Genomic DNA, 99,792 nt, shown 5'->3' on the forward strand with positions numbered 1-99,792 from the left:
CGCCAGGGGCACGGCTGGTTAGCTACGTTCGGAAGGGATAACCGCTGAAAGCATCTAAGCGGGAAGCTCGCTTCAAGATGAGGTATCCCACCCACTTTGGTGGGGTAAGGCCCCCAGCTAGACGACTGGGTTGATAGGCCGGAAATGTAAGCCCGGTAACGGGTTCAGTTGACCGGTACTAATAGGCCGAGGACTTGACTACTAAGCTGCTACGCGTCCACTGTGCAACTCTGAACAAACACCAAACCCGTGTGGGTTGTTGGTTCATATGTTCATAGAGTTACGGCGGTCATGGCGGAGGGGAAACGCCCGGTTACATTCCGAACCCGGAAGCTAAGCCCTCCAGCGCCGATGGTACTGCACTCGGGAGGGTGTGGGAGAGTAGGACACCGCCGGACAATCTTCCAGTCAGGGCCACCCTTCGGGGTGGCCCTGACTGCGTTTCACCGACGCTGCACGCCCTCGCGGATCTTCCGGAACAGCGTCGCGGCGTCGTCGACCGGCCGGCCGGGGAACATGCCCATCGCCACGCTGCCGTGATCGGCCCAGCCGCACACCGCGAAGTCACCGCCGTCGCCGCTCGTGGTGCCGCACTTCATCACGCCACCCAGGCGGCCGGCGTCGACCTCGCGTACCGCTGACACCTTGCCGGTCTCGTCGGCCATCAGGCCGAAGAGCGTGTCCAGGTCCCGTTCGGGCTGCCAGAGCAGCGTGGTGCCGCCGAACAGCAGCACCGACCGCTTCGCGTCCGCCGGGTCGGTGTAGACCGTGCCGAAGCTGCGGTCCAGCTCGATGTCGGCGGCGAATCCGTCCCGCAGGTACTCGGCGGTGCTGCGGGCCCGGTCGCTGTCGTCACGGGTGAGACCGGCCACCCCGGCCGGCTGGGTCAGCTCGGTGTCCTTCTGCTGGAACACCCGCCAGCCGCCCAGGCCGAGCGCGCCGGCGCCGGCGAGACCGGCGACCAGGACCGCGGCCAGCACGACCTTGCGGCGCCGCGAGACGGGCCGTCGTTCGGGTTCCAGCGCGGGGTCGCGGCGGCTCAGTCGGATCGGCTCGTCGGTCAGCTCGACCGGACCGTGACCCCCGTCGACCTGACGCTCAGTGAGATGCGCGTCGGACATGTCCGCCACCGTACGCGAATCACCGGTGGCGCACGTCAGGTCTCCGGAAGCGCTCCGTAGACTTTGAGGGTGACCGAGAGACTGGATGCCCGACGCCCCGACGCCCCGACCCTTGCCGGCCAGTACCAGCCCGGCGAGGTAGAGCAGCGACGGTACGAGCAGTGGGTAGCCGGCGGGCACTTCCGGGCGTCGGCGGACAGCGACAAGCCGCCGTTCACCATCGTCATCCCGCCGCCGAACGTGACCGGCTCGCTGCACATGGGCCACGCGTTCGAGCACACGCTGATGGACGCGCTCACCCGGCGCAAGCGGATGCAGGGCTTCGAGGCGCTCTGGCTGCCCGGCATGGACCACGCCGGCATCGCGACCCAGAACCTGGTCGAGCGGCAGCTCGCCGGCGAGGGGCTGTCCCGGCACGATCTCGGGCGGGAGAAGTTCGTCGAGCGGGTCTGGCAGTGGAAGGCCGAGTCCGGCGGCGCCATCCTCGGCCAGATGCGCCGGCTCGGCGACGCGGTCGACTGGGACCGGGAGCGCTTCACCATGGACGAGGGCCTCTCCCGGGCCGTGCAGACCATGTTCAAGAAGCTCTTCGACGACGGGCTGATCTACCGGGCCAACCGGATCATCAACTGGTGCCCGCGCTGCCTCACCGCGCTCTCCGACATCGAGGTCGAGCACACCGACGACGAGGGCGAGCTGGTCTCGATCCGCTACGGCGACGAGGTCGTGGTGGCCACCACCCGGGCCGAGACGATGCTCGGCGACACCGCGGTCGCGGTGCACCCGGACGACGAGCGCTACCGGCACCTCATCGGGACCGAGGTGGCGCTCCCGCTCACCGACCGGCGGATCCCGATCGTCGCGGACGAGCACGTCGACCCGAGCTTCGGCACCGGCATGGTCAAGGTGACCCCGGCGCACGACCCGAACGACTTCGAGATCGGGCAGCGGCACGACCTGCCGTCGCTGACGATCATGGACGAGCGCGGCGTGATCACCGCGCCGGGGCCGTTCCAGGGCCTGGACCGGTACGAGGCCCGCCCGGCGATCGTGGCGGCACTGCGCGAGCAGGGTCGGATCGTCGCCGAGAAGCGGCCGTACCTGCATGCGGTGGGGCACTGCTCGCGCTGCAAGACGACTGTCGAGCCGCGGCTGTCACTCCAGTGGTTCGTCAACACCGGGCCGCTGGCGAAGGCAGCCGGCGACGCGGTGCGGGACGGCCGGGTGACGATCGAGCCGGCCGAGCTGGCCAAGCGCTACTTCGCCTGGGTGGACAACATGCACGACTGGTGCATCTCCCGCCAGCTCTGGTGGGGCCACCGCATCCCGGTCTGGTACGGCCCGGCGGGCGAGATCGTCTGCGTCGGCCCGGACGAGGCGCCGCCCACCGGCGAGGGCTGGCACCAGGACGAGGACGTGCTGGACACCTGGTTCTCCAGCGGCCTCTGGCCGTTCTCCACGCTCGGCTGGCCGGAGCAGACGCCGGACCTGGCCAAGTTCTACCCGACCAGCGTGCTGGTCACCGGCTACGACATCCTCTTCTTCTGGGTCGCCCGGATGATGATGTTCGGCCTGTACGCGATGGACGGCGTCCCGCCGTTCGACGTGGTGGCGCTGCACGGCATGGTGCGCGACGAGCACGGCAAGAAGATGTCGAAGTCGTTCGGCAACGTGGTCGACCCGCTGGACTGGATCGACCGGTTCGGCGCCGACGCGACCCGGTTCACGCTGGCCCGGGGCGCCAACCCCGGCCAGGACGTGCCGGTCAGCGAGGAGTGGTGCCAGGGCTCCCGCAACTTCTGCAACAAGCTCTGGAACGCCACCCGGTTCGCGCTGCTCAACGGCGCGCACACCGACGGTGCGCTGCCGCCGGCCGGTGACCTGTCGACAGTCGACAGGTGGGTCCTGTCCCGGCTGGCGCACGTCACCGCCGAGGTGGACGAGCAGTTCGAGGCGTACGAGTTCGCCAAGGTCTGCGACCTGCTCTACCACTTCGCCTGGGACGACGTCTGCGACTGGTACGTGGAGCTGAGCAAGCCGGTGCTCGCCGAGGGCGGGCCGGCTGCCGACGCCACCCGCCGGGTGCTGGGCCACGTGCTGGACCAGTTGCTGCGGCTGCTGCACCCGGTGATCCCGTTCGTCACCGACGAGCTGTGGACCGCGCTGACCGGCGCGGAGACGCTGCTGGGGGCGCAGTGGCCGGCGGTCGACCGTACCGGCATCGACGACGCCGCGGAGGCGGAGGTCGCCACGTTGCAGCGGGTGGTGACCGAGGTCCGCCGGTTCCGTTCGGACCAGGGGCTGCGGCCGACCCAGCGGGTCGCCGCCCGGCTCGACGGCCTGGCCGGCGCGGGCATCGCGGCGCACGAGCCGCTGATCCGGTCGTTGGCCCGGCTCGACGCGCCCGGCGACGACTTCCAGTCCGCCGCCACGCTGGCCATGCCGGGCGAGGTGAGCGTCGCGCTCGACACCCGTGGCGCGATCGACGTGGCCGCCGAGCGCGCCCGGCTCACCAAGGACCGGGCGGCGGCCGAGAAGGAGGCCACCCAGGCGCGGGCGAAGCTGAACAATCCGGCGTTCGTCGGCAAGGCGCCCGAGCCGGTGGTGGCGAAGATCCGCGAGCGGCTGGCGGTGGCCGAGACGGACCTGGTCCGGATCGACGCCGCCCTGGAGGCCCTGCCATCGTGAGCGACCGTACCGACCACGCCGCGTTCGTCGAGGTGGAGGCCGCGCTCAACGCGCGCGGCTTCACCCGGATGCGGTTCGAGCTGGAGAAGATCGAGAGCCTGCTGGACCTGCTCGGCAGCCCGCAGCGGGCGTACCCGTCGATCCACCTGACCGGCACCAACGGCAAGACCTCGACGGCCCGGATGATCGACTCGCTGTTGCGGGCGTTCGGGCTGCACACCGGGCGCTACACCAGCCCGCACCTGGAGACCGTCCGGGAGCGGATCAGCCTGGACGGCGAGCCGGTGAGCGAGGAGCGGTTCGTGTCCACGTACCGGGAGATCGCGCCGCTGGCCGAGCTGGTCGACCAGCGCTCCGCCGAGCCGCTGACGTACTTCGACCTGACCACGGCGCTGGCGTTCGCCACGTTCGCCGACGCCCCGGTCGACGTCGCGGTGGTGGAGGTCGGGCTCGGCGGCGCGGAGGACGCGACAAACGTGATCCAGGCCGGCGTCGCGGTGATCACGCCGATCGGGCTGGACCACACCGAGTGGCTGGGCGACACGATCGAGGACATCGCGCTGCACAAGGCGGGCATCATCCACCCCGGCGCCACCGTGATCGCGGCGGCGCAGGAGGAGGAGGCGGCCCGCCCGATCCTGGAGCGCTGCGCCGAGGTCAACGCCACGGTCGCCCGGGAGGGTGCCGAGTTCGGGGTGCTGCGCCGGGCGGTCGCCGTCGGTGGCCAGGTGCTGACCATCCAGGGCCTCGGCGGGGTGTACGAGGAGATCTTCATCCCGCTGCACGGCGCGCACCAGGCGCAGAACGCCGCCGTGGCGCTGGCCGCGGTCGAGGCGTTCCTGGGCGCCGGCGCGCGGCGGCAGCTCGACGTCGAGGCGGTCCGGGAGGGCTTTGCCGCGACCAGTTCCCCGGGCCGGCTGGAGCGGGTGCGTACCGCGCCGACGGTGCTGCTCGACGGCGCGCACAACCCGCACGGGATGGCCGCCACGGTGGCCGCGCTCCAGGAGGAGTTCGCGTTCAGCAAGCTCGTCGGCGTGCTGGCCGTGCTCGGCGACAAGGACGCGGCGAGCCTGCTCGAACTGCTGGAACCGGTGCTGGACACGATCGTGGTCGCGGAGAACAGCTCGCCCCGGGCGATGCCGGTCGACGAGCTGGCCGAGCTGGCCCGGGAGGTCTTCGGGCCGGACCGGGTGCAGGTGACCCGGGACATGCCCGACGCCATCGAGGCGGCGGTGGCGGAGGCCGAGTCCGACGTACCGGGCGAGCTGGCCGGGGTGGGCGTGCTGATCACCGGTTCGGTGGTGACCGTGGCCGACGCCCGCCGGCTGTTCAAGCGATGACCGGCCCGTCGCCGGAAGGCGCGGGCGGACCGCGCCGCTCCGGGCTGCGCAACCCGGACAAGGCGGTACGCGGTCTGGGCGCCGGCACGCTCGCGTTGGAGGCGCTGGTGCTGCTGCTGGCCATCCAGCCGATCCGGGTGGTCGGGGGGGATCTGAGCGGTGCCGCGATCGGCGTGATCGTCGCGCTGGCGGTCGCCTGCGTGGTGCTGGCCGGCATGATGCGCCGCGGCTGGGCGTGGCACGCCGGCACCGTGCTCCAGGGGCTGCTGCTGCTCTCCGGTCTGCTGCACTGGTCGCTGTTCGCGCTCGGCGTGATCTTCGCGTTGGTGTGGGCGTACGCATGGCACGTTCGGCGGGTCATCCTCGGCTGAGCCCGGCCCGCCGGGTTGCGCTCAGGCGTCGGCGAGCGTGCGCCACTGGGTGAGCGCCACGCCGTGGCCGTCGGGGTCACGGAACGCGGCGGCCCAGACCTCCAGCTTGGTGCCCCGGTTGACCACGCGCGGGGCGTACGTGAACCGCACGCCCGACTCGCGCAGCCGCTCGTACGCCGCCTGGATGTCGTCGACCTCCAGGTTGACGTGCACCAGCCGGCGGCTGATCGGGGCGGCCCCGGTCACCCGGCGCAGCACCAGCCGGGTCGGCCCGGAGGAGAGCACGGCGTTGCCCTCGCCCCGGTCCATCTCGTCGAAGCCCAGCTCGCGGTAGAAGTCGACGGACCGGTCCAGGTCGGTGACGAGCAGCGTGATGCCGACGCCGCTGATCGGGCTGGCCAGCTCGTCCGGCTCGGGGGCGCCGGCCGGGCCGAAGATGGCCTCGTCCAGTTCCTGCGGGGTGGGCGGTGCGTCGGGCTCCGGGGCGTCCAACGGCACGTCGATCGACTCCACAGGCACCGTGTCGGGGTCCTGCTCCTCGGCCGGCGGGCGGGGCGCCGGCGCGCGGCGCGGGAGCGGGCCGAGCGTGGTCGGCTCGACCAGTTGGCCCTCCAGCACGACCTGGCCGCCGGGCCGCTGGTGCATCACCACCGGCTCGCGTTCCTCGCCGCGCAGCGTGACGTCGTCCAGCAGCGGGTCCGGGGCGGGCGGGTAGTCGTCGCGGAAGTCGTCCTCCGGGGCGCGCCCGGCCCACGGCGGCGCCTCCTGCGCGATGAGCGGCTCGTCGAGCGGTTCCGACCCGGCGTACTCGGGTGGCAGGTCGGCGACCGTGGCGGCGCTCTCCGCGTGGGTGGGCACCTCGTCCCAGAGCACCCGGACGTGGCGCTGGTCGTCCAGGGCCACCCGGACCGGCAGCGCCTGGCCGAGCGACGGCCACTTGGCCACCGGTACCCGTGGCTCGATGATCTTCTTGGAGCGGGGCGGCAGCCCCGGGGCGTCGATGACCAGCTGCAACTCGCAGCGGCCGAACGCGTACTGGGTGGGTGGTTCGGAGGCGCTGTGCACGTGCCCCAGGCCGACCACCCAGGTGCGCCCGCCGCCGCGCACCATCGCCAGGGCGACGGCGAGCACCAGCAGCGCGATGCCGAGCGCCACGATCGCCCAACTGGTCATGCCGAGACCGAACAGGGTCACGAAGGCGGCCACGGTGCCCAGCACCGCGCCGATCAGTTTGCGTACCGGCGCGATGGTGCGGTTCCCGCCATTCGCCACAGTGGACCTCCCAGGGGTTCCAAGGCCAGGCTAGGCCGCCGCGGCGGGCCAGGGAAGACGCAGCCGCCGCGCCGGCGCCGGGACCGGGTCGCTACGCTGACCGTACCCAGCCCGACCCCGCTTCGTGCACAGGAGGAAACCAGCGTGTCCAGCAGCAGCCCGGAAGAGCGGACGCTCGTACTCATCAAGCCCGACGCGGTGCGCCGCGGTCTGGTGGGTGAGATCCTGTCCCGTTTCGAGCGCAAGGGCCTGCGGATCGACGCGCTGGTGAGCCGGACGATGGACGGCGACTTCGCCGACCAGCACTACGCCGAGCACGTCGACAAGCCGTTCTACCCGCCGCTGAAGGAGTTCATGACCGGTGGCCCGCTGGTGGCCCTGGTGCTCGTCGGCGACCAGGTGATCGAGGTGGTCCGCGGGATGATCGGCAGCACCGACGGTCGCAAGGCCGCCGCCGGCACCATCCGCGGCGACCTGTCGCTGTCGAACCGGGAGAACCTGGTGCACGCCTCCGACTCGACGGACAGCGCCAAGCGCGAGATCGCGCTCTGGTTCCCCGAGCTGGGCTGACTCTCCGCCCCGCCGGCGACGGCGTCCGCTCAGCCGCCGACCCCGGTCAGCTTGTCGGGGTTGCCGACCAGGTAGAGGCCGGTGATCCGACCGCCGGCCGCGGTGACCCCGAGCGTGTAGCGGGCGCCGCCGGGCCAGCGCAGCAGCAGGGCGGGCGCGCCGTTGAGCTCGACGGGCGTGGCCCGGACCCCGGGGCGGCGGTGGTGGTAGACCCCGACGAAGAACCGGGCGATCCGGTCCGCGCCGTGCACCGGTTTGCGGGCCGCGCGGATCCGCCCGCCGCCGTCGGACCAGGCGGTGGCGTCGGCCGCGACCAGGTCGGTCAGCCGGGCCAGGTCGCCGTCGCACGCCGCGGCGAGGAAGGCGTCGAGCAGCCGTCGCTGCTCGGCCGGGCCGGCGGTGAAGCGCCGCCGCTCCTCGGCGAGCCGGGCCGCCGCCCGGTGGTGCAGCTGACGGCAGTCCGCCGCCGACCGGTCCAGGATGTCGCCGATCTCCGCGTAGGGCAGCGCGAACGCGGTGTGCAGCACGTAGACCGCCCGTTCCGGCGGGGTGAGTCGTTCCAGCAGGTGCAGCAGCGCGCTGGAGACCGTCTCCCGCAGCTCGACGGTCTCCAGCGGCCCGAACGGCGACGGGTCGGTGGGCACCGGCTCGGGCAGCCACGCGCCGACGTACGTCTCCCGGGCGGCCTGCCGGGCGCGCAGCCGGTCCAGCGCCAGCCGGGTCACCACCCGGGACAGGTAGCGGCGCGGCTCGTCGACCGCCGCCCGGTCCACGCCGAGCCAGCGCAGGTACGCCTCCTGGAGCACGTCCTCCGCGTCGTGCAGGCTGCCCAGCAGCCGGTACGCCAGCCCGAGCAGCATCGGCCGGTGCGCGGTGAGCGCACCGGCCGACTCGGCCGCTTCAGTGGTGGTCACACCTCGAGCGGTGGTTGGGTCCGGCTGCTGATCACGATCCGGTTCCACACGTTGATTGTGGCGATCGCGACCACCAGGTCCGCCAGCTCCCGCTCCGACCAGACCTTCGCCGCGGCGTCCCACACCTCGTCCGGCACGCCGTGCTCGCCGAGCCGGGTGACCGCGTCGGTCAGGGCCAGCGCGGTCCGTTCCCGCTCGTCGAAGAACGGGGCCTCCCGCCAGGCCGCCACCGCGAACAGCCGCCGGCTGTCCTCGCCGGCGGCCAGCGCCTCCCGGGTGTGCATGTCGACGCAGAACGCGCAGCCGTTGAGCATCGACGCCCGCACCTTCACCAACTCCAGCACGGTGTGGTCCAGGTTGCCCCGGATGTAGGTCTCCAGCCCGAGCACCGCCCGGTACGCCTCCGGCGCCACCGCCGCCATGTCGATCCGTCTCACCGTTGCCTCCCTCGTGTCGTCCGTACGCCCACACGACGGATCCGGGCCCGGTCGGCGTGACGGCCCGGCGGTGTGACGCCGGTCATGCGCGGTGTGGGAGGGGTGTTAAGCGGGGCCCCCTGCTATGCGGAATGCGTTAACCGGGGGCCCCTCCTTACTCGGAGGCGGAGCGGGTGGTGGGGCGGGTAAGCTGGGGCGCACAGGCGTCGACCCGGCCATCACCGGCGAGCCTCCGGAAGAACAGCCGGGCAACCGGCCCAGTAGAACCGGACGGGTCCGGCCCGTCACAGCCGACGAACGAGCGGGCGGTCGCACCTCGACCGCCAAGCGGGGTGGTACCGCGGGCCAGCCCGGGGGCGTCGCACGGCGTACCCGGAGAGGTTCGTCCTCGCAGACCCACGACGAGTGAGCTGCGCGAGGAGAGCGACCCCCGATGGCCTATCCGTTGCACGACCCGACCGGCGCCGGCGTCCCGGCGAGCCCGGACCTGCCCGCGGTCGAGCGCCGGGTGCTGGAGCACTGGACCGCCGACAAGACCTTCGAGGCGAGCGTCGAGGCCCGCCCGACCGGCGCGGACGGCAAGAACGAGTACGTCTTCTACGACGGCCCGCCGTTCGCCAACGGCCTGCCGCACTACGGCCACCTCTTCACCGGTTACGTGAAGGACGTGGTGCCGCGCTACCAGACCATGCGCGGGCGGCACGTGGAGCGCCGGTTCGGCTGGGACTGCCACGGGCTGCCGGCCGAGGTGGTGGCCGAGAAACAGCTCGGCATCACCAGCAAGGCGGAGATCCTCGACCTCGGTGTGGCCCGGTTCAACGACGCCTGCCGCGCCAGCGTGCTGGAGTTCACCCAGGACTGGGAGCGCTACGTCACCCGGCAGGCCCGCTGGGTCGACTTCGCCAACGACTACAAGACGCTCGACCTGGACTACATGGAAAGCGTCATGTGGGCCTTCAAGACCCTGCACGACAAGGGTCTGGTCTACGAGGGCTTCCGGGTGCTGGCGTACTGCTGGCGGTGCGAGACCCCGCTGTCCAACACCGAGACCCGGATGGACGACGTCTACCGGGACCGGCACGACCCGACGCTGACCGTGTGGTTCGGGCTGACCGCCGACGAGAACGCGCCGGAGCCGCTGCGCGGGCCGGTCAAGCTCGGCGTCTGGACCACCACGCCGTGGACGCTGCCGTCGAACCTGGCGCTCGCCGTCGGCCCCGACATCGAGTACGCGGTGCTGGAGCGCGACGGCGAGCGCTACGTGGTCGGTGCGGCCCGGCTCGGCGCGTACGCCAAGGAACTGGAGGGGTACGAACAGGTCGGCACCGTGCACGGCCGGGACCTGGTCGGGCGCCGCTACACGCCGCTCTACGACTTCCTGGTCGAGCCGGCCGGGCCGAACGCCTACCAGGTGCTCGGCGCGGAGTTCGTCACCACCGAGGACGGCACCGGGATCGTCCACCTGGCGCCCGCGTTCGGCGAGGACGACCAGAACACCTGCAACGCGGCCGGCATCCCGACCGTGGTCACCGTCGACGACCACACCCGGTTCACCGCGCTGGTCCCGCCCTACCAGGGCGAGCAGGTCTTCGACGTGAACAAGCCGGTGATCCGGGAGCTGAAGGAGCGGGGGGTGGTGCTGCGGCAGGACGTCTACACCCACTCGTACCCGCACTGCTGGCGCTGCGACACGCCGCTGGTCTACAAGGCGGTGTCGTCGTGGTTCGTCGCGGTGACGCAGTTCCGGGACCGGATGGTCGAGCTGAACCAGGAGATCAACTGGACGCCGGGGCACATCAAGGACGGCTCGTTCGGCAAGTGGCTCGCAAACGCCCGGGACTGGTCGATCAGTCGGAACCGGTTCTGGGGCTCGCCGATCCCGGTGTGGCGCTCGGACGACCCGACCTACCCCCGGGTCGACGTGTACGGGTCGCTGGCCGAGATCGAGCGCGACTTCGGCGTACGCCTGACCGACCTGCACCGGCCGGCGGTGGACGACCTGGTCCGCCCGAACCCGGACGACCCGACCGGCAGGTCGATGATGCGCCGGGTGCCGGAGGTGCTGGACTGCTGGTTCGAGTCCGGCTCGATGCCGTTCGCCCAGGTGCACTACCCGTTCGAGAACCGCGACTGGTTCGAGCACCACTACCCGGGCGACTTCATCGTCGAGTACATCGGGCAGACCCGCGGCTGGTTCTACACCATGCACGTGCTGGCCACCGCGCTGTTCGACCGGCCGGCGTTCCGCAACTGCCTCAGCCACGGCATCCTGCTCGGCTCGGACGGACGCAAGATGTCCAAGAGCCTGCGCAACTACCCGGACGTCTACCACGTCTTCGACGCGTACGGGTCGGACGCGATGCGGTGGATGCTGATGTCCTCGCCGGTGCTGCGCGGTGGGGACATGGCGGTCACCGAGTCGGGCATCCGGGACGCGGTGCGCCAGGTGCTGCTGCCGCTGTGGAACGTGTGGTACTTCTTCACGCTCTACGCCAACGCGGACGGCTACCAGGCGCGTCGGCGCACCGACTCGACGAACGTGCTCGACCGGTACGTGCTGGCGAAGACGAACGAGCTGGTGGCGACCGTCGGCGCGCAGATGGACGCGTACGACATCTCGGGCGCGTGCGGCACCGTCCGGTCCTACCTGGACGCGCTGACCAACTGGTACGTGCGCCGCTCGCGGGACCGGTTCTGGGCCGGCGACGCGGACGCGTTCGACACGCTCTGGACCGTGCTGGAGACGCTCTGCCGGGTGGTGGCGCCGCTGGCGCCGCTGACCGCGGAGGAGATCTGGCGCGGGCTGACCGGCGAGCGGTCGGTGCACCTGACCGACTGGCCGTCGGCGGACGAGTTCCCGGCCGACCACGAGCTGGTCTCCGCGATGGACAACGTCCGGGCGGTCGCCTCGGCGGCGCTGTCGCTGCGCAAGGCGAAGAGCCTGCGGGTCCGGTTGCCGCTGGCGACGCTGACCGTGGCCTCGCCGGTCGCCGACCAGCTCCGGCCGTTCGCCGACCTGGTCGCCGACGAGGTCAACGTGAAGGAGGTAGTGCTCACCGGCGAGGTGTCGGCCTACTGCCAGCAGGTGCTGACCGTGGTGCCGCGGGCGCTCGGCCCGCGCGTCGGCAAGGCGGTCCAGCAGGTGATCAAGGCGGTCAAGTCGGGGGAGTGGGAACTCGTCGACGGTGCCCCGGTCGCCGCCGGGGTCACCCTGGCCGAGGGCGAGTACGAGCTGCGCCTGGTCGCCGCCGACGCGGAGCACTCCGCGCCGCTGCCCGGTGGTGAGGGCGTGGTGGTGCTGGACACCGCTGTCACGCCGGAACTGGCCGCCGAGGGGCTGGCCCGGGACGTGGTGCGGGTGGTGCAGCAGGCCCGCCGGGACGCCGACCTCGACATCTCGGACCGGATCACGGTGGCGGTGTCGGCCTCCGAGGAGGTGCGCGCGGCGGTCGCCGCGTTCCGCGACGTCGTGGCGCGGGAGGTGCTCGCCGACAGCATCGACTTCGTCGACGGGCTCGACGGCTTCGCCGGGGAGGTCGGCGAGGGCGAGCGCGTGGTGGTCAGCGTCCGCCGGGTGTAAGGCGGGGGCCCTTGTTAACGCATTCGGTATAGGAAGGGGCCCCGCTTAACCTCGACGCACCGAGCGGGTGGACTGCGGGCCACCCGCTCGGCCGGGGGTGGCGGCGTCGGCTACCGTGACAGCGCCTGTTCCGCGTACGACCGCCGGAGGACCCGTGCCCCTGCTCTACACCATCGGCAAGCTCACCGTGGCGCCCTCGCTCCGGTTGGCCTTCCGTCCGCACGTGGAGGGGTTGGAGCACATCCCGACGACCGGCGGCGCGATCTTCGCGGGCAACCACCTCTCCGTCGCCGACGAGCTGCTGCTCGGCACCGTGGTGCCGCGGCACCTGGCGTTCTGGGCCAAGTCGGAGTACTTCAACGGCACCGGGCTCAAGGGTGGCTTCTCCAAGTTCGTGCTCACCGGGCTGGGCGCGATCCCGGTCGAGCGGGCCGGCGGCCGGGCGGCGCTGTCCGCGTTCGACGCGGCCATCCCGGTGCTCAAGGCCGGTGACCTGGTCGCGGTCTATCCGGAGGGCACCCGCTCGCCGGACGGCCGCCTCTACCGCGGGCGCACCGGCGCGGCCCGGCTGGCGGTGGCCGCCGGCGTGCCGATCATCCCGGTCGGCGTGACCGGCACCGACAAGGCCCAGCCGATCGGGACGCGGGTGCCCCGCCCGGGCCGCGCCAAGATCACCATCAAGTTCGGCAAGCCGCTGGACTTCACCGGCCGGCCCGACGACCGGACGTCGCTGCGGGCCATGACCGACGAGCTGATGTCCGAGATCCAGAAGCTCACCGGCCAGGAGTACGTCCCGCGCTACGCACCGAAGCGCGCCGAGCAGACGCCGGGCGAGTCGCCCGCCTGACCCGCCCCCGGGTCAGGACTTCTTCGGGACCACCACCTGCTCCCGCAGGTCGTTGAGCAGCCGGCCGCTGTCGTCCACCGACAGCCGGGTGAACACGCCAGTGGTCAGGCTGCCGTGGTCGACCGAGGTGCACACCACCACCGCGTCGCCGTCCGACCGGCCGACCGCGCAGCGCTCGTACCGGCCGCGTACGCCGGTGTCCACGCTCACCGAGGGTTGCAGGGCGTAGTCGCCGGCCAGGCGCTTCAGCTCGGCCTCGGCGTCGGACTCCGGGGTGAACCGGAAACCGGTGCTGCCGAAGAGGGTGACCCGCTTGCCGTCGTCAGTGGCGTAGATGCCGGCGAACGTGTCCTCGGCGAGCAGGTCCGCCTGGCGTACCTGACTCTTCAGCTCCTCGGCGGCGGCCTGGCTGCGCTCGTCCTGCCGTAGCTGCATCGAGTCGAGCTGGTCGGGGAGGCTGGCACTGGCCGGGTACTGGCTGGAGAGCGGCTGCACCCACCAGAGCGGGATGCCGCAACAGCACGCCACGGAGAGCAGCAGCAGCCAGGGCCAGCGGCGCCGCCGACGGCGCGGCGCGTACCCCTTGGGGGCCTGCCAGCCGGGCGGCGGCGCGACCGGCGGCGAGGTCGCGCCCCGGCGCTGCTTCGGCGGCCGGGCCTGCTTCGGCGGTCGGGGGGCGACGACCGGGGCCGGCGGTGGGGTGTGCGCCGGCGGTGACACCGGACGGGCAACGGGCGACACCGGGTACGGCGGCGTGTGCGCGGGCGGGGAGACCGGCCGGGCGGCCGGCGGGCCCGGGTACGGCGGGGCCGGCGCCGGCGGTGACACCGGCCGCGCGGCCGGCGGCGGGGCGGGGTGCGGCGCCGGGTGCGCCGGCCAGGGCGCGGTGTACGGCATGGTCGCGGGCAGCGCCGGCAGGTCGACCGAGTGCAGGTCCCAGCCGGTGGTGTCCACGCCCGCCCACGGGTCGACCGGGGTGGCGTGCTCGGGGGAGTCCACCGGCGGCACCGGGGTGGGCTCGGCCGACTCGCCCCAGCCGCGGCGGCGCGGCTGGGGAGGCGGCACCGCGGCGGAGCCGCTCCACCTCGGCGCGGGCGGCTCGACACGGGTCGGCGGTGGCGCGTTCTCGACACGGGTGGCGTTCGGCCCGGTCTCGATGCGGGTGGCGTTCGGCCCGGTCTCGACCCTGGTGGGGTCCGGTGCCGGTGCCGGTGCCGGTGCCGGTGCCGGTGCCGGTGGTGGCGGTGGCGGTGCGGTGGCGCGGCCGGGCACGGTGGCGGAGCCTCGGGCGCGGCCGGCCGGTACGGCCGGGGTGGCGTCGGTGCCGGTGCCGGTGCCGGTGTTGCCGGTCGGAGGCGTGTCACGCTCCGCGACGGTCGAGACCGGGGCGTTCCCGGCCGGGGTGTCCGAGGTGTTCGGGGTGGCCGAGGCGGCTGAGCTGCCCACCGTGTCCGAGGTGTCCGAGGTGGCCGAGGCGGCTGAGGTGTCCAGCGTGTCCGAGGTGTTCGGGGTGTTCGAGGCGGCTGAGGTGTCCGAGATGTTCGGGTCGCCGGCGGCCTCCGGGGCCGTTTCCGAGGCTGCTCGGGCGGCGCTCGGCTCCTCCGCGACGACCGTGGACGGCTCGGCGGACGGTTCGGTGGGCGCCACCTGCGGAGCTCCCGGTTCCGGCGCGTCGGGCGGGGACGGCGGCGTGGCGCCCCCGGCGTCGGCCGGCGTCGGTTCGGCGGTCGGCGGCTCGGTGACGGACGGCCTGTCGGCCCCGTCGGCCGGCCGGCCCGCCCCCGGCTGCGGCTGCGACATCGCGGCAATCTCCTCTCGCGCCCGTTGCGAGGTTAGTACCGCCCCGCCACCCCCGACGAATCCCCGCCTTCCCTGGCCGGCCCGCTGATCAAGGAGTTCGCGTCGGCCGGAGCGTCGATTCGCGCGTCCGCTCCTTGATCACGGGGACGCGGTCGGGTGAAGGGTGCCGGTCGGGAAAGGCGGGGTGGGGGACCGCGTACCCTTGGGCATCATGAGTGCCCCGTCGACACCGCCGCGCCCGGCCGCGGCCAATTCCGTGTGGCCCCGGCTGGAGCCGTTGCTGCCCCAGGTGACCAAGCCCATCCAGTACGTCGGGGGCGAGCTGGGCGCGGTGGTCAAGGACTGGGACGCGGCGACCGTCCGCTGGGCGCTGATGTATCCGGACGCCTACGAGGTGGGCCTGCCCAACCAGGGCGTGCAGATCCTCTACGAGGTGCTCAACGAGCTGCCCGACGTGCTCGCCGAGCGCACGTACGCGGTCTGGCCGGACCTGGAGGCGCTGATGCGCGCCCACGGCGTCCCGCAGTTCACCGTCGACGCCCACCGCCCGGTGCGCGACTTCGACGTGTTCGGCGTCTCGTTCTCCACCGAGCTGGGCTACACCAACCTGCTCGCCGCCATCGACCTGGCCGGCATCCCGCTGCTCGCCGCCGACCGCACCACCGCCGACCCGGTGATCGTGGCCGGCGGGCACGCCGCGTTCAACCCGGAGCCGATCGCCGACTTCGTCGACGCCGCGGTGCTCGGCGACGGCGAGGAGGCGGTGCTGGAGATCACCGCCATCGTCCGGGAGTGGAAGGCCGAGGGCGCGCCGGGCGGCCGGGACGAGCTGCTGCTGCGGCTGGCCCGCACCGAGAGCGTCTACGTGCCGCGCTTCTACGACGTCGACTACCTGCCCGACGGGCGGATCCAGCGGGTCGTGCCGAACCGCCCGGACGTGCCGTTCCGGGTGCACAAGCGCACCACCATGGATCTGGACGCGTGGCCGTACCCGAAGAAGCCGCTGGTCCCGCTCGCCGAGACGGTCCACGAGCGGTACGCGGTGGAGATCTTCCGGGGCTGCACCCGGGGCTGCCGCTTCTGCCAGGCCGGCATGATCACCCGCCCGGTGCGGGAGCGTTCGATCACCACTGTCGGCCAGATGGTGCAGCAGGGGCTGGAGTTCTCCGGCTTCCACGAGGTGGGCCTGCTGTCGCTGTCGTCGGCCGACCACTCCGAGATCGGCGACATGTGCTCCGGCCTGGCCGAGCAGTACGAGGGCACCAACGTCTCGCTCTCGCTGCCGTCGACCCGGGTGGACGCGTTCAACATCGACCTCGCCCAGGAGTTGTCCCGCAACGGCCGGCGGACCGGTCTGACCTTCGCCCCCGAGGGCGGGTCGGAGCGGATCCGCAAGGTGATCAACAAGATGGTGTCGAAGGACGACCTGATCCGCACCGTGGTCACCGCGTACACCAACGGCTGGCGGCAGGTGAAGCTCTACTTCATGTGCGGCCTGCCGACCGAGACCGACGAGGACGTCCTCGAGATCGCCGACATGGCGCACGAGGTGATCCGGGCCGGGCGCGCGGCGACCGGTTCGAAGGACATCCGCTGCACGGTCTCCATCGGCGGGTTCGTGCCGAAGCCGCACACCCCGTTCCAGTGGGCCTCGATGTCCCCGCCCGAGGTCATCGACGGCCGGCTCAAGCTGCTCAAGCAGGCGATCAACAGCGACCGTTCGCTGGGCCGGGCGATCGGCTTCCGCTATCACGACGGCGAGCCGTCGCTGATCGAGGGCCTGCTGTCCCGGGGCGACCGTCGGGTCGGCGCGGTGATCCGCAAGGTCTGGGAGAACGGCGGCCGGTTCGACGGCTGGAGCGAGCACTTCTCCTACCGGCGCTGGGTGGACGCGGCGGCCGAGGTGCTGCCGACGTACGGGGTGGACCTCGACTGGTACACCACCCGGGAGCGCGAGGAGCTGGAGGTCCTGCCCTGGGACCACCTCGACTCCGGTCTGGACAAGGACTGGCTCTGGCAGGACTGGCAGGACTCGCTCTCCGAGTACGAGCAGGACGACTGCCGCTGGACGCCCTGCTTCGACTGCGGCGTCTGCCCGTCCATGGACACCGAGATCCAGATCGGCCCGACCGGCCGGAAGCTGCTGCCGCTGACGCCGGTCGGCGGGTTGACGCAGCCCGCCGCGGCCCAGGGCTGAGGCCGGCCGACGCGCGTACCGGAGCGCGGGCACCCCTCGGGGCGCCCGCGCTCCGTCGTGTCGGGCGCCGGCCGCCGGGAGCCCGGGCGGGGCTGCCCCGACTGGTGCTTCCTCGATACGCTGCGTCCGTATTGGACCGGCCGGGGCCGGTAGCGGGGAGGACAGCACCATGGGCATCACGCCGCCGGACACCGGCGACCTGCACGTCAGCGTCGAGGACCTGGACGCCGCCGCCGACTACGTCGAGCGCCTCAAGCAGTACGTCGACGACACCATCGGCTACGAGATGGAACGCATCAAGGAGCGGATGAAGGGCGACAGCAACAACGCCCAGGCGGTGCCGAACGGCACGCCGTTCGGCGCGTACGAGGACGCGCGGATGCAGTGGGCGGCGCTGACCCGGTCGACGGCCAACATGGAGGCCCATCTCAAGGCCATCTCCAGCAAGCTCGCCGGGCTGAAGCAGGGCACCGAGGACATCGCGCAGGCGTTCCGCGACGCCGAGGCCCGCAACGCCGCCAACGGCAAGCAGATCGAGCGGCTGCTGGAGTCCGCGGCGCCGCCGCCGGAGGCCGGGCAGCAGTCCACCTACCCGTACCCGGCCTGAGGGAGAGGCGATCATGGCTGGAGGCACCTGGGAGCGCTGCGTCCGGGAGGTGACGCTCGCCGCCGACCCGGAGACCGTGGGGTCGGTCGGCGTCGGCTGGAACAACCTCTCCACCGGGCTCGGCTATCTGCGCGACGCACTGGTCGGGCGCTCGTTCGTCGGCCCGGTCGCGTCCGGCCAGGAACGCCCGCACAGCGGCGGCCTCCCCGGGTTGCTGGCCGGCTGGACGGGCAGCGGCGGTGACGCGTACCGCGAGCACCTGGGTGGCATCGGCAAGGACATCGAGGAGCTGATCACCCACGCCAGCGACGTCGGCGGCGCGTTGTCGCGGATCGAGGGCGACATCCGCAAGGCGGTGGCCAGCATCCCGGTGCCGCTGATGGACGACTTCGGCTGGAACGAGTGGAGCCTGCCCGGCGGCACCGAGCTCGACGACGCCCGCGACGGCGAGAGCCAGTCCGGTTTCCTCGCCGCGTTGCGCAGCGACTACCAGCAGAACCAGTCGCTGTACGCCGACGGCGCGTTCCGCGACAAGGCCGACGACCTCGAGGCGACCATGAAGGTCGACGGCAACGCCGACGACCAGAAGCGTGGCGGCTGGTGGGACACCAAGTCGCACCTGGACAACTGGTACCGGGACAACCAGGAGGCGGCCAACCGGGCGATGTCGCCGCTGCCCGCCGCGGTGGAGACCGAACGCCCGAAGCTGGTCGTGCCCCAGCCTGCGACCGATGACGAGCGCGACGGCTACACGCCCGACAACCGCGTCCCGCCGTCCGGCGTACCCGACACCGGGTTGCCCGGTGGCGGTGGCGGCGGCGGGGCCGGAAAGATGCCCTCGCTGGGCAGCACCGGCATCGGCGGGGGTGGCGGTGGCTCGTACGACGGCGGCTCCTTCACTCCGCCGTCCACCACGGGCGGCGTCGACCTCGGTGGCGGCCACACCGGCGGCGCCGGCTCGTACGTGCCGCCGGTCACCGGTGGCGGCTACCCGGGCTCGGGTGACCACGACTACGGCACCGGCCTGGCCGGCGCGGGCGGGCCGGGCACGATCACGACCGGTGGTCCGGGCGGCACCTTCGGTGGTGGCGGTGGATTGAGCACGGTGGGTGGCGGTGGCGGCGGGTTCGGCGGTGGCGGCGGGCTGGGTTCCGCCGGCGGCCTCGGCGGCGGTGGTCTCGGCGCGGCCGGCGGGATGGGCGTGGGTGCGCTGCCCGGCATGGTCGGCGGCGGCAACGGCAAGGTCCCGCCGCTGACCAGCGCCGCCAGCGCGCTGCGCAACGCGACCGGCGCGGGTGTGGGCGGCCCGCGCGGCGGCATGGCCGGCGGGGGCATGATGGGCGGCGGGATGATGGGCGGCCACGGCGGCGGCGGTCACGGCGGCGGGGGAGAGCACTCGTCGTGGTTGACTGAGGACGACGATCCGTGGGGCGCCGGTGACGGTGCGTCCCCGGGCATCCTGCGATGAGGACGGACGGATGAGGGTGTACGTCGGCGCGCTCCGGCCGGTGACGGCCGGCCTGCTGGCCGGGCTGATGGTGCTGGGGGCGGCCCAACCGGTGGTCGCCGCGCCGCGCCGGGCCGAGCAGTGGTACCTGGACGAGCTGCGCATCGACCGGGCACAGCAGATCTCCACCGGGCGCGGGGTGGTGGTCGGCGTGGTGGACACCGGCGTCGACGCCACCCATCCGGCGTTGCGCGGTCGCGTGCTGCCCGGCGACCGCAGCTACGGCGCCCGGGGCGACGGCCGGGAGGACCCGCACGGCCACGGCACGCACATGGCCGGCATCATCGCGGCGGTCAACGTCGGCGACGGCGTGGAGGGCATCGCGCCGGACGCCCGGATCCTGCCCATCAAGCAGGAGCCCGGCCCCGGCACCATCCCCGACGGCGCGTCCGCCCTGGGCATCCGGATGGCGGTCGACGGCGGCGCGACGGTGCTCAACCTCTCCTTCGGCCGGGCCGGCGCGCCCGACCCGGACGACGAGGAGGCGATCCGGTACGCGCTGGAGCACGACGTCGTCGTGGTCGCCGCCGGCGGCAACCTCAAGGCGGGCGACGTGGACATCGCCTCGCCGGCCCGGATCCCCGGCGTGATCGCGGTGACCGGCACCACCCGTGGCGGCGGCTTCTGGTCCGGCTCCGCCCAGGGGCCGGAGGCGGTGGTCGCCGCGCCGGCGGACGGGATCTACAACGCCGGCCGCGACCACGGCTACGGCTGGGGTGACGGCACCTCCGACGCCAGCGCCATCGTCTCCGGCGTCGCGGCGTTGATCCGTGCGAAGTACCCGGAGCTCTCCGCACCCGAGGTGATCAACCGGATCATCCGCACCGCCCGGGACGCCGGCCCGTCGGGCCGTGACCCGCGCTTCGGCTTCGGCCGGATCGACCCGGTGGCGGCGCTCACCGCGGACGTGCCGTCGGTCTCGGCGAACCCGCTGCTCGCCCCGGCCTCGGCGAGTGCTGCGGCCCCGCCACGGGCGGCCGAGGACGACAACTTCGACGTGACGAAGTACGGCGACCGGGGCGGCCCCACCGACCAGCAGGTGATGGTGGTCGGCATCGGCATCGCGGTGGCGCTGGTGGTGTTGCTGGCGCTGGTGGTGTTCCTGGTCGGGAACCGGCGTCGGCACCGCCGTGAGCTGGCCCGGGCGGCGCAGATCCCGGACGACGTGCTCGACTGGATGGACGAACCCGCCCCACCCGGCGCCAACCGCCCCTGACAGCCCACCCACTCACCCACCCACCCCAGGGACCCCGGCCCCCCGGTCGATCATGAGGTCGGCGGCGCTTTCGGAGATCGAACTCGCCGCCAACCTCATGATCGGCGAGGTAGGGGTGGGGTGGGTGTGGGAGGCGGTGGGGGCTGCGCCAGGATGGGACGGACACGCAGGCACAGCCGAGGAGTTCACGATCGCCAGAAAGCCTCAACCCGAGGGCGGCCAGGCGCCCGTCGTCCAGCGGGTCCGCATCCGGTACGCCAAGCGTGGACCGTTGCGGTTCACCTCGCACCGGGACTTCGCCCGGGCCTTCGAGCGCGCGTTGCGTCGGGCCGGCGTACCGATCGCGTTCTCCCAGGGTTTCACGCCGCACCCCAAGATCTCGTATGCCTCCGCGGCGCCGACCGGCGTGGCCAGCGAGGCCGAGTACCTGGAGATCGGCCTGCGCGAGCCGGTCGACCCGGAGCGCCTCCGTGCCGCCCTCGACGCCGCGCTCTCGCCCGGGCTCGACGTGCTCGAGGCGGTCCAGGCCACCGGCGGCAGCCTGGCCGACCGGATCGAGGCGTCGCACTGGCGCATCGAGCTGCCGGAGGTCGATCCGGACGTGCTCCGGGCGGCCGTGGCGGCCTTCACCGCCGCCGAGGAGATCCAGGTCGAGCGGATGACCAAGCAGGGCCGGCGCACGTTCGACGCCCGCGCCGCCGTGATCGCCATCGATGCGCTGGTGTCGGCTGAGACGCCTTCCGGAGCGGCGGCCGTACCGTGTGCGATACTCGAACTGGTCGTGCGGCAGGTCACCCCGTCCGTGCGACCCGATGACGTCCTTTCCGGCCTCCGCGTGGTGGCCGACCTGGAGCCGCCGGTCACTCCGAAGGTGATTCGGCTGGCGCAGGGCACGCTGACCGCGCAGGGCGAGATCGTCGATCCGTTGGACGCGGATCGCGACGGGGCAGCCATCGGAGGGCACTGACCGACGGTCAGCGCTCTGGCAGGCAGACTTCGGCGGTCGCGCACCTGCGCGCCCGGCGGAAACACCTTTGCGGCAACCCTGCGTGGCAGCGCTCACCCGCGCCCGGGGCAGCCAGAACTGGAGAACGTCCATGCTCGAGAACGAGCCCGAGGGCGGCGAACGGACCGGCGCCGAGCCGGCCGACCCGACCGCCACCAGCACCGACAGCGCCGCCGAGGCGAAGCCGCCGGCCCGCAAGCGGGCCAGCCGCCGCAAGGCGGCTCCGCTCAACCAGCCGGAGCAGACCGACGCGCCGGTCGAGGCGTCCGCCGCGGCCACCGGTAGCGCCGAGTCGCCGCAGGCCGAGGTGTTCGCGCCGGTGGCCGGTGAGCTGGAGGCCGCGCCGAAGACCACCCGCCGGCGCCGCAAGGCGACCCCGGCGAAGGCGACCGAGGAGCCGGTGGCCGCCGCCGAGGTGCAGGCCGCCTCGGACGAGGTGGTGCCGCCGGTCAAGGTCACCCGGACCCGCCGCCGCAAGGCCACCCCGCCCGCCGCCGAGCCGACCCCGCCCGCCGCCGAGCCGACGCCGGTCGCCGAGTCGCCGACCGAGGCGCCCGCCGAGGCCGCCGCGCCGTCGCCGGTCGCCGAGGCCGCCGCCGTGGTCGACGGACCTGTCTCGGTCCCGGGCGGCGCGGACGAGATCGCCGAGGGCCGGGCCCCGCTCGACACCGACGAGGACGCGGTCGGCGAGGACGCCGTGGACGAGCCCACCCGGGGCGAGGTCGGCGGGTTGTCCCGTACCGACGAGGTCGCCGAGACCGAGCGCGCGCCGCGCCGTACCGGGAAGACGGCGCGCGCGCCGCGCCGTACCGCCGAGGCCGACCTGGCCCGGGCCGGCGGTCCGGCGGACGCCACCGGCGTGGTGTCGACCGGCGCCGCGGTGCCGGGTGTGGCGGACGAGCCGGCGGCCGAGGACCGGCCGGCCACCGGCCGCCGGCGTCGCGCCGCGCTCTCCGCGCCCACCGTCCTGTTCATGCCCCCGCAGCCCGAGGAGGTCCCGGCCGTCCGGGTCACCTACCCGGTCGTCGAGGAGGCGGTGGAGGAGGAGCCGGTCGAGACCGGCCGGCGTCGCCGTCGCGGCCGTCGGGAGGCCGAGCCGGTGGAGGCCGAGGTCGAGCCCGAGGCGGTCGAGGAGGAGCCGGCCGACGAGGCCGACGAGTCCACCGACGCCGAGGACGACGACGACACCGCCGAGGGTCGCCGCCGCCGGCGTCGTGGCCGCCGGGGCCGTGGCCGGGGCAAGGGCGGCGCCGACGAGGCCGATGAGGACGAGAACGGTACGACGGAGGCGGCCGACGCCGAGGCCGAGGAGAGCGACGAGGACGCCGAGGGCGAGGGGATGACCCGTCGCCGCCGTCGGCGTCGTCGTCGGGGCGCGGGGGAGGCGGAGACCGCCACCGAGGACGGCGTACCCACCGTCGTCAAGATCCGTGAGCCGCGCAAGGCGGTCGACGAGGTGCAGGGCGTCTCCGGGTCGACCCGGCTGGAGGCCAAGCGGCAGCGCCGCCGGGACGGTCGCGAGCAGCGGCGTACCCGGCCGCCGATCCTGAGCGAGTCGGAGTTCCTGGCCCGCCGCGAGGCGGTCGACCGGACGATGGTGGTGCGCCAGCGCGGCGACCGCACCCAGATCGCGGTGCTCGAGGACGGCGTGCTGGTCGAGCACTACGTGACCCGCAACTCGTCGGGCACCATGGCCGGCAACGTCTACCTGGGCAAGGTGCAGAACGTGCTGCCCAGCATGGAGGCGGCCTTCGTCGACATCGGGCGCGGGCGCAACGCCGTCCTGTACGCCGGCGAGGTCAACTGGGACGCCACCGGCCTGGAGGGCCGGGCCCGGTCGATCGAGCAGGCGCTGCGCTCCGGCGACCCGGTGCTGGTGCAGGTCACCAAGGACCCGATCGGGCACAAGGGCGCGCGGCTGACCAGTCACGTCGCGCTCTCCGGCCGGCACCTGGTCTACGTGCCCAACGGCAACGCCTCCGGGATCAGCCGCAAGCTGCCGGACACCGAGCGCAAGCGGCTGCGCGACGTCCTCAAGAAGCTGGTGCCGGACGGCGCCGGGGTGATCGTCCGGACCGCGGCCGAGGGCGCCAGCGAGGACGAGTTGGCCCGGGACGTCAAGCGACTCCAGGCGCAGTGGGACGACATCCAGGCCAAGGCCGCCTCCGGCGGCGCCCCGGTGCTGCTCTACGAGGAGCCGGACCTGGTCATCCGGGTGGTCCGGGACCTCTTCAACGAGGACTTCCGCGAGCTGGTCATCGAGGGTGAGTCGGCGTACGACGTGGTCGAGTCGTACCTGTCGCACGTCTCGCCGGACCTGGTGGCGCGGCTGCGCCGGCACGCCGGCGTCGCGGACGTGTTCGCCGAGTACCGGATCGACGAGCAGATCCTCAAGGGGCTGGACCGGAAGGTCTTCCTGCCCTCCGGCGGGTCGCTGGTGATCGACCGGACCGAGGCGATGACAGTCGTCGACGTCAACACCGGCAAGTACACCGGCTCCGGCGGCAACCTGGAGGAGACGGTCACCCGCAACAACCTGGAGGCGGCCGAGGAGATCGTGCGTCAGCTGCGGCTGCGCGACCTCGGCGGCATCGTGGTGATCGACTTCATCGACATGGTGCTGGAGTCGAACCGCGAGCTGGTGCTGCGCCGACTCACCGAGTGCCTGGGCCGGGACCGCACCAAGCACCAGGTCACCGAGATCACCTCGCTGGGCCTGGTGCAGATGACCCGCAAGCGGATCGGCGCGGGCCTGCTGGAGGCGTTCAGCGAGACCTGCGAGTGCTGCAAGGGCCGGGGCGTGGTGATCCACACCGAGCCGGTGCCGGAGAAGCCGCGTGCCGTCGGCGCGGGGGAGAAGGTCAAGGCGGTCGCCTCCGCGGTCGCGCCGGTCGAGGAGAAGGGTCGCCGCCGGGGTCGCAAGGCCGCCGCGGAGAAGCCCGCCGTGGAGGCCGCGCCGGAGCCGCCGGCCGCCGCCGAGCCGGAGCGGACCGTCGCCGAGGTGGTCGAGGCCCCCGCCGACGACTACTACGACACCCAGGGCTACGACCTGTCCCGGTTCGCCGCCGACACGCCGGCCGCCCCGGCGGTCGCGGACAGCCAGGAGGGCGACTCGGCCCGGCTGGCGGCCTCCGACGACCCGGACGCGCTCGGTGACGGCGAGGCCGACGACGAGGGCGCCGACGGTGGCACCCCGCGACGGCGGTCCCGGCGTGGCGGCGCCCGGCGGCGTACCCGGCCGTGAGCCGCTGACCTGCGTGGCGTTTGACAGGGCCCCTGCTCCGGCAACAGAGTGCCGGAGCAGGGGCCCTGCCGTTTCCCCGTCGACCCCCGGTCGGGCCGGCCGCGCCCCGGAGGGAGGAGACATGCGCCGGGTGTTAGCGGTCACCGCGCTGACCGGACTGGTGCTGGCCGGGGCGGGCTGTGCCGAGCGGGGCGACGACCCGTTCTCCGTGGGCTTCGCCTCACCGGCCCCGGCCGCCACGTCGCCCACTCCGGCCCCGACCGCCACCGGCGACGCGGGCGTCTGCGCCCGCGCGAAGCAGGCCGGGTCGGCGGCCGTGCAGACGTACGTGCAGAAGCTGGCGGAGATGCTGCGGGCCGGCGGCACCGGGGACCGGAGCACGGAGAAGGCCGCCCAGCGGGACGCGGAGACGGCGCTGGCGGGCTGGCGGGACGTGCTGCGGGAGCAGTCCGGGCGGGCCACCGACCCGCGGCTGCGGACGCTGCTGGCGGACCTGGCCACCGAGGTGGGTGGGCTCGGCACCGACGTGCGGGCGATCGACGAGACGGCGTTCGACCGGCTCCAGCAGCGTCTCGACCAGCTCTGCCCGGCGTGACCGGCGGCCCGGTTTGGGCGGCGGACCGGGTATGGCGTACTCTTGCCTGCGGCGCACTTTGGTGTGCCTAGTTCCCGCGCGCCCGCGCCGCCGGTGTCACGGCTCCCGGCGAGACGCCGTGGGAACGACCCGCCGGCGACGGTGGGGAAAGACGCCAGCAGACTCAACGACAGGGAGTGCGCCTCCGATGTACGCGATCGTCAAGACCGGCGGCAAGCAGTACAAGGTCGCCGAGGGCGACGTGATCGAGGTCGAGAAGCTCACCGGTGCCCCCGGTGACGCGGTGAAGCTCACCGCGGTGCTCCTCGTCGACGGTGACGACCTGGTGACCGACGCGGCGAAGCTCGCCAAGGTCGCGGTGTCCGGCGAGATCGCCGCGCACACCAAGGGCCCGAAGATCCGGATCCACAAGTTCAAGAACAAGACCGGCTACCACAAGCGCCAGGGTCACCGCCAGCCGTTGACCCAGGTCAAGGTGACCGGCATCTCCAACAGCGGGAAGTAGGTCGTCGGAAATGGCTCACAAAAAGGGTGCGTCCAGCTCGCGTAACGGTCGCGACTCCGCGGCCCAGCGGCTCGGCGTGAAGCGCTTCGGTGGTCAGGTCGTCAGCGCGGGTGAGATCCTCATCCGTCAGCGTGGCACCAAGTTCCACCCCGGTGACCTGGTCGGCCGTGGCGGCGACGACACGCTGTTCGCGCTGTCCGCCGGTTCGGTGCAGTTCGGCACCAAGCGCGGTCGCAAGACCGTCAGCATCGTGCCGCAGCAGTAGTTCGAAGGCGAAGCGGGCCGCGGACCTCGGGTCCCGGCCCGCTTCGCCTTTCCACGTGCGGGGCGGACCCCGCTGGAAGGATTGGCGTCGTGACGACGTTCGTTGACCGGGTCGTCCTGCACATGCAGGCCGGCGACGGCGGGCACGGCTGTGTCTCGATCCACCGGGAGAAGTTCAAGCCCTTCGGCGGCCCGGACGGCGGCAACGGCGGCCATGGCGGCAGCGTGTCGCTGGTGGTCGACCCGCAGGTCACCACGCTGCTCGACTTCCACTTCCGGCCGCACCTGAAGGCCGACAACGGCAAGGGTGGGGCCGGCTCGAACCGGGACGGCGCCAACGGCCGCGACCTGGTGATCAAGGTGCCGAACGGCACCGTGGTGCAGACCCTGGACGGCGAGGTGCTGGCCGACCTGGTCGGGGTGGGCACCACGTTCGAGGCGGCCCGCGGCGGTCGGGGCGGCCGGGGCAACGCCTCGCTGGCCAACGCCCGCCGCAAGGCGCCGGGCTTCGCCGAGCTGGGTGAGCCCGGCGACAAGCTCGACGTGGTGCTGGAGCTGAAGAGCGTCGCCGACGTCGGCCTGGTCGGTTTCCCGTCCGCCGGCAAGTCCTCGCTGATCTCGGTGATCTCGGCCGCGAAGCCGAAGATCGCCGACTACCCGTTCACTACGCTGGTGCCCAACCTGGGCGTGGTCCGGGTGGACAACCACACCTTCACCGTCGCGGACGTGCCCGGTCTGATCCCGGGCGCCGCCACCGGCAAGGGGCTGGGTCTGGAGTTCCTCCGCCACGTCGAGCGCTGCGCCGTGCTGGTGCACGTGGTCGACACCGCGACGCTGGAGCCGGGCCGCGACCCGCTGGCCGACATCGACGCCATCGAGTCGGAGCTGGCCCAGTACGGCGGGCTGGCCGACCGGCCTCGACTGGTCGCGCTGAACAAGGTCGACGTGCCGGACGGGAAGGACCTCGCCGACATCGTCCGCCCCGACCTGGAGGCCCGTGGCTTCCGCGTCTTCGACGTCTCCAGCGCCACCCGCGAGGGCCTGCGCGAGCTGACGTACGCGATGGCCCAGTTGGTCGACGAGGGCCGCCGGGCCGCTCCGGAGGTCGAGCCGACCCGGGTCGTGCTCCGCCCGAAGGCGGTCGACGACGCCGGATTCACGATCGAGGCCGAGCCGGACGGCTCCTTCACGGTGCGGGGCAGCCGGCCGGAACGCTGGGTGAAGCAGACGAACTTCGACAACGACGAGGCGGTGGGCTTCCTGGCCGACCGGCTGGCCCGGCTGGGCGTCGAGGAGAAGCTGGCCAAGGCCGGCGCGCAGGCCGGCGACCTGGTGCGGATCGGCGACCGGGAGTTCGACTGGCAGCCCACCCTCTACGCCGGCGTCGACTTCACGCCCGGCAACCGGGGCACCGACGTGCGGCTGGAGGACAAGTCGACGCGCCCCTCGGCCGCGGACCGGCTGGAGGCCCGCAAGGCCCGCCGGCAGCGCCCGGAGGACGAGATCGAGGCGGGTCCGACGGCGGAGGAACCGGACGACGATTAGTTCGGTCGCGTCCGTGTTGCGGACGTTGGCCGGAAACCTCCGTGAAATCCGGCCGACCTACCGTGACGGGATGCTGATCGAATCCCGGCCCGCCACCGACCCGGAGGTCGCCGCGCTCGTCGTGGCCCAGCAGCGTGAGCTGCGGGACGCCGATGGCGGGCTGGACGGGCAGGTCACCGTCACACACACCGACATCCGCTACCTGGCGGCCGTGGTCGGCGGCCGGGCGGTCGGCTGCGGCGGCCTCCAGGCGCTCGACGCCGACACCGGCGAGCTGAAGCGAATGTACGTCCGGCCGGCGTACCGGGGGCGCGGCATCGCCCGGCAGTTGCTGCTCGCCTTGGAGGAACTGGCCTTCCGGGAGGGGCACCGGACGGTGTGCCTGGAGACCGGCACCTACCTGCCGGCCGCGATCGGGCTCTACCGGTCCAGCGGCTACCAGCCGATCCCGGTCTACGGCGAGTACGTCGACAACCCGTACAGCGTCTGCTTCGCCAAGCAGCTCCCGGTGGCGGCGTAAGGAGGGGCCCCTTCTTAACGCCTGGCGTCGAGAAGGGGCCCCTTCTCACACACCGCTCCGGCGCTCGTCTGCGCGTGCCCTCGTGCGCCGTGACGGCTCTGGTCAGGGTCGATCGATCGGGGTGTCGAGCCGGCCGCCGGTGCCCACCTCGTTGTTCAGCAGCAGGCCCGTGGCGAGCATGCCGAAGCCGAGGAACAGGTGCAGCCAGTTGTCGGCGTCGTTGATCGGCACGAAGTTCGCCGCGCTCTCCCGGTCGATGGCGAAGCCGTACAGCCAGAGGACCAGGTAGAGCGCGCCACCGCCGGCCAGGAACACCCGCGCGCCGGCCAGCCGCCGCGCGGCCAGCAGCCCGACCAGCCCGAACAGCAGGTGCACCAGGTTGTGCAGCACCGACACCTGGAACACCCCGAGCAGCTTCGCTCCCGAGTGGTGCCCGGCGAACGCCATCTCGCCGTAGTGGGCGGTGACGCCGGGGACGAAGCCGAGCACGCCGATCAGCACGAAGACGGCCGCCACCGCGAGCGCGACCTTCTGCACCGCCGGCCGGGCCGACGGGTGTCCGCGCACCTCACGTGCCATCGCTGTCACCCCCGTGGAGCCCACCCGGGCGGGCCGGCCTCCCCATTCTGTGATCGGGACGGGTCGCTTCCGCAGAGAAATGACGAATCAGGCATGGACCCGACGACCTGGGGTAGGGCAGTTGTCACGCGGAAAGTATTCGCGTGAACCCCCCGAACACAAACCGCTGGGAACGCACGAGCGGAAGGGACACCATGACTCAGGACTTTTCCTCCACGACCGCCACGTACGAGTCGACCAACGGCGGCGTACGCGATCAGGCCCGCCAGGTCGGCTCCGACGCCGCGAGCGCGGGCGGCGCGGTCGCCCAGACCGCCAAGGAGCAGGGCCAGGAGGTGGTGGGCGAGGCCAAGCGGCAGGTCCGCGACCTCTACGGCGAGACCCGCAACCAGGTCACCACGCAGGCCAGCCAGCAGCAGCAGCGGGCCGCCAGCGGCCTGCGGTCGCTGGCCGACGAGATGCGGTCGATGGCGCAGCAGGGCGGCGGCTCCGGCCCGGTCACCGAGCTGGCCCACCAGGCGGCCGAGCGGGTGCACGGCGTGGCCGGCTGGCTGGAGCAGCGTGAGCCGGGCGACCTGCTCAACGAGGTGAAGGGCTACGCCCGCCGTAACCCGGGCACGTTCCTGGTCGGCGCCGCCCTGCTGGGCGTGGTCGCCGGCCGGCTCACCCGGAACATCGCCGCCGTCGGCAACGACGGCAGCGGCGCCCGGCCGGCCTACGACCCGGAGCGGACCGCGGTCCTCCCGACCACGCCGAGCGTGCCCACCCAGGCGCCGGCCGGTGGCTACCTCGACCCGACGCCGGGCACCTACGCCGAGCCGGACCCGGGCTACTCCGCGCCGGGCGCGACCTACCCGGGCGGCGGCGCCCCGAACACCTGGGCCGACCCGGCCGGCGGCACCGGCCAGCCGCTGCCGCCGCCGAGCCAGACCGACCCGCTGCCGGGCGTGCCGTCGACCGGCGCTCCCCGCCCGTGAGTCGCCGGACCGGCAGAAGGGAGACCACGGCATGACCGTGCCGACGCAGGACCCCGGCTACCAGGCGGCGGGCGCGCCACACCACGCCGACGAGGTGCGGGGCAGCTCGATCGGGCAGTTGATGAGCCAGGTCACCGGCGACCTCTCCACGCTGATGCGGCAGGAGGTCGAACTGGCCAAGGCCGAGATCCGCCAGGAGGGCAAGAAGGCGGGCAAGGCCGCCGGCCTCTACGGCGGCGCCGGCTTCGGCGGCTACATGGTGGCGCTCTTCGTCTCCGTCGCGGTGTGGCAGTTCCTCGACAACGTCATGGACTCCGGGCTGGCCGCGCTCATCGTGGCCGTGGTGTGGGCCGCGATCGCCGCGGTCCTCTACTCGAAGGCGAAGAAGAACGCCGAGCAGATTCGTGGCCTGAAGCAGACCAACGACAGCGTCCAGCGCATCCCGGACGCACTGAAGCCGCACCCGGAGGGAGTCACCCGATGAGCACCGACCCCGACCAGATCCGCCGGGAGATCGAAGCCACCCGCAACAACCTCAGCTCGGACGTGGACGCCCTGGCGTACAAGGTCAGCCCGAGCCGCATCGTCGACGACCGCAAGCAGCGCGTCCGCAGCGCGCTGACGAACGTGAAGGACAAGGTGATGGGAACCGCTTCCGACCTCGGCCACAGCACCGGCCACGCCGCCCACTCGGTCGGCGACCACGCCTCCTCGGTCGCCTCCACCGTGGGCGACCGGGCACACTCCGCCGCCTCCACGGTGGGTGACGCCGCGCACCGGGCGCCGCAGGTCGTGCGGCAGAAGTCCCAGGGCAACCCGATCGCCGCCGGCGTGATCGCCTTCGGCGTCGGCATGCTGGTCTCCTCGCTGATCCCGGCCACCCGTCGCGAGCAGGAGCTCGCCGCGCAGGTCAAGGAGAAGGCGACCGAGCACAGCGGCGTGGTGAAGGAGAAGCTCGGCGAGGTCGCGGGCGAGCTGAGGGACGAGCTGCGCGAGCCGGCCCAGCGCGCCGCCGAGGCGGTGCGTTCCACCGCCCAGGACGCCGTGCACGCGGTCAAGGACGACGGCCGCAGCGCCGCGCAGGACGTCCGGGAGAGCGCCCACCAGGCACGCTCCTGAGCGCCGTCTGTTAAGCGGGGGCCCCTGCTATCGCCCAGGCGTTAACAAGGGCCCCCGCCTTCGCATGTCTCGACCCAGAGTGACAGCTCGTCGGGGTGGCGGCGGGCCAGCCGACGGCGCAACGTGCGGGTGCTGTGGGCCGCCACCCGCAGGCGGCTGTCCGCGTACGGCACGCCGCCGCGCAGCCGCCGGCCGACCGCCAGCCAGGCGCACACGCCACGCTCCAGCACCCACACCGGCGCCGCGAGCGTGGCGTGCGCCGGGAAGACCCGCGCCCCGCCCGCCCGCCGCCGGCCCAGCTCCGCCACCGCCACCGTGACCAGCCCGGCGCGCAGCAGCAGCCCCGGGCGGCGGGCGGCGAGCGCGACCGCCGTCGCCGGCAGCACCGCCAGCGCGGCCACCAGCCACACCGGGCGGGCCGTCTCGTGGTACGCCTGGCGTACCCGCTGCCCGAGGAAGTGCCCGGTGGTGGGCGGGAGCCGCCGCACGTACAGCCAGGCCGGGGTGGCCGTGCTGCCGCCGTACGCGCGCACGGTCCGGTGCAGCTCCAGGTTCGCGAAGAGCACGTCCGGGTCGTAGCCGCCCATCGCCAGGAAGGTGGCCCGGCGCACCGCCAGCGTGCCCGGCCAGTCCCCGCCGAACACCCGGGCGAGCAGCGTCCGGCCGGTGTCCCACCAGGCGTGCCAGGGCAGCGTGGCGAAGTGGTTCTGCGGCCGGACCAGGTCCACCCGGTCGAGCAGGCCGTGCACCGCGCGCAGCGCCGGCAGGTCGTACCGGATGTCGTCGTCGGCGATCACCACGTGTTCGTGCCGGGCCAGCGCGACGCCGGTGAGCACCCCGAGCACCGTGCCGTTGCGCCCGCGCAGCGCGGGATCCGGCGGTACGTGCCGGACCAGCCCCCGCCAGGCGTCGGCGTGCCGGGCGAACAGGTCCGGCGGCGAGCCGTCCACCACCACCACGTCCACCCAGCGGCGCAGCTCGCGCAGGTAGCCGGTCAGCTCGTCGAGGCCGTGGTCGTCGGCGGCGTGCAGCGGCAGGACGTACGCCATCGGAAGCCGGTCCGGCGCGGACGCCGCGGCGGTCCGGCCGGGGTGCGGCAGCGGGGGAGCGGTCGTTCGGGTCACGTCGCCTCCGGTCGGCTCGGGTCCCGCGACTTGCCCGGAATGCGGCTCCTGAAACCGTTTCGGCCGCCGTGGGTCGGGTAGCGGGAAGAGGGAGGACGGCGGCCAGCTCAGCCGGCCGGCCGCACCCCGTCGACGACCAGCCCGCTGGGCGGCAGCGCCGGCATCGTGCCGAGGTCGAGCGCCAGGTCCTGCGGCGGGACGCGGTAGCTCATCGCGCCGGTCAGGTTGGCCACCGCCCGCTTCATCAACTCGATCGTGATCCACTCGCCGGCGCAGCGGTGACCGGTGTCGTGGTCGCCGCCGCCCTGCGGGACCAGCCCGAACGGGTCGTCCCGCCAACCGGCGAAGCGCTCCGGGCGGAACCGCTCCGGCTCCGGCCACAGGCCGGGGTGGTGGTTGGTGCCGTACAGGTCGAGCAGCACCCGGCGGCCCTGCGGGAACGCGTACCCCCGCCACTCGAACGAGCGACGCACCCGGGCGGCGGCGACCGGGAAGAACGGGTAGTAGCGGCGGACCTCCTGCACGAACTGCTCGGTCGCGTCGTCGTCGTCGCGTACCCGGTCGCGCCAGTGCGGGTGGTCGTGCAGCGCCAGCGCGGCGAAGACCACGTACCGGTCCACCGCGACGGTGGGGCGGAGCACGTTGAGCAGCTCCACCGCGGCGATCCGGCGGGGCAACGGCTGGCCGCGCTCGTCCCGGTGTTCGGCGACGACCCGCAGCGCGCTGCCGTCGGGCGCCGGGAGCGCACCCGAGCGGGCGCGCTCGACCAGCGCGCCGGCCCAGCGTTCGGCCCGGCGGCGGCCGAGCAGCCCGCGCCAGTGCTTCGGGCCCAGCACCGACGGTCCCTCGATCATGGCGTGCATCTCGGCGGTCCGGCGGCGCGCGTCGGCCTCGGCCAGCGGCACCCCGGCCCAGGCCCAGACCGCGCGCGTCAGCAGCCGGGCCACCTCGTCGTAGAGCACCACCGGCCCGCGCTCCGCCCAGACCGGGATCCGGGCCCGCCACTCGTCGTCGAAGAGCTGCCCGAGTCGCCGGACCGCGGCCGGCGTCATCATCGACATGAACATCGCCTTGCGGGCGCGGTGCGCCGCCCCGTCGAGGCCCTGGACACCGCCCACCCCGGTCAGCGTGCGCTGCCCGCGCATCGGCATGGCGCCGCGCCGGACGAACCGCTCCTCGTCGTAGAACAGCTCGGCGGCCTCCCGGCCGCGCAGGCAGATCGTCGGTTCCAGCAGCAGCCGGGTCTGCACCACGTCGGAGCCGTACCGGTCGCAGCGGGCGCCGACGAAGCGGTAGCCCTCGCGGAGGTAGGCCAGCGTGCTGTCCGGGCTCCGGTCGCTCGGCATGGTGCTCATCTCGGCTGCTCCTGACCCGGCTCGGCGGGTGTGCTGCCTACCCGGGGTGACGCGGCCGAACCCTCCGGTGCCCCAGCTCCACCCGGGCGGGGGAGGGGCCAGCCGGGACCTGGCGCTGGCCCCTCCCCGGGCGCGGAAAAGCTGGTTTCCTCGATGTGCGGATCGGCGGCGACCGGTCCGGCCCCGCCGGCACGGCCTCCGGCGGCGGTCATCGGCGACGGAGGAGGGCACGGATGCGCGACGACCGGGCGACACCACGGCGGCACCGCGACGCGGTGGCCGGGCTGCGGGGCGGCGGCCGGGAGGAGCGGCTGATCGCCGCGCCCCGCCGGGCCGCCGCCCGCCCACCTCGGTTCTTCACCGTGCACCTCGGCTTCGCGGCCACCGGCGCCGCCGTCGCACGCGACCTGGCCGTGTCGTACGCGGAAGCGCTCGACCTGCTCCGCCCGGAGCTGGCGCTCGGCGCGGCGGCGCTGTCCCCGGCCGACGCCTGGCACCGGGCCGAGCGGCTGTTCTGCGGGGCGGTGGGCCCCGACGACGAGCGGTGCGTCGACGTGGCCGGCCATCCCGGCTTCCACCACGCGCCCGGGCCGGGCGGGCTCGGCTGGGGCGACGGTGACTGACCCGGCCGGCTCAGTCCAGGTCGAACTCGCCGTCCTGGGCGCCCGCCACGAAGGCGTCCCACTCGGCCTGGGTGAAGACCAGGACGGGGCCGTCCGGCTCGGCCGAGTTGCGCATCCCGATCAGGTCGTCGACGAAGGCCACCTCCACCGCGCCCTCGGACGTGTCGCCCTCCGCTCGCTGCCAGACCGCCCGAGAACTGTCGAAATCGCCCTTGGGATGCTGACCCATCGTTGTTCCTCCATCGCCACGCGTCACGGAACGGCCCGTGCGGACCTCATCGGGCAGGATAAGCGGATGCCGAGCCTGACCCGTGCAGAGGCGACCGCGCGCGGCGCGTCGATCACCGTCGAGTCCTACCAGGTGGACCTCGACCTGACCGGCGACGCCGAGCGGTTCCGCTCCACCACCACCATCCGGTTCCGGGCCACCCCCGACGCCGAGACGTTCGTCGACGTCAAACCCCGCCGACTCCTGCGGGCCCGCCTGAACGACCGCGACCTCGATCCGGCCCTGCTGACCGACGAGCGGCTGCCGCTCACCGGGCTGGCCGGGACCAACACGCTCACCGTCGAGGCCGAGATGGCCTACTCCAACACCGGCGAGGGGCTGCACCGCTTCGTCGACCCGGCCGACGGCGAGACCTACCTCTACGCGATGTCCTTCCTGGACGACGGGCCGCGCATCTTCGCCGCGTTCGACCAGCCCGACCTGAAGGCCCCGGTGACGCTGGCGGTCACCGCGCCACCGGAGTGGACGGTGGCCGCCAACGGGCAGCTCGCCGACCGGCCGGCGCCGGGGCGGTGGGAGTTCGCCCCGACCGCGCCGCTGGCCACGTACTTCGTCTCGCTGGTCGCCGGGCCCTGGCACGTGCGTCGCGCCGAGCACGACGGCATCCCGCTCGGTCTCTACTGCCGGCGTTCGCTCGCCGCGCACCTCGACGCCGACGCGGACGAGATCCTCACCGTCACCCGGCAGTGCCTGGACCGCTTCCACCAGCTCTTCGCCGAGCGCTACCCGTTCGGCAAGTACGACCAGGCGTTCGTGCCCGAGTTCAACGCCGGCGCGATGGAGAACCCGGGCCTGGTGACGCTGCGCGACGACTTCGTCTTCCGTTCCGCGGTCACCGACAGCCAGCGCGAGCAGCGCGCCACCACCATCGCCCACGAGATGGCGCACATGTGGTTCGGTGACCTGGTCACCATGCGCTGGTGGGACGACCTGTGGCTGAACGAGTCGTTCGCGGAGTACCTCGGCACCCGCGTCACCGCCGAAGCCACCCGCTTCGACCAGGCCTGGACCACCTTCGCGCTGCGCCGCAAGGCGTGGGGATACGCCGCCGACCAGCGGCCCTCCACCCACCCGGTGGCGCCCGAGGAGGTCGTCGACGCCGCGGCGGGGCTGCTCAACTTCGACGGCATCTCGTACGCCAAGGGCGCCGGCGTGCTGCGCCAGCTCGTCGCCTGGCTCGGCGACGACGCGTTCCTCGCCGGCCTGAACGCGCACTTCGCCGCGCACCGGTTCGGCAACGCCACCCTCGCCGACCTGCTGGCCAGCCTCGGCGCGGCCAGCGGCCGCGACCTGACCGACTGGGCCGAGCGGTGGCTGCGTCGCGCGCAGGTCAACACGCTGCGGGTGGAGACCGCGGTGGACGCCGACGGCCGGTGGACCGAGGTTGCCGTGGCGCAGACCGCGCCGGCGAGCCACCCGGTGCTGCGACCGCACCGCATCGGCGTGGCCCACCACACCGCCGAGGGCCCGGTGCGCCGGTTCGAGGTCGCCCTCGACCCGGCCGCCGACGGCGGCCGGACGCCGCTGCCCGAGCCGGTCGGCCAGCCCGCCACCGGCCTGCTGCTGCCCAACGCCGGCGACCTCACGTTCGCCAAGATCCGGCTCGACCCGGCCTCCGCCGACGCGGTGGCGACGCTGCTCCCCGGGCTCGACGACCCGCTGGCCCGGGCCCTGCTCTGGGGCGAGGCGCTGGACGCCGCCACCGACGGCGAGCGGCCGGTCGCCGAGCTGGTCGCCCTGGTCGCCGCCGCGCTGCCGGCCGAGACCGAGGTGATCATCGCCGAGGACGTGCTCGCGCTCACCCGCAACCTCGTCGACCGCTACCTGGAGCCGCTGGCCCGGGACGCGGCGCTGCTGCGGATCGCCGGGGCGTGCCGGACGCTGCTGGCCGGCGCCCCAGCCGGTGGGTCGCTCCAGCTCGCCGCCGCGCGGGGCCTGATCGGCGCCACCACGGATGCCGACCTGCTCGCCGGCTGGCTGGCCGGCGCGGACGTGCCGGAGGGGTTGGCGGTCGACGCCGACCTGCGCTGGGAGCTGCTGCTCCGGCTGGTGGTGCTGGGCGGCGCCGGTGCGGCGGAGATCGACGCCGAGGCGGCCGCCGACCGCAGTGCCACCGGGGCCGAGCGGGCGGCGGGTTGCCGGGCCGCCCTGCCGGACGCCGACGCCAAGCGGGCGGCCTGGGAGATCGTCATCAGCAACACCGAGTTGTCGAACCGGTTGGTGGAGGCGACCGCCGAGGGGTTCTGGCAGCCGGAGCAGGCGGAGCTGACCGCCGGTTACGTCACCCGATACTTCACCGACATGCCCGCGGCCGCGCGACTGCGTACCGCCTGGGTGGCGGACCGGGTGGCCGCCCTGGCGTTCCCGCGCTACGCCGTGTCGCAGCCCACCCGGGAGCTGGCCGCGGCGCTGCTGGCCCGCGACGACCTGACGCCGGGGCTGCGGCGGCGGGTCGTCGACCTGGACGACGACCTGCGCCGCGCGCTGGTGGCCCGGACGGCGGTGGCCGCCGCGAGCGCCTGAGTCGGCGGTTCGCGCCGGGCGGGCCGATCGCCCGTCCGGCGTGACCCGGCGACCCGGGCCGGCCGGCTCGGCGGCGCGGCCTAGGATCGCGGGGTGGAGGAAGACATCCGGCGGATCGGCATCATGGGCGGCACGTTCGACCCGATCCACCACGGTCACCTGGTGGCGGCGAGCGAGGTGGCCGACCGGTTCGGGCTGGACGAGGTGGTCTTCGTGCCGACCGGGCAACCGTGGCAGAAGGCGGACGAACCGGTCAGCCCGGCCGAGGATCGCTATCTGATGACCGTGATCGCGACGGCTTCCAACCCCCGCTTCCAGGTGAGCCGCGTCGACATCGACCGCGGCGGCCCCACCTACACCGTCGACACGCTGCGCGACCTGCACGCCGAGTACGGCCCGAAGGCGCAGCTCTTCTTCATCACCGGCGCGGACGCGTTGGAGCGCATCCTCTCCTGGAAGGACCTGGACGAGGTCCTGGAGTTGGCCCACTTCATCGGGGTGACCCGGCCCGGCTTCGAACTGTCCGACAAGCACCTTCCGGCCGACTCGGTCAGTCTGGTGCAGGTGCCCGCCATGGCCATCTCCTCCACCGACTGCCGCGCCCGGGTCGGTCGGGGCGAGCCGGTCTGGTACCTGGTGCCGGACGGTGTGGTGCAGTACATCGCCAAACGGCGTCTCTACCAGGCGTGATCTCGCCCGTTACGTCCCCGTTCGTGCCACTAACCGGCCAGAACTGACAGGTCGTCGCACCGGCCGGTGTGAGAGGCTTGGAGGGTCGCACGGTTGATCGAAGGAGAACGGTGACCACCATTCCGGAACGCGCCTACGAGCTGGCGATGGCCGCTGCCCAGGCCGCGGCCGACAAGAAGGCACAGGACATCGTCATCATCGACGTGGGCGACCAGCTCGCGATCACCGACGCGTTCCTGGTGGCCTCCGCTCCGAACGAGCGTCAGGTCCTCGCCATCGTCGACGCCATCGAGGAGCGCCTGCTGGAGCTGCCGGAGAAGGCCAAGCCGGTCCGCCGCGAGGGTGAGCGGGGCGGCCGCTGGGTGCTGCTCGACTACGTCGACATCGTGGTGCACGTGCAGCACACCGAGGAACGCGAGTTCTACGCGCTCGACCGGCTCTGGAAGGACTGCCCGCAGATCCCGTTCGTGGACCGCGACCTGGCCGACTCGGCCGCCGGCACCGCCACCGCCGAATGACCCGCCTGATCGTCTGGCGGCACGGCAACACCGACTGGAACGCGCAGAGCCGGGTCCAGGGCCAGACCGACGTGCCGCTCAACGACCTCGGCCGGGAGCAGGCCCGCGCCGCCGCGCCGGTGCTGGCCGCGCTCCGCCCGGACGCCATCGTCGCCAGCGACCTGCGCCGCGCCGCCGACACCGCCGCCGCGCTGGCGGCGCTGACCGGGCTGCCGGTCCGTTCCGACCCGCGGCTGCGCGAGCGGCACTTCGGCGAGTGGCAGGGCCTGGCCCTGACCGAGGCCGCCGAGCGGTTCCCCGACGAGTACGCGCGCTGGCGGGCCGGCGACCCCGACCCCGGCGCCGGCATCGAGAGCCTGCACGATCTGGGCAGGCGGCTCGGCGCCGCGTTCCGCGACGCGGCCGATCTCGCCGAGGGCGGCACCGTGGTGGTCGCCACCCACGGCGGCGGTGCCCGGCAGGGCGTCGGGCACCTGCTCGGCTGGGATCATGCGGTGCTGCGCAGCGTCGGCTCGCTGGCCAACTGCCACTGGACCGAACTGCGTCACGACGACGTCCGCGGCTGGCACCTGCGCGCGCACAATGTCGGGCTGATCACCCAGCCGGCGCTCACCGACGCGGTCTGAGCCGGCCGGCCCCGGCGCGTCCCCGCGACATCGGCTAGCGTGCCGGTCATGCCCGTAGCGGTCGTCACCGACTCCACCGCCTACCTGCCCCCCGAACTGGTCCGCGCGCACCGGCTCACCGTCGTCCCGCTGACCGTCGTGCTCAACGGCGCCGAAGGGCTGGAGGGCATCGAGACCTCCCCGGCGGACGCCACCCGCGCGCTGGGCGCCCGGCGCGTCTCGGTGAGCACCTCCCGGCCCGCGCCGGAACAGTTCGCGCAGGTCTACCGCGCGCTGCTCGCCGACGGCGCGGACGGCGTGGTCTCGGTGCACCTCTCCGCCGAGCTCTCCGGCACCGTCGAGGCGGCCCGCCTGGCCGCCGGCGAGGTCGGCGCCGACCGAGTCGCCGTGGTCGACAGCCGCTCCGCCGGCATGGGCCTCGGCTTCCCGGCGCTCGCCGCCGCCTCGGCCGCCGCCGGGGGCGCCGACCTGACCGGGGTACGCGCGGCGGCGCTGGACGCGATCGACCGGACCACCATCTTCTTCTACGTCGACACGCTGGAGTTCCTCCGTCGGGGCGGCCGGATCAACGCGGCCGAGGCGCTGCTCGGCACCGCCCTCTCGGTCAAGCCGATCATGCACATGCCGGACGGCGCGATCGTGGTCCGGGACAAGGTCCGCACCGCGAGCCGGGGCGTGGCGCGCCTGATCGACCTGGCCGTCGAGACGGCCGGTGACGCCGACGTCGACCTCGCGGTGCACCACCTCGCCGCCCCGCAACGCGCCGAGGCGTTGCTGGCGGCGCTGACCGAGCGGCTGGGCGACCGGCTGCACGACACGTACGTCACCGAGGCCGGCGCGGTGGTCGCCGCGCACGCCGGCCCCGGACTGGCCTGCGTGGTCGTCCACCGCCGCCGATGAGCGCGCGGTCGTACGTCGTCACCGGGGGTGGCCGGGGGGTCGGGCGGGCGATCGTCGAGCGGCTGGCCGCCGACGGTTCTGCGGTGGTGGTCGTCGAACGGGACGCCGACGCGACGGGCTGGCTGGCCGGGCACCCGGCCGCCGACCGGCTGCACGCGGTCACCGGGGACGCCGCCGACGAGACGGTCACCGGCCGGGCCGCCGACCGCGCGGAGGCGTCCGCCCCGCTGGCCGGCTGGGTGAACAACGCCGCCGTCTTCCGCGACGCCGACCTGCACCGGGTGCCCGCGACCGAGGTGTTCGAGCTGATCGCGGCCAACCTGCGTCCCGCCGTGGTCGGCGCCGGCACCGCCGTACGCCGGTTCCTGGCCGCCGGGAGCGGCGGGGCGATCGTCAACGTCTCCTCCCACCAGGCCCGTCGGGCGGTGCCGGGCGCCCTGCCGTACGCCACCGCGAAGGCGGCCGTGGAGGGGCTCACCCGGGCGCTGGCGGTCGACTACGGCCCGCACGGCATCCGCACCAACGCGGTCGCGCTCGGCTCGATCCACACCGAGCGGCACACCGCCTACCTGGCCGGGCTGGACCGGGCCGGGGTGGAGCACGTCGAAGCGGAGCTGGCCCGGCTGCACCCGGTGGGCCGGATGGGGCGTACCGGGGAGGTGGCCGACGTGGTCGCGTTCCTGCTGTCGGCGGCGGCCTCGTTCGTCAACGGGGTGACGCTGCCGGTCGACGGGGGCCGGGCCGCGCTCGGACTGGACCCGGAGGCGCGCTGACCGGTGCGCTCCCGCTGGATCGTGCTGGCCGATGGCCAGGACGTGAGTGACGGTGCACGCAGGAGACACCCATGACGTTCCACCCACGCCGCACCTGGCCCATGAGTGGAACGCCACGGGTGTATCCGGCTCGTTTTGGCACCTATGACGTTCCACCCACCGCTGGACCACCCACCCGCGCCGGAGAGGCCAAGCGCGGCCCCGGTATCCCTGATGGATGTCGGGGCTGCTTCGTGTCGGGGTACGCGAGAAAAGCCAGTCATCACCAGCACATCGCCAGCATGATCGGGTGGTTGTCCACAACCGCTGTGCTGTCCACAGGCGAGGGTACGTGGGACAGCGCTCGGCCCGGCGTCGCCGCTAGCGTCCCGGCCGTGTCAGACGACGAGGAGACGACGGTACGGCGGAGGCTCGCCCGGCTGTTCACGCCAGCAGCGGGTAGGACTGCCGTCCCGGCTCCCGCCGGCACTGCTCCGCATGCCGTCCGGGCGGCGACACCCGGGCCGCCACCGGCGTACCCGTTCGCCGAGCCGGACCGGCCCGGACCGCGACGCGGTCACCCGGCGCCCGACCACCTGCCGCCGCCCCTGTTCGGGGCGCCGATGGTGGACGATGCCGACGGGCCTGCGGAGAGCCCGGCCCCGGAGGCTGAGCATGGGCTGGCGTCCCGCCTGCCCGGACCGGGCGCGTTCGACCCGGGCCGGCGCGGCGTCCGCGCCCTCGCCGCCGTGGCCGCGATCGTCGTCCTGGTGGCCGCCGTCTGGGCGTGGCGATCCCGGCCGAGCGCCGAGCCCGTCCGCCCGGTCGCGCCGGTCGGTGTGGCGTCGACCGGGGAGGCGTCGGCCGGCGCGGTGACCGAGGGGGCCGCGCCGGCCGGCTCGCCCGCCCAGGTGGTCGTCACGGTGGCCGGCAAGGTCCGCCGCCCCGGGCTGGTCCGGCTCCCGGCCGGCGCCCGGCTGGCCGACGCCCTGACGGCGGCCGGGGGAGCACTGCCCGGCATCGACGTGGCGTTGCTCAACCCCGCCCGCAAGGTCACCGACGGCGAGCTGATCCTGGTCGGCGTCACCGCCCCGCCGGGGCAGGCCGCGCCCGGCCCGGCGGCCGGCGGCGGTGCGCCCGGTGGTCCGGCGGCCGGGCCGGTCAACCTGAACACCGCCACGCTGGCCCAGCTCGACGCGCTGCCCGGCGTCGGCCCGGTGCTCGCCCAGCGGATCCTCGACCACCGGGAGCAGCACGGCCCGTTCCGGTCCGTGGCCGACCTGCGACAGGTCGACGGCATCGGGGACGCCCGCTACGAGCAGCTCAAGGAACTGGTGACGGTGTGAGCGCCGACGGTGGAGATGTCGGGCCGGACCTGCGGCTGGTCGGTTTCGCGGTGGCGGCCTGGCTCGCCGCGCTCGCCGGGCTGCACCTTCCCGTCCGGTCGACCGCCGGGCTGGCCGCCGTCGCCGCCGCGCTCGCGCTGGTCGCGGGCCTGCGCCTGCGCCGCGGGCGCTCGGTCGGTCCGGTGGGCCGGTACGGCTGGGCCGCCGTCGCCGTCCTGCTCGGCACCCTCTGCGGGGCGGCGGCCACCGGGGCGCGGGTCGTGGTCCGCGACGCCCCGACGGTGCGCGCGCTGGTCACCGAGCGTGCCCTGGTCACCGCCGACCTGGTGGTCCGGGACGATCCCCGCCCGGTGCGCGGCGCGCCCGGCCGTCCGGCCACGCTGCTGGTCCGGGCCGATCTGGTACGCCTCACCGGCCCCGACGGCGGCCAGGTCACCGGCCCGGTGCGCGGCCTGGTGCTCGCCACCGACCCCGGCTGGCGAGGGCTGCTGCCGGGTCAGCGGGTCACCACCGGAGGGCGGCTGGCCGCGCCGCGCGGCGGTGACCTGACCGCGGCCGTGCTCTCGGCCACCGGGCCGCCCACCCGGCACGGCGCCGCGTCCTGGCCGCAGCGGGCGGCCGGCGTGTTGCGCTCCGGGTTGCAGCGCGCCTGCGAACCGTTGCCGGACGCCCCGGGCGGGTTGCTGCCCGGCCTGGTGGTGGGCGACACCAGCCGGCTGCCGCCCGAGGTGGAGGAGGACTTCCGGGCCACCGGGATGACCCACCTCAACGCGGTGTCCGGGTCCAACGTGGCGATCATCGTGGGAGCGGTGCTGCTGCTGGCCCGTTGGGCTCGTGCCGGTCCGCGGACCGCCGTGGCGCTCTGCGGTCTGGCGCTGGTCGGCTTCGTCATCCTGGTGCGGCCCTCCCCGAGCGTGGTGCGTGCCGCGGCGATGGGTGCGATCGGGCTCACCGCGCTGGCCGCCGGGCGGTCCCGGGCGGCGCTGCCCGCCCTGGCCGCGGCGGTCGCCGGGCTGGTGCTGCTGGACCCGGACCTGGCCGGCGACCCGGGCTTCGCGCTGTCGGTCTGTGCCACCGGCGGGCTGCTGCTGCTCGCGCCGGGCTGGCGGGACGCGCTGCGTCGTCGGGGCGTACCGCCGGGGTTGGCGGAGGCGCTGGCGGTGCCGGCCGCCGCGCAGCTCGCCTGCGGCCCGGTGATCGCCGCGCTGTCGGCGACCGTCAGCCTGGTGGCGGTGCCGGCGAACCTGCTGGTCGTGCCCGCCGTCGCGCCGGCCACGGTGCTGGGTGTGCTCGCGGCGGTGCTGTCGCCGGTGTGGCCGGCCGGGGCGGAGTTCCTGGCCTGGCTGGCGAGCTGGCCGGCGCGCTGGCTGGTGGCGGTGGCGGCCCACGGGGCCGGGCTGCCGGCCGGGAACCTGCCCTGGCCGGGTGGGGTGGCCGGCGGTCTGCTGCTGGCGGCGGTGAGCGTGGCGCTGCTGCTCGCCGTCCGGCGGCGCCGGGCCCGACGGCTGGTCGCGGTCGTCGTGGTCGCCGTGGTGCTGGGCGCGCTGCCGATCCGGCTGCTCGCCTCCGGGTGGCCGCCGCGCGACTGGGTGGTGGTGGCGTGCGCGGTGGGTCAGGGCGACGCGGTGGTGCTGCCGGTGGCCGCCGGCCGGGTCGTGGTGGTCGACGCCGGCCCGGAGCCGTCCGGCGTGGACGCCTGCCTGCGCCGGCTCCGCGTACGCGAGGTGTCGTTGCTGGTGGTCAGCCACTTTCACGCCGATCACGTGGGCGGGGTGGCCGGGGTGTTCCGGGGCCGGCGGGTGGGCGCGGTGGTGGGCCCGCCCTGGTCCGAGCCGCCCTATGGGGTGGCCCAGGTGCGCGAGGCGGCCGGCCGGGGCGGCGCGCCGCTCGCCCCGGCGCCGGCGGGCTGGCGTTGGCGGTCCGGCGCGGTGGAGCTGGTGGCGGTCGGGCCGCCGTACCCGCTGCGCGGCAGCCGCTCCGACCCGAACAACAACTCGCTGGTGCTGACCGCCACGGTGGCCGGCGTGCGGATCCTGCTGGCCGGTGACGCCGAGACCGAGGAGCAGCGGGCGTTGCTGGAGACGGTGCCGGCCGGCGCGTTCCGGGCGGACGTGCTGAAGGTGGCGCACCACGGGTCGGCGTACCAGGACCCGGACTTCCTCGCCACGGTCCGCCCGGCGGTCGCGCTGGTCTGCGTCGGTGTCGACAACGACTACGGGCATCCCCACGCCGGTCTGCTCGGCCGGTTGGGCAGGGGCGGCGCGCGGGTGATGCGTACCGACACCGACGGGGACGTGGCCGTCGTCCGGGCCGGCGTCGGCCTGGCGGTGGTGGCGCGCGGCGCCGAGCGGGGGCGGTCGCGGTGAACCTGCTGAGGTTCTGACGGTATAGATGGAGGATCGAGGCAAATGTCTGGATTTGCGTTGTGTGCGGGCTGCGCCGTCACAGTCCCTGATGAGCAGGCACGATCCGCCCGGAGGGCGTGCGAGTATGTGCGACGTGACCCCCGCCAGCCTGCCTCCCATTCTGCTCGTCCTCGGCGACGAGGAGCTGCTCGCCACGCGCGCGGTCTCCGAAGCGGTCGCCCGGGCCCGCGCGGTGGACCCCGACGTGGACGTACGGGAATACCAGGCCGGCTCGGTGGCGGTCGGTGAGATCGACGAGATGCTGAGCCCGTCGCTGTTCGGCGGTCGCCGGGTGCTGGTGCTCCGCTCCGGCCAGGACACCCGCAAGGACCTGTCCGCCGCGCTGCTGGCGTACGCGAAGAACCCCGACCCGGACGTGCAGCTCGTGGTGCTGCACCTGGGCGGCGCCAAGGGCAAGGCGTTCGCCGACGGCCTGCGGTCGGCGGGCGCCACAGTGGTGCCGGCGGGGAAGCTCAAGGGGCATCGGGAGCGGGTCGCCTTCGTCCGGGACGAGATCCGCCGCCGAGGCGGGAAGTGCGCCGAGGACGCGGCCGAGACGCTGATCGCGGCGGTCGGCAACGACCTGCGTGAGCTGGCCGCCGCCTGCTCGCAGCTCGTCGCCGACACCGACGGGCGGATCGACGCGGAGACGGTCTCCCGCTACTACCGGGGCCGGGTCGAGGTGACCGGCTTCACCGTGGCCGACGCGACGATGGTCGGCGACGTTCCCGGTGCCCTGGAGGCGCTGCGTTGGGCGTTGCACGTCGGCGTCGATCCGGTGCCCATCGCCGACGCGCTCGCCGACGGCGTTCGGACCGTGGCCCGCGTCGCCTCGGCCGGGCGGGGCAGCGCCTATCAGCTCGCCAGCAGCCTGGGCATGCCGGCGTGGAAGATCGAGCGGGCCCAACGCCAGGGTCGGGGCTGGACGCCGGAGGGCCTGGTCGCGGCGATGCGGGCCGCGGCCGAGTGCAACGCGGCCGTCAAGGGTGGCGCCGACGACCGGGCGTACGCGTTGGAGCGGGCCGTCTTCTCGGTCGCCGCGGCCCGGCAGGGCGGCGCCCGGTGACCCGAGCGTGGTCGACCGTGCCGACGGACGAGGACCGTTATCGGCCCCTCTACGCCCGGGTGCTCGGTCTGCGCTTCGTGAACCCGGGCGGGGTGCTCTGCTTCCTCTTCTTCGAGGGCGCGGTGGCGCTGGCCGTGCTGCTCTCGCTCGCCGAGTTGGTGAGCTGGTGGGCGGTGCTGGTGCTGCCGACGGCCGTGGCGGCCATGGTCAAGCTCAACGACGTGGTGGCCGAGGTGGTGATCCGCACCGCGGCCCAGGTGCCCGACCAGGAGCGGGACCGCTTCCGCCGGCAGATGGAGCCGGTCGTCGGGCGGGCGCCGGTGCCCACCGCGGTCCGGGCGCTACCCGGTGGCCCGAGCCTGGCCGGCGACCGGAGCACGACCCGTCCGGTCCTTCCGTACCACCGGGCGGGGCGTTCCGTGCTGCCGTTCGACCGGCCCGACGACGGGGGCCGGCGGGCCGCCTCCGAGGTCGCCTGGCCCGATCCCTTCCGCTGACCGTCGGTCACACCGCCGCGTCGCCCAGCCGCCGCCCACCCCGCGCCCCGCATGCGGCCCAGTCGGGCCGCGCGCCTGCCCCAGCATCCCGAGATCTTGGACGCGAACGGCCCCCAGAAGGGCCGGAATCTTCCAAGATCTCGACTGTTCAGCGCAAAGGGGGGAGCTGTCCGGTCGCTGCCCTGCGTCGGAGAACGCGGACAGCCGGAAGCCCCGGGGCGGTGGCCCCGGGGCTTCCGGTCGGGTCTACGGTCTCGTCAGGCCGAGAACGAGGCGACGCGCTTGGCGATCGCCGACTTCCGGTTCGCCGCCTGGTTGGCGTGGATGACACCCTTGCTGGCGGCCTTGTCCAGCTTGCGGGTGGCCTCCTGCATGAGCACGGTGGCCTTCTCGGCGTCGCCCGCCTCGGCAGCCTCGTGGAACTTCCGGATGGCGGTCTTCAGCGACGACTTGACCGACTTGTTACGCAGCCGGCGCTTCTCGTTCTGCCGGTTGCGCTTGATCTGGGACTTGATGTTCGCCACGCGACAGCCTCGTCTTGATAGCTCGGGTTGGTCAGCTTGCGTACGCGACGAGCATGCGTCATCGCCGCGCGAATGGTCAGGCTACCAGGTCGCCCCCGGACGAGCCAAAACGCCTCCCGAACGCACCGGTCAGCAGGGGTGAGAGGGGGCCCCTTCTCTACCGGAGGCGTTAAGCGGGGGCCCCTCCTTACCCGCTAGGCCCAGGCGCGGCGGGCGGTGAGCCAGGCGAGGGCCTGCTCACCACTCCACTGCTGGTGGGAGCGTAGGTGTGGGGAGGCGGTGGACGGGCCGGCGGCGGCGCCGGTGAGGAAGTAGCCGGCGAGTGCGGCGAGGCTCACCTCCAGCGCGTCCGCGGGCGCCCCGGCGGTCACCGGGTGGCGGGCGAAGGCGGTGTCCGCGTCGAGGCCGCTGGCGTAGCCGGTGAGCAGCAGACCGGCCAGGTCGAACCAGGCGGGTCCGTGGCAGAGCCAGGGCCAGTCGCAGAGCCAGACGCGACCGTCGGCGTCGAGCAGGAGGTTGTCCACCCGCAGGTCACCGTGGGCCAGCCCGGGGGCGGCGTCGGCGTAGCCGGGGAGGCGGGACTCCAGCGCGACCAGCTCCGCCAGCGGGGCGCCCGCCGCCGCTTCGGGCAGCGGTTCGCGGCCGGCGGCCACCTCGCCCCACCACAGGATGTCGTCCCGGGCCAGGTCGGCCAGGCGCGGCAGCCCGAGCGCGACGAGATCCCCGGGCGGTTCGGCGAGCGCGGTGGCCACCTCGGCGTACGCGGCGAGGGCCGCCGCCAGCTCGGCCGGGTCCCAGGGCAGCCGGGGGGTGTGCCCGTCGATCGCGTCGAGCGCGAGCGCGTACCAGCCGGCCGCGGTCAACGCCCAGCGCGGCCGGGGCACCGGCAGGCCGGCGGGGAGCCGGGCCAGGATCGCGGCCTCGCGGGCGTACCAGTCGACCAGGTGCCGCTGCCCGGTCAGCGCCGCCGCCTTGACGAACACCCGGTCGCCGGTCGGGTCGGTCAGCACGGCGGCGAAGCCGCGGGTGAAGCCGCCGCCGGCCACCCGGACCGCGGCCGGTGGGCCGCCGAGCCGGGCCGCCAGCGCGTCGCGCAGCCCGTCCGGCAGGTCGGTCCAGCCGGGCCGGTCGGCCGTCTGCCCGTACGGGACGGGCGGTAGCGAGATCGGGCGCACCGCACCATGCTGCCGCACCGCCACCACCGCCGGGTGCGGGCGGCGCGTCGGTGGGCTCTGCCAGACTGCCGACCATGAGGACCGAGGACTTCTGGCAGTTGATCGACCAGGCCCGGGCCGCGGCCGGGGGAGAGGCCGACGCGGTGGCCGTGCGGGCGGTCGCGCTGCTCGCCGAGCGCGATCCGGAGGAGATCGTCGGGTACGCCCACCACCAGCGGCGGGTGCTGGCCGCCTCCTACCGGGTCGACCTGTGGGGCGCGGCATACCTGATCAACGGCGGCGCCTCGGACGACGGCTTCGAATATTTCCGGGGCTGGCTGATGACGCAGGGTCGGGCCGTCTTCGCGCGGGCGGTGGCCGAGCCGGATTCGCTGGCCGAGCTGTCCCGGGTCCGCTCCGCCGCGCTCAGCGGCGAGGAGTTCGAGTGCGAGCGGATGCTGTCGGTGCCCTGGGAGGCCTACCGGCAGGCCACCGCGTCGGAGTTGCCGGCCGATCGTGATCCGGTGAAGGTGCCCGACCTGAACGACTTCTGGGACTTCGACGACGAGGAGGAGGCCCGCCGCCGGCTGCCCGGGCTCGCCGCGCTCTTCGTCGAGCCGCCGGCGGAGTGACGCCCCGCGCGGCGGCGGGCGGCGGGACAGTGCCGGGGGAGCCCGGGCGCGCGCCGGACGACGTGGGAGCATAGAGGGGGCCGGCGGCGCGCCGGCCCGCCCACGTCAGCCGACCAGAACGGACCGCTGTGCCACCGAAGCTCGATCCCGGCGCGAACGCTCCTGGTGCCACCGACCCGGCGCGCATCCGGAACTTCTGCATCATCGCCCACATCGACCACGGGAAGTCGACCCTGGCCGACCGGATGCTGCAGCTCACCGGCGTGGTCGACCCCCGGCAGATGCGCGCGCAGTACCTGGACCGGATGGACATCGAGCGCGAGCGCGGCATCACCATCAAGAGCCAGGCCGTCCGGATGCCGTGGACCATCCGGGAGGGTGACCGGACCGGCGAGACTGCCGTGCTCAACATGATCGACACCCCCGGTCACGTCGACTTCACCTACGAGGTGTCCCGCTCGCTGGCCGCCTGCGAGGGCGCGGTCCTGCTGGTCGACGCCGCGCAGGGGATCGAGGCGCAGACGCTGGCCAACCTCTATCTGGCGCTCGAGAACGACCTGCGCATCATCCCGGTGCTCAACAAGATCGACCTGCCGGCCGCCCAGCCGGAGAAGTACGCCGAGGAGCTGGCGCACCTGATCGGCGGCGACCCGGCGGACTGCATCCGGGTCTCCGGCAAGACCGGTGAGGGCGTGCCGTACCTGCTCGACGAGATCGTCCGGCAGTTCGTGCCGCCGGTCGGGGCGGCCGACGACCCGGCCCGCGCGATGATCTTCGACTCGGTGTACGACGTCTACCGTGGCGTGGTCACGTACGTCCGGGTGATCGACGGCCGCATCTCGGCCCGGGACCGGATCAAGATGATGTCCACCGGCGCGGTCCACGAGCTGCTGGAGATCGGCGTCATCTCGCCGGAGATGGTGAAGGCCGACGCGCTCGGCGTCGGTGAGGTGGGCTACCTGATCACCGGCGTGAAGGACGTCCGCCAGTCGCGGGTCGGTGACACGGTCACCATCAACGGCAATCCGGCCCGGGAGGCGCTCGGCGGCTACAAGGACCCGAAGCCGATGGTCTACTCGGGCCTCTACCCGATCGACGGCTCGGACTACCCGAACCTGCGCGAGGCGCTGGACAAGCTCAAGCTCAACGACGCGGCGCTGGTCTACGAGCCGGAGACGTCCGGCGCGCTGGGGTTCGGCTTCCGCTGCGGCTTCCTCGGCCTGCTGCACCTGGAGATCATCCGGGAGCGGCTGGAGCGGGAGTTCAACCTCGACCTGATCTCCACCGCGCCGAACGTGGTCTACCGGGCCATCACGGAGGACGCTCAGGAGATCGTGGTGACCAACCCGAGCGAGTACCCCACCGGCAAGATCGCCGAGGTGTACGAGCCGACCGTGCGGGCCACCGTGCTGACGCCCAACGACTACGTCGGCGCGGTGATGGAGCTGTGCCAGGGCCGCCGGGGCAACCTGCTCGGCATGGACTACCTCTCCGCCGACCGGGTGGAGCTGCGCTACACGCTGCCGCTGGCCGAGATCATCTACGACTTCTTCGACCAGCTCAAGAGCCGCACCAAGGGGTACGCCTCGCTGGACTACGAGACGTCCGGCGAGCAGGCGTCCGACCTGGTGAAGGTGGACATCCTGCTGCACGGTGAGCCGGTGGACGCGTTCAGCGCCATCGTGCACAAGGACAAGGCCTACACGTACGGCACGACGATCGCGGCGAAGCTGCGCTCGTTGATCCCGCGTCAGCAGTTCGAGGTGCCGATCCAGGCGGCCATCGGCAGCCGGGTGATCGCCCGGGAGACGATCCGCGCGATCCGCAAGGACGTGCTCGCCAAGTGCTACGGCGGTGACATCAGCCGTAAGCGCAAGCTGCTGGAGAAGCAGAAGGAGGGCAAGAAGCGGATGAAGATGGTGGGCCGGGTGGAGGTTCCCCAGGAGGCCTTCATCGCGGCGCTCTCGTCCGACTCCGGCGACGGCAAGCCCGCCGGCAAGAAGTAGCCCGGCGACCCACGAAACCGGCCGGCATCCTCCGTCGAGGGTGCCGGCCGGTTCGCGTACTCAGGAAATTTTCAGCTCCTGGGAAGCGCTCCCACCTGCGGTTTCAGGCTGCCGGGCCGGCGCGGGGCGGCTCGCCGGTGATTCGGCCGGTTTCGGTTTTCGGCCGGTCGGGAACTTACCGGTCACGACAGCAACCGCACAGAACGTGCGAAACCGCTTATAGGAGGACCGACCGTGGAGTTCACCGTCTGGGGCATCATCACCGCGCTGATCGTCGGCCTGATCGTCGGCGCGCTGGGCCGGCTGGTCGTGCCAGGCCGCCAGAACATGCCGATCTGGCTGCACATGCTGATCGGTGTGGGCGCCGCGCTGCTGGGCACGATCGTCGCCCGGGCGTCCGGCTTCGCCGACACCGCCGGCATCGACTGGCGCGAGCTGCTGCTGCAGGTGCTCTTCGCCGCCATCGCCGTGGCCCTGGTGGCCGGGGTCGGTCGTCGGCGGGGTGTCACCCACCACTGACCGCGTCATCTACGCGCCGCGACGGGCGCCCGGCCTTCCGGCCGGGCGCCCGTCGCCGTTTCGCATTGAAGTCGATCGGTTGGCCGACGGTATGGCAGACGACGGCCGGTGTGGTCATTTGGGCGAGAATCCCCAGCTCGGGGCGCGGCCGAACAATTCGTCACCGGAGTCGGTTTGGATTTTTCGCCGGTCGGGAACTTAGCGGTCACGACAGAAACCACACGACATCGTGTGACTCGATCTGAAGGAGGAGGGCGACCATGGAGCTCACCGTTTGGGGCATCATCACGGCGCTGGTCGTTGGTCTGATCGTCGGCGCGCTGGGCCGGCTGGTCGTGCCGGGCCGTCAGAACATGCCGATGTGGCTGCACATGCTGATCGGTGTCGGCGCCGCGCTGCTGGGCACGATCGTCGCCCGCGCCTCCGGCTTCGCCGAGACCGCCGGCATCGACTGGCGTGAGCTGATGCTGCAGGTGCTCTTCGCCGCCATCGCGGTGGCCCTGGTGGCCGGCGTCGGTCGTCGGCGGAGCGTCTCGCGCTACTGACCTTCGCACCACGACGCTCGACGGGCGCCCGGCCACCGGCCGGGCGCCCGTCCGCGTACTCCTGCTCTGACCTGCCCGGACGGCACCCCTGCCGGCCGGGCGTTCGGCTGCGATACGGTCGCCTCGGCCGCCCGCCGGGCCCACCCCCTGTTGTAAAGGAAATTTTCCTACTAAGGTGCGGCGGAGAAGGTTAGTGCCAAACGGCCCTGAGGGAGATATGGCGTGAACAGGTGGAAGCGGCTGGCTCCGGTCACCGCCATCGTGGCGTCGGCCGCGCTGGTGCTGACCGGCTGCGGTGGCTCCGGCGACGATGACAAGGCCGCCGACAACAGCAAGCTGACGGTCTGGATGATGGGTGAGGGCGGCGACGCCCAGACGAAGTTCCTCGACACGGTCGAGGCGGAGTTCAAGAAGAAGCACCCCGAGACCGACGTCGTGGTGCAGTACATTCCGTGGCTCGAGGCGCCGAAGAAGTTCCAGGCGGCGCTCGCCGGCGGCGAGGGCCCCGACGTCACCGAGCTGGGCAACACCGAGACGCAGGGCTGGGCCGCACAGGAGGCCCTGGCCGACGTCACGGACAAGTTCAACGGCTGGTCCGAGGGCAAGGACATCCTGCCCGACCTGGTGAAGAACGCCCAGCTCGACGGCAAGCAGTACGGCGTGCCGTGGTACGCCGGCGTGCGCGCCGTCTACTACCGCACCGACTGGTTCGCCGAGGCGGGCGTGAAGCCGCCGACGAACTGGGACGAGATGGTCGCCGCCGCGAAGGCGGTCCAGGCCAAGAAGCCCGGCACCTACGGCATCGCCCTGCCCGGCAACTCCGAACTGCCGTTCTACTCCTTCCTCTGGGGTGCCGGCGGGGAGATCGCCACCAAGGACGGCGACACCTGGAAGTCCGGCTACCACACCCCCGAGGCGCAGAAGGCGGTCAAGTTCTGGACCGACCTGGTGACCGTGCACAAGGTCGCCCCGCCGGCCGCCGCCGGCTGGAACGAGGTCGACGCCCGGACCCAGTTCGCCACCGGCAAGGCCGCCATGGCGTTCGCCGGTAGCTGGCAGGGTGGCGCGATGAAGAAGGACAACCCCGACATCGAGAAGGTCTGGGGCACGTTCCCGATCCCCGGCCCGGACGGCAAGGCCGCCCCGGCGTTCGCCGGCGGCTCCGACATCGCGGTCTGGAAGGACAGCGAGCGGCAGGCGCTGGCTTGGGACTACATGACCGTGCTGCTGAGCAAGCAGAAGGACCAGGAGTTCGCCAGCAGCCTCGGCTTCTTCCCGGTCTACCAGGACCTGGTCAGCGGCGGGAACTACGCCAACGACAAGGTGATGGCCGCGTTCGCGACCGCCATCCAGAACACCAAGCTGACCCCGCTCACCCCGAAGTGGGTCGAGGTCAGCCGCACCAAGACGGTGACCCAGGCGATGAACAGCTCGGTCATCAAGGGCCAGAAGACGGTCGAGAAGGCAACCGCCGACGCGGCCACCGAGATGGAAAGCATTCTCAACGCCAAGTGAGCACGCTGACCAAGGCCACCGGCGAGGCCGCCGCGCGGGAGACCCCCGCGCGGCGGCGCCGCCCCCGGGTGGACCGCCTCCCGTACCTGCTGCTCCTGCCCTGTCTGGCGATCATCGCCGTGCTCCTGCTCTGGCCGCTCGGCCAGGTCGTGATGATGTCCTTCTACAAGCTGGACAGCGTCCGACAGCTCCGGGGGGACCGCGAGTGGCCGTGGGTCGGCCTGGCCAACTACGCGCAGATCCTCGGCGACCCGTTCTTCCGTACGGTGCTGCGCAACACCGTGCTCTTCGCGTTCGCCAACGTGGCGCTCACCATGGTGCTCGGCACCCTGGTCGGGCTGCTGCTCAACCGGCTCGGCAAGCGGATGGCCACGTTCGTGGCGAGCTGCGTGATGCTCGCCTGGGCCACCCCGGCGCTGACCGGCACCATCGTCTGGAAGTGGATCTTCGACGACACGAGCGGCCTGGTCACCTGGCTGTTCAACAAGCTGCCGGACGGCCTCTCCACGACCCTGTTCGGGCGTAGCGACTGGACCGGCTACGGCTGGTTCAACGACCCGCTGCTGTTCTTCGGCATCCTGACGCTGGTGGTGGTCTGGCACTCGTTCCCGTTCATCGCGGTGAGCGTGCTGGCCGGGCTCAAGAGCGTGCCCACCGAGTTGCAGGAGGCGGCCCGCGTCGACGGCGCCGGACCGTGGCGCGTCTTCTGGGCGGTCACGTTCCCGATGTTGCGGCCGGTCTTCGGCATCCTCGTGGTGCTCTCCACGATCTGGGACTTCAAGGTCTTCACCCAGCAGTTCGTGCTGGCCGGCGGCACCCAGGACCGGTCGACGTTCATGCTGTCGATCTACTCGTACGCGGAGGCGTTCTCGCCGCCGCCCAAGTACGGCCTCGGCTCGGCGATCGCCGTCATCCTCACCGTGATCCTGCTCGCGGTGACCGCCCTGTACGTCCGCATGGTGCTCAAGCAGGAGGACGAGTCGTGAAGAAGATCGCGCTCAACGGGGCCGGCCTGCTGGTCGCGCTCTTCGCCGCGTTCCCCGTCTACTGGATGATCGCGACCTCGCTGAAGCCCAACCGGGAGATCTTCTCGGCCACCCCGCGCCCGGTGCCGGCGGAGCCCACGCTGGAGCACTACCGGGAGATCCTCACCGGCAACCTGATCCCCGGCGTGACGTTCCTCGACTTCTTCCTCAACAGCGTGCTGGTCGCGGTGGCCACCGTGCTGCTGAGCGGACTGGTCGCGCTGCTCGCCGCGACCGCGGTGGCCCGGTTCCGGTTCAAACTGCGCACCAGCTTCCTGATCCTGCTCCTGGTGGTGCAGATGATCCCGCTGGAGGCACTGGTCATCCCGCTGTTCCTGATGATCCAGCGGCTCGGCCTCTACAACACGTTGCCCAGCCTGATCCTCACCTACCTCGGCTTCTCGCTGCCGTTCGCGGTCTGGATGCTGCGCGGTTTCGTCGCGGCGGTGCCGAAGGAGTTGGAGGAGGCCGCCGCCATCGACGGGGCGAGCCGGGCGCAGACCTTCCGCAAGGTGCTGTTCCCGCTGGTCGCGCCCGGCCTGGTGGCGACGAGCATCTTCTCGTTCATCACCGCCTGGAACGAGCTGATCTTCGCGTTGACGTTCATCAACGACCAGCAGAGATACACGCTGCCGGTGGCGATGACGTTCTTCTTCGGCCGGGACGACACCGCCTGGGGCTCGGTGATGGCCGCGTCCACGCTGTTCACCCTGCCGGTGATCGTCTTCTTCCTGCTGGTGCAGCGCCGGATGGTCTCCGGGCTGGTCGCCGGCGCGGTGAAGGGCTGAGCCCCGGTCGACCTCGATGACGGGCCGTCGGCGGGACGCCGGCGGCCCGTCGCCGGCTCAGGTGCCGGCTCAGGTGTCGGCGAAGACCTCGGCCAGCACCTGCGTCGCCGGGTCGCCCTTCACCCGGCCCCAGGTGCCCTGCTCGGCGGTCCACTCCAGGCTGCCGAAGCGGACCCGCTTCACGCCGTTGTCGTCGGCGTGCGAGACCAGCCAGTGCGCGTAGCGCCAGCCGTCCCGGTCGTCACCGGCCGGCACGGTCAGCCCGGTCAGCGTCGTCGCCGCGGTCAAGCGGGGCAGGCCCCAGTCCAGCGTCAGGCCCTCCAGCACCGCGCTGGCGGCGGCCGGGCCCCGCAGCGTCGGAGTCGACCCGACCGTGCAGGCCACCGCGCCGGTCGCCTGGCCGAGCAGCGCGCGGGTGAGGACCTCCGACTCGTCCGCCCATTTCTGGTACGCCTCGGGGTAGGCCGACCGCTGCACCCGCTGGGCGGCCTCGGTCACCCGCATCTGCTCCCAGCCCTTGACCTTCTTCAGCGCGGCGTAGAACTTCCGCGTGGCGTAGCGCGGGTCCTGGATCTCCTCCGGCGTGCCCCAGCCCTGGCTCGGGCGCTGCTGGAACAGGCCGAGCGAGTCGCGGTCGCCGTGGGCGATGTTGCGCAGGTGCGACTCCTGGTAGGCGGTGGCCAGCGCCACCACCACCGCGCGCTCCGGCATCCGGCGCTGCGCCCCGATGGCGGCGATGGTGGCCGCGTTGGCCATCTGGTCGGCGCCCAGCACCACCTCGCCGTCGGCCTGCACGGTGCAGGTCCGGCTGGCCAGCGGCAGCCGTAGGTGGTGACCGAACTGCTTGGTCACGAACCAGATCGCGAGCAGGGCCAGCACGCACACCACCACACCAGATGCCACGATCGCCGGTCGAGTCCGCACTCGCACCCCCTGTCCTGACAGTCCGACCAGCGTACGTCGCCGGTGCCGCTTCCCGACTCGGCCGACCGGCCTGCTCGCCGCCGTGTCACCGCCCCGTGACGGGTCGCTGTTAAGCGGGGGCCCCGCCTATACCGGAGGCGTTAACCGGGGGCCCCTCCTTCTATCCTCCGGCGGGCACCCACGCCGCCGGGCGCTTCTCGCGGAACGCGAGCACCCCCTCCCGCCCCTCGTCGGAGAGGAAGTACCCGGTGGAGAGCGCCGCCAACTCGGCAACCTCCGCCCGCAGATCGGTCGCGGCCGGCCGACGCAGCAGCTCCTTGGCCCCGGCCAGCGCCGCCGGCGCGCCCTTGACCAGCGCGGCGCGGTAGCGCTCCACGGCGGCGTCCAGCCCGTCCGCAGGCACCGCGGCGGTGACCAGGCCGACCTCGGCGGCCCGCCGGCCGTCGAACGTCTCACCGGTCAGGTACAGCTCGGCGGCGGCCCGCGGGCTCAGCCGGGGCAGCACGGTCGCCGAGATGACCGCCGGGATCACGCCGATCCGCACCTCGGTGAACGCGAACGTCGCCTCCTCGGCGCAGACCGCCAGGTCGGCGGCGGCGATCAGGCCCAGCCCGCCGGCCCGGGCCGGCCCGGCCACCTTCGCCAGCACCGGCTTCGGGCACTCCCGGACGGCGACCAGCACGTCGCCGAGCATGCCGGCCGGCACGGTCCCGCTGGCGTACGCGGCGGCGGTCTCCTTCAGGTCGGCGCCGGAGCAGAAGACCGGGCCGGTGTGGTCCAGCACGATCGCCCGGACCGCGTCGTCGGCGACCGCCGCGGCCAGCCCGGCCAGCAGCTCGGTCATCAGTGGCGTGGAGAGCGCGTTGCGGTTGTGCGGGCTGTCCAGGGTGAGGGTGGTCACCCCACGGGCCGTGGCGACCCGTACGAGAGCGTCCGGAGAGGTCATGCCGGGCACACTAGTGGCCATGCCCGGCGTCCTTCCAGAAGGCGAACCCGTCCCCCGCGACGGGTCGCTGCCCGCCGCCGCCCGCCGCGCCGTCGGCGGCCGCGGCTTCGGCGTGTACGTGCACGTCCCGTTCTGCGCCAGCCGGTGCGGCTACTGCGACTTCAACACGTACACCGCGTCGGAGCTGGGCGGCGGGGCGAGCCGGGAGACGTACGCCGACAGCGTGCTGGCCGAGCTGGCGCTCGCCGGCCGGGTGCTCGGCGACTCCCCGCCGCCCCGGGTGGACACCGTCTTCGTCGGCGGCGGCACGCCCACCCTGCTGCCCGCCGACGACCTGGCCCGGATCCTGGAGGGCATCGACCGCACCTGGGGCCTGGCCGCCGACGCCGAGGTGACCACCGAGGCCAACCCCGAGTCGGTCACCCCGGAGTCGCTGAGGACGCTGCGGGCGGCCGGCTACACCCGGATCTCGCTGGGCATGCAGTCGGCCGCGCCGGGCGTGCTCGCCGTGCTCGACCGGCGGCACAGCGCGGGCCGGGCCACCGCCGCTGCCGCCGAGGCGCGCGACGCCGGGTTCGACCACGTGAACCTGGACCTGATCTACGGCACGCCGGGGGAGACCGCCGACGACTTCGCCGCCTCGTTGGCCCAGGTGGTCGACGCGGGTGTGGACCACGTCAGCGCGTACGCCCTGATCGTGGAGGACGGCACCCGGCTGGCCGCGCGGATGCGCCGGGGCGAGCTGCCGTACCCCTCCGACGACGTGGCGGCGGACCGCTACCTGGCCGCGGAGGCGGCGCTGCACGCGGCCGGTTTCTCCTGGTACGAGGTGTCCAACTGGGCCCGCTCCGAGGCGGCCCGGTGCCGGCACAACCTGCTCTACTGGACCGGCGCCGACTGGTGGGGCCTGGGCCCGGGGGCGCACAGCCACGTCGGCGGCGTGCGCTGGTGGAACGTCAAGCACCCGGCCGCGTACGCGGAGCGGCTGGCCGACGGCGCCTCGCCGGCGCTGGCCCGGGAACGGCTCACCGCTGACGAACAGCACATGGAGGACGTGATGCTGCGGCTGCGGCTCGACTCCGGGCTGCCGCTGGACGGGCTGGACGCCGCCGGTCGGGCCGGCGCGGAACGGGCCCGGGCCGGCGGGCTGCTCGACGCCGCCGCGTACGCGGGCGGTCGTGCCGTGCTCACGCTGCGCGGCCGGCTGCTGGCCGACGCGGTCGTCCGCGACCTGCTGCCCTGACCGGTCCGGCCGGTCCCGCCGCGCGGGACCGGCCGGCACCCGTCACTTGATCAGGCTGGCCGACATCGGGTAGCGGTAGAGCTGCCCCTCGTTGGCCTTCACCCCGGCCAGGATGCCGAAGATGATGCCGACGATCATGGCGCCGAAGCCGACCACCAGGCCGATCAGGATGCAGGTGAGGATCCAGCCGACCAGCGCGATGACCGACCAGATGAGCTGGAAGTTCAGCGCGGCAACCGCGTGCGCCCGCACGGTCGGGGACTGGTTGCCGCGGGCCAGCAGCGCCACCAGCGGCGCGATCCAGCCCAGCACGCCGCCGCCGATCAGCATCCCGGCCGCGCCGCCGAAGTGCGCGACCAGGGCCCAGGTCTTGTCGTCGTTGTTGGCGTAGCCGGCCGGCGGGCCGTAGGAGCCGCCGGCGGGGTAGCCACCGCCGGGCGCGCCGTAGCCCGGCGTGCCACCACCGGGCGGGGGATAGCCACCCGGCGGGGGATAGCCACCCGGCGGAGGCTGGCCGCCCGGGGGCGGATAACCGCCGGGCGGGGGATAGCCGCCCCCACCCGGTGCCCCGGACAGTGGTGCGGTGGGGGGCTCGTCGGCCGGCGAGGAGCCGTAGGGTGCCGACGGCGGGAACGGGTCGGGCTGGGGGCCGGGGTCCCCCGCTCCGGGAGGGCGAGGAGGTTCAGTCATGGACGTCACGGTAGGTCCCGGGGGCAAGCGGCACCAGGGCTGTTCGGTCCCGACGCGCCGCCGTTGTGCGACGGACCGCACCCGAGGTCCGTCGCTGATCATCGCGTCGGCGGGCGTGCCGACGTAGACTGGCACTCGCTACAGTCGAGTGCCAGCCAGCTCGGGAGGTGGGTGACATGGGTCTCGACGACCGCAAGCTCGCCGTGCTGCGCGCCATCGTCGAGGACTACGTCGCCACGCAGGAACCGGTGGGCAGCAAGGCCCTGGTCGAGCGTCACCAGCTCGGCGTCTCGCCGGCGACCGTGCGCAACGACATGGCGGTGCTGGAGGAGGAGGGCTACATCCGGCAGCCGCACACCAGCGCCGGCCGGGTGCCCACCGACCGCGGCTACCGCCTCTTCGTCGACCGGCTCTCCCGGGTCAAGCCGCTCAGCCCGGCCGAGCGCCGGGCGATCGAGCGCTTCCTGGTCGGCGCCGTCGACCTCGACGACGTGGTGCACCGCACCGTCCGGCTGCTGGCCCAGCTCACCCGGCAGGTGGCAGTGGTGCAATATCCGAGCCTGGCCCGGTCCAAGGTGCGCCACCTGGAGCTGGTGCCGATCTCCACCACCCGGCTGATGGTCGTCATGATCGCCGACACCGGGCGGGTCGAGCAGCGGCTCGTCGAGCTGCCCGCCCCGGTCCCCGCCGAGCACGTGACCGACCTGCGCCGGCTGGTCAACGAGAAACTGGTCGGCAGCCAGCTCGCCGAGACGCCGCCGCTGGTGCAGGCGCTGGTCGAGGAGTCCGCGCCGCACCTGCGTCCGGCCATGACCACGCTCTCCACCGTGCTGCTGGAGACGCTCGTCGAGCGGCACGAGGAACGGATCGCGCTGGCCGGCACCGCCAACCTGACCCGGGGCGGCCTGCTCGACTTCCAGGGCTCGCTGCGTCCCATCCTCGAGGCGCTCGAAGAGGAGGTCGTGCTGCTCAAGCTGATCGGCGAGACCGAGCCGAGCAACACCACCCGGGTGCTCATCGGCGACGAGAACGAGATCGACAACCTGCGGGCCGCCTCGGTGGTCAGCACCGGATACGGCCCGGGTGCCACGATCGTCGGTGGGCTCGGCGTGCTCGGGCCGACCCGGATGGACTACCCCGGCAATATCGCCATGGTGAGGGCCGTGGCACGCTACGTGGGCGAACTGCTGGCCCAGAACTGACCAGTCAGGGCCGACGGCCGGGAACGGCCGGCGACCGGCGACGTGAGACGAACATGAGGACACCGAACGCAGTGGCCAGGGACTACTACGGCATTCTCGGCGTGAGCCGGGACGCCTCCGACGACGACATCAAGCGTGCCTACCGGAAGTTGGCGCGGCAATACCACCCGGACGTCAATCCGGACCCGGAGGCACAGGAGAAGTTCAAGGACATCAACGCCGCGTACGAGGTCCTCTCGGACGACCGGAAACGGCAGATCGTCGACCTGGGCGGCGACCCGCTCGCCCCGGGCGGCGGGGGCGCGGGCGCGGGTGGCCCGGGCGGCGCCGGCCCGTTCGTCGGCTTCCAGGACATCATGGACGCGTTCTTCGGCGGCGCGGCGGGCGGCAGCCGGGGTCCCCGGCCGCGTACCCGGCCGGGCGCCGACGCGATCCTGCGGCTGGAGCTGGACCTCAACGAGACGGCGTTCGGCGTCGAGGCGCCGATCACCGTCGACACCGCGGTGCTCTGCACCACCTGCTCCGGCGCCGGCACCGCCGCCGGCACCCACCTGGCCACCTGCGAGGCGTGCGGTGGCCGCGGCGAGGTGCAGTCGGTGCAGCGGACGTTCCTCGGCCAGGTGGTCTCCGCCCGGCCGTGCACCGTCTGCCAGGGCTACGGCACCACGATCCCGCACCCCTGCCCGACCTGCGCCGGTGACGGCCGGGTGCGGACCCGCCGCTCGCTGACCGTCAAGATCCCGGCCGGCGTCGAGGACGGCATGCGGATCCGGCTGGCCCAGCAGGGCGAGGTCGGCCCGGGCGGTGGCACCGCCGGTGACCTCTACGTCGAGATCCACGAGCGGACCCACGACGTCTACTCCCGCAAGGGCGACGACCTGCACTGCCGGGTGACCGTGCCGATGACCGCCGCCGCGCTCGGCACCCGGCTGACCATCAAGACGCTGGACAGCGAGGAGACCGTCGACGTCAAGGCCGGCACCCAGCCCGGCAGCACGCTGCGGCTACGCGCCCGCGGGGTGCCGCACCTGCGCGGCACCGGCCGCGGCGACCTCTACGTCCACCTGGACGTGCGGACCCCGACCAAGCTCGACGCCGACCAGGAGAAGATGCTGCGCGACTTCGCCAAGACCCGTGGTGAGGAGGTCGCCGAGCTGACCAAGCAGGGCGGCTTCTTCTCCCGGATGCGCGACGCCTTCAACGGGCACGCCTGACGTGTCGGCACCGCTGTTCCTGGTCGAGGCGCTGCCCACCGGTGACACGGTGACGCTGGACGGCCCGGAGGGCCACCACGCGGCCACCGTGCAGCGGCTGCGCGTCGGCGAGGAGCTGCTGCTCGCCGACGGTCGGGGCGGCACCGCCGCCGCGGTCGTCACCGCCGTCGGCCGGGGCACGCTCGAGGCGCACGTCACCTCCCGGGGGTACGCCGACGCGTGCGTCCCCCGGCTGGTGGTGGTGCAGGGGATCGCCAAGGGCGAGCGGGGTGAGCTGGCCGTGCAGGCGATGACCGAGGTCGGGGTGGACGAGATCGTGCCCTGGGCGGCGTCCCGCTCGGTCGCCCAGTGGCGGGGCGACCGGGGCGTACGGGCCCGGGAGAAGTGGGTGGCCACCGCCCGGGAGGCCGCCAAGCAGGCCCGCCGTCCGTGGCTGCCGGTGGTGGCCGGCGCCCCGGACGAGTCCACCGCCACGGTGGCCCGCCGGATCGCCGGCGCCGACGCCGCCTTCGTGCTCCACGAGGAGGCCGAGGAGCGGCTGACCACTGTCGACCTGCCGTCGACCGGCGAGATCGTCCTGGTGGTCGGCCCCGAGGGCGGCATCGCCGAGCCGGAGCTGGCGACATTCCGTCAGGCCGGTGCCCGCCCGGTCCGCCTGGGCCCCACGGTGCTGCGCACCTCCACCGCCGGGGTGGCCGCCCTCACCGTCCTCTCCACCCGCCTCCCCCGCTGGTAACCCCCACCCCCTGGGCCCCCCGGCCGCTGTTTCACGGAAAGAGTGGCTATTCGCGGCCGGATAGCCACTCTTTCCGTGAATCAGCGCGCGGTGGGGTGGGGGTGGGGGTTGGGGGGTGGGGGTCAGGTGCGGAGGTAGGAGGCGCCGTTGAGGTCGATGATGGTGCCTGACGCCCACTCGGCCTCGGGGCTGGCGAGCCAGTGGACGGCGGCGGCGATCTCCTCGGGGCGGGCCACCCGACCGAACGGCGACTGCGCCCGCACCGCCTCGCCACGCTCGCTCTTGAGGTGCTCGTTGGTCATGTCGGTCTCGACGAAACCGGGCGCCACGCAGGCCACCCCGATGCCGTACGGCGCCAGCGCCACCGCGAGCGACTGCGCCATCGCGTTCATCCCCGCCTTGCTGGCCCCGTACGCCGGATTGGCCGGCTCGCCCCGGAACGCGCCCCGGGACGACACGTTGACGATCCGGCCGCCCCGCTCCCGCATGTGCTGGGCGGCGCACCAGGCAGCGTTGGCGGCGCCGACCAGGTTGGTGTCCAGCACCTCCCGCCAGCGCGCCCGCCACTGCTCGTAGCTGCTGCCGAAGACCGGGTGCGGCGGGTCGGCCGGCCCGAACACGCCGGCGTTGTTGACCAGCACGTCGAGGCCGTCGAGCAGCCGGGCCGCGGAGTCCACCATGGTCCGTACGGCGTCCGGGTCGGCCAGGTCGGCGCGGACCACCACGTGCCCGTCACCGGGCAACTCGGCGCGCAGCGCCTCGGCCAGCTCGGCCGAGTCCCGGTGGTGGACCGCCACCCGGTCCCCGCCGGCCGCGAACGCCCGTGCCACCGCCCGCCCGATGCCCCGCGAGGCCCCCGTCACCAGCACCGCCCGTCCCGCCATGGCGGCCATCCTGCCGTACGTTCCCTACACTGCTGCGATGGACTGCCTGTTCTGCCGGATCGTCGCCGGGGAGATCCCGGCCACCATCGTCCGCGAGACCGCCACCACCCTCGCCTTCCGGGACATCGACCCGAAGGCCCCCACCCACGTGCTGGTGATCCCGAAGGAGCACTACGCGGACGTGGCCACCCTGGCCCAGGGCGACCCGACGCTGGCCGGCGAGGTGCTCCACACCGCCGCTCTGGTGGCCGAGGAGGAGGGCCTGACGGTGGACGGGTTCCGGCTCATGTTCAACACCGGCCCGTACGGCGGCCAGGAGGTCTTCCACGTGCACGCCCACCTGCTCGGCGGCGCGCCGCTGGGCCCCATGCTCTGCCGCTGACCGGTGACCGCGATCTCCGACCGGCTCGACCGGATGGCGCGGCAGGCCCAGGCGAAGGGGCGGATCCCGGCGCTGTCGGCGGCGCTGCACCGGGCCGACCGGCCGCTCTGGGCCCGCGCGGTGGGTGGCACCGGCAACGACACCCCGCTCGACCCGGAGACCGTCTTCCGGATCGGCTCGGTCACCAAGACGTTCACCGCGGTGCTGGTCATGCAGTGCCGGGACGACGGCCTGCTGGACCTGGACGACCCGGTCGGACGGCATCTCGACCTGCCCGCGCACGGTGGGCTGACCGTCCGCCGGCTGCTGTCGCACACCGCCGGCCTGCAACGCGAGCCGCACGGCGACGTGTGGGACAGCCTGCGTGTCCCGGCCGTCGACGAGCTGCTCGCCGACCTGGTCCGGGTGGAGCGGGTGCTGCCCACCGGCCGGCGCTTCCACTACTCCAACCTCGGCCTGGCGCTGCTCGGCGAGCTGGTCGCCCGGCGGCGCGGCGGCACCTGGGCCGAGGTGCTCGCCGACCGGGTGCTCGCCCCGCTCGGGCTGACCGCCACCGGCGTCACGCCGGGGGAGCGGGCCGCCACCGGCTTCCTGGTGGACGCGTACTCCGACGAGGCGCACCCGGAACCGCCCACCGACTTCGGCGCGGTGGCGCCGGCCGCCCAGCTGTGGAGCACCGCGCCGGACATGGCCCGCTGGGCGGCCTTCCTGGCCGACCCGGCCGCGCTCGACCCGGCCGGCGCGGTGCTCACCCCGGCCACCGTCGAGGAGATGCGCTGGCCGCTGACCACCACCGACGAGTCGCTCTGGGCGGTCGGCTTCGGCCTGGGGCTGATCCTGGTGCCCCGACCGGGCCGGGTGACCCACGTCGGGCACGACGGCGCGATGCCCGGTTTCCTGGCCGCCGTCTACGGCCGACGCGGCGGGGAGGGCACCGCCGGCGGAATGGGGTGCGCGGTGCTCGGCTCGTCCGGCACCGGCGTCGAGGCGCTCGCCCTGGCGCACGAGCTGCTCGACGCCGCCGCCGAGCACGACCCGGCGGAGATCGAACCGTGGCGTCCCGGCCCGCCCGCGCCCGCGCACCTGCGCGGCATGCTGGGCCGCTGGTGGGGCGAGGGGTTCGAGTCCGTCTTCAGCTGGCACGACGGCGCGCTGCGGGCCCGGGGCGCGGACGACCCGGCCGGCAAGCCGCCGTCGGTGTTCGCGCCGCTGCCGGACCGGCCGGACGTGTTCCGTACGGTCTCCGGCCGGGAGGCGGGCGAGCTGCTCCGGCTCACCCGGGACGAGCGGGGCGTGGTGGTCCGGATGCACTGGGCGACCTACCGTTTCACCCGGCGGCAGGAGGCGTTCGACGGGTACGACTTCCGGGCCGGCGACTGACCGGCCGGGCACCGGAAATGGGCGCGGTGCGTGCGGTGCCGACCCGATACGATGGGAGCAACCGTACGCCGCGCCAGCAGGGCCCGGCGCCGAGATCGGAGAGCAGGTGGCGCAGGGCCCGACGGCCCGACCTATGACCGGCACCCCACCTCCCGGCCCGCCCCGGGTGCAGACCAGGATCACGGTCGGAGACCAGAAGATCATGGTGAACCTGCTCGGCGCGGGCGACGAGATCCTGCGTCTCGTCGAACGCTCGGTCAGCAGCGACGTCCACGTGCGCGGCAACGAGATCACCATCACCGGTGCGCCCGCCGACAACGCCCTCGCCGAGCGTCTCTTCAGTGAGCTCCTCGAACTGATCGAGAAAGGCGAGACCCTGACCACTGACGCCGTCCGGCGTACCGTCGGCATGCTCGAGCAGGGCGGCGCCGAGCGGCCCGCCGAGGTCCTGACGCTCAACATCCTCTCCCGGCGCGGCCGCACCATCCGTCCCAAGACGCTAGGGCAGAAGCGCTACGTCGACGCGATCGACGCGCACACCATCGTCTTCGGCATCGGCCCGGCCGGCACCGGCAAGACCTACCTGGCCATGGCGAAGGCCGTCCAGGCGCTCCAGGCCAAGCAGGTCGACCGGATCATCCTGACCCGGCCGGCGGTGGAGGCGGGCGAGCGGCTGGGCTTCCTGCCCGGCACGCTCAACGAGAAGATCGACCCCTACCTGCGCCCGCTCTACGACGCGCTGCACGACATGCTCGACCCGGAGTCCATCCCGAAGCTGATGGCCGCCGGCACGATCGAGGTCGCGCCGCTGGCATACATGAGGGGCAGGACGCTGAACAGCGCGTTCATCATCCTGGACGAGGCGCAGAACACCACGCCCGAGCAGATGAAGATGTTCCTCACCCGGCTCGGCTTCAACTCGAAGATCGTGGTCACCGGTGACATCACCCAGGTGGACCTTCCCGGCGGGACGACCAGCGGCCTGCGGGTGGTCCGGGAGATCCTGAACAACGTCGAGGACGTGCACTTCGCCCAGCTCTCCAGCTCCGACGTGGTCCGCCACAAGCTGGTCGGTGAGATCGTCGACGCGTACGCCCGCTGGGACGCCGAGCGGGAGAACCAGCAGGCGCAGAGCGTGCACGCCGTGCCGGGGCGGACCGCCCAGGGCGGCCGGGCCGGCCGGCGCCGCTAACCACCAGAGGAAGACAGTTGTCCATCGAGATCGCCAACGAGTCCGGTGTCGACGTCGACACCGACGCCGTGCTCGCCGTCGCCCGGCACGCCCTCGACGAGATGGGGGTGAACCCGCTCGCCGAGCTGTCGGTGCTGCTTGTCGACATCGAATACATGTCGGAGCTGAACCACCGCTGGATGGGCGGCGACGGCCCGACCGACGTGCTCGCGTTCCCCATGGACGAGGGCAGCGTCGACCACGGTCCGGGCGAGAGCAGCCCGGCCGGCGGCGAGCCGGCCCTGCTCGGCGACATCGTGCTCTGCCCGGAGGTGGCCGCCAAGCAGGCGGCCGCCGCCGGGCACTCCGCCGCCGACGAGCTGCACCTGCTCACCGTGCACGGCGTGCTGCACCTGCTCGGCTACGACCACGCCGAGCCCGAGGAGGAGCGGGAGATGTTCGGTCTCCAGGCCCGGCTGCTGGCCAGCTGGCGGTCGACCCGGTCCCGGTGATGGTCACTCCCGTGGCGGCGGCCCCGGCCGGCCTGCCCGATCTCCAGCTCCTGTTCTTCGGGGCCGGGCTGGTGGTGCTCGCCGGCCTGATCGCGATGACCGAGGCGGCGCTGGCCGCGGTCTCCCCGGCGCGTGCGGCCGAGCTGACCCGGGACGGGGCCCGCGGCGCGCGTGCCCTCCAGGCGGTCGCCGGCGACGTCGTCCGCCACCTCAACCTGCTGCTCCTGCTCCGCCTGCTGGCCGAGCTGACCGCCACCACGCTGGTCGCGCTGGTGGCGGTGGACACGTTCGGCGCCGGTTGGCGGGCGGCCCTGGTCACCGCCGGGGCGATGACGGTGGTCAGCTTCGTGGTGGTCGGTGTGGCGCCGCGCACGCTGGGCCGGCAGCACGCCTACGCGGTCGGCCGGGCGGTCGCGCCGCTGGTGCGCTGGCTGGGCCGCGCGCTCAACCCGCTGGCGTCGTTGCTGATCCTGATCGGCAACGCGGTCACCCCGGGCAAGGGCTTCCGCGAGGGCCCGTTCGCCACCCAGGTGGAGCTGCGTGAGCTGGTCGACCTGGCCGAGCAGCGGGGCGTCGTGGAGCACGGCGAGCGTCAGATGATCCACTCGGTCTTCGCGCTCGGCGACACGATCGCCCGTGAGGTGATGGTGCCGCGCACCGAGATGGTGTGGATAGAGGAACGCAAGACGCTCGCGCAGGCGCTGGCGCTCTTCCTGCGCTCCGGGTTCTCCCGCATCCCGGTGATCGGTGAGAACGTCGACGACGTGCTCGGCGTGCTCTACCTCAAGGATCTGATCCGGCGTACCCAGGGCGACCGGGGGGCGCGGCAGATGCCGGTGGCGGAGCTGATGCGCCCGGCGACGTTCGTGCCGGAGTCCAAGCCGGTGGACGATCTGCTCTCCGAGATGCAGGCGGCCCGCAACCACCTGGTCATCGTGGTCGACGAGTACGGCGGCACCGGCGGGCTGGTCACCATCGAGGACATCCTGGAGGAGATCGTCGGCGAGATCACCGACGAGTACGATGTCGAGCGCCCACCGGTGGAGCATCTGCCGGACGGGGCCGTGCGGGTGACCGCCCGGCTGCCGGTGGAGAATCTGGGCGAGCTGTTCGACACCGAGTTGCCCACCGACGAGGTGGAGACGGTCGGTGGGCTGCTCGCCCAGGCGCTCGGCCGGGTGCCCATCCCGGGCGCGGAGGCCGAGGTGGCCGGCCTGCGGCTGATCGCCGAGGGCACCACCGGCCGACGCAACCGGATCGACACCGTGCTGGTGAGGCGGTCCGAGCCGGGTTCCGCGTCCGACGGCGCGGGGCGACCCGATCCGACCGAGTCCCGTGGCAACCACAACCGTTCCGAGGAGAGGCAACCCGCCGATGCCTGAGTCACCCGCCGTGCCGGCCGCCCGGCCCACCCCCGCCGATCCGGCCGAGCTGAGCGCCGAGGACGGCAAGCTCGTCGTGCTGGCCCGGGGCGCGCGGGGCCGGGTGGGGGCCGTGGAGGGCGCGGCGGTCCGCGACCAGGACGGCCGGACGTACGCGGCGGCCAGCGTGGCGCTGCCGTCGCTGACCCTGACCGCGCTCCAGTTGGCGGTCGCCTCGGCGGTGGCCGCGGGCGCGAGCCGGCTGGAGGCCGCGGTGGTGGTGACCGAGGCGTCGACGCTGGACGGCGCCGGGCACGCGGCGGTGCGCGACCTCTCCGCCGACGCGCCGATCCACGTGGCCGCGCCGGACGGCACGGTGCTCGGCACGGTGGTCGAGTGACCACGCCCGAGGACCGTCCCTACCGGGCCGGTTTCGCCTGTTTCGTCGGCCGGCCGAACGCCGGCAAGTCGACGCTTACCAACGCGATCGTCGGCACCAAGATCGCCATCACGTCGAGCAAGCCGCAGACCACCCGGCACGTCATCCGGGCGGTGCTGCACCGGCCGGAGTCGCAGCTCGTGCTCGTCGACACGCCCGGCCTGCACCGTCCCCGCACGCTGCTCGGCGAGCGCCTCAACGACCTGGTCCGGGAGACCTGGAGCGAGGTCGACGTGATCGGGCTCTGCGTACCGGCGAACGAGCCGGTCGGCCGGGGCGACCGATTCATCACCGGCGAGCTGGCCAGCCTCAAGGCCACCGTGTTGGCCGTGGTCACCAAGACCGACCTGGTGGACAAGAAGCGGCTGGCCGAGCAGCTCCTGGCGGTCAGCGAGCTGGGCGACTTCGCGGCCGTGGTGCCGGTGAGCGCGGTCTCCGGCCACCAGGTCGACACGCTCGTCGACGTGATGACCGGCTACCTGCCGGAGTCGCCCCAGCTCTACCCGGACGACATGCTCACCGACGACCCCGAGCAGGTGCTCGTCGCGGAGCTGGTCCGGGAGGCGGCGCTGGAGGGGGTCCGGGACGAGCTGCCGCACTCCATCGCCGTGGTGGTCGAGGAGATGATCCCGGAGGGCAACCTCACGAAGATCTACGCGGATCTCTACGTGGAGCGGTCCAGCCAGAAGGCGATCGTCATCGGTCACCGGGGGAGCCGGCTCAAGCACGTCGGCACCACCGCGCGCCGCCAGATCGAGGAGCTGTTGGGCACCCGGGTCTACCTGGACCTGCACGTTCGGGTGGCGAAGGACTGGCAGCGCGACCCGAAGCAGTTGCGCAAGCTCGGCTTCTGAGGGTCGGATCAGCCAGACCTATGGGACATCTCACGTCCCGTCGGCGTCTTCACACGTTTCACAGGCTGCCGGAGCAGGGTAGGGGCCAGAGTCTCTGCCCCCGGACCCTGCTGCGAGCTGATGCGAAACCGCTACCTCGACCTGCTCCGCTTCCTGGCCATCCTGCGCGTCGTCACCTACCACGTCACCGGCTACGCCACGCTCACGCTGGTGTTCCCGGCGATGGCGGTGATGTTCGCGTTGGCCGGGTCGCTGATGGCTGCGTCGCTGGATCGCAGCGGGGTGTCCGCGGTGGCGCGGCGGCTGCGCCGGCTGCTGCCCTCGCTCTGGGTGCTCGCCGCGGTCTTCGTGCCGGCGATGCTGCTCACCGGTCTGACGTTCGGCCCGAGGGTGCTGCTCTGGCTCTTCCCGATCGGTGACCCGCCGGCCAACTACTGGGGCGGGCTGGCGCTCAGCCCGATCTGGTACCTGCGGGACTACCTCTGGTTCGTGCTCGCCTCGCCGCCGGTGCTCTGGCTGTTCCGCCGCGCGCCGCTGCCCACGCTGGCCGCCCCGTACGCGCTGCTCGCCGCCATCGAGTTCGGCATCCTGCGGAACCCGCCGACGGTGCTGCGCGAGTTCGGTCTCTACTTCGGCGCGTGGCTGCTCGGCTTCGCGCACCACGACGGCCTGCTGCGGCGGATGCGCAACCGGGTGCTGCTGCCGGTGGCCGGCGCGTTCGGCGTGGCCGGTCTGGCCTGGATCGTCACCCATCCCGGGCCACGTGGCTACGACATCAACGACATCCCGCTGGGCAACGCGCTCTGGGCGACCGCGTTCATCCTGGTGGCGATCGGCCGGGCGCCCACGGGTGCGGCGTGGGTCGACCGCGTTCCGGTGCTCGGCCGGGCGGTGACCGTGATGAACCGGCGGGCGCTCACCGTCTATCTCTGGCACATGCCGTTCGTGGTGGCGCTCACCCCGCTGGTCGGTCTGGTCGGCTGGTCGCCGCGTGACCCGGTCGGCCTGTGGCTGCGGGTGGGCCTGGTGTTCGCGCTCGTCGGCGTGGTGACGCTGCTGGTCGGCTGGGTCGAGGACGTGGCGGCCCGGCGTACCCCGGAACTGGTGCCCGGCCGGCCCCGGCGGACCGTGCCGGAACGGGCGGCGGACGCGCCGGCCAGCCCGGCTCCGGCCGGCGCGGCGGGCCGGCTGGTCGGGGCCGGGACCCGGGTGCCGGCACCCCGCCGCGCGGCCGGGCCGACGAGCGGCGCGGCCGGGCCGTCCCGGGACCGGGCCGGCGGGTCGTCCGCGAACCGTGTCGCCGGGTCGTCCGCGAACCGTGTCGCCGGGTCGTCCGCGCGCCGCGCCGTCGACTGAGCGACGGCCGGCTCAGCGGCTGGTGACCGTGACGTTGCCGCTGGTGGCGGTCACGTCGAGCAGCAGGGACGCACCGGGGTCGTTCGACACCCGCACGTCGGTGTCGCCGGACTTCGCGTCGGCCCGCACCCGGTACCGGCCGGCCGGGACGGCGAGGTCGACGTTCCCGCTGGTGGCGTGCAGCCGGACCGGGGCCGGCTGGTCCAGCTCGACGACCAGGTTGCCCGAGGTCGCCTCCGCGTCGACCGCGGAGGCGAGCCGGCGGGCCTCGATGTCACCGGAGCTGGCCCGCAGCCGGACCGGACCGGCCGCCTCGGCCAGCCGGATGTTGCCCGACGTGGTCGAGGCACGGACCTCGCCGCTCGCCCCGCTGACGGTCAGGTCGCCGGAGCTGAGCGTGAACTCCACGGCCCCGACCTCGCTGAGGTCGACGTTGCCCGAGCCGGTGCCGCCCCGGACCGCCACGCCGGCCGGCGCGGTCACCTCCCAGGAGATGCTGCACCGCTGCCCGCAGTCGGTGGGCAGCACCAGCTCGTCGCCCCTGATCTCGTAGCGGCTGTTCGGCTCGCCGCCCTGGTAGCGGACCACGCGCTTGATCTGCACCTGGTCGGCCGGGCCGGTGGCCCGCACCACCACGTCCCCGGAGCCGTCGCCGTCCACGGTGATCCGGGTGACCTTCACGCGCTCGGTCTGGTCGTAGTCGAGCCGGCGGAACGAGAGGGTGTCACACCCGGCGAGCACGATGAGCGCGGCAGCCGCGGTCGCGGCCACCACCGTACGCGGCCGGGGCGCCGTTCGGAGCGAAGCCATGGCCAGCACACTAGGACCGACCGGGCGACCGCCACATCCGGGATCGCCCGCCGGTCCACCCCGAGCCGACCCTGAGATCGCACCCCGAGGGAGAATGGACCGATGGCCGGGTACCGCCGACAGCTCTACCGCGACGACGCGGTGGTGCTGCGCGTGCAGAAGCTGGGCGAGTCCGACCGGATCATCACCCTGTTCACCCGCCGGCACGGCCGGCTGCGTGCGGTGGCCCGGGGCGTCCGGCGCACCACCAGCAGGTTCGGCGCCCGGCTGGAGCCGTTCGGCCACGTCGACCTCCAGCTCGCCGGCGACCCCAAGGGCAACCAGGGCAGCTCGCTGCACACGGTGAGCCAGGTCGAGGCGATCGAGCTGTACGGCAAGCGGTTCCTCGGCGACTACCCCCGCTACACGGCCGCCAGCGCGATCGCCGAGACCGCCGAACGGCTGACCCCGGTCGAGCGGGAGCCGTCGCTGCGGCTGTTCCAACTCACCCTCGGCGCGATGAAGTCCCTGGCCCGCGGCGATCACGCCACCACGCTGGTGCTCGACGCGTACCTGCTGCGCGGCATGGCGTTCGCCGGTTGGGCGCCGGCGCTGGCCGCCTGCGCGGTCTGCGGCGAACCGGGCCCGCACCGCGCGTTCTCGGTGCCGGCCGGCGGCGCCGTCTGCCCGGACTGCCGGCCGCCCGGCGCGGCCCATCCCGCGCCGGCCACGTTCGTGCTGATGTCCGCGCTGACCAGCGGCGACTGGGGGTACGCCGACGCCGCCGAGACCGGCGTACGCCGGGAGTGCAGCGGGCTGGTCGCGGCGCACCTCCAGTGGCATCTGGAGCGCGCGCTACGCTCGCTGCCGCTGGTCGACCGGGGTGGCCCGGCGCCCGGCGCGGTCCCGCCGCCCGGCGGCGCGGGGCCGGGTGTGGTCCCGCCGCGCACCGGCGCCGGGCCCGCCGCCGCTGGTGTGGACAGGGAGATGACCGAGTGATCCGATCGACGAGGGCGCACCGCCGCGAGCCGGTGCCGCCGACCCCGCATCCGTCCGGCGCCCGGCCGCCGGCGTTGCCGGCCGCCGCGGTGCCCCGGCACGTCGCCATCGTGATGGACGGCAACGGCCGCTGGGCCAAGGAGCGGGGGCTGCCCCGCACCAAGGGGCACGAGCAGGGCGAGCACAGCCTGTTCGACACCGTCGAGGGCGCGATCGAGATGGGCATCCCCTACCTGTCGGCGTACGCGTTCTCCACCGAGAACTGGCGTCGCTCGCCGGACGAGGTCCGCTTCCTGATGGGCTTCAACCGCGACGTCATCCGCCGCCGCCGGGACCAGCTCGTCGACCTGGGCGTCCGGGTGGTGTGGTCGGGGCGGGCCGGGCGGCTCTGGAAGAGCGTGATCTCCGAGCTGCAGACCGCCGAGGAGATGTCGCGCGACAACTCGACGCTGACGCTCCAGTTCTGTGTCAACTACGGCGGCCAGGCGGAGATCGCGGACGCCGCCGCCGCGATCGCCCGGGACGTGGCCGCCGGCAGGCTGCATCCGGACAAGGTCACCGAGAAGACGGTGGCGCGTTACCTCTACCACCCCGAGGTGCCCGAGGTGGACATGTTCCTGCGTCCCTCCGGCGAGCAGCGGATCTCCAACTTCCTGCTCTGGCAGACCGCGTACGCGGAACTGGTCTACCTGGACACGCTCTGGCCCGACTTCGACCGTCGCCACCTCTGGTACGCCTGCGAGCTGTACGCCCAGCGGGACCGCCGCTTCGGCGGCGCGCTGCCCAACCCGGTGGCCCCGGGAGTCTGAGCTCACGCTTACCGACGCGACGCGCTGGGTACCGGTACGGACAACAGCCAACGCGGAGGTGAACCACATGATTCAGAAGCGGATCGGGCAGTGGGCGGTCATGGCGGTCGCCGTGCCGCTGGCGGCGGCCGGCGCGCGCCGGCTCAGCCACACGCTGGAGGCCCGTCGTGGCCCGACCGGGGTGAGCCGTCTGCTGACCAAGGGCGCGGACCTGCTCCGGCCGCAGAAGGCCAAGCGGCGCCGGTTCTTCTGACCTTCGGCGGCCGGATCGCACCGGCCGTCCCCGGAACGCCCCGCATCCGCGGGGCGTTCCGCTTTACCATCGGCGCAGGGCGCGCCGCCGGGACGCGCCGCCACGGGGGTGGAGGATGCGCGATCTCCGGTACGAGATGACGGCCGCCCTGGCCGGCGCCGACCTGGTGGAGCCGAGCCGCCGGGAGGCGGTCGCCGAGCTGTGCGCCGGGGTGGCCGAGCGCTGGTGCGCCGACCTCGGGCACACTCCGACGGTTCGCTCCGGCGAGATCGGTGAGCTGGCCGACGGTGAGCCGGCGGCGGACTGGGCTCGGTGACCCGGCGACGGCCCCGGCCCGGCGCGCCCGATGACGCGCCGGGAGCCCGGGCCGCCGGCCGGGTGGGCGTGCGGCGGCTCAGTCCTCCACTTCGGAGCGGTCGCCGGCCCAGCGGGTGTGGAACGAGCCGTCCCGGTCCACCCGGCGGTAGGTGTGCGCGCCGAAGTTGTCCCGCAGCCCCTGGATCAGCGCGGCCGGCAGCCGTTCGGCCCGCAGCGCGTCGAAGTAGGCCAGCGACGACGCGAAGGCCGGGGTCGGCACGCCCGCCCGGGCCGCGTCGGCCACCACCCGCCGCCAGGCCGGGACGCCGGCGCTGACCCGGTCGGCGAACCAGGGCGCGACCAGCAGCGTGGCCAGCTCCGGCTCGCTGTCGTACGCCTCCCGGATGCGGTCCAGGAAGCGGGCCCGGATGATGCAGCCGCCCCGCCAGATGGTGGCGGTGCCGCCCAGGTCGATGTCCCAGTCGTACTCCCGGCTGCCGGCGCGGATGTGGTCGAACCCCTGCGCGTACGCGACGATCTTGCTGGCCAGCAGCGCGCGGCGCACGTCCTCGACGAACGTGTCCCGGTCGTCCACCTGCCACTTGTCGCCGGCGTCGGGGAACACGCGGCGGGCGGCCTCGCGCTGGTCGGCGTGGCCGGACAACGACCGGGCGAACGTGGCCTCGGCGATGCCGGTGATCGGGATGCCCAGGTCCAGCGCGCTCTGCACGGTCCAGCGGCCGGTGCCCTTCTGCTCGGCCTGGTCGAGCACCACGTCCACGAACGCCCGGCCGGTGGCGGCGTCGGTGTGGCCGAGCACGTCGGCGGTGATCTCGATCAGGAACGACTCCAGCTCGCCGCCGTTCCACTCCCGGAAGATCTCCGCGATCTCCGCCGGGCTCGCCGACAGGCCGGCCCGCAACAGGTCGTACGCCTCGGCGATGAGCTGCATGTCGGCGTACTCGATGCCGTTGTGCACCATCTTGACGAAGTGGCCGGCGCCGTCCGGCCCGACGTGCCGGCAGCAGGACTCGCCCTCGACCTGCGCGGCGATCTTCTCGAAGATCGGCCCGAGCTTGCGGTAGGACTCCGCCGAGCCGCCCGGCATGATGCTCGGGCCGCGCAGCGCGCCCTCCTCGCCGCCGGAGACGCCGGTGCCGACGAAGTGCAGCCCGTGCCCGCGCAGCGCCTCCTCCCGGCGGCGGGTGTCGGCGAAGTGCGCGTTGCCGCAGTCGACGACGATGTCCCCCTCCTCCAGCAGCGGGATCAGCTCGTCGATCACGGCATCGGTCGGCGCGCCGGCCTTCACCATCACGATCACCGCGCGCGGCCGCTCCAGCGAGGCGACGAAGTCGGCCAGCGACTCGGACGGCACGAACGTGCCCTCGTCGCCATGCTCGGCGACCAGGCTGCGGGTGCGTTCCGGTGACCGGTTGTGCACCGCCACGGCGAACCCGTTGCGGGCCAGGTTCCGGGCCAGGTTGCGACCCATCACGGCCAGACCGGTGACCCCGATCTGCGCCGTCGCCTGCTCTGCCATGCGTACCGCCACCTCTCGTCCTCGTTGCCGTCCTGTGACCGTATCGCGGTCGTAGCCTGAGGGGATCACACCTCGACGATGGGTGAGGAGCCGGTGGCGCCGCGTCTCACCCCTCGGCGAGACGCGCCTCGACGCGCGCCACCTTCGCGGTCAACGCGTCGGTCACGCCGGGACGCAGGTCGGCCTTGAGCACCAGGCTGACCCGGGGTGCCTGGGCCGCGACGGTGTCGACAGGATCAATGACTGGCGTGTCGATCGTGATTGGTGCTCACGAGATTACCTATGGTGATGGTGTGAGGTTGAGGGAGTGTGCAGCGGCTACGGGCGTCTTGAGGTTCTGACCTTGTTATGTGCGGGGCCGTACGGTCGCCGGGCTGTTGCGGATCGGGCCCGCCGCGCGAACGCTGCGGTGACCGGGGAAGATCCAGGGTGAAAACCATTCAGGCATACCGGTTCGCCCTCGATCTGACCCCAAGTCAGGAACGTGATGTATGGGCGCACGCTGGGGCTGCTCGGGTCGCGCACAACTGGGCGCTTGCCCGGGTCAAGGCGGTGATGGACCAGCGAGCGGCTGAACGCTCCTACGGCGTGCCGGAGGAGTTGTTGACGCCGTCGTTGTCGTGGTCGCTTGCCGGGCTGCGTAAGGTGTGGAACTCCGCGAAGCCGCAGGTGGCGCCCTGGTGGAGGCAGGTTTCCAAGGAGGCATTCAACACCGGCCTGGACGCCCTGGCCCGCGGGTTGAAGAACTGGGCCGACTCCCGCGCAGGCCGACGCGCCGGTCGGTCGGTTGGTTTCCCCCGATTCGCATCCCGTCGTCGTAGCAGCCCGTCGGTGCGATTCACCACCGGCGCCATCCGGGTCGAGCCGGACCGGATGCATGTCGTGTTGCCTCGGATAGGCCGGTTAAAGCTGCATGAGTCCGCCCGGAAACTGGCCCGTCGCGTCGACGCGGGCTCGGCGCGGATTATGTCCGCGACGGTGCGTCGTGACGGCGGGCGCTGGCACGTCTGCTTTTGCGTCGAGGTGCAACGTGGCGAGCAGGTTCCCGCCCGGCCGACATCCGTCGTCGGCGTGGATGTCGGCATCGCGCACCTCGCGGTGTTGTCCACCGGGGAGGTGATCGACAACCCGCGCCACCTGCTCACCGCACAGCAGCGGATACGCATGCTGAGCCGGGCTTTGTCGCGTAAGGCCGGCCCGAACCGGCGTACCGAACGCCGACCGTCGAACCGGTGGCGAAGGGTCTCGGCCCGGCTTGGCCGGGTCCATGCCCGGGTGGCGAACCTGCGCCGTGACGGCCTACACAAGCTCACCACCCGCTTGGCCCGCGAGCACGGCACCATCGTGGTGGAAGATCTGAACGTCACCGGCATGCTGCGTAACCCTCGTCTGGCCCGGCACATCGCCGACGCCGGCTTCGCGGAGATCCGCAGGCAGCTCGCCTACAAGACGGAATGGAACGGCGGTCGGCTGCTGGTTGCCGACCGCTGGTATCCGTCCTCGAAAACCTGCTCGGGCTGCGGCACGGTGAAAACCAAACTGGCCCTGTTCGAACGTGCATACCATTGCCAGACATGCAGTCTGAGCATCGACCGCGACCGTAACGCGGCACTGAACCTGGCCGCACTCGCGGCCGAGTACGACACCGCCGGGAGTGGCTCGGTGGCAGCACGTGGAGCCGACCGGAAGACCCGCGTAAGCGGGCAGGTGGCTGTGAAGCGTGAACCCGGCACGACGCCAGTCGGTCAGACCGGGAACGTCCCACCGCAAGGTAGGGCGACCGATCGTGTGCTCACCAAGGCGCACTGAACGGTAACGGTGATCGAGAACGCGATCGATGGTGGCAGTATTTCAAGTGCGCGGCGCGCGGGCGTCACGGTAGCCTCCTGGCATGCGTAAGTGACGCCCTTTCTCCGAGCCCGGTCCACCGCCGCAGCTGCCGTGGACCCGTCCTGCTCCGGGCGTCCGCATCCTCTTCCCGCCGCCGTTGTTCGCGGTGTCCGTCGTGGTCGGATCGCACCGGGGCACCCGCTCGGCGCGTCCCTGGTCGGCGCGCCCGACAGACAGGAGGCCCGCGGATGCCCGCGAAGCGCAGCCCGAAGAAGTCCCGCAAGCCGTCGTCGTCCCCGCTGGGGTTGACGCCGACCGATCTCGACGCGCTCACCGCGTCCCCGTCGACACCGGTGACCCTGTCCGTTTCGACGCCCGGTTCGGCGTTGGCCGTTCCGGTGTCGGCTGGTTCAGCGCCGGTCGGGTCGGAGTCGGCTGGTTCGACGCCGGCTGGCTCGGGGCCGGTTGGTTCGGGGCCGGTTGGTTCGACGTCGGCTGGTTCGACGCCGGTCGGGTCGGCGGCGGCTCGCTCGGCGCCGAAGGCCGGCCCGCCCGCCGGCCGCGACGCCCGGTTGGCCGGCCGTAGCCAGCGAGCCGCCCAGAACCGGTTCTACGCCTTCCGGCGCAGCTGATCCTCACCCGTCCCCGGTCTCTGCGTGCCCCGTCGCGGGGTGCGCGGAGACCGCAATAGATCTTGGAAGCTCCCGGCCCCTCCGAGGGCCCTTTCCTTCCAAGATCGCCCCGCCGGGCCGGGCCGGGTCGGGAGGGGGAGGGGGAGGGGGTCAGCCGATCAGGGGGCGGAAGGTGCCCAGGAGGATGCTGGTGGTCAGGGCGGCGGCCGCCAGTGCGGCGGCGGTGACCACGAGCAGGGTGTCGGCGCGGGTGAAGCGCTGTCGTCGGGCGACCGTACGCGGGGTGCCCGCGTCGAAGCCCCGGGCGTCCATCGCCACGGCCAGTCGGGTGCCCCGCCGGATCGCGCCGACCAGCAGCGTGAACGCGGTGGACGCGAAGAGCCGCAGCTTGGCCACCGGGTTGCGGCCGGCGTCCACGCCCCGGGCCCGCCGGGCCATGCTGATCATCCGCCATTCCTGTTCGAGCAGCGGCACCAGCCGGAACGCGGCCAGCGCGCCGATGGCGAACCGGGCCGGCGCCTTCGCGTTCTGGATGAGCGCGTCGGCCAGCTCCGTCGGGTCGGTGGTGGCGAACACGATGATGCCGGGCAGCGCCACCGCGAGCATGCGCAGCACCAGCCCGAGCGCGGTGACCAGGACGCCCTGGGTGACCAGCACCGGCCCGGCCTCGACCAGCACCGGACCGGACCGGTCGGCGGCGAAGAGCACCAGCGTGACCAGGATGCCGACGGCGGCGGCCAGCAGCGGCCACGCCCGGCGGGCCAGCACCCGGTAGCGGACCCCGAACAGCGGCAGCACGGCCAGCTCGACCGCGATGGCGATGGCCGGCGCGACCGGGTCCAGCGTCGCCACCAGCACGATGGTGAACACCATCGCGGCGGCCAGCTTCGCCACCGGGTTGCGTCGGGCCAGCGGGGCGCCGGGCGTCGCGACCGGTTCCAGGTCGATCACGGCGCACCCGCCCCTCGGCCCGGCGGTGACGGACGCCGCGCCGAACCGGGACGGCCCGGCTCGTCGGACCCGGTCGGGCGGTCCAGGGTGAGCGTCCGGTCGGCCAGCGCGGCGACGAAGTCCGCGTCGTGGGTCACCGCGACCACGCCGTGGCCGGCGTCGCGCAGCTCGGCGAGCAGGTCGACCAGCTCCCGCCAGGTGCGCCGGTCCTGGCCGAACGTGGGCTCGTCGCAGATCAGCAGGCGGGGCGCGGTGGCCAGGGCGGTCGCCACGCTCAGCCGCCGCGCCTCCCCACCGGAGAGGGTGTACGGGTTGGCGCCGGCCAGCCGGTCCAGCCGCAGCCGGTGCAGCAGCGCGTCCACGGTGGCGGTCACCGCCGCCTCGGACTGCCCGGTCCGGCGTGGTCCGAGCGCCAGTTCGTCGCGGACCGTGCCGGTGACGAACTGGTGCTCCGGGTCCTGGAAGACCGACCCGATCCGGCGGGCCAGCGCCGGCGCCCGCCAGCGGTACGGGGGAGTGCGCGCGTCCCGGCCGGCCAGCTCGGTGGACGCGGTGACCGTCCCGGTGCCGGGGCGCAGCAGGCCGCCCAGGAGCAGCGCCAGCGTGGACTTGCCGGCGCCGTTCGGGCCGAGGACGGCGAGCGCCTCGCCGGCGCGTACCCGGAGGTCGGTGGGGGCCAGCCGGGGCGGCAGGCCGAGCCGCTCGGCGGTGAGCAGCACGTCTCCGGCCGGCGCGGTGGCGTGTCGCGGCGGCGCGGTGTGCCCGGGGACCCAGACCCCGGCGGCGGCCAGCGCCTCGCCGTGCGCGGCGAAGACCGCCTCGGGTGGTCCGTCGGCCCGCACCCCGCCACCCGGTTCCAGCACCACCACGCGGTCGACGAGCGGCAGCGCCTCGGCGACCCGGTGCTCCACCAGGACCAGCGTGGTGTCCGGGTCGAGCGCGTCCGCGACCGCCCGGCGGATCAGCGTGGCGCCGGCCGGGTCGAGGTTGGCGGTGGGCTCGTCGAGCAGCAGCAGCCCCGGTCGCAGCGCGAGCGCCCCGGCCAGGGCCAGCCGCTGCTGTTCGCCGCCGCTGAGCGCGGCGGTCGGGCGGTCCCGGTGGTAGGGGAAGCCGACCCGGCGCAGCGCCTCGTCCACCCGGGGCCAGATCTCCTCGGCCGGCACGCCGCGGTTCTCCAGCCCGAACGCGACGTCGTCGCCGCTGCGGGCCATCACGAGCTGGGTCTCCGGGTCCTGGAACACCACGCCGACGCGTTCACGGGCCTTGCGCGGGTCCAGCCCGTCGATCTCGACGGTGCCCTCCTGCTCGCCGGAGTCCTCCGGCAGCAGCCCGGCCAGCGCCGCCAGCAGCGTGCTCTTCCCCGCCCCCGACGCCCCCAGCAGCAGCACCCGCTCCCCACTCTCGACCCGCAGATCAACCCCGCGCACCGCCCAGCCCCGGCGTCCCCCATGCCGCCACCCAAACCCCCGAAGAACCACCCCGCTCACCGTGCCACCCCCTCCGTTCCGGCCCCAGCCTCGTTGATCAAGGAGTTCGCGTCAGGAAAACCGCCCACGGTTGACGCAAACTCCTTGATCAACAGGGGGAGGGGTGGTCAGACCAGGGCGCGGTCGCGGCCGGCGGGGAAGCGGTCCAGGACGCCGGTGTTGGCCAGCGCCCGGGTGAGCACCCACGCGCCGAAGCCGGCGATCACGGTGGCGCTGACGATGGTGATCAGCGCGTAGGGGATGCGGTAGGTGGTCAACTCGTACGCCTTGTTCCAGTAGACGAAGTCGAAGATCGCGGCGCCCAGGCCGGTCAGCGCGCCGGCCAGCACCGCCACCGGCAGCTTGAACGAGCGGTAGCGGAACGCGGCGAACGCCAACTCCGCGCCCACGCCCTGCATCAGGCCCTGGAGGATCACGATGCCCGCCCATTGGCTGCCCAGCAGCGCGGAGACGATCGCGGCCACCGTCTCGCAGTAGAGCGCGGCACCCGGCTTGCGGATGATCAGGCCGGCGAGCACCGCCGGGATCAGCCACACGCCGTAGAGCACCGCCTGCGCCGGCGGAAAGAACGCGAACGCCGCGTCGGTGGCGCTCCAGAGCAGGCCCCAGGCCCAGAAGACGACGCCGAAGGCGACGGCGATGACCGAGGCGACGACGATGTCGACGGTACGCCAGCGGTTGCTGTCGGTGTGGTTCACGGTTGCTCCCAGTTCGTGGTGAGGAACCAGGAGAAGACGCACGCCGCGTCCGGAATGCCGGACGTCGACGCGGCTGGAGGTCGACCGAACTCCCTGCGCTGGCATTACCCAGATCAGGTTCGAGGGTCTGCGGGCACCGGCCCGCACTCTCAGCGCTGTGCGCTCCCCTGTCGGATGTGAAGTTGTCTCGTCGCAGACGCTAGCATCGCCGCCGGTCCCGGGCCCAGCAGGGCGACTGTCGGTAGGCTGGCGATCATGCGGGTCGAGACGCGAGGTCTGACGTTCGAGGTACGCACCGGCGGCCCCGAGGACGGCGATCCCGTCCTACTGCTGCACGGCTTCCCGCAGCACGCCGGCGAGTGGGACGCGGTGACGCCCGCGCTGCACGCCGCCGGGCTCCGCACGTACGCGCTCGACCAGCGCGGCTACTCGCCCGGCGCACGGCCGGAGGCGGTCGAGGCGTACCGGATCCCGGATCTGGTGGCCGACGCGGCCGGCGTGCTGGACGCGCTCGGGGTGACCGGCGCGCACCTGGTCGGCCACGACTGGGGTGCGATAGTGGCCTGGGGCCTGGCCGCGGCGCACCCGGAGCGGGTGCGGACGCTGACCGCGGTGTCGGTGCCGCACCCGGCCGCGATGGGCCACGCGCTCGCCACCGACCCCCGGCAGAAGGCCAAGTCCGCCTACATGGCGCTGTTCCGGATGCCGGGCAAGGCGGAGAAGGTGCTGCTGGCGCTGCACGGCGCCGCGCTGCGCCGGCTGCTGCGCGGCGTCGGCGACGCGGCCACGGTTGCCCGGTACGCCGACCCGATGCGGGAGCCGGGGGCGCTCACCGCGGCGCTCAACTGGTACCGCGCGATGAGTGGGTCGGACATGAAGGCGGTCGGGCCGGTGGCGGTGCCGACCACGTACGTGTGGAGCGACAAGGACGTGGCGATCGGCCGGACCGCCGCCGAGGCGTGCGCGGGGCACGTCACCGGTGACTACCGCTTCGTGACCCTGCCCGGCGTCAGTCACTGGATTCCCGACGAGGCCCCGGGCCCGCTGGCCGAGGCCGTCCTCGCCCGGGTCCGCGGAACGGAGGAAGCATGACGGTGAGCGCCGAGGCGTACCTGACGGTGGTGACCGAGACGATGAGCCGGGTGGCCGCCGCGCAACGGGCGAACGTGGCCGACGCGGCCGACCTGATCGCGGCGGCGCTGCGTGCCGACGGGGTGGTGCACGCGTTCGGCACCGGGCACTCCGAGGCGCTCGCCATGGAGATCGCCGGTCGGGCCGGCGGGCTGGTGCCCACCAACCGGATCGCGCTGCGTGACCTGGTGCTGATCGGCGGCGACCCGGCCGATGTGCTGGGCCCGAAGCTGGAACGCGACCCGGCGGTGGCGCACCGCCTCTACGAGTTGGCCCCGATCCGGCCGACGGACGTGTTCGTGCTCGCCTCCAACTCGGGCGTGAACGGGGCGATGGTGGAGTTCGCGTCGATCGTGAAGGAGCGCGGGCACGGCCTGGTGGCGATCACCTCCGCGCAGCACTCGGCGCGGATGACCTCGCGGCATCCGTCCGGCCGCAAGCTCGCCGACTTCGCCGACGTGGTGCTGGACAACGGCGCCCCGTACGGCGACGCCACGCTGCCGCTGCCCGGTGGCGGCGCGGTCGGCGCGGTCTCCTCGATCACCGCGGCGCTGCTGGCCCAGCAGATCACCACCGAGGTGGTGGCGCGGCTGGTGGCCGCGGGGGAGCGGCCGCCGGTCTACCTGTCGGCCAACATCACCGGCGGCGACGAGCACAACGCCGAGCTGGAAGCACGGTACGCAGGGCGGATCCGCCGGGGCTCGTGAACCGGTTTCGTGATCATCCGAATCGGGCACAGGCGCTGCTGCCGGCGGGCGTTCACTCGCCGGCCGTGCCGTCTTCACCGGAGGTTCACGAGTGTCCAAGGAATCCGAGAAGCAGCGCTGGCAGCGCAACTTCGCCGATCTGTTGCAGGAGCTGCGTGTCGCGCAGACCGGCGTGCAGATCCTCTTCGCCTTCTTGCTGACGCTGCCGTTCAGCAACGGGTTCACCCGGACCACCGAGTTCCAGCGTGACGTCTACATCCTGGCACTGCTGACCGCCGCCGCGTCCGCTGCGATGATCATCTCGCCGGTCGCGTTCCACCGGGCGCTGTTCCGTCAGGGTCGCAAGCCGGAGCTGGTCCGCTTCGCCCACCGGATGGCCACCGGCGGCCTGTTCTTCATGCTGATCGCCATGGTCAGCTCGGTGCTGCTGGTCACCGACTTCGTGCTGGACCGGCCGATCGCGTTCCTGCTCAGCGCCGTTACCGGGATCTGGTTCCTGACGTTCTGGGCGATCCTGCCGTTCGCGCGGCGCAACTGGGGTGAGGACGACATCGACGACGATGACGACGACCCGCAGACGCTGACCGGCGACTGACGGCCCGCCAAATCGGACGTGCACACGACGCTACCCCTGGGTAACACCCGGGGGTAGCGTCGTTTTCGTCGCATCCGGACCGACCATCCAGGAGGCAGCCGTGACCACGACACAGAACAATGCCGACGGGGTGGGGCCGCTGCCCACCGAGGCGGGCCAGGTCTCCGAGGAGGAGGCCCGCCAGGTCGCCGAGGCGGCCCGCGAGGCGGCCTGGGACCGGCCCAGCTTCGGCAAGGAACTCTTCCTCGGCCGGTTCCGGCTCGACCTGATCGACCCGTGGCCCCGGTCCGACCCGGCCGACGTGGCCCGCGCGGAGGAGTTCCTCGGCGCGTTCGGGGCGTACCTGGGCGACGAGGTGGACGGCGCGGCGATCGAGCGCGACGCGCGCATCCCCGACGACGTGTTCCACGGAATGGCCCGGCTCGGCGCCTTCGGCATGAAGATCGACCAGAAGTACGGCGGGCTCGGGCTCAGCAACCTGCACTACTGCCGCGCGTTGATGCTCGCCGGCTCGGTGAGCCCGGCGATCGGCGCGCTGCTCTCCGCGCACCAGTCGATCGGCGTGCCGCAACCGCTGAAGATGTTCGGCACGCCCGAGCAGAAGGAGCGTTTCCTGCCCCGGCTGGCCGCGGGCGAGGTCTCCGCGTTCCTGCTCACCGAGCCGGACGTCGGCTCCGACCCGGCCCGGCTGGCCACCACCGCCGAGCCGACCCCCGACGGCACCGGCTACCGGCTCAACGGGGTGAAGCTCTGGGCCACCAACGGCACGGTCGCCACCCTGCTGGTGGTGATGGCCCGGGTGCCGGCCACCGAGGGGCGGCGCGGCGGGATCACCGCGTTCGTGGTGGAGGGCGACAGCGAGGGCATCACGGTGGAGCGGCGCAACGCCTTCGTCGGGCTGCGCGGCCTGGAGAACAGCCTCACCCGGTTCCACGACGTGGTGGTGCCGAAGGAGAACGTGATCGGCGGCGAGGGCAAGGGCCTGAAGATCGCGCTGACCACGCTGAACACCGGTCGGCTGTCGCTGCCGGCGATGTGCGTGGGCGCCGGCAAGTGGGCGCTCAACGTGGCCCGGGAGTGGGCCGCGGACCGGGTCCAGTGGGGCCGGCCGGTCGGCGAGCACGAGGCGGTGGCGAAGAAGCTCGCGTTCATCGCGGCCACCACGTACGGCATGGAGTCCATGCTGGACCTGTCCTGCCTGCTGGCCGACGACGACCGCAATGACATCCGGATCGAGGCGGCGCTGGTCAAGCTGTACGCCAGCGAGATGGCCTGGCGGATCGCCGACGAGCTGATCCAGATCCGGGGCGGGCGCGGCTACGAGACCGCCGACTCGCTCGCCGCCCGGGGCGAACGCCCGGCCGCGGTCGAGCAACTCCTGCGGGACCTGCGGATCAACCGGATCTTCGAGGGCTCCACCGAGATCATGCACCTGCTGATCGCCCGCGAGGCGGTCGACGCGCACCTCTCGGTGGCCGGCGACATCATCGACCCGGACGCCGGGCTGGGCCGCAAGGCCGCCGCCGGCGCGCGGGCCGGTGCCTTCTACGCGAAGTGGCTGCCCACGCTGACCGTCGGCAAGGGGCAGGCGCCCGGGGCGTACCAGGAGTTCGGGCCGCTGGCCGGGCACCTGCGGCACGTCGAGCGGACCTCCCGCAAGCTGGCCCGGTCGACGTTCTACGCGATGTCCCGGTGGCAGGGCAAGATGGAGCGCAAGCAGGCGTTCCTCGGCCGGGTGGTGGACATCGGCGCGGAGCTGTTCGCGATGTCCGCAGTCTGCGTCCGGGCCTGTGCCGAACGGCTCGAACACCCGGAGAACGTCGAGCTGGCCGACCTGTTCTGCCGCCAGGCGCGGCTGCGCGTCGAGGAGCTGTTCACCGGCCTCTGGTCGAACACCGACTCGGTCGACGTGGCCGCCGCGAAGCGGATCGTCGCCGGCCGGTACCCCTCCGTGGAGGCCGGCGTGGTCACCCCACCGGCCGACCTGCCGTGGGTGGCCCGCTGGGAACCCGGCCCGTCCACCGCCGAGGACGTCCGCCGCCGCATCCCCCCGGCCGGCTGACCCGCCATCCCCGGCCCCTGCCCGCCTCGGCCCCTGCCCGTCTCGGGGTGCGTTCGGTCGGTCCGTGGCCACGTCGGCATCCGTCGGTTGCGCCGGGTAGCCGCTGGGAGAAGGCATCCCGTTGACGCGGTATACCTGTGAGTCATAAAAATGACTCACAGGTATACCGGGAAAAAGCATGCACCTCTTTCCCGGGAGCCGGTGAGCGAAGCGTCAGCGGGCGATGGCCCAGGCGAGGACGGCGGCGAGGATCAGGCCGTTGAGCGCGGCCAGCACCAGGTAGGCCGCGGGCGGGATCTTGCGGCCCTTGCGGACGAAACTCACCAGCACGCCCGCGTAGGCCAGCAGCAGCACGGCCACGACGATCAGGAAGTACAGCACCGGGACACCCTACCGGCCGGTGCGCAACCCCAGTCTGCGCAGCTCCAGCGCCGCGAGCGCGTCGACGGTGGCGTCGTCGCCGCGCCGCCACGCCTCGGCCACGTCCGGCGCGATCCGCTGGAGCTTCGACAACGGCTGCCCGGCGAGCGCGCGCAGCGCCAGCAGGTCCCGCCCGGCCGGCCCGGTGGCCATCGCCTTCGCCGCGCCGGCCCGGCGCATCCAGCGCACCCGCAGCGGCAGCCAGCCGAAGAGCACCAGGCCGAGCGGGAACACCAGCACCGCGACGGTCAACGCGAGCGCCAACTGGCCGACCAGCTCCTCCTGGTCCCGGCCGGCCTCGGCCATCGCGCGCGCGGCGTCGGCGGCCCGCTTGAAGGGCGCGGTCAGCTCGTCGCCGACCAGCGGCACGCGGCCCACCTTGCCGCCGGCGTCGGCCAGGTTGTCGGCGAGGCCGCCGCCGGCGCCCTCCAGCTTCTGCCCGGGTACGGCGAGCTTCTCGACCAGGTCGTGCAGCCAGAGCGCGAAGCGGATCGCCGCGTACACCCAGACGACCACGAGCAGGTCGGTCAGGAGCTGGCGGAGGGCGGTCGGAAAACGGTCGGCGTAGATCTTCACGCCGGACAGCCTGCCACGGCGTGGCCCCGGCGGCACCGGTCGGATTTACCGGCCGGCGCAGGCCGGGCAGGTGCCGAAGATCTCCAGGGTGTGGCTGACCTCGGTGAAGCCGTGCTCGGCGGAGATGCGGTCCGCCCACTTCTCCACCGCCGGCCCGGCCACCTCGACGGTACGACCGCAGCCCCGGCAGACCAGGTGGTGGTGGTGCCCGTCGTCACTGCACCGCCGGTAGAGGTGCTCGCCGCCGGGCGGGCGCATCACGTCGATCTCGCCGGCGTCGGCGAGCACCTGGAGCGTCCGGTAGACAGTGGTCAGCCCGATCCGGTCGCCCCGCCGACGCAGCATGGCGTGCAGGTCCTGGGCGCTGTGGAAGCCCTCGACCTCGTCCAGCAGCGCGCTCACCGCGCTGCGTTGCCGGGTGGTACGCGGGGTGCCGGCGGTCATGCCGGTCCCTCCCCGGCGTGGCTGACCGCGTCCGCCACGATGTGCGCGACGTGCTCGTCGACGAGCGCGTACGCGATCTCCCGGCCGCGTCGCGAGCCGCGCACCACCCCGGCGCCGCGCAACACGCGCAGGTGCTGGGAGACCAGCGGCTGCGGGGCGCCGAGCGTCTCGACCAGCTCGTGCACGCAGCGCTCGCCCTCGGCCAGCTCGCTGACGATGGCGAGCCGGATCGGGGCCGAGAGGGCGCGTAGCAGCTCGCCCGCGCCCTCGAAGGCGTCGTACCCGTTGGTGCCGGTCACCCCGTAACGATAACCACTGCCGGTTGTGCCGGCCTCATCCGAGCAGCACCTCGTGCTCGGCCGGCTCGACGCCGGGCGTGGCCGGCGCCGGTCGGCCGCGCCGCAGCTTCCGCACGCCGGCCGCGAGCAGCGCCACCACCAGGAACGAGCCGATCGCCACCAGCACCACCGAGGCGCCGGGCGCGGTGTCGGCGGTGGCGGCCACCCACACCCCGGCCCCGGCGGCGAACAGGCCCAATGCCATGGCCGCCGTCATGGTGGACCGGAAGCCGCGGGTCACCTGCTGGGCGGTGGCCACCGGCACCACCATCAACGCGCTGATCAGCAGCACCCCGACCGCCCGCATGGCGATGGTCACGGTCACCGCGGTGCCCACCGCGATGAGCAGGTTCAGCGCCCGCACCGGCAGGCCGGAGACGCGCGCGTACTCCTCGTCGTGGCAGACCGCGAACAGCGCCGGGCGCAGCAGCAGCATGGTCACCAGCAGCACCGCGCCCAGCACCCCGATGGTGACCAGGTCCGTCGGCGACGTGGTGGTCAACGACCCGAACAGGTACGCGTTGAGCGATCCGCTGCTGGCGTCGGAGAGCCCGACCAGCATCACGCCGCCGGCGATGCCGCCGTAGAACAGCAGCGCGAGCGCGAGGTCGCCGGAGGTCCGCCCGTACGCGCGGACCAGCTCGATGACGACCGCGCCGAGCGTGGCGGCGAGCACCGCCACCAGCACCGGGGAACGGTTGAGCAGCAGCCCGGCGCCGACGCCGGTGAGCGCCACGTGCCCGATGCCGTCGCCGATCAGCGCCAGCCGGCGCTGCACCAGGTAGATGCCGAGCGCCGGCGCGGCCAGGCCGATGACCAACGCGCCGACCAGGGCGCGGAGCATGAAGTCGTACTGGAAGAGATCCATCTCAGATGCCTGTCCAGAGCCCGGCGGGCTCCTCGTCGCAGTGCGGGTGCACGTGCTCGTGGTCCGGGTCGGCGTGGTGGCCGGCCGGCTCGGGCACCGCGCCGTCGTGGGCGATCCCGCCCTGGTGCACCACCACGGCCCGGCTGATCAGCGGGCGCAGCGGCCCCAGCTCGTGGGCGACCAGCAGCACCGTGCCGCCGCCGTCGCGGAACGCGCGCAGCGCCCCGGCGAACGCCTCCTGGCTGGCCGCGTCCACCCCGGCGGTCGGCTCGTCGAGGACCAGCAGCTCCGGGCCACCGGCGAGCGCGCGGGCGATCAGGACGCGCTGCTGCTGGCCGCCGGAGAGCGTGGCCACCGGGTCGCCGGCCCGGTCGGCGAGCCCGACCGCGCGCAGCGCCTCGGTCACCGCCGCCCGGTCCGCCCGACCGGCGGGCCGCAGCACGCCCCGGCGGGCCAGCCGGCCGGACGCCACCACCTCGGCCACCGTGGCGGGCACCCCGCCGCCGGCGCCGAGCCGCTGCGGGACGTACCCAACGCGGTGCCACTGCCGGAAGCGGCGCTGCGGCGTGCCGAACAGGGTGACCGATCCGGCGCCGAGCGGCACCAGGCCGAGCGCGGCGCGGACCAGCGTCGACTTGCCGGAGCCGTTGGCGCCGAGCACGGCGACCACCTCACCGGCGGTCAGCGTCAGCGAGACGTCGCGCAGCACCGGCCGGCCGTCGTAGCCGACGGTGGCGTGCCCGATGTCGATCACGGGTGGGGTCATGAGCAGTCCAGGGCGGTTCGCAGGGTCTGGAGGTTGGTACGCATCGCGGAGAGGTAGTCGCCCTCGGCCGGTGGGCCCTCGATCGGGTCCAGGACCGCGGTCCGCGCCCCGACCGTCCGGGCGATCGTCTCGGCGACCTTCGGGCTGACCAGCGTCTCGAAGAAGATCGTGGTGGCACCGTGCTCGCGGGCCTCGTTCGTGACCTCGGCGAGCCGCTGCGGGGAGGGCTCGGACTCCGGGGTGAGGCCGGTGAGCCCGATCTGCTCCAGCCGGTAGTGCGCGGCCAGGTAGCCGAAGGCGGTGTGGCTGGTCACGATCTCCCGGCGCTGGCAGGTGCGCAGGCCCTCGGCGTACGCGGTGTCGAGCGTGGTCAGCTCGGCGCGCAGCGCGCCGGCCCGGGCGGTGTAGTCGGCGGCGTGGTCCGGGTCGACCGTGCCGAGGCGCTCGGCGAGCTTGTCGCCGACGGTGGCCAGCCGGGTCGGGTCGAGCCAGAGGTGCGGATCCTTGCCGCCGCCCTCCTCGTCGTGGCCGGCCTCGCCCCCGTGGTCGTGCTCGTGGCCGCCGGCGGCGGCGTCCAGCAGCGGGGTGACGCCGGCCACGTCGAACGCGCGGTCGCCCCCGTTCTGCTCGACCGCCTCGTCCACGGCCGGCTGGAAGCCGGTCAGGTAGACGATCAGCTCGGCGTCGACCACCTGGCCGACCTGGCGGGGGTTCAGCTCCAGGTCGTGCGGCTCCGCGCCGGGCTTGGTCAGGTTGCCGACCACGACCCGGTCGCCGCCGATCCGCTCGGTCAGGAACTGGAGCGGGTAGAACGCGGCCACCACGTCGACCCTGCCCGGGTCCTTGCCGCCACCGCCGTCGCCGTCCGAGCAGGCGCTGAGGCCGCCCACCGTGAGCAGGGCGGCGGTGGCGGCGGCCAGGGCGCGGGGGGTGGCACGAACGGTCATGGGAGCAACTGTCCGCGACAACGAAAATTATTGTCAAAAACGCATGCTTGCATGTCAGCGCGGGTCGGCCCGGCCCGGCGCGGCTCAGCCGACCGTCAGCTTGGCCAGCGCCACCGCGATCAGCAGGGTGAGCATCAGCAGCCGCAGCACCCGGGTCGCCGGCCGCTGCACCGGCCAGGTGACCGACATCAACCCGACCAGCCCGGCCGCCAGCACCAACAGCAGGACGCCGCCGGCCGGGCCGGGCGCGAAGAGGCCGACCAGCACCAGCACCAGCGCGGCGAGGAACACCGTCGTCGGGTTGAGCCGGGCCAACCGGGACAGCACGGGACTCTGCGTACGCTGCATGCCACAAACTCTACGAGGAGGAACGCCGTGCTGGTCACCAACCGGTTCGTGGTGGACGCCGAAACGGCTGACGAGTTCACCCGGGAGGCGCACGCCGCGCTGGCCGCGCTCGCCGCCCGCCCCGGCTACCTGCGCGGCGAACTGCTCCGGGCGCTCGACGACCCGGCCCACTGGTGCCTGCTCACCGAATGGGAGTCGGTCGGGGCCTACCGGCGGGCGCTGGGCGGGTTCGACGTCAAGGTCACCGCCGTGCCGCTGCTCGCCCGATCGGTGGACGAGCCGTCGGCGTACGAGACGCTCGCCAACGCCGCACCGCAGGGCGAGATCGTCGTCGTCGCCAGTGATCGTGCCGCAGGCCCGTACCGCTGAGTCCCGGGGCACTACCCTGGCGCGTATGACCGCTCCCGGACCGGCCGCGCCACCTCCGCCACCCGTGCCGCCCGGCACGCCGCCGGCCGCCCCGGCGGACCCCGGCGTACCCGCGCCGCCGCCCGGTCCCGGCGTCGCGCCGCCGTTCGCCGCCCCGCCCACCGAGGGCGGACGGGCCCGGCTCTGGCTCGGTCTCGGCGTCGGCGCGCTGGCCGTGGTGCTCTGCTGCGGCGGGGGCGGCGCGGCGGTGGTCGGGTTGGCGGTGAGCAACGTGCAGGCGGTCGGCGAGCAGGGCCGGGCGGTCACCGACGACTACTACCAGGCGCTGGTCGCCCGCGAGTGGTCCAAGGCGTACGACCGGCTCTGCGACGACGCCCGGCGACGCGAGTCCCGGCCGGAGTTCGAGCGGCGGGCCGCCACCGAGCCGCAGATCTCCGGCTACCGGGTCGGCAAGGTCGACACCACCACGCTGACCGTGCCGGTGGACGTGACGCTGGCCGGTGGGCGGCGGGAGGCGCAGACCGTCACGCTCGCGCCCGACCGGCAGACCGGCGGCATGGAGGTCTGCGGGGTGAGCTGACCGGCCCCCGGTATTCTGCTGGGCTCGGGGCCGAGGCGGTCGTACCGTGGTCCCGAACAGCCCGGTTCCATCCATCTCGACCGCGCCGACCGCCAGCCGGCGTAGGAGGAAACATGCCAGCCGACCGTATCGACGCCGTCGTCAGCCTCGCCAAGCGCCGGGGCTTCGTCTTCCCCTCCAGCGAGATCTACGGGGGCACCCGGTCGGCGTGGGACTACGGCCCGCTCGGCGTCGAGCTGAAGGAGAACGTCCGCCGGCAGTGGTGGCGGACCATGGTCCAGCAGCGCGACGACGTGGTCGGCCTCGACTCCGCGGTCATCCTGGCCCGCAAGGTCTGGGAGGCCAGCGGCCACATCGCCGAGTTCGTCGACCCGCTGACCGAGTGCCAGTCCTGCCACAAGCGGTTCCGCGCCGACCACCTGGAAGAGGCGTACGAGGCCAAGCACGGCAAGCCGCTGACCTCGCTGACGGAGCTGAACTGCCCCAACTGCGGCAACAAGGGCACCTTCACCGAGCCGAAGATGTTCAACGGCCTGATGAAGACCTACCTGGGCCCGGTGGAGAGCGACGAGGGCCTGCACTACCTGCGCCCGGAGACCGCCCAGGGCATCTTCGTCAACTACAAGAACGTCGAGACGGTCGCCCGCAAGAAGCCGCCGTTCGGCATCGCGCAGACCGGCAAGTCGTTCCGCAACGAGATCACCCCGGGCAACTTCATCTTCCGCACGCGCGAGTTCGAGCAGATGGAGATGGAGTTCTTCGTCGAGCCGGGCACCGACGAGCAGTGGCACGAATACTGGCTCCAGGAGCGCTGGAACTGGTACCTCGACCTCGGCCTGTCCGAGGAGAACCTGCGCTTCTACGAGCACCCCAAGGAGAAGCTCTCCCACTACTCGAAGCGCACCGTCGACATCGAGTACAAGTTCCGGTTCGGCGGCACCGAGTTCGCCGAGCTGGAGGGCATCGCCAACCGCACCGACTTCGACCTCTCCACGCACAGCAAGCACTCCGGCGTCGACCTGTCGTACTTCGACCAGACGAAGCAGGAACGCTGGATGCCGTACGTGATCGAGCCGGCCGCCGGCCTCACCCGCGCGGTGCTGGCGTTCCTGCTCGAGGCGTACGACGAGGACGAGGCCCCGAACACCAAGGGCGGCGTGGACAAGCGCACCGTGATGCGCTTCGACCCGCGGCTGGCCCCGGTCAAGGTGGCGGTGCTGCCGCTGTCCCGCAACGAGGCGCTCTCGCCGAAGGCCAAGCAGCTCGCCGCCGACCTGCGCAAGCGCTGGGTGGTCGAGTTCGACGACTCGCAGGCGATCGGCCGCCGCTACCGCCGCCAGGACGAGATCGGCACGCCGTTCTGCGTCACCGTCGACTTCGACACCCTCGACGACAACGCGGTGACCGTCCGGAACCGGGACACCATGGCCCAGGAGCGCGTCGCGCTGGACCAGGTAGAGCGCTACCTGATCGAGCGCCTCCCCGGCTGCTGAGGTGTAAGGCGGGGGCCCTTCTTAACGCATTCGGTAGAGGAAGGGCCCCCGCTTAACACCCCGCTGCCGGCGCGGCATGGACTACGACGGTTGCCCCGAGACCCTGCCGGGAAGCGTGCGCCTGCTCCACCGTCCGGCGTACCCGCTGGGGCTCGCGCCGGATCTGCGCCGGGGTGAAGTGCAGGATCATCACCCCGAGCCGGCTCAGCTCGTTGTGGCGGTCGAGCGTGCGTGCCCAGCCTTCCGGGCTGAGGTGGTACTCCCGCGAGTCGACCTCCAGCGCCAGCGCCGACTCGGCAAGGTACCCGTCGGGCGTCGGCAGCGTGTGCCCCTCATCGGTCGTCAATCGTGGGTTCCAGAGGATCGCCGGGAGCAGCCGGCTCCCGGCGAGACAGTCCCGCAACTCGGCCTCCGGCGCGGAGCGGGTGCCGGCCGTCACCTCGTGGAAAGCCTTCCGGACCAGTGCCGTACGGCTGCGCCTCGCCCGGATGATCTCCTCGTCCAGGGCGGCCAGGTCGGTGAAACTCCGTTGGACGGCCTCGGCCACGATCGCCCGTACCGTCCGCAGGTCGCGCAGGTCACGGGCGGCGTCGACGACAGCCCGCGCGGGCGAGCACACCGGGTAGTGGTCGGTCGGCCGTGCCTTCGGATCGAGCGACAGAGCCCGGGACACCAGCACGTGACCGGTCGACTTGCGGCTCGTCTCGTGTGGGACGAGCAGGTGTACGTCGGTGGTCCGCGGACTGTATCGGAAGCCGTACCAGGAGAGCGCGGACAGCCCGGTCAGCTGGGCGCCTCGGCCGGCGTACAGGGCGGCGGAGATCCGTCGCTGTTCGTCGGTCAGCACGCCGGTGACCAGGGCGTACGTCGCCGGCAGGACGCGTTGCCAACGGCCCCGACGGGTCTGTCGGTAGATGAACATGTCGTCGTAGCCGGCTTCCAGCAGTTGGACGCGCGTGACCAGATCCTGTTGGCGGTGCGCGACTTCCGCCAGCCGGGGCGGGTGATCGACCATGCGGCAAGCGTGGGCGACGCGCGGGCCTTCGTCCTGCCCGTCGCCCCGTCCTGTGGACAACCACCCTGCTTGTGGAAGCCTCGCAGCTCCCACCGGCGCTGTGATATGCGCCGTGTTAAGCGGGGCCCCCGCCTATGCAGAAGGCGTTAAGCGGGGCCCCCTCCTTACACTTGGGCGGTGAGTGAGCTGAAGATCGGGCCGTATGCGGTGTGGCCGCCGGTGGTGCTCGCGCCGATGGCCGGGATCACCAACGTCGGCTTCCGGCGGCTCTGCCGCGAGCAGGGCGGCGGCATCTACGTCTGCGAGATGATCACCACCCGCGCGCTGGTCGAGCGGAACCCGAAGACGCTGCGCATGATCGCGTTCGGCGCCGACGAGCACCCGCGCAGCCTCCAGCTCTACGGCACCGACCCGGAGATCACCGCAGCCGCCGTGCGGATCGTGGTCGAGCGGGACCTCGCCGACCACATCGACCTGAACTTCGGCTGCCCGGTGCCGAAGGTGACCCGTCGGGGCGGCGGCTCGGCCCTGCCGTGGCGGCGCCGGCTCTTCGCCCGGCTGGTCAAGGCCGCGGTGGACGCCGCGTCACCGGCCGGGGTGCCGGTCACGGTCAAGATGCGCAAGGGCATCGACGACGACCACCTGACGTACGTCGAGGCCGGGCTCGCCGCCCAGGACGCCGGCGTGGCGGCGGTCGCCCTGCACGGGCGTACGGCGGCGCAGCGCTACTCGGGCACCGCCGACTGGGACGCGATCGCCACGCTCAAGGCGGCGCTGGACGTGCCGGTGCTCGGCAACGGCGACATCTGGGAGGGCGGCGACGCGTTGCGGATGGTCGCCCACACCGGCGTGGACGGCGTGGTGGTGGGGCGTGGCTGCCTGGGCCGGCCGTGGCTCTTCGCCGACCTGGAGGCCGCGTTCGACGGCCGTACCGACCGGCGGCTGCCCACGCTGGGCGAGGTGGCGGTGACCATGCGGCGGCACGCCGAGCTGCTGGTGGAGCAGTTCGTCGCCGGGGCCCGCAACCCGGCCCGGGGCGAGCGGGACGGCTGCACCGACTTCCGCAAGCACGTGGCCTGGTATCTGAAGGGCTTCCCGATCGGCGGCGAGCTGCGCCGCTCGCTCGCCATGATCGAGAGCCTGGCCCAGCTCGACGACCTGCTCGGCAAGCTCGACCCGGAGCTGCCGTTCCCGGTCGAGACGCTCGGCCAGCCGCGCGGCCGGACCAATTCTCCGGGCAAGGTCTTCCTGCCCGACGGCTGGCTGGCCAGCCGCGACGACGACACCCCGCCGGACGGCGCCGAGCTGGACGACTCCGGCGGCTGAGCCGGGTACGCCGAAGGGCCCGACCCCGCGGGGTCGGGCCCTTCGGCACATGGTCAGGAGCTGTAGCCGCGGCTGGCGATCCAGTGCGCCAGGGCGTCCACGTCCATCCGGTAGGAGGCCTGGTCCGGGTTCGCCGAGTCGGCGATCGTCACGACCTTCCCGCCGTCGCGGTAGCCCACCACGCTGATGTAGTGGCCACCCTCGAAGGAGTGGACGTTGCCGTCGGTGTCGGTCGCGGTGCCGGCGATGTTGGCCACCACGGCCCGGCCGTCGTCCACCGCTCGCACGATGTCGCCGCGCAGCTTGTCGACCTTGTCACCGGCCTTGTCCACCGGGATCTCGGTGGACTTGTAGACGTCCTTGCCGGTCTCCTTGTTCAGGATCGGGGTGATGTCGTTGATGCTGTTGGTGCCGGCCTCGGTGGTGCCCATCTCCTTGGCCATGGCGTCCACGTCGATGTTCTTGCCCTGCACGCTGAGCGCGTTGCGGGCCGCGGCCGGGCCGCAGAAGTAGAAGTTGGGCTGGGCCTCGTAGCGCACGTTCAGCTCCCGCTCGCCGTGGCCCCGACGGTCGGTCGTGACCTGGGCGGTGCGCTCGGCGGGGGCGGCCTGGGCGGCGATGGCGGGGCCGGCGATGCCACCGGCGGTGGCGGCGATGCCGGCAGCGGTCAGCACGGTCTTGCGCAGCAGAGTGGTAGCCATGATCAGTTGCCTCTCTGTCGGGGGTGCGCGGCGATCGGGGGATGCCGCGGGAAGTGTGACGGGGCCCGGCGGGGTGGCTTCGGACCCGGGGGCCGGCGGCCGGGCGGCCAGGGGCCTGCTCCGGCGGCTCGGGGTGTAACGACCGGCGGCCGGGGGCCATTCCCGGCCCGTCCGGCGACGGCCTCAGGGGGATGGCTCTTCCCGCTGTCCTCGGCGGCCCACCGTGTGGGCGGCCGGTTCGGCGCGGTCAGCCATGTTCAACGCCCCCACCCCGGCGTCGATTCCGCCGTGGCGGTGGCGCCGACCACCGTCGCCGTCCACCGAACCGGACATTCCCGCGTCGCCCGACGAAATCCTGCCTTCGAGATCTTGGTAGGAGATGGCCCCCATAGGGGCCGTTCCGTGCCAAGATCTCGTCGAGTCCTACCTTTCGGAACGTCAGTCCTGATGGGTGAGAGTGGTGGGGCGGACGGGGCCGGTGGGCTGGCGGGGGATCTTGGTGGCGGTGGTCGGCCAGGGGATCTCGGGGGCGGGGTGGAAGGTGATGCCGGCGGTGGCCCAGCGCGGGCCGTGGCCGGCGAGCCGGGCCCGGAACCCGGCCCAGTCGTGCGTCGAGCGGGGTGACCAGCCCAGCTCGGCAACGGCGGGCAGGCGGGGGAAGAGCATGAACTCCAGCTCGGCGCGGGTGGTGAGCGACTCGGTCCACAGCGGCGCCTCCACGCCCAGCACGGCCTCGGCCGGTACGCCGTGGACGTGGTCGCCCGGGTCCCAGTCGTACGCGCGTCGCACGTCGATGAGACCCGCCCAGTCGTGCCCGATCGGCGTGTCCGGGGCGTACTTCATGTCCAGGTAGGCGTGGTTGCCGGGGGAGAGGATCAGCCGGGCGCCCCGGCGCACCGCGTCGGCCGTCTCGGGGTCGTCGCCGTTCGTGCCCCACCACTGCAGGACGCGCCCGTCGACGTGCTCGGCCGGGGCGAGTTGGTGCCAGCCGACGACTGTCTTCCCGGTGGCCGCCACCAGGGCCTGGGCCCGCTCGACGAAGGCGCGGTAGCTCGCCGCCGGCACCTTGAACGCCTCGTCGCCGCCGAGGTGCAGCCACGGTCCGGGGGTCAGCGCGGCCACCTCGCCGAACACGTCGGCGACGAAGGCGTACGTCCGCTCGTCGGCGGGGTCGACGTAGCTGAACCCGACGTCGGTGCCGGTGTACGGCGGTGGCGCGGTCTTGCTCGGCGCCAGTTCGGGGTACGCGACAAGCGCCGCGTTGGTGTGCCCCGGCAGGTCGATCTCGGGCACCACTGTCACGTGCCGGCGGGCGGCGTACGCGACGATCCGCCGGTAGTCGTCAGGGGTGTACCAGCCGCCCGGGCCGCCGCCGACCCCGGTGGCGCCGCCGACCTCGGCGAGTCGGGGCCAGGAGTCGACGGCGATCCGCCAGCCCTGGTCGTCGGTGAGGTGCAGGTGCAGGTGGTTGAGCTTGTACCGGGCCAGGTGGTCGACCATCCGCAGCACGTCCTCGACGCCGAAGAAGTGCCGGGCGACGTCGAGCATGGCGCCCCGGTAGGGGAAGCGCGGCCGGTCGACGATCGTGCCGCCGGGCACCGTCCAGCGTTCGGCGACCGTTGTGGCGCTCTCGACCGCCGCGGGCAGGAGCTGCCGCAGCGTCTGCGCGCCGTGGAACAGCCCGGCCGGCGTGTCGGCCGTGAGCCGGACGCCGGTGGCGGTGACGTCGAGGCGGTAGCCCTCGTCCCCGAGCGCCGCGTCGCCGCCCGGCGCGTCGCCGCCCGTGGTGCCGCCGGCCGCGGAGACGGTGAGCGTCAGCGGGGCGTCCGGCCCGGGATCGGCGACGTCGGTCACCGGGAGCGGGAAGCCGGTGGGCGGGCGCAACCAGCCGGCGAGCTGCTCGGCCACGTCCCGGCCGGCGGGGCTGACCCGCAGCGCCGCGTCCGGCGGCAGGGTGAAGTCGCCCGCCGGGTCGGGGTGCACCCGTTCGGGGGCCGGCACGACGTCGGCGAGGCGGACCGGCGCGGGCGGGGCGAGCTGCTCGGCGGCCCGCTCGGCGGCGACGCGGGCCAGCTCGGCGGTGCTCGGCGACACGCCGGGCAGGGGACCGGTCTCGGGGGCTACGGGGTTGGTCGACACGGCGACGGCTCCGAGGGGTGTATTCGTGCGGGATATGGCAAAGGTCAGGTTCGGCGATATCCAGTGCCGTCAAGAGTACGAGGGGAATCGGAATTGCGTGATCCTGCGCGTGGAAGCGTTCCCAAAAACCGGTACGGACGTGGGCAGTGGTGACTGTTGTGCCGATCGTCACCGAACGGTCCCAGGTCCCGCGAAGTTCGCTTAACCTTCGCCCACCGATCGCTGACGAGCCGGGATTACCGGTGGTCGCTCCCGGGGTATGTCCGAACTGAACCTTCGTTAAGTGTCAATGGCGCGCGTGGGAGGCTCTGGTGGCAACGCAGGAAACGGTCGAGAGTAAGTACGTCTACGACTTCGCCGAGGGCAACAAGGATCTCAAGGACCTGCTCGGCGGCAAAGGGGCCAACCTGGCCGAGATGACCAACCTCGGCCTGCCCGTCCCGCCCGGCTTCACCATCACCACCGAGGCCTGCCAGGCGTACCTCTCGACCGGGCGGGAGCCGGACGGCCTGGCCGGGCAGATCGAGGCGCACCTGGAGTCCCTGGAACGCCAGATGGGCCGCCGGCTCGGCGACCCGGACGACCCGCTGCTGGTCTCCGTCCGCTCCGGCGCCAAGTTCTCCATGCCCGGCATGATGGAGACCGTCCTCAACGTGGGCCTCAACGACCGCAGCGTCATCGGCCTGAGCACCCAGGCCGGGGGGAACGACAGGTTCGCCTGGGACTCCTACCGCCGGCTGATCCAGATGTTCGGCAAGACCGTCTGCGAGGTGCCGGGCGAGGAGTTCGAGCACGCGCTCGACGACGCCAAGCACGCCAAGGGCACGCGCAACGACCTCGACCTGGACGCCGACGACCTGCGTGGGCTGGTCGACGCGTACAAGAAGATCTTCGCCAAGCACACCGGGCGGGAGTTCCCGCAGGAGCCGCGCGAGCAGCTCGACCTGGCCATCCGCGCGGTCTTCGAGTCGTGGAACGCGGAGCGGGCCATCCTCTACCGCCGGCAGGAGCGCATCCCGGCCGACCTGGGCACCGCGGTCAACGTGGTGAGCATGGTGTTCGGCAACCTCGGGCCGGACTCCGGCACCGGCGTCGCGTTCACCCGCGACCCGGGCAGCGGCGCGCAGGGCATCTACGGCGACTACCTGGCCAACGCCCAGGGCGAGGACGTGGTGGCCGGCATCCGCAACACCGTGCCGTTGCAGGAGCTGGAGCAGCTCGACAAGAACTCCTACGACGAGCTGCTCGGGATCATGGCCCGGCTGGAGGAGCACTACAAGGACCTCTGCGACATCGAGTTCACCATCGAGCGCGGCAAGCTCTGGATGCTCCAGACGCGGGTCGGCAAGCGCACCGCCGCCGCCGCGTTCGTCATCGCCGGCCAGCTCGTCGACGAGGGCCTGATCGACCTGGACGAGGCGCTGCACCGGGTCAACGGCGCGCAGCTCGCCCAGCTGATGTTCCCGCGCTTCCAACTCGACCACGACTTCCAGCCGGTGGCCCGGGGCATCGGCGCGTCCCCCGGGGCCGCCTCCGGCAAGGTGGTCTTCACCTCGGCCCGCGCGGTCGAGCTGGCCGCCGAGGGGGAGTCGGTGATCCTGGTCCGCCGGGAGACGAACCCGGACGACCTCACCGGCATGATCGCCGCCAAGGGCATCCTCACCTCGCGTGGCGGCAAGACCAGCCACGCCGCCGTGGTGGCCCGGGGCATGGGCAAGACCTGCGTCTCCGGCGCCGACGAGCTGGAGGTGAACGTCCCGGCGAAGCGGTTCACCGTCGGCGGGCACACCGTCGGCGAGGGCGACGTGGTCTCGATCGACGGCACCACCGGCAAGGTCTACCTCGGCGAGGTGCCGGTCATGCCGTCCGAGGTGGTGCAGTACTTCGAGGGCAGCCTCGACCCGGCGCACATCGACAACCCGCTGGTCCGCGCCGTACACCGGATCATGACGCACGCCGACGCGGCGCGGCGGCTGCGCGTGCGGACGAACGCCGACACCGGCGCGGACGCGGCCCGGGCCCGGCGCTTCGGCGCCGAGGGCATCGGCCTGTGCCGCACCGAGCACATGTTCCTCGGCGACCGCCGGGAGCTGGTCGAGCGGCTCATCCTCGCCGCCGGCGAGCGGGAGCGGGAGGACGCGCTCGCCGCGCTGCTGCCGCTCCAGCGGGCCGACTTCGTGGAGATCTTCCGCGAGATGGACGGCCTGCCGGTGACCGTGCGGCTGATCGACCCGCCGCTGCACGAGTTCCTGCCCCCGCTGGAGCAGCTCGCGGTCAACGTCGCGGTCGCCCAGGAGCGCGGCGAGGACGTGGCCAAGGAGGAGGCGCTGCTCTCCGCCGTCCGGCGGATGCACGAGGAGAACCCGATGCTGGGCCTGCGCGGCGTCCGGCTCGGCCTGGTCATCCCCGGCCTGTTCGCCATGCAGGTCCGCGCGATCGCCGAGGCCGCGGTCGCGGTCACCCGCGACGGCGGCACGGCCTGCCCGGAGATCATGGTGCCGCTGGTCGGCGCCGTCCAGGAGCTGGAGACGGTACGCGCGGAGGCCGAGAAGATCATCGCCGAGGTGGTCGGTGACAGCGGTGTCGAGGTGCTGATCGGCACCATGATCGAGGTGCCCCGGGCGGCGCTGACCGCCGGGCAGATCGCCGAGGCGGCCGAGTTCTTCTCCTTCGGCACCAACGACCTGACACAGATGGCCTGGGGCTTCTCCCGCGACGACGTGGAGGGCGCGTTCTTCTGGCGCTACCTGGAACTGGGCATCTTCGGCATCTCGCCGTTCGAGTCGATCGACGCCGACGGCGTGGGCCGGCTGGTCCGGATCGCCGCCGAGGAGGGCCGGGCCGCCCGCCCCGGGCTGAAGCTGGGCGTCTGCGGCGAGCACGGCGGCGACCCGGACTCGGTGCACTTCTTCCACGCCGTCGGCCTGGACTACGTCTCCTGCTCGCCGTTCCGGGTGCCGGTGGCCCGGCTGGAGGCCGGCCGGGCGGCCATCAGCACCACCGGTTCCGACTCCCGCTGAGCCGGCCGGGGGGGGGGCGCCGGGGGCCGCCGGCGGCCCCCCCCCCCCCGCCCTTGCGGCCCCCCCGGCGGAACCGGAGCGTCCGCCCCGTGTCGCTCAGGTGGGGTGGGCGCCGGTCCGCCGGC

At 73.3% G+C, this 99,792-nt stretch carries 96 protein-coding genes, 2 rRNA genes and 1 riboswitch; of the genes, 67 read left to right on the forward strand and 31 right to left on the reverse strand.

Features of this window, described 5'->3' with window-relative positions; genetic code table 11:
* Positions 1-202: ribosomal RNA gene (locus ACH495_RS21865) — 23S ribosomal RNA — on the forward strand; the annotation flags it as partial.
* Positions 203-281: 79 nt separating this feature from the next.
* Positions 282-398 (forward strand): 5S ribosomal RNA (rrf, locus tag ACH495_RS21870).
* 45 nt (positions 399-443) lie between these two features.
* On the opposite strand, the gene ACH495_RS21875 is transcribed toward rrf, so the two are convergent.
* A complete protein-coding gene (locus tag ACH495_RS21875) occupies positions 444-1,121 on the reverse strand; it encodes a hypothetical protein (protein ID WP_396859568.1) in 678 nt (225 codons plus the stop codon).
* A gap of 69 nt (positions 1,122-1,190) precedes the next feature.
* Here ACH495_RS21875 and ACH495_RS21880 point away from each other — a divergent pair, with 69 nt between their 5' ends.
* The 3 genes from ACH495_RS21880 to ACH495_RS21890 are packed head-to-tail and all read left to right on the forward strand — an operon-like array spanning position 1,191 to position 5,520.
* Complete coding sequence (locus tag ACH495_RS21880; protein WP_396859569.1) at positions 1,191-3,809, forward strand: valine--tRNA ligase; 2,619 nt, start codon at positions 1,191-1,193, stop codon at positions 3,807-3,809.
* Complete coding sequence (locus ACH495_RS21885) at positions 3,806-5,149, forward strand: bifunctional folylpolyglutamate synthase/dihydrofolate synthase (RefSeq protein WP_396859570.1); 1,344 nt, start codon at positions 3,806-3,808, stop codon at positions 5,147-5,149. Before ACH495_RS21880 ends, ACH495_RS21885 begins: the two co-directional genes overlap by 4 nt.
* Positions 5,146-5,520 carry a DUF4233 domain-containing protein gene (locus ACH495_RS21890; RefSeq protein ID WP_396859571.1) on the forward strand — a complete coding sequence of 125 codons (375 nt, stop codon included), beginning with the start codon at positions 5,146-5,148 and terminating at the stop codon, positions 5,518-5,520. The genes ACH495_RS21885 and ACH495_RS21890 overlap by 4 nt, the downstream gene beginning before the upstream one ends.
* 21 nt (positions 5,521-5,541) lie before the next feature.
* Here ACH495_RS21890 and ACH495_RS21895 read toward each other — a convergent pair whose 3' ends face one another.
* Entirely contained in the window at positions 5,542-6,792 is a 1,251-nt protein-coding gene (locus ACH495_RS21895; protein WP_396859572.1) for a VOC family protein, read from the reverse strand.
* 144 nt (positions 6,793-6,936) lie between these two features.
* Between ACH495_RS21895 and ndk the strand changes: the two genes are divergently transcribed.
* Complete coding sequence (gene ndk, locus ACH495_RS21900) at positions 6,937-7,362, forward strand: nucleoside-diphosphate kinase (RefSeq protein WP_396859573.1); 426 nt, start codon at positions 6,937-6,939, stop codon at positions 7,360-7,362.
* Positions 7,363-7,391: 29 nt separating this feature from the next.
* Here ndk and sigJ read toward each other — a convergent pair whose 3' ends face one another.
* Together sigJ and ACH495_RS21910 are read right to left on the reverse strand one after the other, a co-directional pair.
* The gene (gene sigJ, locus ACH495_RS21905; RefSeq protein ID WP_396859574.1) at positions 7,392-8,276 is read right to left on the reverse strand and encodes an RNA polymerase sigma factor SigJ; all 885 of its coding nucleotides are present in this window, start codon (positions 8,274-8,276) and stop codon (positions 7,392-7,394) included.
* Positions 8,273-8,713 carry a carboxymuconolactone decarboxylase family protein gene (locus ACH495_RS21910; protein WP_396859575.1) on the reverse strand — a complete coding sequence of 147 codons (441 nt, stop codon included), beginning with the start codon at positions 8,711-8,713 and terminating at the stop codon, positions 8,273-8,275. The genes sigJ and ACH495_RS21910 overlap by 4 nt, the downstream gene beginning before the upstream one ends.
* Positions 8,714-9,146: 433 nt before the next feature.
* Between ACH495_RS21910 and ileS the strand changes: the two genes are divergently transcribed.
* Both ileS and ACH495_RS21920 read left to right on the forward strand, forming a co-directional pair.
* Positions 9,147-12,293, forward strand: a complete 3,147-nt coding sequence (gene ileS, locus ACH495_RS21915) for an isoleucine--tRNA ligase (RefSeq protein WP_396859576.1) — start codon at positions 9,147-9,149, stop codon at positions 12,291-12,293.
* A gap of 154 nt (positions 12,294-12,447) precedes the next feature.
* Positions 12,448-13,140 carry a lysophospholipid acyltransferase family protein gene (locus ACH495_RS21920; RefSeq protein ID WP_396859577.1) on the forward strand — a complete coding sequence of 231 codons (693 nt, stop codon included), beginning with the start codon at positions 12,448-12,450 and terminating at the stop codon, positions 13,138-13,140.
* 12 nt (positions 13,141-13,152) lie between these two features.
* Here ACH495_RS21920 and ACH495_RS21925 read toward each other — a convergent pair whose 3' ends face one another.
* Positions 13,153-14,940 carry a hypothetical protein gene (locus tag ACH495_RS21925; protein WP_396859578.1) on the reverse strand — a complete coding sequence of 596 codons (1,788 nt, stop codon included), beginning with the start codon at positions 14,938-14,940 and terminating at the stop codon, positions 13,153-13,155.
* A 211-nt stretch (positions 14,941-15,151) separates the two neighbouring features.
* Here ACH495_RS21925 and ACH495_RS21930 point away from each other — a divergent pair, with 211 nt between their 5' ends.
* From ACH495_RS21930 to ACH495_RS21980, 11 genes are all read left to right on the forward strand, one after another.
* Entirely contained in the window at positions 15,152-17,137 is a 1,986-nt protein-coding gene (locus ACH495_RS21930; protein ID WP_396859579.1) for a TIGR03960 family B12-binding radical SAM protein, read from the forward strand.
* A gap of 169 nt (positions 17,138-17,306) precedes the next feature.
* On the forward strand, positions 17,307-17,744 hold the full coding sequence (locus ACH495_RS21935) for a hypothetical protein (protein WP_396859580.1): 438 nt from the start codon (positions 17,307-17,309) through the stop codon (positions 17,742-17,744).
* A 13-nt stretch (positions 17,745-17,757) separates the two neighbouring features.
* Complete coding sequence (locus ACH495_RS21940; protein ID WP_396859581.1) at positions 17,758-19,212, forward strand: hypothetical protein; 1,455 nt, start codon at positions 17,758-17,760, stop codon at positions 19,210-19,212.
* Positions 19,213-19,222: 10 nt separating this feature from the next.
* A complete protein-coding gene (locus ACH495_RS21945) occupies positions 19,223-20,467 on the forward strand; it encodes a S8 family serine peptidase (protein WP_396859582.1) in 1,245 nt (414 codons plus the stop codon).
* A 247-nt stretch (positions 20,468-20,714) separates the two neighbouring features.
* Positions 20,715-21,434 (forward strand): TIGR03936 family radical SAM-associated protein, encoded by a 720-nt coding sequence (locus ACH495_RS21950; protein WP_396859833.1) that lies wholly within the window; start codon positions 20,715-20,717, stop codon positions 21,432-21,434.
* Positions 21,435-21,564: 130 nt separating this feature from the next.
* Positions 21,565-24,717 (forward strand): Rne/Rng family ribonuclease, encoded by a 3,153-nt coding sequence (locus ACH495_RS21955; RefSeq protein ID WP_396859583.1) that lies wholly within the window; start codon positions 21,565-21,567, stop codon positions 24,715-24,717.
* A 121-nt stretch (positions 24,718-24,838) separates the two neighbouring features.
* Positions 24,839-25,312 (forward strand): hypothetical protein, encoded by a 474-nt coding sequence (locus ACH495_RS21960; protein ID WP_396859584.1) that lies wholly within the window; start codon positions 24,839-24,841, stop codon positions 25,310-25,312.
* A 187-nt stretch (positions 25,313-25,499) separates the two neighbouring features.
* The gene (rplU, locus tag ACH495_RS21965) at positions 25,500-25,817 is read left to right on the forward strand and encodes a 50S ribosomal protein L21 (protein WP_343445574.1); all 318 of its coding nucleotides are present in this window, start codon (positions 25,500-25,502) and stop codon (positions 25,815-25,817) included.
* Between the two features lie 10 nt (positions 25,818-25,827).
* On the forward strand, positions 25,828-26,082 hold the full coding sequence (gene rpmA / locus ACH495_RS21970) for a 50S ribosomal protein L27 (RefSeq protein ID WP_091072397.1): 255 nt from the start codon (positions 25,828-25,830) through the stop codon (positions 26,080-26,082).
* Positions 26,083-26,171: 89 nt separating this feature from the next.
* Positions 26,172-27,626 (forward strand): GTPase ObgE, encoded by a 1,455-nt coding sequence (obgE, locus tag ACH495_RS21975; protein WP_396859585.1) that lies wholly within the window; start codon positions 26,172-26,174, stop codon positions 27,624-27,626.
* Positions 27,627-27,696: 70 nt separating this feature from the next.
* On the forward strand, positions 27,697-28,146 hold the full coding sequence (locus tag ACH495_RS21980; protein WP_396859586.1) for a GNAT family N-acetyltransferase: 450 nt from the start codon (positions 27,697-27,699) through the stop codon (positions 28,144-28,146).
* A gap of 102 nt (positions 28,147-28,248) precedes the next feature.
* Here ACH495_RS21980 and ACH495_RS21985 read toward each other — a convergent pair whose 3' ends face one another.
* Positions 28,249-28,725, reverse strand: coding sequence for a DUF4383 domain-containing protein (locus tag ACH495_RS21985; RefSeq protein ID WP_396859587.1), 477 nt, complete (start codon positions 28,723-28,725; stop codon positions 28,249-28,251).
* A 194-nt stretch (positions 28,726-28,919) separates the two neighbouring features.
* On the opposite strand from ACH495_RS21985, the gene ACH495_RS21990 reads away from it, so the two are divergent.
* From ACH495_RS21990 to ACH495_RS22000, 3 genes are read left to right on the forward strand one after another with little or no spacing between them, the layout of a single operon-like run.
* Positions 28,920-29,702 (forward strand): hypothetical protein, encoded by a 783-nt coding sequence (locus tag ACH495_RS21990; protein ID WP_396859588.1) that lies wholly within the window; start codon positions 28,920-28,922, stop codon positions 29,700-29,702.
* 31 nt (positions 29,703-29,733) lie between these two features.
* The gene (locus tag ACH495_RS21995; RefSeq protein WP_107155680.1) at positions 29,734-30,186 is read left to right on the forward strand and encodes a phage holin family protein; all 453 of its coding nucleotides are present in this window, start codon (positions 29,734-29,736) and stop codon (positions 30,184-30,186) included.
* Positions 30,183-30,821 carry a DUF3618 domain-containing protein gene (locus ACH495_RS22000; protein WP_396859589.1) on the forward strand — a complete coding sequence of 213 codons (639 nt, stop codon included), beginning with the start codon at positions 30,183-30,185 and terminating at the stop codon, positions 30,819-30,821. Before ACH495_RS21995 ends, ACH495_RS22000 begins: the two co-directional genes overlap by 4 nt.
* 41 nt (positions 30,822-30,862) lie before the next feature.
* Here the strand turns inward: ACH495_RS22000 and ACH495_RS22005 are convergent, their stop codons facing one another.
* A complete protein-coding gene (locus ACH495_RS22005) occupies positions 30,863-31,945 on the reverse strand; it encodes a glycosyltransferase family 2 protein (protein WP_396859590.1) in 1,083 nt (360 codons plus the stop codon).
* A gap of 107 nt (positions 31,946-32,052) precedes the next feature.
* A complete protein-coding gene (locus ACH495_RS22010; RefSeq protein ID WP_396859591.1) occupies positions 32,053-33,300 on the reverse strand; it encodes a cytochrome P450 in 1,248 nt (415 codons plus the stop codon).
* 233 nt (positions 33,301-33,533) lie between these two features.
* Between ACH495_RS22010 and ACH495_RS22015 the strand changes: the two genes are divergently transcribed.
* The gene (locus ACH495_RS22015) at positions 33,534-33,923 is read left to right on the forward strand and encodes a hypothetical protein (RefSeq protein ID WP_396859592.1); all 390 of its coding nucleotides are present in this window, start codon (positions 33,534-33,536) and stop codon (positions 33,921-33,923) included.
* 10 nt (positions 33,924-33,933) lie between these two features.
* Here the strand turns inward: ACH495_RS22015 and ACH495_RS22020 are convergent, their stop codons facing one another.
* A complete protein-coding gene (locus ACH495_RS22020; protein ID WP_030503096.1) occupies positions 33,934-34,152 on the reverse strand; it encodes a DUF397 domain-containing protein in 219 nt (72 codons plus the stop codon).
* A 66-nt stretch (positions 34,153-34,218) separates the two neighbouring features.
* Here ACH495_RS22020 and pepN point away from each other — a divergent pair, with 66 nt between their 5' ends.
* The 10 genes from pepN to ACH495_RS22070 all read left to right on the forward strand — a co-directional run bounded on the left by pepN (position 34,219) and on the right by ACH495_RS22070 (position 45,535).
* Positions 34,219-36,735: an aminopeptidase N gene (gene pepN / locus ACH495_RS22025; protein ID WP_396859593.1), complete on the forward strand. Its 2,517-nt coding sequence runs from the start codon at positions 34,219-34,221 to the stop codon at positions 36,733-36,735.
* Between the two features lie 93 nt (positions 36,736-36,828).
* On the forward strand, positions 36,829-37,425 hold the full coding sequence (nadD, locus tag ACH495_RS22030; protein WP_396859594.1) for a nicotinate-nucleotide adenylyltransferase: 597 nt from the start codon (positions 36,829-36,831) through the stop codon (positions 37,423-37,425).
* Positions 37,426-37,571: 146 nt separating this feature from the next.
* Positions 37,572-37,943 (forward strand): ribosome silencing factor, encoded by a 372-nt coding sequence (gene rsfS / locus ACH495_RS22035; RefSeq protein ID WP_107155880.1) that lies wholly within the window; start codon positions 37,572-37,574, stop codon positions 37,941-37,943.
* Positions 37,940-38,569 (forward strand): histidine phosphatase family protein, encoded by a 630-nt coding sequence (locus ACH495_RS22040; protein ID WP_396859595.1) that lies wholly within the window; start codon positions 37,940-37,942, stop codon positions 38,567-38,569. The genes rsfS and ACH495_RS22040 overlap by 4 nt, the downstream gene beginning before the upstream one ends.
* A 48-nt stretch (positions 38,570-38,617) precedes the next feature.
* The gene (locus ACH495_RS22045) at positions 38,618-39,469 is read left to right on the forward strand and encodes a DegV family protein (RefSeq protein WP_396859596.1); all 852 of its coding nucleotides are present in this window, start codon (positions 38,618-38,620) and stop codon (positions 39,467-39,469) included.
* On the forward strand, positions 39,466-40,242 hold the full coding sequence (locus tag ACH495_RS22050; RefSeq protein ID WP_396859597.1) for an SDR family NAD(P)-dependent oxidoreductase: 777 nt from the start codon (positions 39,466-39,468) through the stop codon (positions 40,240-40,242). Before ACH495_RS22045 ends, ACH495_RS22050 begins: the two co-directional genes overlap by 4 nt.
* 374 nt (positions 40,243-40,616) lie before the next feature.
* Positions 40,617-41,567, forward strand: a complete 951-nt coding sequence (locus ACH495_RS22055; protein WP_396859598.1) for a helix-hairpin-helix domain-containing protein — start codon at positions 40,617-40,619, stop codon at positions 41,565-41,567.
* The gene (locus ACH495_RS22060; protein WP_396859599.1) at positions 41,564-43,933 is read left to right on the forward strand and encodes a ComEC/Rec2 family competence protein; all 2,370 of its coding nucleotides are present in this window, start codon (positions 41,564-41,566) and stop codon (positions 43,931-43,933) included. The genes ACH495_RS22055 and ACH495_RS22060 overlap by 4 nt, the downstream gene beginning before the upstream one ends.
* 124 nt (positions 43,934-44,057) lie before the next feature.
* The gene (gene holA, locus ACH495_RS22065; protein WP_396859600.1) at positions 44,058-45,038 is read left to right on the forward strand and encodes a DNA polymerase III subunit delta; all 981 of its coding nucleotides are present in this window, start codon (positions 44,058-44,060) and stop codon (positions 45,036-45,038) included.
* On the forward strand, positions 45,035-45,535 hold the full coding sequence (locus ACH495_RS22070) for a hypothetical protein (RefSeq protein WP_396859601.1): 501 nt from the start codon (positions 45,035-45,037) through the stop codon (positions 45,533-45,535). Before holA ends, ACH495_RS22070 begins: the two co-directional genes overlap by 4 nt.
* A gap of 257 nt (positions 45,536-45,792) precedes the next feature.
* Here the strand turns inward: ACH495_RS22070 and rpsT are convergent, their stop codons facing one another.
* Positions 45,793-46,059: a 30S ribosomal protein S20 gene (rpsT, locus tag ACH495_RS22075; protein ID WP_091071372.1), complete on the reverse strand. Its 267-nt coding sequence runs from the start codon at positions 46,057-46,059 to the stop codon at positions 45,793-45,795.
* Positions 46,060-46,253: 194 nt separating this feature from the next.
* A complete protein-coding gene (locus tag ACH495_RS22080) occupies positions 46,254-47,234 on the reverse strand; it encodes a phosphotransferase family protein (protein ID WP_396859602.1) in 981 nt (326 codons plus the stop codon).
* A 74-nt stretch (positions 47,235-47,308) separates the two neighbouring features.
* Here ACH495_RS22080 and ACH495_RS22085 point away from each other — a divergent pair, with 74 nt between their 5' ends.
* From ACH495_RS22085 to ACH495_RS22115, 7 genes are all read left to right on the forward strand, one after another.
* Complete coding sequence (locus tag ACH495_RS22085) at positions 47,309-47,845, forward strand: DUF4240 domain-containing protein (protein WP_396859603.1); 537 nt, start codon at positions 47,309-47,311, stop codon at positions 47,843-47,845.
* A gap of 128 nt (positions 47,846-47,973) precedes the next feature.
* Entirely contained in the window at positions 47,974-49,851 is a 1,878-nt protein-coding gene (lepA, locus tag ACH495_RS22090) for a translation elongation factor 4 (protein WP_396859604.1), read from the forward strand.
* 234 nt (positions 49,852-50,085) lie between these two features.
* Positions 50,086-50,370 (forward strand): GlsB/YeaQ/YmgE family stress response membrane protein, encoded by a 285-nt coding sequence (locus tag ACH495_RS22095; RefSeq protein ID WP_269690371.1) that lies wholly within the window; start codon positions 50,086-50,088, stop codon positions 50,368-50,370.
* Between the two features lie 260 nt (positions 50,371-50,630).
* Entirely contained in the window at positions 50,631-50,915 is a 285-nt protein-coding gene (locus ACH495_RS22100) for a GlsB/YeaQ/YmgE family stress response membrane protein (RefSeq protein WP_098746948.1), read from the forward strand.
* Between the two features lie 222 nt (positions 50,916-51,137).
* Positions 51,138-52,430: a sugar ABC transporter substrate-binding protein gene (locus ACH495_RS22105; RefSeq protein ID WP_396859605.1), complete on the forward strand. Its 1,293-nt coding sequence runs from the start codon at positions 51,138-51,140 to the stop codon at positions 52,428-52,430.
* Entirely contained in the window at positions 52,427-53,416 is a 990-nt protein-coding gene (locus ACH495_RS22110; protein WP_396859606.1) for a carbohydrate ABC transporter permease, read from the forward strand. The genes ACH495_RS22105 and ACH495_RS22110 overlap by 4 nt, the downstream gene beginning before the upstream one ends.
* Entirely contained in the window at positions 53,413-54,243 is an 831-nt protein-coding gene (locus ACH495_RS22115; RefSeq protein ID WP_396859607.1) for a carbohydrate ABC transporter permease, read from the forward strand. Before ACH495_RS22110 ends, ACH495_RS22115 begins: the two co-directional genes overlap by 4 nt.
* 69 nt (positions 54,244-54,312) lie before the next feature.
* On the opposite strand, the gene ACH495_RS22120 is transcribed toward ACH495_RS22115, so the two are convergent.
* Together ACH495_RS22120 and ACH495_RS22125 are read right to left on the reverse strand one after the other, a co-directional pair.
* Complete coding sequence (locus ACH495_RS22120) at positions 54,313-55,173, reverse strand: hypothetical protein (RefSeq protein ID WP_396859608.1); 861 nt, start codon at positions 55,171-55,173, stop codon at positions 54,313-54,315.
* 154 nt (positions 55,174-55,327) lie between these two features.
* Complete coding sequence (locus tag ACH495_RS22125) at positions 55,328-56,113, reverse strand: enoyl-CoA hydratase-related protein (protein WP_396859609.1); 786 nt, start codon at positions 56,111-56,113, stop codon at positions 55,328-55,330.
* A gap of 19 nt (positions 56,114-56,132) precedes the next feature.
* Here ACH495_RS22125 and hemW point away from each other — a divergent pair, with 19 nt between their 5' ends.
* Positions 56,133-57,356: a radical SAM family heme chaperone HemW gene (gene hemW, locus ACH495_RS22130; protein ID WP_396859610.1), complete on the forward strand. Its 1,224-nt coding sequence runs from the start codon at positions 56,133-56,135 to the stop codon at positions 57,354-57,356.
* 42 nt (positions 57,357-57,398) lie between these two features.
* On the opposite strand, the gene ACH495_RS22135 is transcribed toward hemW, so the two are convergent.
* On the reverse strand, positions 57,399-58,046 hold the full coding sequence (locus ACH495_RS22135; protein ID WP_396859611.1) for a DUF4870 domain-containing protein: 648 nt from the start codon (positions 58,044-58,046) through the stop codon (positions 57,399-57,401).
* A gap of 176 nt (positions 58,047-58,222) precedes the next feature.
* On the opposite strand from ACH495_RS22135, the gene hrcA reads away from it, so the two are divergent.
* From hrcA to ACH495_RS22150, 3 genes are all read left to right on the forward strand, one after another.
* Complete coding sequence (hrcA, locus tag ACH495_RS22140) at positions 58,223-59,248, forward strand: heat-inducible transcriptional repressor HrcA (RefSeq protein ID WP_107155704.1); 1,026 nt, start codon at positions 58,223-58,225, stop codon at positions 59,246-59,248.
* Between the two features lie 71 nt (positions 59,249-59,319).
* Positions 59,320-60,462 carry a molecular chaperone DnaJ gene (dnaJ, locus tag ACH495_RS22145; RefSeq protein ID WP_396859834.1) on the forward strand — a complete coding sequence of 381 codons (1,143 nt, stop codon included), beginning with the start codon at positions 59,320-59,322 and terminating at the stop codon, positions 60,460-60,462.
* A 1-nt stretch (position 60,463) separates the two neighbouring features.
* The gene (locus tag ACH495_RS22150; RefSeq protein WP_396859612.1) at positions 60,464-61,198 is read left to right on the forward strand and encodes a 16S rRNA (uracil(1498)-N(3))-methyltransferase; all 735 of its coding nucleotides are present in this window, start codon (positions 60,464-60,466) and stop codon (positions 61,196-61,198) included.
* Positions 61,199-61,320: 122 nt separating this feature from the next.
* On the opposite strand, the gene ACH495_RS22155 is transcribed toward ACH495_RS22150, so the two are convergent.
* Positions 61,321-62,082 (reverse strand): SDR family NAD(P)-dependent oxidoreductase, encoded by a 762-nt coding sequence (locus ACH495_RS22155; RefSeq protein WP_396859613.1) that lies wholly within the window; start codon positions 62,080-62,082, stop codon positions 61,321-61,323.
* 37 nt (positions 62,083-62,119) lie between these two features.
* Here ACH495_RS22155 and ACH495_RS22160 point away from each other — a divergent pair, with 37 nt between their 5' ends.
* From ACH495_RS22160 to ACH495_RS22195, 8 genes are all read left to right on the forward strand, one after another.
* The gene (locus ACH495_RS22160; RefSeq protein ID WP_107155707.1) at positions 62,120-62,464 is read left to right on the forward strand and encodes a histidine triad nucleotide-binding protein; all 345 of its coding nucleotides are present in this window, start codon (positions 62,120-62,122) and stop codon (positions 62,462-62,464) included.
* 3 nt (positions 62,465-62,467) lie between these two features.
* A complete protein-coding gene (locus ACH495_RS22165) occupies positions 62,468-63,844 on the forward strand; it encodes a serine hydrolase domain-containing protein (protein ID WP_396859614.1) in 1,377 nt (458 codons plus the stop codon).
* Positions 63,845-63,977: 133 nt separating this feature from the next.
* On the forward strand, positions 63,978-65,036 hold the full coding sequence (locus ACH495_RS22170; RefSeq protein WP_396859615.1) for a PhoH family protein: 1,059 nt from the start codon (positions 63,978-63,980) through the stop codon (positions 65,034-65,036).
* 17 nt (positions 65,037-65,053) lie between these two features.
* Positions 65,054-65,527 (forward strand): rRNA maturation RNase YbeY, encoded by a 474-nt coding sequence (gene ybeY / locus ACH495_RS22175; RefSeq protein WP_091421737.1) that lies wholly within the window; start codon positions 65,054-65,056, stop codon positions 65,525-65,527.
* Positions 65,503-66,909 carry a hemolysin family protein gene (locus tag ACH495_RS22180; protein ID WP_396859835.1) on the forward strand — a complete coding sequence of 469 codons (1,407 nt, stop codon included), beginning with the start codon at positions 65,503-65,505 and terminating at the stop codon, positions 66,907-66,909. Before ybeY ends, ACH495_RS22180 begins: the two co-directional genes overlap by 25 nt.
* Positions 66,902-67,288: a cytidine deaminase gene (locus ACH495_RS22185; RefSeq protein WP_343445606.1), complete on the forward strand. Its 387-nt coding sequence runs from the start codon at positions 66,902-66,904 to the stop codon at positions 67,286-67,288. Before ACH495_RS22180 ends, ACH495_RS22185 begins: the two co-directional genes overlap by 8 nt.
* Positions 67,285-68,181, forward strand: coding sequence for a GTPase Era (gene era / locus ACH495_RS22190; RefSeq protein WP_396859616.1), 897 nt, complete (start codon positions 67,285-67,287; stop codon positions 68,179-68,181). The genes ACH495_RS22185 and era overlap by 4 nt, the downstream gene beginning before the upstream one ends.
* A gap of 120 nt (positions 68,182-68,301) precedes the next feature.
* Complete coding sequence (locus ACH495_RS22195; RefSeq protein WP_396859617.1) at positions 68,302-69,537, forward strand: acyltransferase; 1,236 nt, start codon at positions 68,302-68,304, stop codon at positions 69,535-69,537.
* A gap of 12 nt (positions 69,538-69,549) precedes the next feature.
* Here the strand turns inward: ACH495_RS22195 and ACH495_RS22200 are convergent, their stop codons facing one another.
* Positions 69,550-70,347 carry a DUF4097 family beta strand repeat-containing protein gene (locus tag ACH495_RS22200; RefSeq protein WP_396859618.1) on the reverse strand — a complete coding sequence of 266 codons (798 nt, stop codon included), beginning with the start codon at positions 70,345-70,347 and terminating at the stop codon, positions 69,550-69,552.
* A 102-nt stretch (positions 70,348-70,449) separates the two neighbouring features.
* On the opposite strand from ACH495_RS22200, the gene recO reads away from it, so the two are divergent.
* From recO to ACH495_RS22220, 4 genes are all read left to right on the forward strand, one after another.
* Positions 70,450-71,325 carry a DNA repair protein RecO gene (gene recO / locus ACH495_RS22205; protein ID WP_396859619.1) on the forward strand — a complete coding sequence of 292 codons (876 nt, stop codon included), beginning with the start codon at positions 70,450-70,452 and terminating at the stop codon, positions 71,323-71,325.
* A gap of 32 nt (positions 71,326-71,357) precedes the next feature.
* Positions 71,358-72,134 (forward strand): isoprenyl transferase, encoded by a 777-nt coding sequence (locus tag ACH495_RS22210; protein WP_396859836.1) that lies wholly within the window; start codon positions 71,358-71,360, stop codon positions 72,132-72,134.
* A 67-nt stretch (positions 72,135-72,201) separates the two neighbouring features.
* Positions 72,202-72,387: a hypothetical protein gene (locus ACH495_RS22215; protein WP_107155717.1), complete on the forward strand. Its 186-nt coding sequence runs from the start codon at positions 72,202-72,204 to the stop codon at positions 72,385-72,387.
* 115 nt (positions 72,388-72,502) lie between these two features.
* Complete coding sequence (locus tag ACH495_RS22220) at positions 72,503-72,703, forward strand: thioredoxin reductase (RefSeq protein WP_396859620.1); 201 nt, start codon at positions 72,503-72,505, stop codon at positions 72,701-72,703.
* A gap of 78 nt (positions 72,704-72,781) precedes the next feature.
* On the opposite strand, the gene gndA is transcribed toward ACH495_RS22220, so the two are convergent.
* Positions 72,782-74,224 (reverse strand): NADP-dependent phosphogluconate dehydrogenase, encoded by a 1,443-nt coding sequence (gene gndA / locus ACH495_RS22225; protein ID WP_396859621.1) that lies wholly within the window; start codon positions 74,222-74,224, stop codon positions 72,782-72,784.
* 429 nt (positions 74,225-74,653) lie between these two features.
* Between gndA and tnpB the strand changes: the two genes are divergently transcribed.
* Both tnpB and ACH495_RS22235 read left to right on the forward strand, forming a co-directional pair.
* Positions 74,654-76,033 (forward strand): IS607 family element RNA-guided endonuclease TnpB, encoded by a 1,380-nt coding sequence (gene tnpB / locus ACH495_RS22230; RefSeq protein ID WP_396859622.1) that lies wholly within the window; start codon positions 74,654-74,656, stop codon positions 76,031-76,033.
* Positions 76,034-76,302: 269 nt separating this feature from the next.
* Entirely contained in the window at positions 76,303-76,686 is a 384-nt protein-coding gene (locus ACH495_RS22235; protein ID WP_396859623.1) for a hypothetical protein, read from the forward strand.
* 150 nt (positions 76,687-76,836) lie between these two features.
* Here ACH495_RS22235 and ACH495_RS22240 read toward each other — a convergent pair whose 3' ends face one another.
* From ACH495_RS22240 to ACH495_RS22250, 3 genes are all read right to left on the reverse strand, one after another.
* Positions 76,837-77,637, reverse strand: a complete 801-nt coding sequence (locus ACH495_RS22240; RefSeq protein WP_396859624.1) for an energy-coupling factor transporter transmembrane component T family protein — start codon at positions 77,635-77,637, stop codon at positions 76,837-76,839.
* Complete coding sequence (locus tag ACH495_RS22245; RefSeq protein ID WP_396859625.1) at positions 77,634-79,124, reverse strand: ABC transporter ATP-binding protein; 1,491 nt, start codon at positions 79,122-79,124, stop codon at positions 77,634-77,636. Before ACH495_RS22245 ends, ACH495_RS22240 begins: the two co-directional genes overlap by 4 nt.
* Before the next feature lie 107 nt (positions 79,125-79,231).
* Positions 79,232-79,822, reverse strand: a complete 591-nt coding sequence (locus tag ACH495_RS22250; protein ID WP_396859626.1) for an ECF transporter S component — start codon at positions 79,820-79,822, stop codon at positions 79,232-79,234.
* A 72-nt stretch (positions 79,823-79,894) separates the two neighbouring features.
* A riboswitch (TPP riboswitch) is annotated at positions 79,895-80,001 on the reverse strand.
* Between the two features lie 76 nt (positions 80,002-80,077).
* On the opposite strand from ACH495_RS22250, the gene ACH495_RS22255 reads away from it, so the two are divergent.
* From ACH495_RS22255 to ACH495_RS22270, 4 genes are all read left to right on the forward strand, one after another.
* Positions 80,078-80,914 (forward strand): alpha/beta fold hydrolase, encoded by an 837-nt coding sequence (locus ACH495_RS22255; RefSeq protein ID WP_396859627.1) that lies wholly within the window; start codon positions 80,078-80,080, stop codon positions 80,912-80,914.
* Positions 80,911-81,660, forward strand: a complete 750-nt coding sequence (locus tag ACH495_RS22260; protein WP_396859628.1) for a sugar isomerase domain-containing protein — start codon at positions 80,911-80,913, stop codon at positions 81,658-81,660. Before ACH495_RS22255 ends, ACH495_RS22260 begins: the two co-directional genes overlap by 4 nt.
* Before the next feature lie 91 nt (positions 81,661-81,751).
* The gene (locus tag ACH495_RS22265) at positions 81,752-82,255 is read left to right on the forward strand and encodes a DUF6328 family protein (RefSeq protein WP_396859629.1); all 504 of its coding nucleotides are present in this window, start codon (positions 81,752-81,754) and stop codon (positions 82,253-82,255) included.
* A 100-nt stretch (positions 82,256-82,355) separates the two neighbouring features.
* A complete protein-coding gene (locus ACH495_RS22270) occupies positions 82,356-84,317 on the forward strand; it encodes an acyl-CoA dehydrogenase family protein (protein ID WP_396859630.1) in 1,962 nt (653 codons plus the stop codon).
* Positions 84,318-84,530: 213 nt separating this feature from the next.
* Here the strand turns inward: ACH495_RS22270 and ACH495_RS22275 are convergent, their stop codons facing one another.
* The 8 genes from ACH495_RS22275 to ACH495_RS22310 all read right to left on the reverse strand — a co-directional run bounded on the left by ACH495_RS22275 (position 84,531) and on the right by ACH495_RS22310 (position 89,024).
* Positions 84,531-84,698, reverse strand: a complete 168-nt coding sequence (locus ACH495_RS22275; protein WP_396859631.1) for a hypothetical protein — start codon at positions 84,696-84,698, stop codon at positions 84,531-84,533.
* A gap of 9 nt (positions 84,699-84,707) precedes the next feature.
* A complete protein-coding gene (locus ACH495_RS22280) occupies positions 84,708-85,313 on the reverse strand; it encodes a hypothetical protein (protein ID WP_396859632.1) in 606 nt (201 codons plus the stop codon).
* 45 nt (positions 85,314-85,358) lie between these two features.
* The gene (locus tag ACH495_RS22285) at positions 85,359-85,757 is read right to left on the reverse strand and encodes a Fur family transcriptional regulator (RefSeq protein WP_396859633.1); all 399 of its coding nucleotides are present in this window, start codon (positions 85,755-85,757) and stop codon (positions 85,359-85,361) included.
* Positions 85,754-86,056, reverse strand: a complete 303-nt coding sequence (locus tag ACH495_RS22290; protein ID WP_107155730.1) for a metalloregulator ArsR/SmtB family transcription factor — start codon at positions 86,054-86,056, stop codon at positions 85,754-85,756. The genes ACH495_RS22285 and ACH495_RS22290 overlap by 4 nt, the downstream gene beginning before the upstream one ends.
* A 34-nt stretch (positions 86,057-86,090) precedes the next feature.
* Complete coding sequence (locus ACH495_RS22295; protein ID WP_396859634.1) at positions 86,091-86,963, reverse strand: metal ABC transporter permease; 873 nt, start codon at positions 86,961-86,963, stop codon at positions 86,091-86,093.
* Position 86,964: 1 nt separating this feature from the next.
* Positions 86,965-87,729, reverse strand: coding sequence for a metal ABC transporter ATP-binding protein (locus ACH495_RS22300; protein ID WP_396859635.1), 765 nt, complete (start codon positions 87,727-87,729; stop codon positions 86,965-86,967).
* The gene (locus ACH495_RS22305; protein ID WP_396859636.1) at positions 87,726-88,676 is read right to left on the reverse strand and encodes a metal ABC transporter substrate-binding protein; all 951 of its coding nucleotides are present in this window, start codon (positions 88,674-88,676) and stop codon (positions 87,726-87,728) included. Before ACH495_RS22305 ends, ACH495_RS22300 begins: the two co-directional genes overlap by 4 nt.
* An 84-nt stretch (positions 88,677-88,760) precedes the next feature.
* Entirely contained in the window at positions 88,761-89,024 is a 264-nt protein-coding gene (locus tag ACH495_RS22310; RefSeq protein ID WP_396775750.1) for a DUF6703 family protein, read from the reverse strand.
* Between the two features lie 27 nt (positions 89,025-89,051).
* Between ACH495_RS22310 and ACH495_RS22315 the strand changes: the two genes are divergently transcribed.
* The 3 genes from ACH495_RS22315 (at position 89,052) to ACH495_RS22325 (ending at position 91,466) form a co-directional block, all read left to right on the forward strand.
* The gene (locus tag ACH495_RS22315) at positions 89,052-89,393 is read left to right on the forward strand and encodes an antibiotic biosynthesis monooxygenase (protein ID WP_107155735.1); all 342 of its coding nucleotides are present in this window, start codon (positions 89,052-89,054) and stop codon (positions 89,391-89,393) included.
* Positions 89,394-89,418: 25 nt separating this feature from the next.
* Positions 89,419-89,973, forward strand: coding sequence for a hypothetical protein (locus ACH495_RS22320; RefSeq protein WP_396859637.1), 555 nt, complete (start codon positions 89,419-89,421; stop codon positions 89,971-89,973).
* Between the two features lie 113 nt (positions 89,974-90,086).
* Complete coding sequence (locus ACH495_RS22325) at positions 90,087-91,466, forward strand: glycine--tRNA ligase (RefSeq protein WP_396859638.1); 1,380 nt, start codon at positions 90,087-90,089, stop codon at positions 91,464-91,466.
* Between the two features lie 52 nt (positions 91,467-91,518).
* Here the strand turns inward: ACH495_RS22325 and ACH495_RS22330 are convergent, their stop codons facing one another.
* The gene (locus ACH495_RS22330) at positions 91,519-92,481 is read right to left on the reverse strand and encodes a type IV toxin-antitoxin system AbiEi family antitoxin domain-containing protein (protein WP_396859639.1); all 963 of its coding nucleotides are present in this window, start codon (positions 92,479-92,481) and stop codon (positions 91,519-91,521) included.
* A gap of 177 nt (positions 92,482-92,658) precedes the next feature.
* Between ACH495_RS22330 and dusB the strand changes: the two genes are divergently transcribed.
* On the forward strand, positions 92,659-93,807 hold the full coding sequence (dusB, locus tag ACH495_RS22335) for a tRNA dihydrouridine synthase DusB (RefSeq protein WP_396859640.1): 1,149 nt from the start codon (positions 92,659-92,661) through the stop codon (positions 93,805-93,807).
* A 53-nt stretch (positions 93,808-93,860) separates the two neighbouring features.
* Here the strand turns inward: dusB and ACH495_RS22340 are convergent, their stop codons facing one another.
* Positions 93,861-94,508 (reverse strand): C39 family peptidase, encoded by a 648-nt coding sequence (locus ACH495_RS22340; RefSeq protein ID WP_396859641.1) that lies wholly within the window; start codon positions 94,506-94,508, stop codon positions 93,861-93,863.
* Between the two features lie 438 nt (positions 94,509-94,946).
* A complete protein-coding gene (locus ACH495_RS22345) occupies positions 94,947-96,647 on the reverse strand; it encodes a beta-N-acetylhexosaminidase (protein ID WP_396859642.1) in 1,701 nt (566 codons plus the stop codon).
* A gap of 311 nt (positions 96,648-96,958) precedes the next feature.
* Between ACH495_RS22345 and ppdK the strand changes: the two genes are divergently transcribed.
* Positions 96,959-99,667 carry a pyruvate, phosphate dikinase gene (gene ppdK / locus ACH495_RS22350; RefSeq protein WP_396859643.1) on the forward strand — a complete coding sequence of 903 codons (2,709 nt, stop codon included), beginning with the start codon at positions 96,959-96,961 and terminating at the stop codon, positions 99,665-99,667.
* Positions 99,668-99,792: the final 125 nt, after the last annotated feature.

It is taken from the genome of Micromonospora sp. NPDC018662 (assembly GCF_044391475.1).
In the GTDB taxonomy this organism is placed as follows: Bacteria; Actinomycetota; Actinomycetes; order Mycobacteriales; family Micromonosporaceae; genus Micromonospora.

Coding starts and splice junctions, on each gene's coding strand:
- ACH495_RS21890 (WP_396859571.1), top strand. CDS start 5,146: ATGACCGGCCCGTCGCCGGAAGGCGCGGGCGGACCGCGCCGCTCCGGG.
- ACH495_RS22045 (WP_396859596.1), top strand. CDS start 38,618: ATGCCCGTAGCGGTCGTCACCGACTCCACCGCCTACCTGCCCCCCGAA.
- ACH495_RS21930 (WP_396859579.1), top strand. CDS start 15,152: ATGAGTGCCCCGTCGACACCGCCGCGCCCGGCCGCGGCCAATTCCGTG.
- ACH495_RS22195 (WP_396859617.1), top strand. CDS start 68,302: ATGCGAAACCGCTACCTCGACCTGCTCCGCTTCCTGGCCATCCTGCGC.
- ACH495_RS21985 (WP_396859587.1), bottom strand. CDS start 28,725: ATGGCACGTGAGGTGCGCGGACACCCGTCGGCCCGGCCGGCGGTGCAG.
- ACH495_RS21925 (WP_396859578.1), bottom strand. CDS start 14,940: ATGTCGCAGCCGCAGCCGGGGGCGGGCCGGCCGGCCGACGGGGCCGAC.
- ACH495_RS22170 (WP_396859615.1), top strand. CDS start 63,978: ATGACCGGCACCCCACCTCCCGGCCCGCCCCGGGTGCAGACCAGGATC.
- ACH495_RS22135 (WP_396859611.1), bottom strand. CDS start 58,046: ATGACTGAACCTCCTCGCCCTCCCGGAGCGGGGGACCCCGGCCCCCAG.
- ACH495_RS22050 (WP_396859597.1), top strand. CDS start 39,466: ATGAGCGCGCGGTCGTACGTCGTCACCGGGGGTGGCCGGGGGGTCGGG.
- ACH495_RS22200 (WP_396859618.1), bottom strand. CDS start 70,347: ATGGCTTCGCTCCGAACGGCGCCCCGGCCGCGTACGGTGGTGGCCGCG.
- ACH495_RS22160 (WP_107155707.1), top strand. CDS start 62,120: ATGGACTGCCTGTTCTGCCGGATCGTCGCCGGGGAGATCCCGGCCACC.
- ACH495_RS21875 (WP_396859568.1), bottom strand. CDS start 1,121: ATGTCCGACGCGCATCTCACTGAGCGTCAGGTCGACGGGGGTCACGGT.
- ACH495_RS22040 (WP_396859595.1), top strand. CDS start 37,940: ATGACCCGCCTGATCGTCTGGCGGCACGGCAACACCGACTGGAACGCG.
- ACH495_RS22020 (WP_030503096.1), bottom strand. CDS start 34,152: ATGGGTCAGCATCCCAAGGGCGATTTCGACAGTTCTCGGGCGGTCTGG.
- ACH495_RS22125 (WP_396859609.1), bottom strand. CDS start 56,113: ATGACCTCTCCGGACGCTCTCGTACGGGTCGCCACGGCCCGTGGGGTG.
- ACH495_RS22320 (WP_396859637.1), top strand. CDS start 89,419: ATGACCGCTCCCGGACCGGCCGCGCCACCTCCGCCACCCGTGCCGCCC.
- ACH495_RS22185 (WP_343445606.1), top strand. CDS start 66,902: ATGCCTGAGTCACCCGCCGTGCCGGCCGCCCGGCCCACCCCCGCCGAT.
- ACH495_RS22325 (WP_396859638.1), top strand. CDS start 90,087: ATGCCAGCCGACCGTATCGACGCCGTCGTCAGCCTCGCCAAGCGCCGG.
- ACH495_RS22100 (WP_098746948.1), top strand. CDS start 50,631: ATGGAGCTCACCGTTTGGGGCATCATCACGGCGCTGGTCGTTGGTCTG.
- ACH495_RS22340 (WP_396859641.1), bottom strand. CDS start 94,508: ATGGCTACCACTCTGCTGCGCAAGACCGTGCTGACCGCTGCCGGCATC.
- pepN (WP_396859593.1), top strand. CDS start 34,219: ATGCCGAGCCTGACCCGTGCAGAGGCGACCGCGCGCGGCGCGTCGATC.
- ACH495_RS22255 (WP_396859627.1), top strand. CDS start 80,078: ATGCGGGTCGAGACGCGAGGTCTGACGTTCGAGGTACGCACCGGCGGC.
- hemW (WP_396859610.1), top strand. CDS start 56,133: ATGCCCGGCGTCCTTCCAGAAGGCGAACCCGTCCCCCGCGACGGGTCG.
- ACH495_RS21960 (WP_396859584.1), top strand. CDS start 24,839: ATGCGCCGGGTGTTAGCGGTCACCGCGCTGACCGGACTGGTGCTGGCC.
- hrcA (WP_107155704.1), top strand. CDS start 58,223: ATGGGTCTCGACGACCGCAAGCTCGCCGTGCTGCGCGCCATCGTCGAG.
- ACH495_RS22000 (WP_396859589.1), top strand. CDS start 30,183: ATGAGCACCGACCCCGACCAGATCCGCCGGGAGATCGAAGCCACCCGC.
- ACH495_RS22155 (WP_396859613.1), bottom strand. CDS start 62,082: ATGGCGGGACGGGCGGTGCTGGTGACGGGGGCCTCGCGGGGCATCGGG.
- ACH495_RS22235 (WP_396859623.1), top strand. CDS start 76,303: ATGCCCGCGAAGCGCAGCCCGAAGAAGTCCCGCAAGCCGTCGTCGTCC.
- ACH495_RS21980 (WP_396859586.1), top strand. CDS start 27,697: ATGCTGATCGAATCCCGGCCCGCCACCGACCCGGAGGTCGCCGCGCTC.
- ACH495_RS22285 (WP_396859633.1), bottom strand. CDS start 85,757: ATGACCGCCGGCACCCCGCGTACCACCCGGCAACGCAGCGCGGTGAGC.
- ACH495_RS22300 (WP_396859635.1), bottom strand. CDS start 87,729: ATGACCCCACCCGTGATCGACATCGGGCACGCCACCGTCGGCTACGAC.
- ACH495_RS22015 (WP_396859592.1), top strand. CDS start 33,534: ATGCGCGACGACCGGGCGACACCACGGCGGCACCGCGACGCGGTGGCC.
- rplU (WP_343445574.1), top strand. CDS start 25,500: ATGTACGCGATCGTCAAGACCGGCGGCAAGCAGTACAAGGTCGCCGAG.
- ACH495_RS22260 (WP_396859628.1), top strand. CDS start 80,911: ATGACGGTGAGCGCCGAGGCGTACCTGACGGTGGTGACCGAGACGATG.
- rsfS (WP_107155880.1), top strand. CDS start 37,572: ATGGCCGCTGCCCAGGCCGCGGCCGACAAGAAGGCACAGGACATCGTC.
- ACH495_RS22310 (WP_396775750.1), bottom strand. CDS start 89,024: ATGCAGCGTACGCAGAGTCCCGTGCTGTCCCGGTTGGCCCGGCTCAAC.
- ACH495_RS22295 (WP_396859634.1), bottom strand. CDS start 86,963: ATGGATCTCTTCCAGTACGACTTCATGCTCCGCGCCCTGGTCGGCGCG.
- ACH495_RS22215 (WP_107155717.1), top strand. CDS start 72,202: ATGATTCAGAAGCGGATCGGGCAGTGGGCGGTCATGGCGGTCGCCGTG.
- ACH495_RS21945 (WP_396859582.1), top strand. CDS start 19,223: ATGAGGGTGTACGTCGGCGCGCTCCGGCCGGTGACGGCCGGCCTGCTG.
- ACH495_RS22220 (WP_396859620.1), top strand. CDS start 72,503: ATGCGCGATCTCCGGTACGAGATGACGGCCGCCCTGGCCGGCGCCGAC.
- ACH495_RS22085 (WP_396859603.1), top strand. CDS start 47,309: ATGAGGACCGAGGACTTCTGGCAGTTGATCGACCAGGCCCGGGCCGCG.
- ACH495_RS21990 (WP_396859588.1), top strand. CDS start 28,920: ATGACTCAGGACTTTTCCTCCACGACCGCCACGTACGAGTCGACCAAC.
- ileS (WP_396859576.1), top strand. CDS start 9,147: ATGGCCTATCCGTTGCACGACCCGACCGGCGCCGGCGTCCCGGCGAGC.
- ACH495_RS21995 (WP_107155680.1), top strand. CDS start 29,734: ATGACCGTGCCGACGCAGGACCCCGGCTACCAGGCGGCGGGCGCGCCA.
- recO (WP_396859619.1), top strand. CDS start 70,450: ATGGCCGGGTACCGCCGACAGCTCTACCGCGACGACGCGGTGGTGCTG.
- rpmA (WP_091072397.1), top strand. CDS start 25,828: ATGGCTCACAAAAAGGGTGCGTCCAGCTCGCGTAACGGTCGCGACTCC.
- ACH495_RS21955 (WP_396859583.1), top strand. CDS start 21,565: ATGCTCGAGAACGAGCCCGAGGGCGGCGAACGGACCGGCGCCGAGCCG.
- holA (WP_396859600.1), top strand. CDS start 44,058: ATGTGCGACGTGACCCCCGCCAGCCTGCCTCCCATTCTGCTCGTCCTC.
- ACH495_RS22330 (WP_396859639.1), bottom strand. CDS start 92,481: ATGGTCGATCACCCGCCCCGGCTGGCGGAAGTCGCGCACCGCCAACAG.
- gndA (WP_396859621.1), bottom strand. CDS start 74,224: ATGGCAGAGCAGGCGACGGCGCAGATCGGGGTCACCGGTCTGGCCGTG.
- ACH495_RS22305 (WP_396859636.1), bottom strand. CDS start 88,676: ATGACCGTTCGTGCCACCCCCCGCGCCCTGGCCGCCGCCACCGCCGCC.
- ACH495_RS21935 (WP_396859580.1), top strand. CDS start 17,307: ATGGGCATCACGCCGCCGGACACCGGCGACCTGCACGTCAGCGTCGAG.
- ACH495_RS22010 (WP_396859591.1), bottom strand. CDS start 33,300: ATGAGCACCATGCCGAGCGACCGGAGCCCGGACAGCACGCTGGCCTAC.
- ACH495_RS21940 (WP_396859581.1), top strand. CDS start 17,758: ATGGCTGGAGGCACCTGGGAGCGCTGCGTCCGGGAGGTGACGCTCGCC.